Origin of the sequence: Citrobacter sp. Cf072, assembly GCF_030334485.1 — a bacterium.
GTDB classification, from domain to species: Bacteria; Pseudomonadota; Gammaproteobacteria; order Enterobacterales; family Enterobacteriaceae; genus Citrobacter; species Citrobacter freundii.
Genome location: NZ_JAOWDX010000045.1, coordinates 446858 through 562200, shown reverse-complemented (window position 1 = coordinate 562200; position 115343 = coordinate 446858). Strand labels below are relative to the sequence as shown.

Below are 115343 nucleotides of genomic sequence, written 5' to 3'. Positions count from 1 at the left end.
GTCGCGCTGAAGAGGATCTTATTTCCCCCTACCAGTTCGTCGAGCGCATAGATACGGTTGATCTCAACGCCCATTTCCCTGCAGCGCTGACGCTCCTGTGCCGCAATCAGACGATTATCTGCGCTATCACCTTTCGCCTCGCAAAAATCAATCAGTTCAGCCTGCATGTCGCCCCCCAGCGCTTTAACTGCGCAAGCTGAAATAACCCCTTCAGGTGCCCCGCCAATGGTGTACATCAGGTCATAGGGATTTTCCTGCATACAGGCAAGCACGCTGGCGGCCACATCACCATCGGGCAGCGCAAAGACTTTGACCCCAAGCCGTGTCGCTTCGGCAATCGCCGGTTGAAGACGCGGTTTATCCAGCGTCACCATCCGCAGTCTCTCCAACGGTTTGTCCAATGCCTCAGCCACATTGCGCAGATTGTCTGCCAACGGCAGCGCCAGATTAATCGCTCCTTTTGCATACCGATTAACAACCAGTTTTTTCATGTACATATCAGGGGCATGTAACAAACTGCCGCGAGGGGCAAACGCCATGACGGCCAGCGCATTGCATTGCCCCATCGCCACCATTCGCGTACCTTCAATAGGATCGACAGCGATATCGACCTCTGGTCCGGCGCCGGTTCCCACTTCCTCACCAATCCACAGCATCGGGGCTTGATCAATCTCCCCTTCGCCAATGACGATTCGTCCGCGGATGGCAATACTGTTCAATGCTTCGCGCATTGCCGTCACTGCCAGACCATCAATCTTGTTTTTATCGCCGCACCCGGTTTGCGGCCAGGCTGCCAGCGCAGCCTGCTCCGTGATACGAAATAGCGGCCATGCCAGCGACATCATATCGCCGCCTCCCCGATATCAACGCCGAAGTGTGCCAGTAGGTATTTTTCTGCCTTTTCGTTCCAGATGCCGTGCGTTTCCTCCACCAGCAGCGCCAACTCTTTGAATAATGGGTCAGTTTTCCCTTTCTCGGCAAAATCAGCAATGGCGGTTAGCGGCATGGTAACGCCGTTATAAATCAGCTTCTTACCGCCAGGAATTGCCGGTAAATTCAATACGGTTTCCGGAACCGCATCAAGGCCGCCAATGTGCGTCACCATAAACGACGGCTGTAGCTGTCCGGTTGCACTGAGTGCAATAGCCTCTTTCATATCATCCGTTGATCCACCGGAGGTCCCGACCACGTGAGTGCTGTTGTAGTGCACGTTATAAAAATTAAACGGCACTTTAAAGTTGCTGTCCGTCGGACCGGCAAAGAAATTCAGGCAACCATCTTCCGCGAGTAAATCGTCAGCCATTTCAATGACGGCTGGCACTGCCGCATACACAAAGACATCATCAAAACCTGCGTCATTAGTAAGGGCGCGCAGCATCGCGGTCGGGGAGTCCATACCGAAGGTATTCACATAGATAAGCTCAATCCCTTTTTCTGCCGCGAGCTCAACCGGCAACAATTTTTTAGCCTGCGTCAGTCGTGCTTCGTCAATGTCGACCACCACCACGCGTGACGGCTGAATACTGCCGTTAATGGCATAATCTATTGCGCCGATACCCATCGGCCCGGCGCAGGCCAGAAGCGCAATGCTTCCCCCCGGCTTAATCCCCATGCGATGCTCATAGACGTAAGGCGTGGTGTGAAAATTCGCGTTATACGCGCCAATAATGCAGCACATCGGTTCTGCCAATGAGGCGGCGGCAAAATAAGAGCCGTGGTAAGGTAGAACGCATCCCAGATTAATCGCCACTTCCGGGATAATCATATATGTCGCATTACCGCCAAAATATTCGTAGCTGTATCCCGCGGAATATCCACTTGGCAATCCCATCGCGGGTTGCAACACAAAACGCTGACCTTTCTTATATTTATCCGTAAGGTTTTTTCCCACCTCAACAATGATACCTGCACATTCATGTCCGGTAATGACCGGATGATTTTCCAAATCGTCCGGCACGCGTTTATGATCGCTCCCCAATGCCGCCGCTTTCCAGGTGGACAAACAAACGCTATCGGATATTACGCTTACTAACAATTCGTTATCTGTAATTTCAGGCAGATCAAATTCGCGGATACGAATATCCTGCTTGCCATATATGGCAGCCACTTTCGTTTTCATACTTACTCCCAAAATAGAAGAAGGTTAGTTCGCAGTAATGCGTTTAAATAAATCATCCAACAGTGGATCACCAATATAGTTCTTAATAAGTACTAATGGCTTTTCACTCACTCGTTTAACACGACCTTCAAGACTGGCATGGGTGACAATAATATCGGCATCTTGTGGAACGTTTTCGATAGCATAGTGCGTGACGTTAATATTTAATCCCGCTTTCTCCAGACGCTTACGAAACGTGGTTGCCCCCATCGCACTGGAACCCATTCCCGCATCACAGACAAAAGCGACGCGTTTAATATTTTTATAAGAGAATTTACCTTCCTGCTTCATCGCTTTGACGGTTCTGGCTGATTCAGCAAAGTCATCCTCACTTTCTGTTTCTACGCTCTTTTCCATTTTCAGGATTACAGATGTAATCACAAAAGTAACAATTGTTCCCGCTGTAACGCCTGCAATGGTCGCGAGGAAAGATCCTTTTGGCGTTAATGCCAGATAGGCGAATATTGATCCTGGGCTCGGTCCTGCAACCAACCCACCGTCCAGCAGGTGGAATACCCACGTCCCGGTCATTCCCCCGGCAATCATCGCAATCAGGGTTAAAGGCTTCATCAGCACATACGGGAAATACAGCTCATGAATACCACCGAGGAAGTGGATAATCATGGCACCTGGCGCGGATTTTTTACTCATCCCTTTACCGAAAATGGCAAAGCCGAGTAACAGGCCTAACCCCGGCCCTGGGTTAGATGCCACCATGAAGAAAATCGATTTTCCCGTTTCAGAAGCTTGTTGCATTCCCAGCGGATAATAGACGCCCTGATCGATAGCATTATTCAGAAAGAGGATTTTCGCGGGTTCATTGATTACGGATAGCAACGGCAGATAACCCGCATGAACCAACGCTTCAATACACTCCTTCACAAAGTTATTGGCAATGAGAACCGCCGGGCCAATGACTTCAAATCCCAGCAAACATAAGAGCATTCCCGCAATACCCAGGGAGAAGTTATTGATAACCATCTCGAAACCAGCGGGGATGCGTTTTTCCAGCAGGTGGTCGATATGCTTAATCACCCAGCCGCCAAGTGGTCCCATCACCATCGCGCCAAGGAACATCGGGATATCCGCGCCCACAATAACGCCAATAGAACCAATGCCTCCCATTACTGCGCCACGTTTCCCGCCAACCAGATGCCCCCCTGTGGAGCCAATCATGACGGGCAGTAAATAGGTAATCATCGGACCGACAATTTTGGCGAAATGCTCATTCGGCATCCAACCGGTAGGAATAAACAATGCGGTTATAAAACCCCAGGCAATAAAGGCACCGATATTGGGAATGACCATTGCAGTCAAAAAACCACCAAAAGCCTGGACTTTGGCACGAGCAGACTTGTTTTCCATAATATTATCCTGAAAGGAAACGATGAATTATGCAAAGGCGATAATATCCGCCAGCTGTTTTTCTGATTTAGCCGCTAACAAAGCGCTTAGCGCTTCCTCTTCACATAATAATTCGCTTAAAGCCTGAATAGCGCCAATGTGAGAGTCAGCATTTGCCGCCGACAACCCGATTAATAATCTGATACCTTCATCATCATCGGCAAATTTCACTTCCTGTTTAAGAAGCGTTAATGACATTCCGGTTTTTAACGCGCCACATTCCGGACGAGCGTGTGGCATGGCGACACCAGGCGCTAAAATATAATAAGGGCCATTGTTAATCGTTGAGTCTTTGATCGCCTGAATATAATCTGAATTGACATAATGATTGGCGAGTAAGGATGACATAGAAAAGTCAATTGCTTCCTGCCAGTTCTTTGCTGAATCTTTTATTGATATAGATGATTCGGGAAAGTAATCAATCAGCCGCATACATTTTCCTTATTTTATTTTTAGGGTACGAGTTAGCGTTAAAAATAAAATACGCGTGCGGCAAAATGAAATCAATCGAGGGGGAAAATACGTATGGCGCGGAATGTCTTTTTGTGAAGTCTTTAAAAACAATGAATTGTGTCATTAAAAATAAAAAGCAATACTAATTATGTGACGTGCATTGCAAATACCAAATAACACTAAATATCATATTTGTGATTCAGATCTAAATTTACTGATTGCGCAATGTGAATTAAATTCAGCCAAATTAAAAACGGGCCGCCTGAGCGACCCGTTTTCACCTGTAATCGAAATTACAGCAGTTCTTTTGCTTTCGCGACCACGTTGTCTACGGTAAAGCCGAATTCTTCAAACAGCAGTTCTGCCGGTGCAGACTCACCAAAGGTAGTCATACCAACAATAGCGCCGTTCAGGCCCACGTATTTGAACCAGTAGTCAGCAATGCCAGCTTCGATAGCGACGCGAGCAGAGACGGCTTTCGGCAGCACGGATTCACGGTAAGCCGCATCCTGCTTGTCGAATGCATCGGTAGACGGCATGGAAACCACGCGCGCTTTCACGCCTTCAGCGGTCAGTTTGTCCCAGGCAGCCACGGCAAGTTCAACTTCAGAACCGGTGGCGATGAAGATCAACTCCGGCTGACCCGCGCAATCTTTCAGCACGTAGCCACCGCGAGCGATGTTCGCCAGTTGCTCTGCGGTACGTTCCTGCTGTGCCAGGTTCTGACGGGAGAGGATCAGCGCGGTCGGGCCGTCCTGACGCTCAACACCGTATTTCCATGCTACTGCGGATTCAACCTGGTCACACGGACGCCATGTGCTCATGTTCGGAGTCACACGCAGAGAAGCAACCTGCTCTACCGGCTGGTGAGTCGGACCATCTTCACCCAGACCGATGGAGTCGTGAGTATAGACCATCACCTGACGCTGTTTCATCAGCGCAGCCATACGCACCGCGTTACGGGCATATTCCACGAACATCAGGAAGGTGGAGGTGTACGGCAGGAAACCACCATGCAGGGAAATACCGTTTGCGATAGCGGTCATACCGAATTCACGTACACCGTAATGGATGTAGTTACCGGCAGTATCTTCGTTGATGGCCTTAGAACCAGACCACAGAGTCAGGTTAGACGGTGCCAGGTCAGCAGAGCCGCCGAGGAATTCAGGCAGCAGAGGACCGAAGGCTTCAATCGCGTTCTGAGACGCTTTACGGCTGGCGATTTTCGCCGGGTTAGCCTGCAGCTTAGCAATGAACTCGTTGGCTTTTGCGTCGAAGTCAGACGGCATTTCACCTTTCATACGACGGGTGAATTCAGCAGCTTCCTGCGGGAAAGCTTTGGCATAAGCAGCGAACTTCTCGTTCCATGCGGCTTCTTTTGCCTGGCCGGCTTCTTTCGCATCCCACTGCGCGTAGATTTCAGACGGGATTTCGAACGGCGCGTATTTCCAGCCCAGCTGTTCACGGGTCAGTGCGATTTCTGCATCGCCCAGCGGTGCACCGTGAGAGTCGTGGGTACCGGCTTTGTTCGGAGAACCGAAACCGATGATGGTTTTGCACATCAGCAGGGACGGTTTGTCGGTCACTGCGCGTGCTTCTTCAACAGCGCGTTTAATCGCGTCAGCATCGTGACCATCTACACCACGAATCACGTGCCAGCCGTAAGCTTCGAAACGCTTCGCGGTGTCATCGGTGAACCAGCCTTCAACGTGGCCATCGATAGAGATGCCGTTGTCATCGTAGAACGCAACCAGTTTACCCAGTTTCAGCGTACCGGCCAGGGAACATACCTCGTGAGAGATACCTTCCATCATGCAGCCGTCGCCCATGAAAGCATAGGTGAAGTGGTCAACGATGTCGTGACCAGGACGGTTAAACTGCGCCGCCAGCGTTTTCTCAGCGATAGCCATACCCACTGCATTCGCAATGCCCTGACCCAAAGGACCGGTCGTGGTTTCAACACCCGCGGTGTAACCCACTTCCGGGTGACCCGGCGTTTTGGAGTGCAGCTGACGGAAGTTCTGCAGCTCGGACATCGGCAGATCATAGCCGGTGAGGTGCAGCAGGCTGTAAATCAGCATTGAACCGTGGCCGTTAGACAGCACGAAGCGGTCACGATCAGCCCAGGACGGGTTAGTCGGGTTGTGGTTCAGGAAATCACGCCACAGGACTTCGGCAATGTCAGCCATACCCATCGGGGCACCCGGGTGACCGGATTTGGCTTTCTGTACTGCGTCCATGCTCAGCGCACGAATAGCATTGGCAAGCTCTTTACGTGAGGACATTTTGACTCCAGATCGGATAATGAAGGCCACGCCCTAAACGACTTGACGACAGCGCGTTTTGGGCTACGCCGGAAAAAAGTGCCAACAATGTAACCCAAGCCGCGTGTCATGTACATGGAGCATCCTTTTACCGCTTCAGAAATCTCTGGATCATGCGCGCAAGTTGCGCAATCTTCTCGCCCGCTTATTGTTCTTTTCTTTATACTTATGCCGAGCGTCGGTTCACCTGCAAACGACGCATTTTTTAGAATAATCCTGACTTTGTGCGGAAGAGAAAAAATGAAAATTCGCGCTTTACTGCTTGCTACGAGCATGGCGGCGGCATTGACCGGCTGCCAGAACATGGACTCAAACGGACTGCTTTCCTCAGGCGCAGAGGCTTTTCAGGCCTACAGTCTGAGCGATGCGCAGGTAAAAGCGCTGAGCGATCAGGCCTGTAAGGATATGGACAGCAAAGCTACCATCGCCCCGGCTGGCAGCGAGTATGCAACGCGTCTTGGCAAAATCGCCGCCGCGCTTGGCGATAACATTAACGGCCAGCCGGTGAACTACAAAGTCTATATGGCGAAAGATGTAAATGCCTTTGCCATGGCGAACGGCTGTATCCGCGTATACAGCGGCCTGATGGATATGATGACCGACAACGAAGTCGAAGCGGTGATCGGCCACGAAATGGGTCACGTTGCGCTGGGTCACGTGAAAAAAGGGATGCAGGTTGCGCTGGGTACGAACGCCGTGCGCGCAGCTGCGGCTTCCGCTGGCGGGATTGTCGGCAGCCTGTCGCAATCGCAATTGGGCGATCTTGGCGAGAAACTGGTGAACTCGCAGTTCTCCCAGCGTCAGGAATCCGAGGCGGATGATTACTCGTATGATCTGTTGCGCAAACGTGGGATCAACCCGGCTGGCTTAGCCACCAGTTTTGAGAAACTGGCAAAACTGGAAGCAGGACGTCAAAGCTCAATGTTTGACGATCATCCGGCATCCGCAGAACGTGCGCAACATATTCGCGATCGCATGAGCGCAGACGGGATCAAATAATCTTCGAACAGTGCCGGATGGCGGCGTGAACGCCTTATCCGGCCTACAGAATTACAAATTTAGTCCAGCGATCGGGCGTTATTGGCGAAGCCAGTTTGAGACCGGACAGCGCACAACCACCGGAGCGTACACGTAGTACGTGAGGATGGCGAGCACTGCCCGGGTTCAAAATGGCGAGTAAAATAGCCCGAAACCGTTACTCGCCTTTTTTCGCCGCCTGGATATACAGCATCTCCAACGCTAACGTTGCCGCCGCCAGTGCGGTGATCTCTGACTGATCGTAGGCCGGAGCCACTTCAACAACATCCATCCCGACGATGTTCAGATCTTTCAGACCACGTACCAGTTTAATAGCACGATCGGAAGTCAGACCGCCGATCACTGGCGTACCGGTTCCTGGTGCAAACGCCGGGTCCAGACAGTCGATATCAAAAGTCAGGTATACCGGCATATCACCGACAATCTGCTTAACCTGAGCGATAATGTCATCAACGCTGCGGTCGTTAACCTGGCACGCATCCAGTACGGTAAAGCCGTTGTCTTTGTCGAACTCGGTACGAATACCGATCTGCACAGAGTGATTCGGATCGATCAGACCTTCGTTCGGCGCAGTGTAGAACATGGTGCCGTGGTCGAATTCGCAGCCGTTAGCGTAGGTGTCGGTGTGGGCATCAAAGTGCACCAGCGCCATTTTACCAAAGTGCTTGGCATGCGCGCGCAGCAGCGGCAGCGTGACGAAGTGGTCGCCGCCAAAGGAGAGCATGCGCTTACCGGCAGACAGCAGCTTCTCAGCATGCGCCTGCAGTTTTTCACTCATTTCACGCGCATCCCCGAACGCATAAACCAGATCGCCGCAGTCCACCACGTTCAGGCGCTCGCGCATATCGAAGTTCCACGGGAAGCGGTTGTGCTCCCAGGCCAGGTTGGTGGAAACCTGACGGATTGCCGCCGGACCATGACGCCCGCCCGCACGACCAGACGTTGCCATATCAAACGGTACACCGGTGATCACCCAGTCGGCGTCGCTATCGTACGGCATGAAGTTCATCGGCAGACGTAAAAAACCAAAGGCGTTAGAAACCAGGGAGTTGTCGTATTGATGACCTAAGGTGCTCATGTACTGACCTCTTTAAAAATCGATGAAAAAAAATCCCCTCCGCGTCGTTAAGCCCGACGAGGAAGGGATTGATTTGGTAACTGCATATTTACGGCAAATTATCGCCGTTATTTTGTACGGATTCAAGTGAGTGCCACAAATGCTGCCCCCGCGGATTCCGACTGCCGGATGGCGGCTTCGCCTTATCCGGCCTACTTTCGTAGGAACGGTAAGCGCAGCGCCACCAAGCATTTATCGTTACTCATCTTCCAGATAAGTATAACCGTACAGACCGGCTTCAAACTCTTCGAGGAACTGCTGTTGCAGCTCAGCGTCCAGATCGGTGTTTTTCACCTGGTCACGGAACTGCGTCAGCAGGGTGTTCGGATCCAGCTGCACGTATTGCAGCATATCCGCCACGGTATCCCCTTCGTCGGACAGCTCAACTTCTACGCTGCCGTCAGGGAAGACGAACACGTCAACCGCTTCGGTATCACCAAACAAGTTGTGCATGTTGCCGAGGATCTCCTGGTACGCACCCACCATAAAGAAGCCCAGCATCGGCGGGTTCTCAGGGTCGTATTCCGGCATCGGCATGGTGGTCGCAATGCCATCACCGTCAACGTAGTGGTCGATAGCGCCATCAGAGTCACAGGTGATATCCAACAGCACCGCGCGGCGTTCAGGCACCTGATTCAACCCTTCCAGCGGCATTACCGGGAACAGCTGATCGATCCCCCACGCATCCGGCATCGACTGGAACAGCGAGAAGTTGACGTAAATCTTATCCGCCATACGCTCCTGCAGCTCGTCGATAATCGGACGGTGCGCACGGTTGCTCGGGTCGAGTTGTTTCTGCACTTCATGGCACATGTTCAGATATAGCTGCTCTGCCCACGCACGCTCCTGCAGGCTAAAGGTGCCTGAAGAGTACCCAACGTGAATATCGTGCAGATCCATCTGGCTGTCGTGCAGCCATTCACGCAGCGAACGACGGGTTCCCGGTTCATGCATCTCTTGCCAGGTTTCCCACATGCTTTGCAGGGCACGTGGCGCATCGTCAGCCGGAGGTGTGGCTTCGGTGTGTTCGCTACGCTCAACGCCGATAATGTTAGATACCAGCACGGTATGGTGCGCGGTTACCGCGCGGCCAGACTCGGTGATTACCGTCGGATGCGGCAGACCGTGTTCTTCACAGGCGTCGCCAATAGCCCAGATGATGTTGTTGGCGTATTCGTTCAAACCGTAGTTTACGGAACAGTCAGACTGCGAACGGGTACCTTCGTAATCCACGCCCAGACCACCGCCCACGTCGAAGCACTGGATATTGACGCCAAGCTTGTGCAGCTCAACGTAGAAACGCGCCGATTCACGTACGCCGGTGGCGATATCACGAATGTTCGCCATTTGGGAGCCGAGATGGAAGTGCAGCAACTGGATGCTGTCCAGACGACCACGCTCGCGCAGAATTTCTACCAGTTGCAGCACCTGGTTTGCCGCCAGGCCGAATTTTGATTTCTCGCCGCCGGAGGACTGCCACTTGCCGGATCCCTGCGACGCCAGACGCGCACGCACGCCCAGACGCGGAACCACATTCAGACGTTCAGCTTCATCCAGCACGATAGCGATTTCAGACATCTTCTCGATGACCAGATAGACCTTATGGCCCATCTTCTCGCCAATCAATGCCAGACGAATGTATTCACGGTCTTTATAGCCGTTACACACGATCACGCTACGGGTCATTCCTGCATGGGCCAAAACGGCCATCAGTTCTGCTTTGGAACCGGCTTCCAGCCCCAGCGGTTCGCCGGAGTGGATCAGCGATTCAATCACGCGACGATGCTGGTTGACCTTGATCGGGTAAACGAGGAAATAGTCACCGTTGTAGCCGTAGGATTCACGGGCGCGTTTAAACGCGGCGTTAATCGAACGCAAACGATGTTGCAGGATCTGCGGGAAGCAGAACAATGCAGGCAGGCGCTGGCCCTGCGCTTCACGGGCTTTCACCAACTCAGCAAGGTCAACGCGCGCTTCGGGTACGTCCGGATCCGGGCACACGCTGATGTGGCCCAGTTCATTGACGTCGTAGTAGTTATTACCCCACCAGGCAATATTGTAAGTACGCAGCATCTTGCTGGCTTCCTGGGAACTCATTGCAACCTCCTGCATGGAGCGTAGTACACCGTGTTCGCCTGCTGACGAAGGCGAACCCAAAGAAATGTCGTCAGACATAGCGAACCTCAAATTTTATTAACAAGTGTAAAACAGTTGACTACTATCGCAATCCGAAGACGCGATAACAACCCAAATACAGGCAGAATTTGCAGCAGATAGTGCTGACGCTCCGACTGTGCGACCGGTTTCTTTTTCATATCAATGTAAACACGTAACCGAACTTAATGCTGACGGTTCGGCGAAACCACGAGAAAACTCTTGTTTACCAAGAGCGCCCTTGTTCAGTTCTTAGTGACCGTTACCGGCCCTGGAGTCCTGAGAAGCGCCGAGATGGGTATAACATCGGCAGGTATGCAAGATGCAGATTGCGGGGAACATATGTACACCAGAACGGTGCGACAGATTCAGCAGAATACAACGGTTCATTATCTCGTATCACCTCCACGGTTGCTCCTTACGGAACGAACCCACAAGCCAAAGCTAAAGTCTTAACCCGGCTGGAAGTGGCAACACGATGAAAACGTCGTGTGCTTTTGTATGAGCCGCGCGCCGCGTTTTATACCCATAAGGAAGTCAAAAAGCAAAAGATAAATGCGCGCATTGCCAGCACCGTCAGGAAAAATTTCCAGTTACATTTTCAGTACAATGCGACCTCAATCAAAAAAAGCTGGAAATCAGGCGAAGAACTGTCCTAAAATAGCCGTCCAGATGTTAATCCATCTATACCGATTAACACTCAGACTGCCAGTGTCCGTCATCTGCAGACTCATGGTAGAATCTTCTACACATGGCTATTCCACTCGACAGTTTGAGCTAACCAAATTCTCCTTAGGTGAAATTAAATATGGCAAAACACCTTTTTACGTCCGAGTCCGTATCAGAAGGGCATCCTGACAAAATCGCTGACCAAATCTCTGACGCCGTACTGGACGCAATCCTCGAGCAGGATCCGAAAGCACGCGTTGCCTGCGAAACCTACGTCAAAACCGGTATGGTTTTAGTTGGCGGTGAGATCACCACCAGCGCATGGGTTGATATCGAAGAGATCACCCGTAATACGGTTCGCGAAATTGGCTATGTGCATTCCGACATGGGCTTTGACGCCAACTCTTGTGCGGTACTGAGCGCGATTGGTAAACAGTCTCCGGACATCAACCAGGGTGTTGACCGCGCCGATCCGCTGGAACAGGGTGCTGGCGACCAGGGTCTGATGTTTGGTTATGCAACCAACGAAACCGACGTGCTGATGCCAGCTCCAATTACCTATGCTCACCGTCTGGTGCAGCGTCAGGCTGAAGTGCGTAAAAACGGCACTTTATCCTGGCTGCGTCCGGATGCAAAAAGCCAGGTTACCTTCCAGTATGACGACGGCAAAATCGTCGGTATTGATGCGGTTGTTCTGTCGACTCAGCACTCTGAAGACATCGATCAGAAATCGCTGCAAGAAGCCGTTATGGAAGAGATCATCAAGCCGGTACTGCCGACTGAATGGCTGACTGCTTCGACCAAGTTCTTCATCAACCCAACCGGTCGTTTCGTAATCGGCGGTCCAATGGGCGACTGTGGACTGACAGGTCGTAAAATCATCGTTGATACCTACGGCGGCATGGCGCGTCACGGCGGCGGTGCATTCTCTGGTAAGGATCCGTCTAAAGTTGACCGTTCCGCAGCCTATGCAGCCCGTTACGTCGCGAAAAACATTGTTGCCGCTGGTCTGGCTGACCGTTGTGAGATTCAGGTTTCCTATGCAATCGGCGTGGCTGAACCGACCTCTATCATGGTGGAAACGTTTGGTACTGAAAAAGTGCCTTCTGAGCAACTGACCCTGCTGGTGCGCGAGTTCTTCGACCTGCGCCCGTATGGCCTGATTCAGATGCTGGATCTGCTGCACCCGATTTACAAAGAAACCGCTGCTTACGGTCACTTTGGGCGCGAACATTTCCCATGGGAAAAAACCGACAAAGCCGCTCTGCTGCGTGAAGCTGCCGGTCTGAAGTAATTCCCTCACGGTTCAACGCTTATGAAGACCAGCCTCGCGCTGGTCTTTTTTATGTCCTTTTCTCTTCCATACCCCATAGCCAAAGCTACGCTAATCTCCCTTGTTGCAAACAACAAATGAAAGCGATTACATATCGTAGAATTTCGATCCAACATGAATCAACATCTCTTCGTTACTGTGATTGCATCACTGTTACATTATATTTCAGCATTATCTTAAACTCAGACAATCAATGTTATTCATGTGAAATAAATAACGTTATTTTTCAATCAAATAACCAATAACTTACATGAATGCCAGTGTAACCGATTACACTAATGTGATGTGATTCGCATTTTTTTACCCCGTACTCACCTACCCTTAACATCAACAAAACTAGCTACCCAACCGGAGGGCATCATGCCTGACAATAAAAAAACGGGGCGTTCCAACAAAGCCATGACATTTTTTGTCTGCTTTCTTGCAGCCCTGGCTGGATTACTTTTTGGCCTGGATATCGGTGTTATTGCCGGAGCTTTACCGTTCATCACCGACGAGTTCCAAATTACCCCCCACACTCAGGAATGGGTGGTGAGTTCGATGATGTTTGGTGCTGCCGTGGGTGCCGTCGGCAGCGGTTGGCTCTCCTTCAAACTGGGGCGTAAAAAGAGTTTGATGATCGGCGCAATCCTGTTTGTTGCCGGTTCACTGTTCTCCGCCGCTGCACCAAACGTTGAAGTGCTGTTGGTTTCCCGCGTGCTGCTCGGCCTTGCGGTAGGCGTTGCGTCTTATACCGCGCCGCTTTACCTGTCTGAAATTGCCCCGGAAAAAATTCGTGGCAGCATGATCTCTATGTATCAGTTGATGATCACCATCGGTATTTTGGGTGCGTATCTTTCCGATACGGCGTTTAGCTACAGCGGCGCATGGCGCTGGATGCTGGGCGTGATCATCATCCCTGCCCTGCTGCTGCTGGTTGGCGTTATCTTCCTGCCGGACAGCCCACGCTGGTTTGCTGCTAAACGTCGTTTCGTCGATGCTGAACGTGTTCTGTTGCGTTTGCGTGATACCAGCGCAGAAGCCAAACGCGAGCTGGATGAAATTCGTGAAAGTCTGCAGGTGAAGCAGAGCGGCTGGGCGCTGTTTAAAGAAAACAGCAACTTCCGCCGCGCGGTATTCCTTGGCGTCCTGTTACAGGTGATGCAGCAGTTCACCGGGATGAACGTCATTATGTATTACGCACCGAAAATCTTTGAGCTGGCGGGCTACACCAACACCACCGAGCAGATGTGGGGGACTGTTATCGTCGGTCTGACCAACGTGCTGGCAACCTTTATCGCCATTGGCCTGGTTGACCGTTGGGGCCGCAAGCCTACGCTGATCCTCGGCTTTATCGTCATGGCCGTCGGTATGGGCGTGCTGGGTACGATGATGCACGTGGGTATTCACTCGGCGGCCGCGCAATACTTCGCTGTACTGATGCTGCTGATGTTTATCGTTGGCTTTGCCATGAGCGCCGGTCCGCTGATTTGGGTTCTGTGCTCTGAAATCCAACCGCTGAAAGGCCGCGATTTCGGTATCACCTGCTCTACCGCAACCAACTGGATTGCCAATATGATCGTCGGTGCAACCTTCCTGACGATGCTGAACTCGCTGGGCAGCGCCAATACTTTCTGGGTCTACGGTGGTTTGAACGTCCTGTTCATCTTCCTGACCCTGTGGCTGATACCTGAAACTAAAAATGTCTCTCTGGAACACATTGAACGTAACCTGATGAAAGGTCGTAAACTGCGCGAAATTGGCGCACACGACTAATCACGAAAAGCTTCCTCCCCCGCGGGAGGAAGCCTTCCTCTTGCAGTCCCTTCCCTGTCGCACTATCCTCTGGCGCTATGAAAACCTCCCGTCTCCCTATCGCCATCCAGCAAGCCGTTATGCGCAGCCTGCGGGAAAAGCTCGCTCAGGCCAACCTCAAGCTCGAACGCAATTACCCGGAGCCAAAGCTGGTTTACCAACAGCGCGGAACCGCCGCGGGTACCGCGTGGCTACAAACCTATGAAATTCGCCTTAATCCCGTCCTGCTGATGGAGAACGTTGACGCGTTCGTTAACGAAGTGGTGCCCCATGAACTGGCGCATTTACTGGTGTGGAAATACTTTGGCCGCGTGCCGCCGCACGGCAAAGAGTGGAAATGGATGATGGAGAGCGTACTTGGCGTACCAGCCCGACGCACGCATCAGTTCGAGCTGCAATCCGTGCAGCGTAAGACCTTTACTTACCGCTGCAAGTGTCAGGAACACCAATTGACCGTACGCCGCCATAACCGCGTGATACGCGGCGAAGCCACCTACCGCTGCGTTCACTGCGGCGAACCACTGATTGCAGAATAATCTTCAGAATTATCAGGAACTTTTCTGATCTAACTGATTGCATACAGGAATGACTTTCGCTACGTTGCGGGCTCGTTTTGACACGGAGTTCGTGATGTACCGTAATTTTTCTTTTGCTGCGGCCCTGTTAGCCGCAGCATTTTCAGGCCCGGCTTTAGCCGAAGGCATCAACAGTTTTTCTCAGGCAAAAGCGGCGGGCGTCAAAGTTAACGCCGATGCGCCAGGCGATTTCTACTGCGGTTGTAAAATTAACTGGCAAGGCAAAAAAGGGGTCGTGGACCTCGAATCCTGCGGCTATAAAGTGCGAAAAAACGAAAACCGCGCCAGTCGAATTGAATGGGAGCACGTTGTCCCCGCCTGGCAGTTTGGTCATCAGCGCCAGTGCTGGCAGGACGGAGGGCGTAAAAACTGCGCTAAAGATCCGGTCTATCGCAAAATGGAAAGCGATATGCATAACCTGCAGCCTGCGGTAGGTGAAGTGAATGGCGATCGCGCTAACTTCATGTACAGCCAGTGGAACGGTGGCGAAGGCCAGTATGGACAGTGCGCGATGAAGGTTGATTTCAAAGAGAAAGTTGCCGAGCCGCCTGCCCGCGCCCGTGGCGCCATCGCGCGTACCTATTTTTATATGCGCGACCAATACAACCTGACGCTCTCTCGCCAGCAAACCCAGCTTTTTAATGCCTGGAATAAGCAGTATCCGGTCACCGACTGGGAGTGTGAGCGCGACGAACGCATCGCGAAGGTACAGGGGAATCATAACCCCTATGTGCAACGCGCTTGCCAGGCGCAAAAGAGCTAACCTACACTAGCGGCAATATTTTTAACCATGCCCTGGCCTGTTGCAGCCCAGGGCCATGACGCGGATGTTTAACTATGCGCATTCCTCGCATTTATCACCCAGAGCCACTCGCTTCCGGTAGCCAAATTTCACTGTGTGAAGATGCTGCCAACCATATCGGCCGTGTACTACGTATGGGGCCAGGCCAGCCGCTACAGCTGTTTGATGGCAGCAATCAGGTATTCGACGCCGAAATTACCCACGCCAGTAAGAAAAGTGTGGAAGTGAAGGTGCTTAACGCTGAACTCGACGTTCGGGAATCACCGTTGCATATCCACCTGGGCCAGGTAATGTCGCGCGGTGAAAAAATGGAATTTACTATCCAGAAATCGATTGAACTGGGTGTAAGCCTCATTACGCCACTTTTTTCTGAGCGTTGCGGCGTTAAACTGGACAATGAACGCCTGAACAAGAAGCTCCAGCAGTGGCAGAAAATAGCTATTGCCGCCTGCGAACAGTGCGGTCGTAATCGGGTGCCTGAAATTCGCCCGGCAATGGATCTGGAAGCATGGTGCGCAGAACAGGACGAAGGACTGAAGCTCAATCTGCATCCTCGCGCCAGCGCCAGCATTAACACGCTGCCGCTCCCGGTGGAGCGTATCCGCTTGCTGATTGGCCCGGAAGGTGGGTTGTCGGCAGATGAAATTGCCATGACCGCACGGTATCAGTTTACTGATATTCTGTTAGGACCTCGCGTTCTGCGTACTGAGACAACTGCGCTCACCGCCATTACCGCGCTTCAGGTGCGTTTTGGCGATCTGGGCTAAGGCATAAACGGAGAAGAACATGATCAAGCTCGGCATCGTGATGGATCCCATCGCAAGCATCAACATCAAGAAAGATTCCAGCTTCGCAATGCTGCTGGAAGCGCAACGCCGCGGTTACGAAATTCATTATATGGAGATGGCCGATCTTTATCTGATCAACGGTGAAGCCCGCGCCCATACGCGTACCCTGAGCGTAGAGCAGAACTACGACAAATGGTATGAATTTAAGAGCGAGCAGGATCTCCCGCTGGCAGACCTGGACGTTATTCTGATGCGTAAGGATCCGCCGTTTGATACCGAGTTCATCTACGCGACCTATATTCTGGAACGTGCAGAAGAGAAAGGAACGCTGATCGTCAACAAACCGCAGAGCCTGCGCGACTGCAACGAAAAGTTGTTCACCGCATGGTTTGCCGATCTGACGCCGGAAACTCTGGTCACGCGTAATAAAGCGCAGCTGAAAGCCTTCTGGCAAAAACACAGCGACATCATTCTCAAACCGCTGGACGGCATGGGCGGGGCCTCTATTTTCCGCGTGAAGGAAGGCGATCCGAACCTCGGCGTTATTGCGGAAACGCTGACCGAGCACGGTACCCGCTACTGCATGGCGCAGAACTATCTGCCAGCCATTAAAGACGGCGATAAACGCGTGCTGGTGGTCGATGGCGAACCCGTTCCTTACTGCCTGGCGCGTATTCCGCAGGGCGGCGAAACCCGTGGCAACCTGGCCGCAGGTGGTCGTGGCGAGCCGCGTCCATTAACCGACAGTGACTGGGAAATTGCCCGTCGCATTGGGCCAACGCTGAAAGCGAAAGGTTTGATTTTTGTCGGTCTGGATATCATTGGCGATCGTCTGACGGAAATTAACGTCACCAGCCCAACCTGTATTCGTGAAATTGAAGCGGAGTTCCCGGTTTCGATTACCGGTATGCTGATGGATGCCATTGAGGCCCGTCTGCAGAAGTAAATACGTTGCCGGATGGCGACGATTTCGCGTCTAATCCGGCCTACAATTGCACCCCGTAGGCCGGATTAGGCAAAGCCGACATCCGGCAAGCTATTTTCAGAGGGTGACATCTTCGCACTTTGCCCACATACTGGGCGCTGTTGCTTTTTTGAACCAGGAAACAGAACCTCTGACAATGAATTTACAGCATCACTTTCTAATTGCCATGCCTGCTCTCCAGGATCCAATTTTCCGCCGTTCCGTGGTGTATATCTGCGAACATAATGAGAACGGAGCAATGGGGATTATCGTCAATAAGCCTCTGGAAAACTTACAAATTGAAGGGATTCTGGAAAAGCTGAAGATTACTCCAGAAGAACGCGATCCGGCCATTCGTCTGGATAAGCCCGTGATGCTCGGCGGCCCGCTGGCAGAAGACCGTGGATTTATACTTCATACCCCACCGTCGCGCTTTGCGTCCAGTATTCGCATTTCTGATAACACCATCATCACAACCTCCCGCGATGTATTAGAAACCCTGGGTACGCAGGAACAACCGTCCGAAGTGCTGGTTGCGCTGGGTTATTCATCATGGGAAAAGGGCCAACTGGAACAAGAGTTACTTGATAACGCCTGGCTTACGGCCCCTGCCGATCTCAACATCTTATTCAAAACACCGATTGCCGACCGCTGGCGCGATGCGGCGAAGCTTATCGGGATAGATATTCAGACCATGCCCGGCGTGGCGGGACACGCATGATGAGCGGAACATTACTCTCTTTTGATTTTGGTACGAAAAGTATCGGCGTCGCCGTGGGTCAGCGCATTACCGGTACGGCCAGGCCATTGCCCGCCATCAAAGCACAGGACGGTACGCCAGACTGGAATTTGATTGAACGCCTGCTGAAAGAGTGGCAACCGGATGAAATCATTGTCGGCCTGCCGCTCAACATGGATGGCACCGAGCAGCCCCTTACCGCACGCGCACGTAAATTCGCTAATCGCATTCATGGTCGCTTTGGCGTAACCGTAACGCTGCACGATGAACGTTTGAGCACCGTCGAAGCCCGCTCAGGCCTGTTTGAGCAAGGCGGTTACCGGGCGTTGAATAAAGGCAAAGTGGACTCCGCTTCTGCCGTTATTATCCTGGAAAGCTATTTCGAGCAGGGCTATTAAAGCCGCCCCTGCGCCTGTCGCTGCTGCAAACTTTGTGCAAATGTCTGCATACCTGTCTGCTGCCCGGTTTGAATCACGCCGGGTAGCTGATGCGTTTTCCCTTCGCGGATCAAATTGCCCACGGCGGGCGTGTTGACGAGTAGTTCGAATAGCGCCACGCGTCCCCCCTGCTTATCCTCCTCAAGTTTTTGCGAAAGAACCGCCCGCAGGCTGTCTGCCAGTTGGTTACGCACAGGATCTTTCTCTGTTGCTGCAAAGGAATCCACCAGCCGCGCGATGGCCTGCGCCGCACCTCGCGTATGTAACGTTGCCAGCACCAGATGTCCGGTCTCCGCCGCCGTTAATGCCAGCCGAATGGTTTCCACGTCGCGCAACTCGCCAAGCAAAATAACGTCGGGATCTTCGCGTAGCGCACCGCGCAAACCGGCGGAGAAAGAGGCGCAATGTGCGCCCACCTCCCGCTGTTGAATCAGACAACGTCGGCTGGTGTAGCGATATTCAATAGGATCTTCCAGCGTCAGAATGTGCCCCTCAATATGCTGATTAAGATACTCCACCATCGCCGCCAGGGTCGTAGATTTACCGCTGCCGGTAGCGCCTGTCACCAGAATCAACCCATTTTCACTGTGAAGCAGTTCAGGTATGACCGCGGGAGGCTGAAGATCGTCTAAATGAGGACAATCCAGCGGTAGCAGTCTTAGCGCCAGCGAGGTTCCCTGCAGATGGACAAATGCGCTGGCGCGCAGCCGCCGGGAGTCCGTCAGGGTAACGGCAAAATCAACCTGCCCTTGCTCCTGCAACTGTACCTGTTGTTGCTCACTGAGCCAGCACATCAGCAGATTCTCTACGTCAGGCGTGATAAACGGTGCGCTTTCGACTTTTCCATGTCTGCGCCAACGCGCGGGCCATGCATTGCACAGGTGTAGATCCGACACGTTATGCTTTACACTAAGGGCCACTATTTCTTCCATATTCATATGAACATCCTCGGAAAATGAACGATATCGCGCATAACCTGGCACATGTCCGGGACAAAATCTCAGCCGCCGCGACGCGTTGCGGGCGGTCTTCAGAAGAAGTTATGTTGCTTGCAGTCAGCAAAACCAAACCTGCGAGCGCCATCGAAGAAGCCATTACCGCAGGGCAGCGTGCCTTCGGTGAAAACTATGTCCAGGAAGGGGTGGATAAAATCCGCTACTTTCAGGAAAAAGGCGTCAACGATCTGCAGTGGCACTTTATCGGCCCGCTGCAGTCCAACAAAAGTCGTCTGGTCGCCGAGCACTTTGACTGGTGCCATACGATCGACCGTCTACGTATCGCTGCCCGTCTGAGCGAACAGCGCCCGGCAGACCTGCCGCCGCTGAATGTGCTGATCCAGATTAATATCAGCGATGAGAACAGTAAGTCAGGGATTCCGCTGGCAGAGCTTGATGCCCTGGCCGCTGAAGTCGCTGCGCTGCCGCGCATTACCCTGCGTGGTTTGATGGCTATTCCCGCTCCTGAGTCAGATTATGTAAGGCAGTTTGAAGTTGCACAGCAAATGGCTGTAGCATTTGCCGGGTTGAAAACACGCTATCCAAATATCGATACGCTCTCGCTGGGGATGTCTGATGATATGGATGCCGCTATCGCGGCGGGTAGCACGATGGTGCGCATCGGCACTGCCATTTTTGGTGCTCGTGATTACACTAAAAAATAAGGAAAATTAAGGAACACCATGAATACGTTGACCTTCCTGCTCTCAACGGTAATTGAGCTGTATACCATGGCGCTGCTGCTGCGCGTGTGGATGCAATGGTCTCGCTGCGATTTCTACAACCCGTTCTCGCAGTTTATTGTGAAAATCACTCAGCCCATTATTGGGCCGTTACGCCGTATTATTCCTCCGATGGGGCCCATTGACAGCGCATCAGCATTAGTCGCGCTCGTTCTCAGCTTTATCAAAGCCATCGTGCTATTTAAGGTGGTCACGTTCCAGCCGATCATCTGGATCGCCGCCGTGCTGATTGTCCTGAAGACCATTGGGCTGCTGATTTTCTGGGTGCTGCTGGTAATGGCGATTATGAGCTGGGTCAGCCAGGGTCGCAGCCCGGTGGAGTACGTGCTGATTCAACTGGCGGATCCGCTGTTGCGTCCTATCCGTCGCATACTTCCAGGCATGGGCGGGATCGATTTCTCCCCAATGATTCTGGTTCTGCTGCTCTATGTCATTAACATGGGTATCGCGGAAGTGTTACAGGCGACAGGCAACATGCTGCTGCCGGGGCTGTGGATGGCGCTATGAGTGCCGTTACACCCTGCGACGACGGTCTGGTTTTACGGCTCTATATTCAGCCGAAAGCCAGCCGTGACAGTATTGTGGGTTTACATGGCGACGAAGTTAAAGTCGCCATTACCGCCCCGCCGGTCGATGGACAAGCCAACAGCCATCTGGTGAAGTTTCTCGGCAAACAGTTCCGCGTAGCGAAAAGCCAGGTCGTTATTGAGAAGGGCGAGCTTGGTCGTCACAAACAGGTTAAAATTATTCATCCGCAACAGATCCCGCCCGAAATTGCGGCGCTAACTGATTAGGTATCCCATGCAAAAAGTTGTCCTCGCGACCGGCAATGCCGGTAAAGTGCGTGAACTCGCCTCTCTTCTGAGTGATTTCGGTCTTGATGTTGTTGCCCAAACGGATCTGGGTGTTGATTCTGCAGAAGAGACCGGGCTGACGTTTATTGAGAACGCCATTCTGAAGGCGCGTCATGCCGCGCAAATTACGGGTTTGCCAGCCATTGCTGATGACTCCGGCCTGGCAGTAAATGCCCTTGGCGGCGCGCCGGGTATCTATTCAGCCCGCTATTCCGGCGAAGATGCGACCGATCAGCAGAACCTGGAAAAACTGCTGCACACCCTGCGGGATGTCCCGGATGACCAGCGTCAGGCGCAATTCCACTGCGTGCTGGTGTATATGCGCCATGCGGACGATCCCACGCCTTTAGTGTGCCACGGAAGCTGGCCGGGCGTGATTACCCGTGAACCGGCCGGAAACGGTGGTTTTGGTTACGACCCAATTTTTTTTGTGCCGTCCGAAGGAAAAACAGCTGCTGAGCTGACCCGCGAAGAAAAAAGTGCGATTTCTCACCGCGGACAGGCACTGAAGCTGCTGCTGGATGCCCTGCGTAATGGTTAACCTTCCGCCGCTAAGTCTTTATATTCACATCCCCTGGTGCGTGCAGAAATGCCCGTACTGCGACTTTAACTCGCATGCGCTTAAGGGCGAGGTTCCTCATGACGACTATGTTCAGCACCTGCTGAGCGATCTGGATACTGAGGTGGCCCACGCCCAGGGGCGCGAAGTAAAGACAATTTTTATCGGTGGTGGTACGCCGAGCCTGCTTTCTGGCCCGGCAATGCAAACACTGCTCGACGGCGTGCGTGCACGGCTGAATCTGGCCGCAGATGCAGAAATCACAATGGAGGCGAATCCCGGGACGGTGGAAGCCGATCGCTTTGTTGATTATCAACGCGCTGGCGTAAACCGTATCTCGATTGGCGTACAGAGCTTTAGCTCCGCCAAACTCGAGCGTCTGGGACGTATTCACGGGCCGGAAGAAGCCAAACGAGCAGCACACCTGGCGAGCGGTCTGGGGCTACGCAGCTTTAACCTCGACCTGATGCATGGTTTGCCAGATCAGATGCTGGAAGAGGCGCTGGGCGATTTGCAGCAGGCCATCGCGCTCAATCCACCGCATCTTTCCTGGTATCAGTTGACCATCGAACCCAACACGCTGTTCGGTTCCCGACCGCCTGTTTTACCAGACGATGATGCGCTGTGGGATATTTTTGAGCAAGGCCACCAGTTGCTGACCGCCGCCGGGTATCAACAGTACGAAACCTCAGCCTATGCAAAGCCGGGCTATCAGTGTCAGCACAACCTTAATTACTGGCGTTTTGGCGACTATCTCGGTATTGGCTGCGGCGCGCATGGCAAAATTACGTTCCCGGACGGGCACATTCTGCGTACCACCAAAACGCGGCATCCGCGTGGCTACATGCAAGGGCGTTATCTCGAAAGCCAGCGTGATGTCGCCGAAGCCGATAAGCCGTTCGAGTTCTTTATGAACCGTTTCCGGTTGCTTGAGGCCGCGCCTCGCGCGGAGTTCAGACAATATACCGGGCTTACCGAGGACGTTATTCGTCGACAGATCGATGAGGCTATTTCCCAGGGCTACCTGAGTGAATGCGATGAATACTGGCAGATTACTCAACACGGTAAGCTGTTTTTGAACTCTCTGTTGGAGCTGTTTCTGGCGGAGTAATGGCTGGTGAACATGGCGTTTTAAATCAAGTTCGGTAGCGCTAACGCTACCGAATTCGAAATTTATTTGATAATACCTTTGCGCCGTAAATCAGTAATCTCTCTATCCCAGCGCTCATACTCGCTTTTTAATTGATTGATCTGCGTATCCAGCGCCATTCCCTGACCACGCAGCTCACTTTGCTGGTCATAAAGCGGTTTCAGCTTTTCATCTTGCGCTGCCATCTCTTCTTTGATTTTTGCATTCATAAGCGCGTGCTGACGGTAATATTCTCGCTTCTGTTCATTAAGCGCAGTATCACGCGCAGCGCGTAACGGCGCAGCATCACATTCTGGTTTGGCCTGGCAGGAAGCAAGCGCGGGGTCGTATACGGTTTTATAGTAATGATTCTCGAATTTCAGCGGATCGTTTTGCCTGTCGATCTCGTACATTTGCTGCAACTTTTCTTGCATAACATCGCTGCGGGTACGGGGATTGCCGTTTGCATCCTTACCCCATGATTGCTTAATTTGCGTATCCAAGTCAGCAATCTGTTTTTCCACTTTATCTATCTGGCTCTGAGCTTTTTCCTGAGCAATTTTTTTATCGTGATAGCTGGCCTCTATCCTGGCCAACTTTGGGTAGAAATTGCTGTCGGTAATCACGAGGTACTGATCTTTATTTTCCGTTTTTGACAATGGATAACCGATATTTTTAGCCGCTGTTTGCATGGAAAAAAACTCAGTCCGCCACCCTGAAGCAGGTGTACCAACAGATGTCACCATGGCAGAAAATTTAACCTGATGACCTTTAACCCAGTTTTTTTCCATAAATTTATAGTCGCCCGCCATCCCGACCATGCTATAGAGATCTTCAGTAGCGGACATATCACCTTCTGCCGACCACGTTGCCTGGTTTCCTTCTGCGCTAATCAACTTTAACGAAATATCATCTAGCTTCATCAGTCCCGTAAAGTCGGCATAAAATTGGTCTTTAAGGATCTTGTCAGTCGGAGGAGTAACGTCATTAGCAAGGCAATATGTTGATAACATTGCCAGGAGTACAATTCCAGCAGTCCATTGTTTTTTCATTCGTGGGGCTCCACCCAAATAATAACAACAGTTATTATAACAAGGAGCATTATTGCGTGGGAATTACAATGCGTGTACAGAAACGAACCCCGGCCAAATGACCGGGGCCGGAGTGATTAATACTGATTAAACATTTCCTGGATCTGTTTAGGATCCTTGGTTTGAGTCAGCGCAAGCTGCAGCAGAACACGTGCTTTTTGCGGGTTCAGGGAACCTGAAGCCACAAATCCGTATTTTGCATCATCAACTTCTGCATCCTGCGTGGTGGCACCCGTTGGTACACGAGATGAACGCACCACAACGGTACCTTTATGCGCGGCGGTTGCCAGCGTATCGAAAATGGTTTTATACAAGTTACCGTTACCTACACCCGCACTAACGATCCCTGCGTAACCCGCATCTACCAGCGCTTTTGCCGGCAGATCGGAGGCGTTAGCATAGTTGTAAACAATCCCAACTTTCGGCAGCTCGGTCAGCTTAGAAACATCGAACGGAGTAGACGTGGTGTGCTTACGCGCAGGCGTACGCTGGTAGTCGATTTTACCGTTATGAATGTAACCCAACGGGCCGTAGTTAACGGATTTGAAGGTAGCAACATCGGTAGTGTTGGTTTTAGTCACGTCGCGACCATCCATAACGGTGTCGTTCATCACCACCAGCACTCCGCGGTTGGCAGAGGCCTTGTCTGCGGCAGTTACCACTGCGTTATACAGGTTGAACGGGCCATCAGCGCTCATACCCGTAGATGGACGCATGGCGCCGACCAGCACGACCGGCTTGTTGCACTTGACGGTCAGGTCGAGGAAATAGGCGGTTTCTTCCATGGTATCCGTACCATGTGTCACCACGAAGCCGTCGGTTTTATCACACTCGGTATTAATCTTTTTGGCCAGCGTTAACCAGACTTCGTCATTCATATCCTGGGAGCCGATGTTCACCACCTGCTCGCCTTTAACGACAGCGATATCTTTCAACTGAGGTACGGCCTCAACCAGATTTTCTACGCCAACCTTGCCTGCCGTGTAGTTAGATTTTGTCGCGGAATCACCACCGCCGGCAATCGTCCCACCGGTCGCTAAAATGGTGATGTTTGGCAGTGCAAGCGCCGCGCCGCTGAAACCCATAACCAGTGCGGCAAGTGCCGTTCTCTTGAAAAACTCCATGTTATTTCTCCAGTTACTTGAATTTGCAGCATTATGTCTATCCTACAGATGAATAATGTGACGAGTTCCAATTAACCAGATTTATATCTCCATCAAATTGTCATTCTTAGAGATGGATATCAAAAAAACAGAAATATACAAAATAAAACGGCACAGAATGTTTCTGCGCCGTTAAAAAGGGGTGAAGATTATTTCAGAGTGCTAACCAGCGTTTTACGATCGTTTTCCAGCGTCACGACGCGGGCACAAACATCTTTGCCAAACTGTTGGAAGTCTTGTTCCTGATTCTTCCATTCGTTTTGAATTGAGGTTTGCAAGCCACCAAGGCTACCGAGCACGCCCTGCAACGGATTACCACCGCCTTTGAGTACGGCTTTGGCACCCATTTCGTTGATGCTGTCCTGCAAAATACCGCCCATCGCCTGATTCACCAGCTGTTGTCCGTCCGCGCGGACTTGATCAATCGCCTTATAATGGAAGGTCAGGCCATCAGTTCGATGCTCGATGATACGGTTCATCTGCTCTTTCAATTGCGCATCCAGCTTGGTTAAGCGGCCACGCATGTTGCTGCTTTCACCGACCTCTTTGGCGATGATTTTATCCAGCGCCACGCGACCTTTCTCTACGCGCGCTCTGGCACCTTCGTCAATCCACGGCAGGCTGCTACGCAACGCCGCCTGATAATCTTTGGCCTGCTCACGCTGTGCGGCGTTCAGGCTGTACTGTTTACCGTTGAAGGTGACATCGCCGGCCTGGGTAATAATCAGGTCGCCGTTCTCACCCTTCACCTGCACCGTTTGTGGGCTCAAAATCACATCGTCACGCGGGGTGACGCTGCACTGGTAATCTGCATGTGCGGCCATCGCCGTGAACGTTAGGACTGCCGCCAGCAGCGTTTTGCGCATCATATCTTTCCCTCAAGACAAATCGGGCCGGCATTTGCCGACCCTGTGCTACTTAGTCCCACCAAATATCGAAAAGTTCGCTGGTACGCACTTCTTCGAGTTTGTGCTCTTCCAGCCACTTACGCACGATTGCCTGGTGTTCTTCGGTGCATTTGCCGATTTCCTGCAGACAGATCAGACCTTCCCAGGCCAGATAGCCGCTGCCGTCAAAAGCCAGCTTGTTCGGTTCGATAACTTCATTGATAAAGTCATCAACGATTTGATCGACCTGCTCTCCAGATGTACCCTCCGGGAAACGCCATGCAACCGAAAATCCTACTTCCTGGAATTCTTCAATGTGCATCTTTTTACGCAGACGACGGCTACGGTTCTTTGCCATTATTTCACCCTCTCGAACATTAAGTCCCATACGCCGTGGCCAAGACGATGACCACGTTGTTCAAATTTGGTTACCGGACGCGATTGTGGGCGCGGTACATAATCGTTACTCTCGGACTGGTTTTTATACCCGTCAATAGAGGACATCACTTCCAGCATATGTTCCGCATAAGCTTCCCAGTCGGTTGCCATGTGGAATACGCCGCCCAGCTTCAGCTTACTTAAGATATGCTCAGCAAACGGTACCTGAACGATACGGCGTTTATTATGACGTGCTTTATGCCACGGGTCAGGGAAAAACAGCTGAACCATAGATAAAGAATTGTCAGGAATCATTTTATGCAGGACTTCAACGGCATCATGGCACATGACGCGCAGGTTCTCGACACCCTCTTCATGGGCTGAAGCCAGACACGCACCAACGCCCGGCGAGTGAACCTCAATGCCAAGGAAATTCTGTTCCGGACGCGCTTTTGCCATTGCGACCAGCGACGCTCCCATACCAAAACCGATTTCCAGCGTGACTGGCGCATCACGGCCAAACAGTTCTGCGAAATTTACAGGCTCTTCGCTGAACTCAACGCCCATCACCGGCCAGTAGTTTTCCAGCGCGTGCTCCTGCCCTTTCGTCAGTCGCCCCTGGCGACGAACAAAACTACGAATCCGGCGCAGAGGGCGGCCGTTTTCATCAAATTCCGGTGAAATGACGTCGTTCTTCATAAAAGTTTAGTCTGCTGTGTTTGAGTTCTGAAAACGGGCATTATCCAAAGTTAGTTGCCGGATGCAAGTAAAGGAAGAAAGTGAGCAGCGGAAAGTTCCGGTTTACACCCCGTTGCCGCTGTGCTGCAATCTTGCCCCCGGCAATAATGAAACGGTAATCATGCAAGCGTCTCAATTCTCGGCTCAGGTTTTGAGCTGGTACGACAAATACGGGCGGAAAACGCTGCCCTGGCAAATTGATAAGACGCCTTACAAAGTATGGCTCTCTGAGGTAATGCTGCAACAAACTCAGGTTGCGACCGTTATCCCTTATTTTGAGCGCTTTATGGCGCGCTTCCCAACGGTAACGGATTTAGCCCATGCGCCGCTGGATGAGGTTCTGCATTTGTGGACCGGGCTGGGTTATTACGCCCGAGCGCGTAATCTGCATAAAGCCGCGCAGCAGGTTGTCACGCTACATAGCGGTATATTTCCGCAAACTTTTGATGAGGTGGCCGCCCTACCTGGCGTCGGTCGCTCAACCGCAGGCGCGATCCTTTCCCTCTCTCTGGGTCAGCATTTTCCGATTCTCGACGGTAACGTCAAACGCGTGCTGGCTCGCTGTTATGCTGTAAACGGCTGGCCGGGTAAAAAAGAGGTCGAAAAGAAGCTGTGGGAGTTGAGCGAGCAGGTGACGCCCGCCCATGGCGTTGAACGTTTTAATCAGGCGATGATGGATTTAGGCGCCATGGTCTGTACGCGCTCAAAACCTAAATGTTCGCTGTGTCCGTTGGAAAATGGCTGTGTGGCCAGCGCCAATGCAAGCTGGGCGTTGTACCCGGGTAAAAAACCCAAGCAAACGCTGCCGGAACGAACGGGCTATTTTTTACTGATGCAGCATGATGACGAAGTGCTGCTCGCACAGCGACCGCCCAGCGGCTTATGGGGTGGTTTATACTGTTTTCCACAGTTTGACGACGAAGATGGACTGCGCAACTGGCTGGCGCAACGGCAAATTAACGCAGATAATCTGACCCAACTTAATGCGTTTCGCCATACCTTTAGCCATTTCCACTTAGACATTGTGCCTATGTGGCTTCCTGTGTCTTCATTCGGCTCATGCATGGATGAAGGCAACGCGCTCTGGTATAACTTAGCGCAACCGCCGTCGGTCGGACTGGCGGCTCCCGTGGAGCGTTTGTTACAGCAATTACGTGCCGGTACACACGTTTAACGTACCGGTCGATAGAGAGGATTTTTTATGAGCAGAACGATTTTTTGCACTTTCCTGCAACGCGAAGCAGAAGGCCAGGATTTTCAGCTGTACCCGGGCGATCTGGGGAAACGCATCTACAACGAGATTTCTAAAGAAGCATGGGCGCAATGGCAGCATAAGCAAACCATGCTGATTAACGAGAAGAAGCTCAATATGATGAACGTTGAGCATCGTAAACTGCTTGAGCAGGAGATGATCAACTTCCTGTTTGAAGGCAAAGACGTGCATATTGAAGGCTATACACCAGAGTCTTAAGAACCGTTGCCGGATGGCGCTGCGCTTATCCGGCCTACGATTTACTCTGGTCCTTGCAAATAACAAACACAACACGCACTCCCGGAATGATGAAAAAATTTCTCGCGCTTGCCGTTATTGCGCCGTTGCTCATCTCCTGTTCCAGTTCGACCAAAAAAGGCGATTCCTATAACGAAGCCTGGGTCAAGGATACCAACGGTTTTGATATTCTGATGGGGCAATTTGCCCATAACATTGAGAATTTGTGGGGATTTAAGGAAGTGCTGATTGCGGGTCCAAAGGACTACGTAAAGTATACCGATCAGTATCAAACCCGCAGCCATATCAACTTTGATGACGGTACGATAACCGTCGAGACCATTGCCGGGACAGATCCCGCCGGACACCTGCGTCGGGCGATTATCAAGACATTGCTGATGGGGGATGATCCGGGTTCTATCGACCTCTATTCCGATGTCGACGACATTAAGATTTCCAAAGAGCCGTTCCTGTACGGGCAGGTGGTCGATAATACCGGCCAGCCCATTCGTTGGGAGGGACGTGCCACCAATTTCGCTGACTATCTGCTGAAAACACGCCTGAAAAGCCGCAGCAATGGTATTCGCATCATCTATAGCGTGACGATCAACCTGGTACCGAACCACCTTGATAAGCGCGCGCATAAATACGTCGGCATGGTGCGTCAGGCTTCGCGTAAGTATGGCGTCGATGAGTCGCTGATTCTGGCCATCATGCAAACCGAATCCTCATTTAACCCATATGCGGTCAGCCATGCCGATGCGCTGGGACTGATGCAGGTGGTACAGCACAGCGCCGGGAAAGATGTGTTTCGCTCGCAAGGGCGCTCCGGCACACCGAGCCGTAGCTTCCTGTTTGACCCGGCCAGCAACATTGATACCGGTACCGCCTATCTGGCTATGCTCAACAATGTCTATTTAGGCGGCATTGATAATCCAACGTCCCGTCGCTACGCGGTGATCACGGCATATAACGGCGGTGCGGGCAGCGTGCTGCGCGTTTTCTCGAACGATAAAATCCAGGCAGCGAATATTATCAACAGCATGACCCCGGGGGACGTTTATCAAACGCTGACTACCCGACATCCATCGGCTGAATCACGCCGATACCTTTACAAGGTCAATTCCGCACAAAAATCATATCGACGCCGCTAATATATCCCCTCTTCTGCCCCGGTAAACGGGGCCCGGAAGAGGGTAAAGTGTTAACTCCATCACTCTTTTGCTTTGCAATCAGAAATTGTTTGCAAATATTTGTCACAGGTAACAAAAAAAGAGTGTCCCTCGTTGATAGAATCACATCATCAAGCCCCGGCAAATGTGCCTTTTAAAACATTCATCCGCATTACGGTGTGAGGAAATTAACATGAATCTTAAGCTGCAGCTGAAAGTGCTCTCGTTTCTGCAGTTCTGCTTATGGGGTAGTTGGCTCACTACCCTCGGTTCCTATATGTTTGTCACCCTAAAATTCGATGGTGCATCCATTGGCGCAGTGTATAGCTCGCTGGGGATCGCCGCCGTGTTTATGCCTACGCTGTTAGGGATCGTGGCCGACAAATGGATCAGTGCGAAATGGGTGTACGCCATTTGTCACCTGGTCGGTGCAGCAACGCTGTTCGCCGCAGCCGAAGTCACCACCCCAGGCGCTATGTTCTTTGTGATCTTGCTTAACTCTTTGGCCTATATGCCAACGCTGGGGTTAATCAACACCATTTCTTACTATCGCCTGCAGTCAGCCGGTATGGATATCGTAACGGACTTCCCGCCAATCCGTATCTGGGGCACTATCGGCTTTATCATGGCGATGTGGGGCGTGAGCTTCTCCGGCTTCGAGCTGAGTCATATGCAGCTGTATATCGGTGCAACGCTGTCCGTTGTTTTGGCGCTGTTCACGCTGACGCTGCCGCATATTCCGGTGGCTAACCAGCAGAAAAACCAGAGCTGGTCGTCCATGCTGGGCCTGGATGCTTTCGCGCTGTTTAAAAACAAGCGCATGGCGATTTTCTTCATCTTCTCCATGATGCTGGGCGCGGAGCTGCAGATTACCAATATGTTCGGTAATACCTTCCTGCACAGCTTCGATAACAACCCGCTGTTCTCCGGTAGTTTCATCGTTGAACACGCCTCGGTGATGATGTCGATCTCGCAGATTTCCGAGACGCTGTTTATCCTGACCATCCCGTTCTTCTTGAGCCGTTACGGTATTAAGAATGTAATGCTTATCAGTATTGTGGCGTGGATGCTGCGTTTCGGCCTGTTTGCCTACGGCGATCCGACACCGTTCGGTACCGTGCTGCTGGTTCTGTCGATGATTGTTTACGGCTGCGCCTTCGACTTCTTCAACATCTCTGGCTCGGTATTCGTGGAGAAAGAAGTTCGCCCTGAAATCCGCGCTAGCGCACAGGGTATGTTCCTGATGATGACCAACGGCTTCGGTTGTATTCTGGGCGGACTGGTGAGCGGTAAAGTAGTTGAACACTATACGCTGAACGGTATTACCGACTGGCAGACCGTGTGGCTGATCTTCGCAGGTTACTCGCTGGTTCTGGCTTTTGCCTTCGTGGCGCTGTTTAAATATAAACACGTACGCGTTCCGGCAGGCACCCAGACTATCGCGCACTAACGTTTACGCAGAGAAAAGCGGGTTGCCAAAAGGTAACCCGCTTTTTTTGCGCTTACTTCACAACATATCCATACAGACGCTTAATACCATCTGCATCCGTTTCGCTGTAAACACCTTGCAACTCCGGCGAAAAGCCCGGCAGCAGATTTACACCCTCTTCCAGCGCCAGGAAATAACGTTGCACCGCCCCGCCCCAGATTTCACCCGGTACCACGCACAGCACGCCCGGAGGATAAGGCAGCGCACCTTCTGCCGCAACGCGACCTGCGGCATCACAAATACGCACCAGTTCGACATCACCACGGATAAAGGCGCTGTTGGCATCCTGCGGGTTCATCGCCACGGCAGGCAAACTCTCCTGTCGGAACATCGCTTTTTGCAGATCCTTCACATCAAAGCTGACGTATAAATCGTGCATCTCCTGACACAGTTCACGCAGCGTGTAATCCCGATAGCGTACCGGATACTTGTTGAAGATGGTGGGCAGCACATCTGCCAGCGGCGTATCGTCCTCAATGTGCTGCTCAAACTGCGCCAGCATCGCCACCAGTTGCGCCAGTTTCTCGGTGCTTTCTGCCGGGGTCAGCAGGAACAGAATCGAGTTAAGGTCGCATTTCTCCGGAACAATGCCGTTTTCACGCAGGTAATGCGCCAGAATCGTCGCCGGAATACCAAACTCAGTATATTGCCCGGTTTGCGCATCAATGCCCGGAGTAGTTAACAATAGCTTGCAGGGATCAACGAAGTACTGGTCGCGCGCGTAGCCGGAAAAACCATGCCATTTAGCACCCGGTTCAAAGCTAAAGAAGCGGCGCTCGCTGGCAATCACCTGCGTCGGATAGCTTTCCCACGGCTTACCATCAACTACCGGAGGAATAAACGGCTGAATCATCTTACAGTGGGTAAGAATCGCTTTACGGGCCTCAATGCCCAGCGCTACACACTCCGCCCATAGCCGACGCCCGCTCTCGCCTTCATGGATTTTGGCGTTAACATCCAGCGCCGCAAACAGCGGGTAAAACGGACTAGTGGAAGCATGCAGCATAAATGCATTGTTCAGACGTTTATGCGGACAGAACCGCGCCTGACCGCGAATATGGTTATCCTTTTTGTGGATCTGCGAGGTTTGCGAGAATCCGGCCTGCTGTTTGTGTACCGACTGGGTGACAAAGATCCCCGGATCGTCAGCATTGAGCTCCAGTAGCAGCGGTGACCCATCGGCCATCATCGGAATAAATTGCTCGTAGCCAACCCAGGCAGAATCAAACAGGATGTAATCGCACAGGCTACCGATCTTGTCGATCACCTGCCGGGCGTTGTAGATCGTACCGTCATAGGTACCAAGCTGAATGATTGCAAGGCGGAACGGGCGCGGCTGGTCAGCCTTGTGCGGCGCAACGTCACGTAGTTGCTGGCGCAGATACGCCTCATCAAAGCAGTGCTCGTCAATGCCGCCAATAAAGCCAAACGGATTACGCGCCGCTTCCAGATAAACCGGCGTCGCACCTGCCTGGATCAGCGCACCGTGGTGGTTCGACTTATGGTTGTTGCGGTCAAACAGCACCAGATCGCCGCGCGTCAGCAGCGCATTGGTCACCACTTTATTCGCCGCAGAGGTCCCGTTCAGCACAAAGTAGGTTTTATCCGCGTGAAAAACTTTCGCGGCAAATTTCTGCGCATGTTTCGCTGATCCCTCATGAATCAGCAGATCGCCCAGCTTAACGTCAGCGTTGCACATATCCGCGCGGAACAGGTTCTCGCCAAAGAACTCATAGAAATGTCTGCCCGCCGGATGCTTCTTAAAAAACTCACCGTGCTGGTGTCCCGGGCAGGCAAACGTGCTGTTCCCCATTTCGACATACTGGGTAAGCGTGTCATAGAACGGCGGCAGCAACTCTTCCTCATACTGACAGGCAGCAGACTCCAGCTCCAGCCAGTCCTGAGCCTGACCGCAAATCACCGCGTTAACGCCCGCAGGTACATCGACATCAGACTCTGCGAACAAAAACACCGGTATATGAAAACCAGTGCGTTTCAGCAAAGCCAGGATCCCACTGCGGCTGTCCGCAACGGTAATGACGACTGCCGCGACGTCAGTAAAATCGGTGCTGTCCAGCGCAACCACCTGGCGATGGCTGGAAAGACGAGAAGCCAGTTCACCACTGGCGGCAATTTTCATTGATTTCATAAGCGCAATAACCCGTTTCGGGAAAATCAAAAGTCCCGGGCAAAGCCGCATTGCTTTGCCCACGAAATGACGGGTCAAACTGGTTACCAGCCCCGACCGCCAGACATCAGTAAAAGCAGATAGCCTCTGATCTTACTGTTATCCTGCAGTGAGCGTACGCTGCCCTCACCGCATGGTGAGAGCGTGAAGATAAGTCGCAGGAAGGGGCGAACGTCGCGCAAAAAGGCGATGTTGAAGGCGATGTAGGGGGAGTAATATCATCCCAGGCAGCCCCATTCAGACAGGAGAAAATTCGCGCAATCATGGCACCTTTCACCTACTGGCGCAAGATAAAATCCTGTGCTTAAACCTTACAGATAAACAAGCATTTCGTCTGACAATAGCGGCATAATAATGCAATCTGAAACATAATTTCACCCAAACAGTTGCCTTTAACATCAAGACGATAATGGGTATGCAGGAGCAAACGTGGTAATCGGACCCTTTATTAATGCCAGCGCCATTTTATTAGGCGGTGTTCTCGGCGCGCTGCTCAGTCAGCACTTACCCGAACGTATTCGGATCTCAATGACCTCAATATTCGGGTTGTGCTCGTTGGGAATTGGTATCTTGTTGGTTATCAAATGCGTTAACTTGCCGGTGATGGTTCTGGCGACACTGATCGGTGCATTAATTGGCGAATTCTGCCATCTGGAAAAAGGAATCAATGCCGCGGTTGCCAAAGCGCAACAGCTTTTCACCAAATCGGATGTCAATGCAACACACGAATCCTTTATCCAAAGCTATGTGGCGATCATCGTGTTGTTTTGCGCCAGCGGGACCGGGATATTCGGGGCAATCCATGAAGGGATGACCGGCGATCCTAATATTTTAATCGCCAAGTCATTTCTCGATTTCTTCACCGCTATTATCTTCGCCTGCTCGCTAGGGATCGCCGTGTCTGCCATTTTCATACCGATGCTGGCAATTCAGTTGACGCTTGCCACCTGTGCGGCTCTGATTTTACCGCTGACAACCCCAGCCATGATGGCCGATTTCAGCGCTGTAGGCGGACTGTTGCTACTTGCAACCGGTTTGCGGATTTGCGGCATTAAAATGTTTGCGGTGGTGAATATGCTTCCTGCCCTTCTACTGGCAATGCCGCTTTCCGCCGCGTGGACGGCTTTTTTTGCCTGAGAATGCGTGCAATAGCAACAATGTGGTGATAGATTGTGCAGTCTGCATTGATTTGAAGAAATTTCGTTGACGAAACGAAGTGAATCGGGTTTAATGCGCCTCGTTGCCCGGATAGCTCAGTCGGTAGAGCAGGGGATTGAAAATCCCCGTGTCCTTGGTTCGATTCCGAGTCCGGGCACCAAAATTTAGTTTCATGGCGTTCCTATAAGTCCTGAAACGTTAAAAAATCAGTAAGTTAAAGAAACCTGATGGTGCTGAAAAGTTCCGTCAGGTTTTTTGACATCCAGAGTTTTTGGGGCTTAATTGGGGGCCTGTTGGTTCGATAAACTCTGGAGCCCCCGCTATGCCACTCACCGATACCGCCATCCGCAACGCCAAGCCCATCGACAAACCTTACAAGCTCAGTGACGCGCAGGGCCTGTACCTGCTGATTAAGCCCAACGGTTCTAAACTCTGGCAACTCAAGTACCGCTTTGGCGGCAAGGAAAAGAAGCTGGCGTTTGGCGCTTACCCGACCGTGACGCTGGCGAATGCACGCAAGCTGCGTGAAGAGGCTCGCGCCGTACTCAGCGCGGGTGACGATCCGGGGGTGAAAAAGCAGCAGGAGAAGCAGGCAAAGAAAAGCGGCAATACCTTTGAAGAGATCGCCCGCAAATGGGTGGCAGGGAATATCCGCTGGACTGAGGCACACGCCGCCAAAGCCCTGCGCTCGCTGGAGCTGCACGTATTTCCGCTGATTGGCAAAATTCCCGTTACCGACCTGAAAACCGCCGATCTGCTGATCCCGCTGCGGGTAGCGGAGAGAAAAGGCAATCTGGAGACCGCCGCACGCATTCAGCAGCGCACCACGGCGATCATGCGCTATGCGGTGCAGGAGAGCCTGATCGCCAGCAATCCGGCCAACGATCTGACAGGTGCCATCGCGCCGCCGCCGAAAAACCACTACCCCGCCCTGCCGCTGGAAAAGATGCCGGAATTACTGGAGCGACTGGAAAGCTATTCCGGCAGATTACTGACCCGGCTGGCGGTACAGCTTAACCTGCTGATCTTTATCCGCTCCAGTGAGCTGCGCTTTGCCCGCTGGGCGGAGATCGATCTGGATGGCGCAATGTGGACTATCCCTGCGCAGCGTGAGCCTATTCCGGGTGTACGCTATTCAGAGCGTGGCGCAAAGATGAAAACCCCGCATCTGGTGCCGCTGTCAAAACAGGCGGTGACGGTGCTGAAGCAGCTAAAACTGCTGTCCGGCAACAGTGAGCTGCTGTTTCCCGGCGATCACGATCCGCGCAAGCCGATGAGCGAGAACACCATCAACAAGGCGCTGCGGGTAATGAGTTACGATACGAAGGTGGACGTCTGCGGTCATGGCTTCCGCACGATGGCCTGTAGTGCGCTGATTGAGTCCGGGCGCTGGTCGAAAGATGCGGTTGAGCGGCAGATGAGCCATCAGGAACGTAACAACGTTCGCGCCGCGTATATCCACAAGGCGGAGCACCTCGACGAGCGCACGCAGATGATGCAGTGGTGGTCGGACTGGCTCGACGCCTGTCGGCAGAAGTTTGTTGCGCCATATCGGTATGACAGACAGGTTCAGGTAGCCTGAGCACGTTAATAAGCCACACCGGAAAGCAGATCTCAGCGGATCTGCTTTTATTTGCACTTACTTTGGTCCTTTTTAATCTGATGTTATTCAGCGCTTCCCCTTTTATGGTGGCGACTGATAACATGCTCAGTGTCACTCTACCTGCTTTTTACTTCCTGTTTTTCCTTTCTAACAAAACTTCTTATTCTATTTTTATTGGAGAATTTTATGTCAAACCTCCAGCAGCGTATTGTTATTACCGGCGGGCCAGGTTCCGGTAAAAGCACACTCATTGACGCTTTGATTACTAAAGGTTATACGTGCTTGCCTGAAGCTGGCAGAGGCGTTATTCAGACTCAGGTTTCCATCAATGGAAATGCGCTTCCATGGAGCGACAGAATGGCTTTTGCAGAATGGATGCTATGCTGGGAAATGCGTTCATGGCATGCCGTTGAAGGGTGCAATGAGATCTGCTTTTTTGATCGAGGAATTCCTGATATTGCAGGCTATCTCAACTTATGTCATTTGCCTGTACCCGCCCATTTAGATAAAGCCATTCAGACATTTCGTTACAGTAAACAAGTGTTTATTGCGCCTCCATGGCCAGAAATTTACACACAGGATGCGGAGCGAAAACAGTCGATTGAGGAGGCCGAACTGACATATCTCGCAATGGTGACCACTTATCAAAAATACGGTTACCAGCTACTTGAATTACCTCGAGCCTCAGTGGAGAAACGGGCTGAGTTTGTCATTTCTAATATAGCCAATAAGGGAAAAAACTGAACCAACATATTTTGCAGGTTTTTAAAAGTTGCTGCGGTTCTGCTTTTAATTTGCACCAGTATCAAAATCCATTTCGCTGCGCCAGATCCCCCCAGTTAAATGTCGAACTGCGCCAGTTCCGGCCTTTTAAGCCCTTTGGCCCTTTCCGGTCTGGCGCTGTTACCCTTAGCGTCCCCTTATCCCTTCGACCTTTTCATGATTGCACCAGAACAGGAAATTACTCCTCTTCCCACCGTCCGTAGACCTGCACCACATACCGCCCGCGTCCGTCGCCGTGGCCCAAATCCATTGAGGTCAGCGCCAGCGCTTCTTTGTCGCTGAATCCCTGCGCCAGATAGTGACGGATGGCATCCTGCGCCCACGCATAGCGCAGTGAGTGCGGGGTATAATTCCCCGTCAATCCGGCTTCAGCGAGCGCTCCCCGCCAGTAATTCATGGCCTTCTGGAGGCTGGGCTGATCAATCAGTCTGCCGTTACGCAACTCTGCGACAGATAAGGCGTTATCCAGCGCTTTTTTCACTGCGCCAGTATCCTAAATAATAGTTTCACGGGGACGATGCCCCTTGGTGCCAAACACCACCGTCAGCCGGGTTTCGCCGCGCTCCATCGCCTGCCTCCACGTTTTCAGTGACTGACAGCACTGAACCGCTTCCTGCGAGCGCAACCCCATCAGCCTTGCCAGTTCCAGCGTTACCGCCAGCCCTGCGTCTTTATCGCGGGCGGCTTCCAGTACCTTGCTGTAATACTCCGGTGTGATGGCCCGGTTGGTGCCGTTACGCGATGCGCCAGCCAGCCCTAATGCTTTATTGGTCAGTCGCTCATGTTCAGCCACCTGCCTACGTCCGGCCTGTTGCAGTACGCCGCGCAGTGCGGCCATTTCATTTTGCAGCGTCCGTTTACCGATTTCCTGCGCCAGCCGCGCCTGAATGTAGTATTCAATATGGCGAACCTTGATCTGCTCCACCCGCTGGATCTGGATATTCAGCGAGCGTAAATGGTGGCTGAACCGCTGCACAATATGAATGCGGTCATCCACCGTTTTAAAACTGCCACCGACCTTTTTCGCCAGCGCCTTCATTTCACCGCCTAATTTACCCATAGCTACCCCTTGCCGCTGTTAAAAAGCACAATCTGGCCCCGGCGTATGCTTTATGGCTGCGCCAGAACGATACCTTCACGCCGGGGTGGCAGGTTGTTGAGGTGTAGGGAGTTTCAGACTGTACGCGGTACAGGCTGCCTGCCGTAGCAGGAAATTCTCCGGGGCATCATACCCCCCTCGGTATCGATCTTCTTCTCCTTTTTATGGCTGACTGCGGCCTGAAAGCGGCGTGTCAGTGTGGGGGATTGAGGGCGCAGGCCGGATTTTCCGTGGCTTGCGTCGGCGTGGTGGAACGGCGTCACTTGCGCCCGTGATACGGGACTCAAGTGACGCCCGGTCAGGTGTCGTGCTCTGAAAGAGGCAGTTCTGGTGCAGATTTACGGTCACGCGGCAGCAAAGCCCGTAAGGTAAACAGCGCTGGTGTGGCAGCAGGTGCGGGATTTACCGGAAAGTTTCCGGCGCGGTGAAACATCGACCAGTGGACTGGTGCAGGTAAAAAGCGCTGAAATTCAGCAGGTGTAAGTGAGCCGTGAAATCGGGTGATTTCCGGTTGGGTGAAATGACAGCCGATGAACTGGCGCAGTTAAAGAATGCATCGTGTATGAACTTCGGGCCTCCGCCGCGATGTTCTGCGACCCGGTGTTTGCAGAGGTCTGCACCGGTAAAGGGATCAACCGTCCTGATAACAGGTGCTTCTTTCAGGTTTTGAAGCAAAGGGAGCTGTCGACGACAGCATATTGCAGGAGGGAGATTACACCCGGTTTATGAGGATGAAAAGGGGAAATCTTTTTTCTGGAAATTGAGTTGTTTGTGGATTTTTCGTCATTCTGTGAATGGCAGTCTGCCGCGCTTCGCTTGCCTTCTCCCGATCTTCAGCCAGCAGAGCTGACAGAAGATCGGGAGAGTCTGTTTTAACTTGGTCTGTGATAGCGGGAAGGCCAGATTTGCTCAGGCGCAATGCCCAGCGCTTCGGCGATCAGCCTTTCACCTTTGGGCCAGTAGCGTGGAGGACGCCAGCCCTGAGTTGCGGGAAACGGCGGACAGCGACGTTCCACGCTTTTTCAGCGCCGCGATAATGTCGGCGGAATGCCAGTCCGGTTGCATCATGCCGCCACCCCGTCAATAAACTTTACGCCGTCAGGTGTACGCAGCCAACGCGGGGCTTTCATTTCTGCCGCAAAGTAATTGATCAGGTCATACAACAGCCAGCTAAGGTATTTCTCCGTTTCAGAGGAAAACCCCTGCCCCGCCAGCGTCTGCGTCAGGGCAAGGCAGTAGTTACATAGCTCGGTACATTCAGGCCCAAACTGAGGGGCGTTTGCGGGGAGGGTGTCAACGGTCAGGCTTTCAACAAGATGGGGCGGGACGGGGTCTAACAGCGTGGGCTGGAGCAGCGTCAGAGCGGTGTTGAGTCTGCCGCAGAGCGCCATTTTTAACGCGATATCTTTACTTTCAATCAGGGTTTCAGCGAAGTTTTCGCAGTGGCTGGCAAGGACGGTGAAGTCCGTAGCGGCATTGAAGGGAACGGCAAGTAACGGGTGTGTTTGGATTGGGGTAGTAGCCATAAGGCAACCTCCGGTATGTGAATTTAAATTCCACCACCGAAGAGACCAATCTTCCGGGTGGTGGACTGAACGGAGTTGGTCTTACCGGCCATACCTACACCGGCGCACCTTGCAGTGCCCCCGCCCAGCCCACCATAGAGGTATAGCCGAACGCACGACATAAAAAAGACGCTAACGCGCCATATGTCGCAGGTATGATATTCGGGAGACCAATCCCGGCACCTGAATTTGCAGGCGCCGGGAAAAGATACCGCTATTGGTAACAGACGGCAAGAAATTTTTAGCCCCTTATTTAATTATTCTCCACCCGCCTACATTATTATTCTTTAAAGTATAAATCCCATATATCTCCAGCCATTTATCACCATCGAGAACAATAGGACGCATTGAGTGAATATTCTTTTCACCGGTAACAACCCAAACTATATTCAATTCATTTTTTAATAAAAATTGCTCTAGTTTATCTTTATCAACAATGAGTGCTGATTTATTTTCACAGTGAATAGACGGATCCAAAAATGTAACATCGCCATCACTATCCAACCATTCCCCTGTATTTTCAGAATAATTCAACTTCATACCATGATACATAAATTCGCAAGGTGCCAGATATGATAGTTCATTATCACCGGACGAATCAGACTCCCAATGATGACTTTCAGATGTCAGACAAACCGTCGCAATGGGTTTTCCCTGCTTTTGCCAATCAGTATAAATATTCTGCCATCCCTTATCTCCGTAGTACGGGTCGTCAAAATATTGATATGCAGGCGACCAGTAATACTCTCGGCTAAAGACTCGGTATTGATCATGCGATTCTGGTAAATTTCGGATTAATGACAGATCTTTATTCAAATTGGATATTAGCGTTGGTAATTCACCTTCTTTTACTAAATAACTTCTAATATGATACCAAAGGTGTTTTTTTGCATAGCCATATTCGTCCTCACCAAGAGGAAGTGGCTCATCCCATGTAAAAAAGCCATCAAGCAATAAATATTTTTTATCATCAGCAGACAGAACTGATATCAGTTCAAGTGGATCAGGTAAATTAGCCTCTCTCTTCAACCAATCATTAATAGTGCCATCCCAGTCATTATATGGATTTTCATTATTCCAGAAGCTTTTTTGTCTTATAATCTCTTTGCTATAAGATGGCGTGGTTGGATCTATTTTTCTGACAAACAACTCCCAGGGTCCCTGAAACCAGACATAATTTTTCGACTCTGACCAGCGGCTTCCCCCTTCGGCCACCTGATGATTGTCCGCAATACGCGCCAAAACCTCATACAATGCAATCCATTGGTATTTTTTACCTATTCTTTCTTTTTTGTTCCTGCTTCTATCCCCCTCACTGGCGTATCGATCAAACTGTCCATGCTTCTCAACATCATAGCCATATTTCTCAAAAATCAGTTTACAGGCATAGTTACTTAGATCATTAGGGTCAAAATCACACCATCCAGATAATGCACTCTGAAAAGTATAACGTCCGAAATCACCATAGCTACAGATCCCCCGTCCATACTCAGTAACCATTGAGCTTAATATTGCATTTTGTCCCCAATAGTAATCTTTAAAATCCGCAGCATTATAATCATATTTATACGCATCAATTTCCTCATTGGTTGGGAAAGTCGTTGGAAAATCACTTCGATATGGAGGCCGAATAATATCAACATTATCCATTTGATATACTTTTTTATATAAAGCATATTCTATTATATTTCTGGCATAATCCCTGACAAGAACATTAGGATATACTTCTTCAGCTTCAAAAATAGTGGCAACAATATTTTCAGACAATTTATCTAAATCATCCAGAGTAACAGAATTTAAAACCGCGCCATAAGAGGCCGCCAGGATCCGCTCCAGTACGTAAGGATCATTAACATCTTTAAAGCTGTCTATGAGCGCCGTAATCGTTTTAATATTATTTTTCAATAAATTGGCTAACGATTTCGTTGCGCCATCTCGTAATTTTATATTCGTGCTCGTCAGTAGCCATGACAGCGCCTTAGCAGCCAGTAATCTTGAGTCATCCGATAAATAAAACTTATCCTCTTCCGCGCCAGCCCAGTCAATTAAACGCTGCATCGAAGAAGTTTCGTAATAATCTAAATTATGGAGATACTTCGTCCAGAATGAATCTCTGATTGCCATTGAATGTTTTGAAAGAAATTTGTGTAACTTGTCTGCGTTATAAATATGTTCGGGGTCGGAGGATACGGTATAAACCATTTGCATAAAGGCATCAAAGCCGTTATCAAATGGAATGATATATTTATTAATATATTCAAGCGTCTTTTTCTCAATATTATCAGGCTTACGCCAGATAAGACTTGAGATAAATGCACGAATAATACCATCATGTTTTTTATACTCAACTTCAACCAATTCATAAAGCTCTTTGCCAAATTTCTCAGGCAACTGAATAGAAAGTGATTCAATTATACCCTGATAAAAATAGCTCGATTTTATATATTTATATAACTCACCATTCTCTTTAAAAAAAGAATCTAGTGCATCATTATTATTTATTGAATATTTATCTAAGAGAAAAGATACTGTCAGATGGTCTTCAAATCGTTCATAAGCCAGATATACCCCTTCTTCATAATTATCTTTCGAATTCCAATAGATATTCTTTGACAATATCCCTTCTGAAATTAATTCATCGAGAAAACGACGTCGATCACTATATCGACCAATGATTTTCTCTGCAATATCAAATGCTGCTTCATACGGAATAAAACTCAAGTCATTATTTAGCTTATATTCTATTAATTCATTAATGGTTTTCTCTATAAGCTTAAAATTTTCAGGGTAATTGAAAGAGGAAGGTCTCGATAACTTAGCCTCAATACTGTTTATGAAAAATGAAATGATATTACTTATCCCAGAATATCCTTTCGGAATTTTATTTAATCCAGAGCGATATAGACCTTCGCAAAAAATTTTAAGAAAAAGTGGATTACTGAATTCAGGATGTAATATCGGGACTCCCGGTTGCTCTATACCATATTGAGAAAAGAAGAACTTAGATGCCTGATATTCGACACTCCCAAAACCAGAATGAGCAATTCGTGTTATTTTATTTTCATCGAAAAAGTCTTTGGGGACAATTAATTTTTCATATGAGCTTCTGATACTCAAAACAAGCCCAAGCCAAGGATATTTAGAGAGCTGATTTATCATGCCGACAATATAATCGGGCCAAAAATACCGTCCTTTCCCTTCATTGATTGCATCAATAATAAATAGCAGACGTTCTCCCTGAGCCTCAGCTCTGGCATTCAATGCCCCTAATAAGACATTTTCTTTACCATCAACACGCAGAATATTTCTTAGTATTTGTGTCCATGGTGACTCTTCTGATACAAAGTTTTGCCCCAGAAGTAATAGGCAAGGAATCCTACTTTTTATTCGATGGTTTGCTATATCCGCTAATAAATGAGATTTTCCAATCCCGGCCTCCCCTGACAGAATCATTAGAGGGCTATTTGCCAATTTCAGCATTGGGCCCTTGATAAAGTCTGAAAAGTCAGAAATTGCCTGCCATGCATTATTAACCTGATACCTCAGATCGTCATTTTTCTTTTCGCTATTATCAATAAATTCATGTTCAAAATCAGATAAGTACTTACTAATATTATCTATGTGACTCAACAATAAATTTATATCAAACTGTTCCAATGCACGGTCTTCGGGAACAAAGCTGTCTTTAACATCAGAAATCCAGCGTTTAAATTGTTCGGATGTGTTATTACCAGAATAATGAATGGCTCTATCTGTAAACTTGTTAAGTTTTGAAAGAAAATCATGAAAATATTTATGTGTTACCTTATAAAAACCACTATTTCTGCTAATTGCATCAAAATTCCTGGAAATATCCAGTTCGACATTCAGTTCTGGAGTATATCGCTTGCCAAGGTTTTTAGTACTCTCTTCTATCTGTTCGCTAAACCAACGAATGGTAAACTCTTCCGCTGAGAACCAAAAATGTAACCGGCCAGCATTATTCTCTTGTGATAACCGATGGGTTAGTTCCGAGCTTCCCCAATACTCAATACTGATATTTCTTCCTAGCCCTTTAGCGTATTGAGTCCATTCAGCAACCTTTTTATTCCATTTATCCATAAACCAATCCTGATCCTTTCTACGAGGATCCTGTCGATCTAACGGAATACAGATATAATATTTGGTAAGATTTGGATGTGTTTTTAAAGCAGTTTCAAATGATTCTTTTAACTGTTTCCACTGAGCATCACCCATACTAAAAAAATACTTTGCCTGCCAGCCATATTCAGTTCCATCATCAAGTACACAATAGGCTTCGACGCCACCATCTGGCGCTGCCACACGGCGAAAATCTATTTTGTTAATAATAGGTTCTTCTCTTGCTAACTGACAAATCAGTTCTTCAAAAGCATTATTTTGAGAATTGTTGAACGTCCTGATACTTTCCCATCTTATCGACATATTATTTCCTTACGATGTGCGTTCAAATCAAACGACACGAGGCGCACGTTTATTGAATATCGCAACCAGATATAGCATTAAACTGCACTATACCCCTGCTTCGGGTCATTCTTATACTGTGGAAAAGCCAGTTTCAGTTCTCCTTGTTCCACCAGCGGTTTTAAGTACTGCTGACGCAGCGCGTTAGGGTTACGACTAAGGATCTGTCCCAGCGCAGCAACGGAAATATACTGCCCCTGACATACTTTCAGGATCACACTCTTCATCAGCGCTTTATCCCCCAGACGTAACCTTCCACGTGGAACGGCAGCCAGAGCAAACAACGAATCCCGGAAAGCATCAGTGAGATTTTCAACATCATCAATATAAGGTCGATCGATAAAACGGTTGAGCAACCGTCCATACTCATCCCGGGATGCGGGCTGATCGTCCCCGGCGTTATACGTGGAGCTTTCCTCGTTATGTGTGGACCTCTGCTCGTTATGTGTGGAGTTCCCTTCGTTATGTGTGGACCTCTTCTCGTTATATGTGGAGTTCCCCTCGTTATGTGTGGACCTCTGCTCGTTATATGTGGAGTTCCCCTCGTTATGTGTGGAGCTCACAACTGCACCTAACGAGAAAACTTCATCCGGCGTCATGACCGATACGCCGGGCAAGGTGTAATATTTGCTTTTCTGCTCACCCCCAGCGACCAGAAAACCTTTACTTTCCAGACGTGGAAGCGTCAACGTGACTTCGCGGGAATGACGGGTTGTTAACTGGCAGGCGCGTTCATGATTGACCCAACCTTCAATAGCCGCGGTTGCAACAATCACCTGTTCAAAATCATCAAGCTGATCAAAAGTCTCGCCAAATCGTTGATGCAAATCATCCAGAACGTGCTGCGGGATCAGGCTGGCGGTTGGTAACTCCAGTATTGTCTGTGCCGGGAAGGGATTTTCTCTCAGTCTCGGCATGCGCCAGTTGGTCGTTCGCCAGCCGCTAAAAATCTTCGGCATTCCTGAACCTGCACGTTCACCCAGACCAATCAGCAAAAACATCTGGTGTAGCAACCTGTTGCGGCAATCACTGACGCCGCCTGCAATCACATCCTCCAACGGCAGGCGCATCAAGCCGGGATTGCGAAAGCCAAACATATCGGGACGTTTGACGATCAGAATAGAAACCCGGTCGGTAAAATCAGCATGGACCAGCGTGTTGACCAACGCTTCACGCAGCGCGATATGTACTGGCGTATCCGTTTTGCGCTGACCCTCTTCAAGGGTAAACGGGACTTTCAGATCGGCGACCAGCTTTTGGTATACCTTGCGATAAAAATCAAACAAGTTCCCTGACCATGTACCGTCCGGACATACCCGATCTACCCAACGTAGCTCCGTTTTAGCCTCGGGGCGTTCCTGATAGTCCACCATGTAGTTGGGCGCTGCGGCAATAATCGCATCCCATTTACCAAACATGAGAACGCCAGCCAGCGTTATACCCTCTTTTCCGGTTTCCCGGCGATGATGTTAGCAAGCGTGTCGCGCGACAGCGGCAGGTAAGGCACTACTTCCATACGCGCCAGAAGCGCGGGTTTGAAGAAGTCGGCCAGTACCGGATACAGGGCGTCGTGCAGGATTTCCGGATTGTCAGCATGTTCGACAATCACCTGATAACCCAGGTTAGAAGTGAGGAAAAACACGATGTTTTTGCAGTCAATTAGCCGTCCTTCACCGTCGGCCATCCGTCGGAGACACTGAACCGGGAATGGCAGGTAGTGAAGAGTGTGCTGGTGGGTGAGCAGCCGCAGGCACTGCACGGCAGCCAGGGTGAAGGCACCACGCTCAGTAATCGCTTTGAGGTAATACCTGCGGACAGAACCTGGCGCGTACCACCGCAGCCCAAACCCTCAGTGGATGGCCCGCAGAGTGCAATAGTGACGGGGCCTGCGGGAGAGGAGATTTTTTGTGACAAACATGGACGAGTGCGGATACGTTTTCACTGGGACCGTTATTGTCCGGGGAATGAGGACAGTTCGTGCTGGGTGAGGGTGTCGCAGGCGTGGGCGGGAACGGGGTTCGGCAACCTGGCGATACCGAGGGTGGGCCAGGAGGTTATCGTGGATTTTCTGAACGGCGACCCGGACCAGCCAATTATCATGGGGCGTACCTATCACCAGGATAACCGCTCGCCGGGGAGCCTGCCGGGGACGAAGACGCAGATGACCATTCGTTCAAAAACCTACAAGGGAGACGGGTTTAACGAACTGCGTTTTGAGGATGCGACGGGGAAGGAAGAGCTGTATATGCACGCACAGAAAGACATGACGACTGAGGTGCTGCATGACAGGACGACGACTGTGAACAACAACCATACGGAAACGGTGGTGGTAGGGCAGACGGTGAATGTGGGGAGTAAGAAGGAAGATGGACATGATCAGAAAGTGATCGTGGCGAATGATCAAAAAACAACAGTAGTTAATAATCAGATCACCGAAATTACGGAAGGAAATAAAAAAACTGATGTAAATAAAGGAGATCAGGAAATTACTCTTCATGAAGGAAAGCAAACAATAAAGGTTAAAAAAATCATCAGTGTTTCTTCAGAAGAAAAGATCGAATTTATTTGTGGGGAGTCGAGTATTACCTTGTTGGAAAATGGTGAAATTACAATTAGTGGAAAAATAATTAAGAATATTGCGAAGGATGAATATCATGTCAATACCAAAAAATTATCAGCAGATGGTAGTGAAGAGCAGGTGCTGACCGGTGGCATGTTGAAATTAAATCCATAAGTAAATTAGTTATTACCACATAAGAGAATGCGATATGGGTAAGGACGCAGCAAGACAAACGGCAGATACGGCCGGGCATGATGGTCCAATAACATCTGGTAGTAGCAACGTTTCAACAGGAGGCTTCCCGGCTGCACGTATGGGAGATACTTTTGTTTGTAAAGAGCATGGATCAGGTGTAATTAGTGAAGGTTCTAAAACAGTTATAATAAATGGAATGCCCGCAGCCAGAAAGGGAGATAAGGTTGTCTGTGGTAAAAAATCATTGCCACCAACAAAAACACCTAAACCGCCGGAATATAACTATGTAACATTAGATAAAAATACGAATGAAGATGGAACGGTAAAAGTAAAAAATCCAGATGAATTTCAGATGAGTGTTTTATTAGCCTCATCACAATTATCAGATTCAGATGGTAATGGAAATTTTGATACTGCAAATATTAAAGCTGTCGTTGAGGAGTTTCAATTAAACCATTCCATAGGCAATAGTGGTGTTAATTTTAAGATGGGAGGTACAGTCGGCAAAACGGAAATGACTACTGAGACAACAAATGGAAATAAGGGTAGCTCATTTGGTGTCGATTTAAGTGCGACTGGACTTTCTGGGAATATTGGCCTTAGCGCAGGAACACAAGGAAGTGGTAATTATACAGAAGTGGATGCTGTAGGAACCATTGGTTCAGCAGAAGCTAAAGCTGGAAGTCAAATAATTAATGATGAAGAAGAGCATCAATATGGATTCAAAACTGAACTTGGTGCTGAAGCTGCTATTGCAAAAGGAGATATAAATATTGCTGCCGAGTCAAAATATTTGAAAACAAAGGCAACTATTTCTGGTTCGGCGGGCTCTGTTGGCGCTAGTGGCGGTGCTAGTGTAGTATATGATACAGATGATATACTATTAAAAGTAGAGTTTGTAGGTGAAGTTGCTGCCCTTCTGGGGATTGGGGGGGATGTTGAAGCTGAAATTGGACCTTTCGCACCTCTTTTAGCATCTCTTTTTGGTATCAATTCTGGAACCGTTATTTCCGGCTTGGATACGGTGATTATAGGGGGGTAACATGCTCTTTGAAAAATTACGCAAAATTTTATTTGGTGTGATTTGTTTTTTATTCTTTTCTTTTTTTAGCTTTAAAATCCCAGCACTAAAAAATGTATTTCTTTTACTGGGAGGATATTTATTTATTTATTTTTCTATTTTTTCCTTCATCGAGCTAATCGCTGATAACATCTCTTCCTTTCATCAAAGAAACAATAAAAGAGGACTTCAAAAACAACCCGTTAAATATTTTATTGAGAATAAACATGACGTGATTTATTCTTATAAGATAATATTCAACGTTGGATATGCAATAATAGTTTTTCTTGTGTTGAAATCCGAGGGATTATGAAAATGTATAACAATGATGGTTTTTTTCGGAGAAAATTACATACAAATTCAATTATCAAGAAAAGCATTTTTGGCGTTGTCGTTATACATCTACAAACTCAAATAGTTTACATTATAAAATACTACTTCCGTTAACTGTCAAGCCTATTAGTATAGATCCTGTTCCTGTTTACTGGGACCGTTACTGTCCGGGGAGTAACCATAACATATGACAGTAATGAGTCACTTTATGGATTTGGCGGTGAATTAGGTGCTGAGGCAGCTGCTGCAAAGGGAGAAGTTTCAGCAGCGGGAGTAAAAATATTTTAGATTAAAAGGTTCTCTTGGTTGCAGTGCGGGATCTGTGGGGCTGGCTGGATCTGCTGGAGGATGGTTAGATACTGATAATATAATGTTAAAATTAAAAACAGGAGGTGAATTGGCACTCGTACTTGGACTGAAAGGTGATGTTGAGGTTCAATTTGGACCTTTTAATGATGTTCCTTTGAGTAAAAGATTAGGGTTTACTTCATCAAAATCTGGTACAATATTATCCGGCATGTCAAATATTATTATTGGTGGATGACATGAAAAAACTCTTCCGTATATTAAGATCGTTAAAAGTTTTTCATCCATTTTATAATAATCGTGTTTTTAGTTTTTTTAGGTATTGTCATATTTTATTTATCTGGATTTACAGCACAACGTTGGATTGATAACATCTCATCCATATGGGAGGGATTGTCATTTGAGATATTATTTTTATATCTGTCTATGCTACCATATATTTTACGGTTTTTTTCATTGGCAGCCCTTTTTTGTGATAAAGCAACCTCGTGTCATGAAATACATAATAAGAGTAATATTGACAAGCAGCCTATAAAATGGTTTTTAAGTACAAAGTAAAGCTATCTACTTGCATTAAAATGTTGTTTAATTTTTGGTGTATTTGTGTACTTATTGCTGAGTTAAGAAAATTATTTTATTTTTTTAATGTCGTTTAACATTGAAAATGGAGAGATAGATGAGCATCTTCGATAAAAATGATGTTTTTTATTTTCCTGAAAAAATAACGTACAGCTTTGATTATCAGGAAAAACATTTCTGGCGTTGTCGTTATACTTCCGCAAACTCAAAGAGTTTACATTATAAAATACTGCTTCCGCTGGCAGTCAGACCTATTATTATAGAACCAACATCTGTTGATGGATTGGACGGAGTTAATATCATTGGCAGTTACCAAACCATACCTGAATATCAATCTTCATTTATGGAGGTAAATGTGGTTTATGAACATATAAAGAATGATATTGACGCCAGTGACTGGCTTGATAAGATATTATCCCTTCTTGGCGAAAAGATTATTAACCGTAAAGACAATTATAGTGTTAGTGGTAAATATTCTGATGTATTAACAAGCAATGAGTTTGACAGCGATAAAATAATATCCAGGATTAGAGTGTTCAAAAATTATGATTTCGAACATAAAGGAGCCAATCTAATTATGGTAAAAGCCAGTTGCCCCCATAAAAATTATGAGTCGTTGGCAGAGAGTTTTCTTCATTGCATCAAGTTTTTTACTTTGATTAATGATTCAAAATGGCATCTGGCAGAAGAACTTAAAAGCATAAATTTAGATATACCGTCAGATTATTCATTTTTTTATCCGAATTCATGGCAGTATACAGAACGATATAATAATGAAAAAATGAGTTATTTTTATTTATCTCAGAAAGGGGCAGAAAAAATATCTGGAGATATTAGTGGCTATTTTTTATGTGATAACGCCGTGATTAACAAAGAAATGATTTGTGATTTAATTGTTAAAAAATTAAAAGATAATAAGTATTCCGTGATAAATGAATTTAGCCTAAATGAAGAACGGAATATTTTTAATAAGAATATATCTGAACTGTGGTCGGGTACGTTCAGTGTAAGCAATGAACATAATCGTAATGGTGAACTGGTTGTGTCCGCTGGCCGGATTGAGAATGCCTGGTTTTATTTTATTGGGATATCGGCAAACAGAACGTCAAGCTTTATGTCATGGGCAGTGGTAAAACGAACGATGGATATAATCATTAATTCTTTAAATAATTACGATTTATCTTATGAAGATAATTTCTATGGACAGAAGTAGTTTACAGGGCCACTGCTTTTAGCTGCGAATAACTGTCTGGGCTGTAGTGGTGACTCTTTGTCCTGATAAGGAACATTTAAAATGCATACCCTGGTGAGAAAACTGGTTTCGGGCGTGCTCCAAATCATCAAAAATATATAAATGGTTTTAATATGAACAATGAGTATTATAAAGTAACTGAAGAGTTAATTCATAAAGACTTGATGCAATATCAGAGTCCATAGTAGAGGAAAATGAAAAAAAAACCAGAGTAAGGGAGGCCATACTTTCTGACTTACGAGAAGCCGGAATAACTATCAGAACACGAAGTGACTGGAATGCAAAAAAAGCCCCAGGAACTGATGGCAAGGATTGGGACTATTCTGCAATTGTGATACATCATGCAGGAAATAGCTACTCCTGTGATACGGATGGAGTAGTTAAAATGCGTCAGGCTGAAGAAACTGACATCAAAAGTTTTAAACATTTAAGTTATCATTATGCCATAGATTGTACAGGTGTAATTTATGAGGCTTTGGATATACGAGAAAAAGGTGCCCATCTAAAGGGGGAAAATACAGGAAAAATTGGCGTGGTTTTTTTATCAGATTTTAGTGTATCTGGTGAAGCATCACAACATGGGCCATCTCGATGGGGATCATTAAGTGAGTTTGCTGGACAGGTTAAGGATGACTGGGATTCATCTGTTGATATACCTACAGATAATCAGAAAAAGACTATTGATGCTTTAGTTAAAATACTAATAAAATCTTTCCCAATCAAACAATTAGGAGGGCACAGGGAGTTTGCTTCTTTAAATGCCTTAGGTCGGGCTTGTCCAGGAACTTATGGTCTTCAGATTGCAGCCAATCTCAGGAAAAAGTACAAGCTAGAGTCCCCTCAAAAACAGTGATTTTAAATGTAAAATCAACATCCTTGAGCAAGGTGCCATAATGCGCATTTTTTCATTTCGTAATTTTATTATTTTACCTGTTTTTTTATATTTTATAATTGGCATAGATAAGCAGCCATACTATGAAGAAGGTGCGTCACCTTGGGTTCCGATATTTTTCATTAAGCACACCATGTCGTTAAAATTAATTTTCGAAATACCTGTATCGCCTGCTGAAATACTAACCAACTCGTCCTTACCGAATGGTAAATATAATGAATTACATAATTACTGCCAGGCAAGATATGGAACCAAATTACCCGAGTGTAGAAAGCAAATAGCAAAAAAGCTTATTGACAATGGATTTTACATACCAAAATAAACAATGCCACATATCATTATATGACGCTCGAAACTCATATAATAAAATATTATATTACACCTAGATGCTTTCTCAATATTGTGAACGCAAACATATAACGTTAGACCTATCTCACCAAGCGTAATTGTTGAAGTCAGTCTGGAGTCGGACAGCGATATGAATATCTGTGCATATACATGTTATATGATGATTTCGAGCACTGTCTGGCTTAAAACTATCCTAATGGAATAAGTTCTTAATATAGCTCATCAATAAAATTATTCCCGACAAAGCCCCCCGTGCTGGCAACATCACCACCACAGGGGGTTGCGATTATTCCTTCACCACAATCAGCGGTTCGATATCGCTCTCTTTTTTAATCACCAGTGATTCATCGCCGCGCAGGCAGGTACCGCCGTAGTTACCGCCTACGGTGAAGGTACAAACCTGAATATATTTACCGGCAATGTTTGGCAGACACCAAAGCTGCTGATAAATGTTCTTCTGCTCGGCAAACTTACCGCTGGTTTTATCCAGTAGCTCTTCCTGATGACTCACCAGATCGATGTTGCTGCCACAACGTCCTGCAATGGGTTTCACCGCATAACCGGTTTGTGCCAGCTCTTCATTAACAGTGAAATCGGTATCAAGCAGATAGCGGTGGTGCGGGAAAAGCTGCCAGAGGATTGGCAATATCGCTTTGTTGCCTGGGATCACCGTCCACAGAGGTTCGAAGACCAGCACTTCCGGGCGCAGCAACACGTCGATTAAACGCACTTCCTGATTCGTATGCCCGGTACGAATTGGTACCGCGGCGTACTCCGTTTCGCTGACCTCTCGCACCTGCTCAATCGCGGTTTCCCACGCCCAGGTTTTCCAGACACAGTTCACCAGGCGGCCGTCACCGTCAATCAGTTGACCGGCATCATCCCAACGTAGCTCATCGAGGCCACGCAGAATTTTGCTGTCAAACCCGGCCTGACGCAGCGCCTGCTGCATAAACTGCGCGTGATAGTTTTCTTCGATATCCTTATCCTGCATGATGTGGACAAACGGACGTGCGCGGCTGTGCTTCCAGGCACCCGCCAGTTCGTTGATCAACCCTTCAGCCGGGTTGTGTCCCTGCCCTGTGTAGCCACGCTCGGCCCATCTTTCGAGAATCAAGCCAGCTTCGGTATGGCACGAGGCGGAATCGGCGTTGTACTCATACACCTTCAGTCCACGTTCATCCATACAGAAATCCATACGACCCGTAATCATATGATGCCGACGACGCTGCCAGGAAAGGCGCAGGCGCGGCCAGAGGATTTTCGGAATATCGAACAGCGCCAGCAAGTTATCGTCTTTCAGCACCTTGTCGGTCGCGTGCAAGTACATCAGGTGCAGCTCGTTAGTGGCTTTGATCAGCTCCTGCTCGGCACTTTCGGTAATGGTGAAGTACTGATGCGGATCCTGATTAATCACATGCCCATTCGCCAGCACGTAGGCTTTTTGCAGCGGATCCTGTTCATCCAGCCATTTACCGTCAAACTGCCCGTTATCTTCCAGTCGCGCGCCGCCAATTTTCAGTGAGTCACTGGCGATCTCCGGCTGCGGCAGGCTGTAACGAGTATCCTCGGTCTGGATCATCCAGCCAAGGATGGTGGTGTCGTCAAAGGTATCCCTCAGGGTGTAGCAACCGTTTTCAACCACCATCTCCAGCTCGCGGGTCCACTGCTGTCCGGGAGGCAGCGGCGTATGGAGCACGTTCTGTTCGGCAATACGGATTTTGTTTTCCAGCAACTGGGTGACGACCGCCACATGGCCGGTATCTTTAAATTCGCCGCCTTTTTGCCAGATAAGCAACGCGCCTGCTACCGGTGCGCGGGGTGAACCATTGGGAAATGCCTGTAACGGCAGGATATTGTCATTCACCACTTCACGTAGGAAGCGTAAGGAGAAGATCTCCCAGGCCATGCCTACATCGGTGAAGACCACGCCATAGTTAAGGAAGAGAAAGCGGCGTGCGAACTCTACGCACTGCCATTTGTGGCCCATGTATTCGTCGTCGATATAGCTGCGAAATGCCGCATCATCGTCGTAGTCCCGTGGGTCGAGGGAGCTGTAATCTGAAGAGTAGATTGCTACGCCACCTGGGGCGTAGCCCAATAATGTCCCGAATGGGGCATCCTGACTGGTCGTTCCTTTGCTCATGCACCTTACCTCAAAACAATACAGCCTGAGCAGGTTGGCGTGAATTTTTCGCTCTGATTGCCTGCTCTGCGACACTAACCGGACAGAGGTCGACATCATCATACACCTCAACGCAGCGACTGGCGCTCAGAGGCGAAAAATTCACAACAGGAACTACACCTGGGTAAGGATTACCGGCACGCTTTTATAGGCCGGAGTCAAACTTTGTGTATCCACCGCCTCCAACGAGAGCAGGACATTCGCTTCAGGCAGATACGCGCCAATTGAGCCCGCCGCCATGTTGTAAATCACCACCGTTAAGCCGTACATGATGCGATCCGCGCAGGGCTGACCGTTGTCGTCCAGCGCCTGAACGTTGACCACATCACCCTGGCTCAGACCGCGGCTCATCGCTTCTTCGACGCTTAAAAACACCACATCCCGACGACCGGTAATGCCACGATAGCGATCGTTCATACCATAAATCGTGGTGTTGTACTGATCGTGGCTGCGTAGCGTCGCCAGTATCAGCGTATCGGCAGGCTGATTTTCCCGCTCTACCGCCCGCTGATGGCTGACGATAAAGTTGGCTTTGCCATTCTCCGTTCGCCATTCACGGCGCGAAGCAGGCGTATCCATACGAAACCCGCCCGGTTCAGCAATACGGGCGTTGTAGTCGTGGAACGCCGGGATCACGGCTTCAATGGCATTACGGATCAGCGCGTAGTCCCCGGTCAACGCTTCCCAGTTTACCGGCGAAAGCGGCAGCGTTGCGCGCGCCATGCCCGCCACAATCGCGGGCTCGGATTTTAGCCAGCGGGAAGCCGGCTTCAGCGCGCCACAGGACGCGTGGACCATCGACATTGAGTCTTCGACGGTCACAGACTGAATGCCCGTAGCTTGCAGATCGCGCTCGGTTCTACCCAACGCGGGGAGCAAATAGTTGTGTTTTGCCAGCAGCAGGTGTGATCTGTTCAGTTTGGTCGCCACATGGACCTGCAGATCCAGCTTTTTCATCGCCGCAAAGGTACGCTGCGGCTGGGGCATCGCTACCGCCAGATTGCCACCCATGCAGATAAGTGCTTTTACGTCTCCGCGCTCAATGGCGCGAATACTCTCCACGCTGGAACGACCATGTTTGCGCGGAACACGGATAGAAAAATACGTCTCAAGGCGTTGCAGGAAATCTTCGGACGCCGCTTCGTTGATCCCCACAGAACGATCGCCCTGCACGTTAGAGTGACCGCGCAACGGGCAGATCCCCGCCCCCGGCTTACCTATATTGCCTTTCAGCAGCAGCAGGTTTACCAGTTGCTGGACGTTCTCAGTGCCGTTTTTATGCTGGGTGATGCCCAGGCCGTAACAAACAATCGTGGCGCGGGATTTACTGTAGCTGTGCGCCAGATCTTCCATCTGACTGCGCGTCAGACCCGAGTCCTGTTCCAGCTCCGCCCAGCTACGCTGGCGTAAGTCATCATACAACGCGGCATATCCAGCGGTATGCTCTTCGATAAACGCATGATCGAGCGTCGGCTGCTGATCCAATAAGATCCGCGCTTCGTCCATTTCGATTAGCGCTTTCATGATGCCTTTGAGCAGCGAAGCGTCACCGCCCATTTTTACCTGGTAGTAGTCGTTGCTCAGCGCCGTCGCCTGACCGGTGAACATCTCTTTCGCGCTTTGCGGGAAGCTAAAGCGCTCAAGCCCCCTTTCGTTCAGCGGATTAATGGAGATAATTTTAGCCCCGCGTTTGGCAACGTCGCGTAAGGTGGTCAGCATGCGCGGATGGTTAGTGCCAGGGTTATGCCCGATACAAATCACCAGATCGCAGTGGTCAAAGTCCTCAAGTTCAACGGTTCCTTTTCCAAGGCCAATGGCCGGCGTTAACCCTGCGCTGGTCGGTCCGTGGCACATGTTTGAGCAATCAGGGAAGTTGCTGCTGCCATATTCGCGGGCAAACAGCTGATACAGGAACGCTGCCTCATTTGACGTTCTGCCGGAGGTGTAAAACTCAACCTGCTGGGCTGAATCATAACTGCGCAGACGCTCGCCGATTTCCTGGAGGGCGATATCCCAATCCACCGCCTGCCATGTGTCTGACGCGGCATCGTATTTCATCGGCTGCGTTAAACGACCGATGTTTTCCAGTTCATAATCGCTGTAATGCCAGAGTGTGGAAACCGGGTGACGGCTGAAAAATTCTGGTGACGCTTTCTTGTTGGTTGTCTCCCAGGAAACCGCCTTAACGCCATTTTCGCACAGCTCCATCGGTGCCCGATGGCCAGGGTCCGGCCATGCACAGCCCGGACAGTCGAACCCTTTCACCTGGTTCATTTTAAACATCGCGATAATATCGCGGGCGACAGCCTTTTGCGAAAACAGCAAAGCAGTGACGGCTTTTACCGCGCCCCACCCACCCGCCGGGCCCTGATAACCGCTTACTCCTGGAACACCCTTTTTCATTATTACTGCTTATTCACCGCCAATTTTTGATGGTGAATACGGTAGCAATTTCCGTGCAACAATGATTTCCTCTTCATGGAGTACGGGCCAGGTACAATGAACGGGTTAGATTTATCTTCCCCTTTCAGCACAAAACGGCATAAAGTCCCAATCTGTTAAATTGAGTTCTACCTGGCTGCTACACTGCATCAAACAACCACTCAGAAGGCAGGTCACTATGTCAGACAATACCTATCAGCCCGCGAAAGTCTGGACGTGGGAAAAATCGAACGGCGGCGCATTCGCCAATATCAACCGCCCTGTTTCCGGCGCTACACACGAGAAAACGCTGCCGGTTGGCAAGCATCCGCTGCAGCTCTATTCGCTGGGTACGCCAAACGGGCAGAAAGTGACGATTATGCTGGAGGAGTTGCTGGCGCAGGGCGTGAAGGGCGCGGAATACGATGCCTGGATTATCCGCATCGGCGATGGAGATCAGTTTTCCAGCGGCTTTGTTGAGGTGAATCCGAACTCGAAGATCCCGGCACTGCGTGACCACTCGCAAAACCCACCGGTTCGCGTATTTGAATCTGGCGCAATCCTACTCTATCTGGCGGAAAAATATGGTTATTTCTTGCCGCAGGATTTGGCAAAACGTACTGAAACGCTAAACTGGTTGTTCTGGTTACAGGGTGCTGCCCCGTTCCTTGGCGGTGGCTTTGGTCACTTCTATAATTATGCGCCGGTTAAAATTGAATACGCGATTAATCGCTTCACCATGGAAGCCAAGCGCTTACTTGACGTGTTGGATAAACAGTTAGCGCAGCATCAGTTTGTCGCCGGAGATGAATACACCATTGCCGATATGGCAGTCTGGCCGTGGTTTGGCAATGTGGTTCTGGGTAACGTGTACGACGCGGCAGAGTTCCTTGATGCAGGAAGCTACAAGCACGTGCAGCGCTGGGCAAAAGAGATTGCGGCGCGTCCGGCGGTTAAGCGTGGTCGTATTGTTAACCGCACCAACGGACCTCTGAACGAGCAGCTTCATGAACGCCATGAAGCCAGCGACTTCGATACCAATACCGAAGATAAGCGCCAGGCTTAAAATGCCTGATGGCGACGCCGGGGCGTCTTATCAGGCCTACAAAGATGTCATGCCGTAGGTCGGATAAGGCGTTTGCGCCGCCATCCGGCACAAAATCACGCGCTGGTGACGTCGTACTCCATACGGCGAAGTGCGTCTAACGTGGCTTTAGCTTCATCTTCATCAATGATGCTCATGGCGAACCCTACGTGCACCAGCACCCACTGCCCGACCAGCTCAGCCGTATCACCTTCACAAATCAGGGCAATATTGACATCACGTTTGATGCCGCACACTTCAACCTGCGCAAGCTGGTGAATATCTTCACCAACGGCCAGAACCTGACCAGGGACTCCAATACACATATCTGACTCCGCCCCATAGCAACCTATGGGTTATTCGACTTCAATACTTTTCACTTTCAGTGAATCGCCCGCATCAACTCGCAGACGATCCCCCTGACAATGTGGACACTGCGCATCATGCTGGGTGATTTCCACAACCTGACTGCAATCCCAGCACCATGCCTGGGCTGGCTTGTAATCAATATGCAGCTCACACCCTTGCGCCAGCGTCCCCTGACAGACGATGTCGAAACTGAAACGCACGGCGCTCTCTTCAACGCAGGAGAGCGCCCCAATTTCCAGCCAAACGCCGGTTACACGTTTGACACCGTGCTGCTCTGCCTGCTGTTGAACAATCTCAACCGCGCTCTGACAAAGGGACAGCTCATGCATTTTCGCAGTTCCGACGACCCAGCAGCAGCGCGCGGCGATTGAGCTGCGGCGCATTTGGATCGCTCACCGGCAGCGATAACAGCATTCGCGCACAATCGTCAGTCAGGCGCACACCTTCTTGCGCAGACATGCTGTGCGAAAGCGGCGACATCAGTGAACAGGAAAGGTATTGTGATACGCCCTCCAGTTCACCAACGGTAAAGGTCATCTCGCCATACGGCAGACGCAGCCCGATTTTTTCGCTGACTTTACGTACCGGCCAGACCTGGTCTGGTCCAGGGAAAATCAGTGCGCTGAGCATCCAGGGTGTGATAACACACCCCGTCCACTGCCCTTCAAACAGCGTAAAATCAGAGACATATACCGGCATATTCGGATGCAAGAAAGAGAGATCGTGCATCGAACGCCGGGCAACCTCTTCAAACGCTGCCTGAATCTGCATCTTCGGGGCCGTCTGAAAACCGACAAACTCCTCAGACATGAGCCGCCTCCCGAGGGATCGCTTCAACACCTGATTCGCGAAGCGCAGCAAGAACCTGCTCAAGTGCAGGTTCAATCATCGCTTCGACCGTTGGCGTTAGCCCGATATGCGGCTCCAGTGATTCCGGAATAATGCCGACTAACGTCAGCTTTTTCGGAAACTCGCCGGTGAAACGCAGAGCCGACAAAACGTCGGCCAGGCCAAGCTGGTGCGGTGAGATTTTGTTGGTAAACAGCGCCGGGATCTCTTCATCCCGCAGGACCATCATCGTTCCTGGCGTGTTTTTCTTCGACACAATGGCGTCAGCAATGATCAGATGATCTCTGTTCGCCATATCGCCGAGAAGCTCCATCCCAGCCGTACCACCGTCCAGAACATCAACAAAGTCTGGCAGGATGTACCGTTGCTCTAATGCCTCAACGATACGTACTCCGATGGCTTCGTCGGTCAGCAAAATATTGCCGACCCCTAAGACTAATATCCGCATTACAGAACCTTAACTGAGACCACTTCGTTCCCGTCAACGTCCACCACATGCACCGCACATGACATACAAGGATCGAAGGAGTGAATGGTACGAACCACTTCCAGCGGTTTGTTTGGATCGGCAATCGGCGTACCTACCAGCGAGCGCTCATACGGTCCCACTTCATCATTAAAGTTACGTGGGCCAGAGTTCCAGGTTGACGGTACAACCGCCTGGTAGTTGCTGATAATGCCATCTTTAATCACCATCCAGTGAGACAGCATACCGCGCGGCGCTTCGAGGAAACCAACACCTTTGAATTCGCCCGTTGCCGGAATATCCGGTTTCACGAAGGTGGTATGGTCGCCTTTACCGATGTTCACGATCAGCGCGTTGTACTGATCCTGCAGAACGTTCTGCAGTTCACAGCAGTGAACGGTACGGCCAATAATACGACCCAGCGTAGAGTGCAGCTGAGACACTTCGATAGTTTTACCGGTCAGCTTGGTGTAAATCGCGATGATTTCATTCAGCTTGGCATGAGTAGACTCGCGTTTGGCCGCCAGTTTACACAGCATGTTGGCCAGCGGACCCACTTCAACCGTTTTACCGTAGAAGGTCGGTGCTTTAACCCAGGAGTACTTGCCGTCATCTGACCAACCGGTGTAATCAGGAACCGTTGTGCCTTCCCACGGAGCCTGCGGCGCTTCGTCTTTGTACCACGCGTGTTTCGCGCTCTCCTGAATCCCTTTGATCAGGTACTCATCGGAGTGAGAGGTGATCGGACGATAGGTCGACAGATCTTCATTAGTAATGTAACCACCCGGGAACAGGAAGCTGCCGTTTTTACCGTCAGTCGGGAATTCCGGCGCGCTCAGGTAGTTAACCGCGCCCTGACCACGTTCCAGCCATTCAGGGTAGAACGCAGCAATGACCGCGGTATCAACCTTGTAAACCTGCTCAACGAAGTCGCTCAGCTTATCAATGAAAGACTTGATGTACATCAGGCGTTCAAGGTTCAGCACACCAAGACCGTCGAGGTTAATCGGGTTAGCAACCCCACCTACCGCCAGGTTCTGGATGTGCGGCGTTTTACCACCCAACAGCGCCACAACGCGGTTGGCATCACGCTGGCATTCCAGCGCCTGCAGATAGTGAGCGACCGCAATCAGGTTCACTTCCGGCGGCAGCTGCATTGCCGGGTGCCCCCAGCAACCGTTAGCAAAAATGCCTAACTGACCGCTGGCAACAAGATCTTTGATCTTGTTCTGAACCTTGGTGAACTCTTCTGCGCTGTTCAGGTGCCAGGAGGACACGCCGTTCAACATGGCAGATGCTTTCGCTGGGTCAGCTTTCAGGGCAGAGGTGATATCCACCCAGTCCAGCGCAGACAGCTGATAGAAGTGAACAATATGGTCATGCGTGGTGTGCGCGGCCAGAATGATGTTACGGATATACTGTGCGTTCACCGGAACATCAATATTCAGCGCACTTTCTGCTGCACGAACGGAAGAGATAGCGTGAGTGGTCGTACAAACGCCACAGATACGCTGCACAATCATCCAGGCATCGCGCGGATCGCGGTTTTTCACGATCTCTTCCATGCCGCGCCACATGGTACCGGAAGCCCATGCTTTAGATACCACGCCATTTTCGATTTCGCAGTCGATGCGTAAATGACCCTCAATACGGGTTACCGGATCAATAGTAATTCTCTGGCTCATGCTTTGCTCGCCTCATGACGATTTTGATCGTTTTGTTTTAAAGGAGGAAGTATCGGCAGTAGACGAATGAGTACGATGTATGCACAAATCTCAATAGCCACAAAACCAATAGAAATCAACAGTTCTTCCCAGGTCGGGAAGTAGTGGTAGCCACCACCAGGATTGAACGCCACCAGCGAATAGGACAGACGCCATGTTGCACAACCCAGCAATGCGCTCAGCGCAGACAGATACAGCATGCGCGAGTCATTACGCAGCTTAGTGACGCGCAGCACCACCAGCGGGAAGACCATCAGCACGACCTCAAGCCAGAACATGGCTGAGTAGAAATCGCCTGCAAACGCATACGACAGCTTGTCGCGATAGATCAGTTCGCCAAAGCGCAGAACCACGAAAATCGCCAGCAGCACGCTGATGGTGTTCGTCAGCTTGATGAACAAACTTTTCTCGTCCGGACCGTTACCTTTCAGACCCGCTTGTACCAGTGAGCCTTCAAAGATGACGATCGAGAAGCCCATAATAAAGGCGGTTAATACCGAGAAAAGCGGCAACATTTCATAAGCTTGCCAAAGCGGATGCACCTTATAACCCGCAGAAATCATCAATGAACCCATTGAAGACTGGTGCATGGTTGGCAGCAGCGCGCCGAGGGCAATAACAAAGAACATCACTTTATTCAAACGCTTGAGAGAAACTTTCCACCCCAGACGTTCAAACAGAGCCGGAGCAAATTCCAGCGCCATGATGCCGATATAGATGGTCATACAGACCGCTGTTTCGAACAGTACCGAATTCACGTTGAAGTGGCCCGGAATGTAGAAATACGGCAGGTTCCAGTAACGACCGACGTCGATGGTGATTGACAGACCACCCAGCGAGTAGCCAAACAGGCTCGCCAACAGCGCCGGACGTACCAGCGGATGGTATTGTCCTCTGTTGAAAACATACACCGCCCACGCCAGCGCCCAACCGCCGCACGCAAAGCCAGTACCAATCAACAGGTCAAACGCGATCCATACACCCCATGGGAAACCGCCGTTCAGATCGGAGACTGAGCCCAGTCCGAAGACCAGACGTTTCACGATCAGGAGCATACACAGGACGATAAGCGGCCCAAAAATAATGACCGGTTTGCTGATTATTTTTCCGCCCAACGGTTTAGGATCATGACTCATGATCGTCTCCTCCATCGTGATGGTCGTTTTTCGTGTTACGACGAACCAGCACGGTTAAGCCCGCCAGCGCAGCCAGGGGTAATATCATGCCCTTGTACAGGGAATGTTGAACATGTTCGGAACGCGCACCAGTTGAAAGATCATCCAGCTTCGGCAGATCCAAATCCTCGTAAGGAACACCCGTCAGCACCATAACCTGCGTACCACCACCTTCTTTCTCACCGTACAGGTGTGGGTAGTACTTCGGTACCGTATGCAGATAGGTATCTCCTGCTTTCACCGTTTGACGCGGATAGTGGTATTCGCTGCCAGGCTTCAGCGCGAGACGTTTTTTCGCCTCAGCCATCAGCTCTTCACGGGTACCAAAAATCACCGCACCGGCTGGGCACACTTCAACACAACCCGGCAAACCGCCTTTGTCCAGACGCTCAACGCCTTTCTGGTTACACAGTTCACATTTGTGAAGCGCACCAAACGGGTTGTTGTAGTCGTACTTAGGCACGTTGTACGGGCAGGCGACCATGCAGTAACGACAGCCCGTGCAGACGTCTTTGTCATAATGGACGATGCCGGTTTTCGGATCTTTCTTCAGCGCGGAGACCGGGCAAACGGAAACGCAGTTCGGATCAACACAGTGCATGCACTGTTTCTTGATGTATGCGTAGCCATTTTCTTCCTGGTCTTTGTTCACGCCTGTTCCGCTACGCCACACCTGGATGATGTTATTGGTATACGGAGACAGTTTGTCGTTGTTCGACCAGGTTTGCTCGCCTTCCGGGTTACGGGCCGGGAAGTTGATATCCTGACACTTGGTGACACAGGCCTGGCAGCCTACGCACAGCGTCGAGTCATAGAGCATCCCAAGAGAACCCGGGATCGGCGGACGGTTTTCTGCAGCCGCATGACTGATGGACGGCGCTGCGCCCAACAGCAATGCCCCGCTGGAGGCTGCTTTAATAAAGTTACGTCTGTTCACGGTTATTCTCCCCGTGAGTCAGCGTTATCTTTCTTTTGCTGACGCCCCAGTTCACGTACCGCCATCACGCTGACGCCGGCAACCAGTCCTACTACGCCACCCAGCAGTCCAATCGCTCCGGCAGATACATTACCGCCTTCTTTCATATTGACGTCAGGCTTCTCGGAACGCGGCGTTTGGTTTTCCACATGAGCAAGCTGGTGAATACCTTTATGGAAGCCGACGCCTTCTTCGTTGCAGCCGTAGCAAGGGTGACCAATAGCCACCGGCCACACGCCGCCAACGTCGCAGAATTGCAGCGTTGAACAGTTGCCGTAAGTTTCTGGCCCTTTACAGCCCAGATGGTAGAGGCACCAACCTTCACGGTGGCCTTCATCGCCAAACTCTTTCGCAAAACGGCCTGCATCGAAGTGCGGGCGACGTTCGCAGTGCTCGTGAATCAAACGGCCATAGGCGAATGTCGGACGGTTTTTGGTATCCAGCTTCGGTGGCTTACCGTAAGTGATGATATGGGCGACCGTTGCGAGGAAGTTATGCGGGTTCGGCGGACAGCCGGGGATGTTGATGATGGTTTTGCCTGGCAGAACTTCTTGCAGGCCGACGGCACCCGTTGGGTTAACGCCAGCGGCAGCAACACCACCCCACGCGGCGCAAGAGCCGATGGCAATGATAGCGGCTGCGCCCTCTGCGGCCCGGCGGATGTGATCCACGATCGGCTCACCGGCAACCATGCAGTAAATACCATTATCTTTCAGTGGGATAGAGCCATCTACTACCAGAACATATTGCCCTTTGTACTTCTCCAGAGCGTTATGTTTGTTCTCTTCAACCTGATGGCCGAAGGCGGCAGAGAGCACCTCATGGTATTCCAGAGAGATTGTCTCCAGAACGAGGTTTTCCACTGTAGGGTGTGTCGCGCGAAGCAGCGATTCAGTACAACCCGTACACTCCTGGGCACCAATCCAGATAACCGGTGGGCGCTGAGGACGAGAAACTGATTCGGCCATTTCTGCGGCGGCTTTGCTACTGAGCCCCATGGTAGCGGCCAGTGCTGCACAAAGCTTCATGAAATCACGGCGATTAATGCCGCTCGAATTGATGAGAGAGTTATCTCCAGTCATTTTATAGTTATTCCGTTGCGAAGACCTGGCTTTTATTTTGCACCATTCGCATGTTGCATATTGCGATCGGCGCGCCATTACCACACTTTTTATATGGTTATGTGCATTATAATACTTCGACGGAGCAACAAAACGAAGGCGTAGGTCAATAGTGTAATTAATTAAAGCAAGATAATACCCCTTTCGGATCAAGCTTCGAGTCGATAGCCAGCCATGAAAAAACGAATTGTTGTACTGGATTGATTCTCTCTAAAGAAATCCATAACCATCTCTTTATCCAGTCCATAGCGACGCGTGAGGATGCCCGCTTCCCACGCGCTAAGCTGTCGATCGCCCGTTTTTTCAAACATGCGATGTGAAAATCCCAACACAAAACCACGCTTATAATCCGCACAAAAATTCGCCACTGAGCGTGCGCTGTCCGCACTTGAGGCGTTTAATCCAGCCATCAGGCCTTTTCCAAAATGGTTGTCCATGCATAACCTCCAATCGCTATATAATAAATTATATAGCGATTTTTTGAGCAAAGACCAGAGGTATCACGAACTTTTTATGCCAGCTTAAAAGGACACCCATTCATCCGTTTTAGCTGCCGCAGACGTTTTGTTGTCTGCTGAAGGGGAAGCAGTATTAGCAGCGGCGTATTGCACATCATTCGCTGAGAGGCGGAACTGTTGCACCGAGCGTTGCAGTTCCTCTGTTTGTCTTTCCAACGCCACGGCAGCGGCGGAGACTTGCTCTACCAATGCAGCGTTCTGTTGCGTTACGCTGTCCATCTGCGTGATCGCCACGCTCACCTGCGAGATGCCCTTATTCTGTTCTTCCGAGGCTGAGGCAATTTGCTTCATGATGACCGTCACTTCGGTGGCACCGCGCAGAATTGCCTCCATGGTTAATCCCGTTTCTTTAACCAGACGAGCCCCCTGGTCGACACGACGCGATGACTCGCCAATTAGCGTCTCAATCTCTTTCGCCGCTCCAGCGCTGCGACTGGCAAGGTTGCGTACTTCACCGGCAACGACGGCAAAACCGCGCCCCTGCTCGCCTGCCCTGGCAGCTTCAACTGCGGCGTTCAGCGCCAGAATATTGGTCTGGAAAGCAATACTATTAATAACTGACGTGATTTCCGCGATCTGTTTAGAGCTGGCGGCAATACCATCCATCGTCTCAACCACTTCTGAAACCAGCGTGCTCCCTTTACCTGCCGTTTCTGTGGCCGTATCGGCAAGCTGGCTGGCTTCACGCGCATTTTCAGCGTTCAGTTTTACCGTTGCGGTCAGTTGCTCCATGCTGGCAGCGGTCTCTTCCAGCGCCGCGGCCTGCTCTTCAGTACGTGAGGAGAGATCGTTATTACCGGTGGAAATTTCCGTCGCCCCTCGCCAGATGTTGTCACTACCTGAACGGATGGTACTGACGGCTTCGCGCAGGCTGTCCTGCATCGCGCACAGTAACGGCACCAGTTGACCCACACAGTTACGACCAAAATCTTCAATGGGATGGCTGAGATCGCCCTGCGCAATCTGCTGGAACTGCTGACGAATACGTCCCAGAGGTTTCACCATCATGGAAACAAGATAGCGGTCGGTAAAGAACAGTAGGGCAATACCGAGGATAACAGCAGTAATAATTAACGTTCGGATGATAGACGTTTTGCCATCGACCATCACGCGGGTGGTATCAAGCCGCTCTCCTGCCGTGGCGTTAAAACGCTCGGCACTGGCGCCAAATTCACGGCTCAACGCTGGCGTAACGGTACTGGCATGTTCCGCAAAGGCCGTGAGCGTGCCCTGCTTTGCCAACTGCATTTGCGGGATCACGCCATTGTCCAGCAGCGCCTGCCACTTGGTCAGCACCGCCGCGGCGACTTCCGGATCCATGGGTCCCGGAGACAATGTTTTCATCTCCTGGAGTTTTTTACTCATATTCTCCAGGGACTGCTGCGCCGGCGCAAAATCAGGCGTTCCGCCGCTCATTTTGACATCCATGGCGCGACTTAACCGCGTCACAAAACGAAAATACTGATCGTTACCCTGGCTGAGAACCGTCATCTGATGGACGAGATGACGGTCAATATCATTGCCTTCAGATATTTTTGATAACGAATGAAGACTGAATAAACCCACGCCCGACCAGAGCAGGCAGAAAAGTCCCAGTATTGCCAACATGACAATACGAATAGTGAAGTTTTTCAGCAAACGCATAATAATTTCCTTGCCGTTGATGAGGAATTCGCCATCAGGCGATACTTATCCTTGTTATCGGCAGGCAGTAGAGAAGATATAATGCGTTCTTTATTTTTTTACTTTCTTAAGTACATCCACTATCTCTCCACCCTATATCAATATGAATGCTAATGAAATTAGGTAGCATTATTATTCAGGTAATTAATTAAAAGCATTAAATAATCTATTGTTTTCTATCGCAAATATTTATCAAACCACGCAAGGGTACGTTCCCAGGCTAATTCAGCGGTAGCTTTATCATAACGAGGGGTAGAATCATTGTGAAAGCCATGATTAACACCGGGGTAGATATATGCTTCATAGACTTTCTTATTCGCCTTTAGCGCCGCTTCATATGCAGGCCATCCCTCATTAATTCGGGTATCTAATTGCGCATAGTGCAGTAATAAAGGCGCGCTTATTTTAGGGACATCTGATGCAGGAACCTGACGCCCATAAAAAGGCACCGCGCAGGCCAGTTCAGGGAAAGCCACAGCTGCGGCATTCGACACACCACCACCATAGCAAAATCCGGTGATACCTACCTTTCCCGTCGTCCCTGAATAATGCTGCATAAATTCAATGGCGGCAAAAAAGTCGTTCATTAACTTTACGGGGTCAACCTGCTGCTGCAATTCCCGACCTTTATCATCATTGCCTGGGTATCCCCCTACCGAACTTAACCCATCAGGCGCGAGTGCCATAAAGCCCGCCTTCGCCACCTGTCGCGCCACATCTTCAATATACGGATTCAGCCCACGATTCTCATGCACTACCACCACCGCCGGAACTTTCCGCGTCACCTTCGTTGGTTTAACCAAATACCCCCGCACATCACCATGTCCTTCAGGCGAGGGATAGGTAATATATTCCGCCAGAATATCGGGATCGGTAAATACTACCTGCGTTGCGAGAGCGTAGTTGGGTTTCAATAAATTGAATAAGGCCAATGCCGTCATGCCACCCACTGCATATTTCGCTGCCATATTGAGAAACTCGCGTTTCGTTATTTTGCCATGAGCGTAATAGTCATAGTAGTCGAGCAGTTCTTGCGGAAAATCTTTGGCAGTCAAACGCGGCATCGTCGCACTCCTGATTGATGTTTTTTTAAGCAAAGCACAGTGACCTGTTTTTGCCCAGTTTTTCATCTCAGTGTGACCTGGTGAACGGGATATTCACCGTAAACCCGCTAGAATAGAAACGTTGTTTCGAAATTCACCTGCACTAAGGAGATCTCATGGCCTGGTTTGCCAATCCTGAACGTTACGAGCAGATGCTCTATCGCTACTGTGGGCGCAGCGGTTTGCGCTTACCCGCGCTATCGCTGGGTTTATGGCACAGTTTTGGGCACGTTCAGGCGCTGGATTCACAGCGAGCCCTGTTGCGTAAAGCATTTGATTTAGGCATCACGCATTTTGATTTAGCCAATAACTATGGGCCGCCACCAGGCAGCGCAGAAGAGAATTTTGGCCGATTACTGCGCGAGGATTTTGCACACTATCGCGATGAACTGATTATCTCCACCAAGGCAGGCTATGACATGTGGCCAGGGCCATACGGTTCTGGCGGTTCGCGCAAATACCTGCTCGCCAGCCTCGATCAGAGCCTGAAACGCATGGGCCTCGACTATGTCGATATCTTCTACTCGCACCGCGTCGACGAAAATACGCCAATGGAAGAGACCGCCTCAGCCCTGGCCCACGCCGTACAGAGCGGCAAAGCGCTGTATGTCGGCATCTCATCCTATTCGCCAGAGCGTACGCAAAAAATGGCCGAGCTGATGCGGGAATGGAAAATTCCCCTGCTGATCCACCAGCCGTCTTACAACCTGCTTAACCGCTGGGTAGACAGCAGCGGCCTGCTGGATACGCTGGAATCCAATGGCATGGGCTGCATCGCCTTTACGCCACTGGCTCAGGGACTACTGACGGGGAAATACCTCAACGGCATTCCGGAAGGTTCACGCATGCAGCGTGAAGGGAAAAAAGTTCGTGGGCTGACGGAAAATATGCTGACGGAAGAGAATCTTAACAGCCTGCGGTTGCTCAATGAGATGGCGCAACAGCGTGGACAGTCGATGGCACAAATGGCCTTAAGCTGGCTGCTAAAAGACAACCGGGTGACTTCGGTATTAATTGGCGCCAGTCGACCGGAGCAACTGGAGGAAAACGTTCAGGCGTTGGCGAACCTGACGTTCAGCACCGAAGAACTGGCGCAGATCGATAAGCACGTCGCGGACGGTAAGCTGAACCTGTGGCAGGCCTCATCTGACAAATAGCCGTATGTAACATCGTGCCGGGTGACAGCGTTAGCCTCCCCGGCACGTAATACGGGCCAAACAGTCCCCTTCACACCTCTTCCGCTTTGATCTCCGGGCGTTGATACTCCGGCCACACCAGCGCGACAAGCGCGGGATAAGCCTCCAGACTGAACTCCCTGAAACACTGACGCAGGTTGAGCACGTCCAGGTCGGCATGCGGGACCTTCTCACCGCTCAAACAGCGCTTTTTAATATTGTCGTAATATTTATACACCGCAGAGTTGAGATCGCTACAACGCCGCTGCGCATCAAATAATCCAGGTGTCTCATTCAACTCCACCATTGTCATCCGCTTGATCGTGGAGTGGATAAAATCGATATATTCGTGATTAACGCGCCAATACCAGACCGGCGTAATCGAATTCATCAATACCGAGAAATGGTCCTCGCCTTCTTCTTTACTCAGCATTTCCGGCTGGTTTTCAGAGTGCCCATTTTCGGCATGTCGGTTTTTATTTGCACTGCGCATTAACAAAAGTACCCCGCAGGTCAGCAATAGCAGGGTAATAACAGAATAAAATATACTGTTCATATACTGGCTCCATTTTTTTTGATTTTAAAATTACGCCATGCTATTGTCAACGCGGCCTGGTTTATTTAAAACAACATATCATTGGCATCAAAGGATATTTCAACATGCTTCCCGAGCATCTTGTTCCCTCGCACTTTCACTTATCCAGCCCCGCTACCAATACCAATCCCGTAGATAATAGTGAAAATTTGACTCAGGGAAAGAGAACATTAAGCGATTACGAATCTGATATTTTGATTAGCTCAACGGCTACCGGTCAATCACGAAATATGCTATTTGAAGAGTGCGACCGTCATTTAAAAGAGCGTCTGTTTCGTGCAGCAAAAATTGAGTCATTCTCTCGCCTGCTCAATTCACTACAAGCAGAAGGCGATATTAACGCACAAGAATTAAGTAAAATTTTGACTCAAAAAACAGCCATCATAAATGAACAGGGCAACAAAATTTGGCTTAATTTAATTACGCGTGAAACCAGCGACCCTATTTTTTATTCTCTGGAAAAGAAATAAAATGAAAGATGTTGAGGATAACAATGTTTATTTGGCTTTAGATAACCATAAAAGCGATGAGTTTGTCTTAAAGCAAAATTTAGCCGTGTTGATTGCCAATAAAAACGCGACGCTGGAAAGCGTTGCTCAGGAGATAGTCTCTATTCCCGCTGCACTGGTGCGGATGAAATGGCAAAATCGGCGTGAAATTTACACGCTACAGGCTAAAGAAGAGATCTACGGTGCCGCGATCGAAGCCATTATGGAGCAGCAACCAGAACTGCGGGACAAAATCATGGCCCGACTGGAAAGCACCTACCAGCATATACTCGCACGGGAAACGGCCACCTTACGCCTGACACGAAAGCTGTCTGAAGGGAACTACGAACCCACCAGGATAACCACGGTCGCGTTAGACGAGAACAGATAAGAACAGGTATGCGAGGGAGTTGAATCAGGAGATGCACGCCGGGTAAGGCGGCAACCATTACCCGGCAATGAGGAGGATTACTTCGCTTTCACAGTCTCTTCGCCAACCAGACCAATCTTCAGGAAGCCCGCCTGATGCAGCGTATCCATAACCTTCATCATGGTCTCATAATCAACGGTTTTATCTGCCCGGAAGAAAATGGTGGTGTCTTTCTTCCCATCTGTCAGTGCATTTAACTCGCTAATCATGGTGTCATCCGTCACCTGATTGTTGCCAATAAACATACTTTTATCGGCTTTAACAGATAGGTATACCGGCTTTTCCGGACGCGGCTGCGGCGTGCTGGTGGAGGCAGGAAGATTCACTTTCACATCCACCGTTGCCAACGGTGCGGCCACCATAAAAATGATCAATAAAACCAACATAACGTCGATAAACGGCGTCACGTTGATTTCATGCATTTCACCGTTATCGTCCAGGTTTTCATTAAAGCTCATTGCCATGGAACATTATCCTACACGTAATTTCTGCGCTGCACGTACCGGATGCGCGGATGCGCTTGCGTTCAGGTCCAGATCGCGACTTTGCAGTAACAGCACCTGTGCCGCGACATCACCCAGCATCGCTTTATAGCTGCCAATCTGACGTGCGAAAATGTTGTAGATAACAACCGCTGGAATTGCTGCGACCAGACCAATTGCGGTCGCTAACAGCGCTTCTGCGATACCCGGCGCAACAACGGCCAGGTTGGTCGTTTGAGTTTGTGCAATCCCGATGAAGCTATTCATGATGCCCCATACGGTACCGAACAGACCGACGAATGGAGAGATAGCCCCGATGGTGGCCAGGTATCCGTTACCACGTCCCATATGACGACCTACCGCCGCCACACGACGCTCCAGACGGAAGCCGGTACGCTCTTTAATGCCTTCGTTATCGTCACTGCCTTCTGACAGTTCCAGCTCGTTTTGCGCTTCGTTAATCAACTGTGCGCCCAGGCTTTTGCCATCGAATCCTGCGGCAATCTCACTTGCCTGATCTAAAGAGCGGGCTTCCGCCAGCAGTTGCTGTTCACGCTTAAGGCGGCGTTTCTGAGTAAAGAACTCAAGGCTCTTACTAAAGAAGATAGCCCAGGTGACCACTGACGCCAAAATCAGCCCAATCATCACGCACTTAACCACGATATCGGCGTGCTGATACATACCCCAGACGGAAAGATCCGTCTGCATCAAATTATTACCCACTCTGTATCTCCAGGACGCAAATCACAAAATCTGAGCGTAATGATATCAAAAAGACGTCGAATTGATAGTCGTTCTCATTACTATTTACATATTGCCGCACCTTTGGTTTCTTTTCCTTGCGCTTACGCAGTAAAAAAGTCACCAGAAGCATTTTGAGATTATTTTCTACTGTATGACCGTTCTGCAGGATGCGTCATCTTTGATTCATGGTAGTTTAGACATCCAGACGTATAAAAACAGGTAAGACAACATGGCAGATAAGCAACTTGAAACCAAGCTCGTTCACGCAGGACGCAGTAAAAAATACACGCTGGGCTCGGTAAATAGCGTGATCCAGCGCGCTTCTTCGCTGGTGTTTGACACCGTGGAGGCCAAAAAGCAGGCCACACACAACCGTGCCAACGGTGCGCTTTTCTATGGACGTCGCGGAACCCTGACGCATTTCTCTCTGCAGGAAGCGATGTGCGAACTGGAAGGCGGCGCGGGTTGCGCCTTGTTCCCTTGCGGTGCGGCTGCCGTTGCCAACACCATCCTCGCTTTTGTCGAGCAAGGGGATCATGTGCTGATGACCAACACCGCCTATGAACCCAGTCAGGATTTCTGCACCAAAATTCTCGGCAAGCTTGGCGTGTCCACCGGCTGGTTCGATCCGCTGATTGGCGCCGATATTGTGAAGCACATGCAGCCGAACACCAAAGTCGTATTTCTGGAGTCGCCCGGCTCTGTCACCATGGAAGTGCATGATGTTCCGGCAATTGTTGCCGCCGTCAGAAGCGTAGCACCTGACGCAATCATCATGATTGATAACACCTGGGCTGCCGGAGTGCTGTTCAAAGCGCTGGATTTTGGCATCGATATTTCTATTCAGGCAGGCACCAAATATCTGATTGGCCATTCCGACGGCATGGTCGGAACGGCGGTATCTAATGCCCGCTGCTGGGATCAACTTCGCGAAAATGCGTATCTGATGGGGCAAATGCTGGACGCCGATACCGCCTATATGACCAGTCGTGGGCTGCGTACGCTGAGTGTACGCCTGCGTCAGCACCATGAAAGCAGCTTAAAGGTCGCCGAGTGGCTGGCCAGCCATCCGCAGGTCGCCCGCGTGAACCACCCGGCACTGCCCGGCAGTAAAGGGCATGAATTCTGGAAGCGTGATTTCACCGGCAGCAGCGGCCTGTTCTCCTTTGTATTGAATAAGAAACTCAATAATGAGGAGCTGGCCGCGTATCTGGATCACTTCAGCCTGTTCAGCATGGCCTACTCCTGGGGCGGTTTTGAGTCGCTGATTCTCGCCAACCAGCCGGAACACATTGCGGCAATCCGTCCGCAAGGCGAGGTGGACTTCAGCGGAACGCTCATCCGTTTGCATATTGGTTTAGAGAATGTTGACGATCTGATTGCCGATTTGGCCGCAGGATTTGCCCGAATCGAGTAAAATTGCCACAGATAGACATATATGCAGACACTTCTGGTGGAAAAGTCTGCAATTGTTGCGTCCGGGATCAAGGCATCCCGGGCAATTCAGGAGTACAATCCACATATAAACGCTGTTCCACAGGAAAGTCCATGGTAGTCATTCAAGATATTGTCTCCGCGCTCTGGCAACACGATTTTGCCGCACTGGCGGATCCGCACGTTGTGAGCGTGGTGTACTTCGTCATGTTCGCCACACTGTTTTTAGAAAATGGCCTGCTGCCCGCCTCCTTTTTACCCGGAGACAGCCTGTTATTACTGGCAGGAGCGCTGATCGCTCAGGACGTGATGAGTTTTTTACCTACCATAGCTATTCTGACTGCCGCAGCCAGTCTGGGCTGCTGGCTGAGCTACATTCAGGGACGCTGGCTGGGCAACACGCGCACGGTGAAAGGCTGGCTGGCGCAATTACCTGAAAAATACCATCAACGCGCTACCTGCATGTTTGACCAACACGGGTTGATGGCGCTGCTTGCCGGGCGTTTCCTGGCGTTCGTCCGTACCTTGCTGCCAACGATGGCGGGCATTTCAGGGCTTCCTAACCGTCGGTTCCAGTTTTTTAACTGGCTGAGCGGACTGCTGTGGGTCACCGTCGTTACCAGTTTCGGCTATGCGCTGAGTATGATCCCGTTCGTCAAACGTCATGAAGATCAGGTGATGACCTTTTTAATGATCCTGCCGATTGCCCTGTTAACCGCAGGTCTGTTGGGAACGCTGTTCGTGGTAATTAAAAAAAAATACTGTAGCGCCTGAGTATTATCCGTATGCCGGAGTCACTCCGGCATTTCATTGATGGCGCACAGCTAGCTTTAAAGCCGACAAGAAATCAACTCCCCTGCATCATACGAATTCTTGCCGCATCTTCCCCCGGCGTTACGCCAAAGAAACGTTTGAACTCCCGACTGAATTGCGATGCGCTCTCATAGCCGACGCGCATTGCAGCCGCACTGGCCTTCATTCCATCGTGGATCATCATCATCCGTGCTTTATGCAGGCGATAGCTCTTCAGATATTGCAGCGGCGAGGTACTGGTCACCGCTTTAAAATTATGATGAAACGCCGATACGCTCATGTTCGCCTCTGCCGCCAGCTGTTCTACATTGAGGTTTTCGGTGTATTTGGTTTCAATCCGCTTGAGTACCCGGCTTATCAAACTGAAATGCGTCTGGCGACTTACCAGCGCAAGTAACGCGCCACCGCGCGGCCCGGTCAGCACATGGTAGAGGATTTCGCGAATGATCTGTTTCCCCAGAATACGCGCATCCAGCGGTCGCTCCATCACATCCAGCAGGCGCTCAGCAGCACAGAGAATTTCGTCTGAGAGCGTCGCGGAGTTAATCCCACTGGCAGCCATAGCGGGCTGGAACAGCTCGTCTTCCCCAATGTCCATCAACAGCTCCTGCAGTTGCAGGATATCGACATTCAGGTAAATACCGGCCAGAGGAACCTCCGGCGTCGCATACGTTTCACATTCGAAGGGTAAAGGTACGGTTAGCAGCAGGTATTCGTTGGCGTCATAGCGAAATACGCGCTCATTAATGTAACCAATTTTATGTCCCGAAAAGAGAAATATGATGCCTGGCTGATACATGACTGGTGTACGCGCCGCCGGCTCCGTACCGTGTAGCAGGCGGACATCTGGCAGCAGTTCGTTAAGTTTATTTTCATTGTTTTTCAGATGCTTAATTTTATCTGTCAGCAGAAGGCAGATCTCATCACGGTTCATGGGGCACCATTTCATTATCGTTTTTCGACCCTGACATAATGCGCAGATTTATCCGTTTTCTCCAGCAGTCTGTAGAAATGGGCAAGACATCGGCAGAAATGAGCATTGAGAGCAGCGCGGCGGGCGACCACAATGTTCATCATCCGGCAGACACTCTCCTGCCCTCTTTTATTACCCACCAAAGGGAACGAGCAATGAACAACTTTAATCTCCATACCCCAACACGTATTTTGTTTGGTAAAGGCGCGATTGCTGAGCTGCGCGATCAAATTCCTCAGGACGCTCGCGTGCTGGTTACTTACGGTGGCGGCAGCGTGAAAAAAACAGGTGTCCTGGCACAGGTTCAGGACGCGCTGAAAGGCCTGGACGTGCTGGAGTTTGGCGGTATCGAGCCAAACCCGTCTTATGAAACGCTGATGAACGCGGTAAAAATCGTGCGTGATGAGAAAGTGACGTTTCTGCTGGCAGTAGGCGGCGGTTCCGTGCTGGACGGCACCAAATTCATCGCGGCTGCTGCACAGTACGCTGACGGCATCGATCCATGGCGCATTCTGGAAACCCACGGCAACGACGTAACAAGTGCCATCCCGATGGGCTCCGTATTAACCCTGCCTGCAACCGGCTCTGAATCTAACTCCGGCGCGGTAATTTCGCGTAAAACCACCGGCGATAAACTGGCCTTTATGACCCCGTTTGTGCAGCCAGTATTTGCCGTACTGGATCCGGTTTACACCTACACCCTGCCGCCACGTCAGGTTGCAAACGGCGTCGTGGATGCGTTCGTTCATACCGTTGAGCAGTATGTGACTTATCCGGTCGACGGGAAAATTCAGGATCGCTTTGCCGAAGGCATTCTGCTCACACTGGTAGAAGAAGGTCCGAAAGCCTTGCAGGAACCGGAAAACTACAACGTGCGTGCGAACGTCATGTGGGCGGCAACCCAGGCGCTGAACGGTCTGATTGGCGCAGGGGTACCGCAGGACTGGGCAACGCATATGCTGGGCCATGAGCTGACTGCAATGCACGGTCTGGATCATGCTCAAACACTGGCCATCGTTCTGCCTGCGCTGTGGAATGAAAAACGTGATACCAAGCGTGCCAAACTGCTGCAATACGCAGAGCGTATCTGGAATATCACCGAAGGAAGCGATGACCAGCGCATCGACGCCGCCATTGCCGCAACCCGCGCTTTCTTCGAACAAATGGGCGTACCGACTCGCCTGTCTGACTACGGTCTGGACGGTAGCTCCATCCCGGCGCTGCTGGAAAAACTGCAAGCGCATGGCGGTACGAAACTGGGCGAACATCAGGACATTACGCTTGAGGTCAGCCGTCGGATTTACGAAGCTGCCCGCTAAGGTTTTTTAACCTCCGCCTTTCGTTTTTGGGTATTTATACCAGACTTAAGTCACACCTATGTCACCGGAGTATGTTCCGGTGACAGTCATTAAGGGGAGGAATTATGACCACTCCAACCATTATCAAACTACAGGATGGTAATGTCATGCCGCAACTGGGCCTGGGGGTCTGGAAGGCAAGCAACGAAGAAGTCATCACTGCCATTCATAAAGCGCTGGAAGTGGGGTATCGCTCAATTGATACCGCGGCAGCGTACAAAAACGAAGAAGGTGTCGGCAAAGCAATACGTGACGCAGGCGTGCCACGGGAAGAGTTATTCATTACCACCAAGCTGTGGAATGATGACCAGAAACGCCCCCGGGAAGCCTTGCTCGAAAGCATGGAGAAACTCCAGCTTGATTACCTCGATCTGTACCTGATGCACTGGCCAGTTCCGGCGATCGACCACTACGTTGAAGCGTGGGAAAACATGATCGACCTGCAAAAAGAAGGGCTGATTAAGAGCATCGGCGTGTGCAACTTTCAGATCAACCATCTCCAGCGGCTGATGGATGAAACCGGCGTACCTCCGGTGATTAATCAGATAGAACTTCACCCGCTCATGCAGCAGCGCCAGCTGCACGCCTGGAACGCCACACATAAAATCCAGACCGAATCCTGGAGCCCGCTGGCGCAGGGCGGCAAAGACGTCTTCGATCAAAAGATAATCCGTGACCTCGCAGAGAAATATGGCAAATCACCGGCGCAGATTGTCATCCGCTGGCATCTGGATAGCGGCCTGGTGGTGATTCCGAAATCGGTCACCCCTGCGCGTATCGCAGAAAACTTTAACGTCTGGGACTTCCGCCTGGATAAAGATGAATTAGGCGAAATCGCGAAACTCGATCAGGGCAAGCGTCTGGGGCCAGACCCGGACCAGTTCGGCGGTTAACCCCTTCCCTCCAGCCCGACACTCTCGTCGGGCCTTTACTGATTTGAAATATCAGGAAACAATTCACGCACATATATTCTTGTATTTCTTGCAGTCACTGGAGCAGCATTGCGCAACATAACCTGTTAATTATCAAATAAATATATTTATTTGATGAATGTATTCACCATATCCATAGGTGCGTAACCGTGACTGAGAAAAAAGCTAGCGGAGTCAAATGGCTCCCATTAATTCTTATAACATTCATTTCTGCCGGGCTGTGGCAACTTACCCCTCCATCCGGGTTAAGTGCGCCAGCCTGGCATTCGGCAATTATCTTCGTTGCGACGATTGCTTCTATCGTGGCAAAAGTTTTACCCATCGGCGCGGTCGGCATTATTGGGATTACGGTTTTTGCACTCGCCTATGCGGCCGGGGATAAAACCGCCAGCGGCGCTATCACCACAGCGCTAAGCGAACTGAACAGTTCACTTATCTGGCTTATCGTCGTGGCTTTTATGATTGCCCGCGGTTTTATCAAAACTGGCCTCGGACGACGCATTGCGCTGCAGATGATCCGTCTGCTCGGCAAGCGCACGCTGGGACTCGCCTATGGTCTGGCTTTTGCCGATCTGATCCTCTCCCCGGCAATGCCGAGTAATACAGCACGCTGCGGCGGCGTCATCTATCCGATTGCCGACTCTCTGGCACGCAGTTTCCATTCGAACCCGGAAGATGAGTCCCGCAGTAAAATCGGTACCTTTCTTATCACCAGCATTGGCAACGTCAACGACGTCACCGCCGCGCTCTTTATGACCGGTTATACCGGCAACCTGTTGGCGGTGAAGTTGGCGGCCAATGCGGGCGTCACGCTGACCTGGGGCAGCTGGTTTATGGCGGCGCTGCTGCCATGCCTTGTGTCCTTACTGCTGGTTCCACTGCTGGTCTACTGGATCGTGCGCCCGGAAATAAAGCACACGCCGGATGCCCCGAACCTGGCGCGCAAAGAGCTGGCTGAAATGGGCAGTATGTCTCGCGGCGAATGGCTGATGCTGGTTACCGTCGGCGTACTGCTGGTGCTGTGGATTTTTGGCGATACGTTAGGCGTCGACGCCACTACAGCCTCGTTCGTGGGACTGTCCATTTTATTGCTAAGCGGCGTTCTGAGCTGGGAAGATGTGAAAAGCGAGAAAGGCGCATGGGACACGCTGATTTGGTTTGCCGCACTGCTGATGATGGCGAACCAGCTGAAAAAACTAGGTTTCACTACCTGGTTTGGCAATCTGATCGGCGATAGCCTGAGCAGTACTATGCACGGTACCAGTTGGGTGATCGTCCTGTTGCTGCTGAATGCCGCCTACTTCTATACCCACTACTTTTTTGCCAGCGGTAATGCACAGATTGCCGCGCTGTACGCCGTTTTCCTCGGCGTCGGACTGCATCTGAATATCCCCGCAGCCCCCACGGCGTTAATGCTGGCCTTCACCAGCAGTTTGTACTGCTCGCTCACCCAGTACACCCACGCTCGCGGTCCAATCCTGTTTGGTGCCGGGTACGTTCCAACGGGCGTCTGGTGGCGCACAGGATTTATCATTAGCTTGTTTAACCAGGCGGTGTTTATCACCGTAGGTCTGATGTGGTGGAAGGTGTTGGGTCTGTACTAAACTAACTGCGCCCTGACGAATCACCTTACCTGCGGAGAAAAGGAATGACCTGTATTTTCTGTCAAATTGTTGAAGGTAAAGCACCCTGCCATAAGGTCTGGGAAGACGAGCACCATCTGGCTTTTCTGTCGATTTTCCCGAACACCGACGGTTTTACCGTGGTGATCCCGAAAAAGCATTACCCCAGCTATGCCTTCGATATGCCGCCGCAGGCGTTGGCTGACCTGATGATGGCAACCCAAAAAGTGGCTAAGAAACTGGATAAGGCTTTCCCGGATGTCAGTCGTACGGGGATGTTCTTCGAAGGTTTCGGCGTAGACCATGTGCACAGCAAATTAAGCCCCATGCACGGCACTGGCGATCTAACTCACTGGAAACCGATTGAGTCGCGGCAGACCAAATTTTTCGAGCAATATGAAGGGTATCTGTCATCACACGATCATGAACGGGCGGATGATGCAAAACTGGCCGCATTAGCGGCCAGAATTCGTGAGGCATAAATACTGAGCACTTCTGCCGGATGGCGGTGCAAGCACCTTATCCGGCCTACAAAACTGTGCTGCTCGTAGGCCTGATAAGCATTTCACCACCGGGCAAAGCAAATTAACGTCCCGCTACTTTCCCGCGTTTTTTGTTTGCGGCAGGGGTCTGGCGCTGGTGCGCCACCGGGGTGTGCTTGGTCAACGCCGGACGGGTATGACGATTCTGGCGACGTGCTTCGCGCATCTCTTCCAGCGTAGGCGCCGGAACCAGACATTCACGACGACCGCCGATCAGATGCTTTTTACCCATGTCTTCCAGCGCCTGGCGGATTAACGGCCAGTTAGCTGGATCGTGGTAACGCAGCAGGGCTTTATGCAAACGGCGCTGCTTATCACCTTTCGGCACCACCACGTCTTCACTCTTATAACCAATTTTACCCAGCGGGTTTTTCCCGGTGTAATACATGGTTGTGGAGTTCGCCAGCGGCGATGGATAAAAGTTCTGCACCTGATCCAGACGGAAACGACGTTGTTTCAGCCACAGCGCCAGATTCACCATATCCTCGTCACGCGTACCCGGGTGCGCGGAGATGAAGTACGGGATCAGGTACTGTTCTTTACCCGCCTGTTTAGAGTAGGTATCGAACAACTCCTTAAAGCGATCGTAGCTGCCCATCCCCGGCTTCATCATCTTCGACAGCGGGCCTTCTTCAGTATGCTCTGGCGCAATCTTCAGATAGCCGCCAACGTGGTGGGTCGCCAGCTCTTTGATATAGCGCGGATCTTCAACCGCGATGTCATAGCGCACACCGGAAGCAATGAGGATCTTTTTAATGCCTTTCAAATCACGCGCCCGGCGATAAAGGTTAATCGTCGGTTCGTGGTTGGTATCCATATGCGGACAGATATCCGGGTAGACGCATGACAGACGACGGCAGGTCTGCTCCGCACGCGGTGACTTACAGCGCAGCATATACATGTTCGCCGTTGGGCCGCCGAGGTCGGAAATCACGCCGGTAAAGCCCGGAACGGTGTCGCGAATGGCTTCGATTTCATTGATGATCGAGTCTTCAGAGCGGCTCTGGATGATGCGGCCTTCGTGCTCGGTGATCGAACAGAACGAACAGCCGCCAAAGCAGCCACGCATAATGTTGATCGAGAAACGGATCATCTCATAGGCCGGAATGCGGCTGTCGCCATACGCCGGGTGCGGCACGCGCTTGTACGGCAGCGCAAAGACGCTATCCATCTCTTCGGTAGACAGCGGAATAGCTGGCGGGTTGATCCAGATGTAGCGATCGCCGTGCTTTTGCATCAGCGCACGCGCGCAGCCAGGGTTGGTTTCGTGGTGCAGGATACGCGACGCATGCGCATACAGCACTTTATCGCCCTTCACTTTTTCAAAGGACGGCAGCAGCACGTAGGTTTTTTCCCACGGTTTCGGACGCGGCGGCTGTACGGTTACCGCTTTCGCTTCCTGCTTTTTCGGGGCGACCGGTTTGTTGTCGGCACACGGCAGATCTTCGCCGTACGGATGCGGGATCGGATCAATCTTGCCCGGCGTGTCGAGACGCGTGGAATCCACCCCACTCCAGCCCGGCAGCGCTTCTTTAACCATAATCGCGGTGTTACGCACGTCGCGGATCTGATCGATGGTTTCGCCCATCGCCAGACGATGCGCCACTTCTACCAGCGGACGTTCGCCGTTGCCGAACATCAGCATGTCGGCTTTGGAATCCACCAGAACAGAGCGACGAACGGTATCAGACCAGTAGTCATAGTGCGCGGTACGGCGCAGGCTGGCCTCAATGCCGCCGAGAATAACCGGCACATCTTTCCATGCTTCTTTACAACGCTGGGTATAGACCAGCGTGGCGCGGTCCGGGCGTTTACCTGCTACGTTGTCTGGTGTGTAGGCATCGTCATGGCGCAGTCGGCGATCGGCGGTATAACGGTTGATCATCGAGTCCATGTTGCCTGCGGTCACACCAAAGAACAGGTTCGGTTTACCCAAACGCATAAAATCGTCTTTGTTGTTCCACTCCGGCTGGGCGATAATCCCTACACGAAAGCCCTGCGCTTCCAGCATACGGCCGCATATTGCCATGCCAAAGCTGGGATGATCGACGTATGCATCGCCGGTAACCAGAATGATGTCGCAGCTATCCCAGCCAAGTTGGTCCATTTCGTCGCGTGACATCGGCAAAAACGGTGCCGGGCCAAAACAGGCAGCCCAGTACTGCGGCCAGGAGAAAAGGTCTCTGTCCGGCTGGATCAGGGATATTGCGCTCATAATGCTTCCAAAAATGGTAAAAAAATAATCAAAGGCCGGGGATTATACGCTGTATGTCGACAAGAAATGAAGTGGAGTCTGAACCAGGGCAGTAGAAAGTTATATAAATTGTTAAATTTTACGACGCTCATTTTTATCAATCATAATTAACACCATGCCGACCAGCTGAGATAACTCTTTTTCGGCGGGGGATTTTTCATTGCGACTCAACGATTCACTGCATATTTCCCAGCTACGGGTTGTTGTTCACTTGTGTGGGTTTCTGGTTCTTCTCTACAGCTTTTCTATGCTGCCACCGATGGCCATCGCTTTGTTAAACAAAGAGCGGAGCTTGTTCGCTTTTTTCAGCACATTTATGACTTTCTTCACCCTCGGCGGCGGGGCGTGGCTGGCAACCAAACATGCGGGTATTCAACTGCGAACACGGGATGGTTTCGTTATTATCGTCCTGTTCTGGCTGTTGTTTTCGTTTATCAGCGCGATGCCGATGTGGATGGACGATGGCTTAAACCTCTCCTTTGCGGATGCCCTGTTTGAAGGGGTTTCCGGGATTACCACCACGGGCGCAACGGTAATTGGCGACGTCAGCGCGATGCCGAAGTCGTATCTCTACTATCGGGCCCAGCTCAATTTTATTGGTGGCCTGGGTGTTATTGTCCTCGCCGTGGCGGTATTACCGCTTTTGGGTATCGGCGGCATGAAGCTGTATCAGTCTGAAATGCCGGGTCCCTTCAAAGAAGAACGGCTCACTCCAAGGCTTGCCGATACTGCACGTACGCTGTGGCTGACCTATGTCATTCTGGGTCTTATCTGTACCCTGGCCTACTGGGCTGCCGGGATGTCGTTATTCGATGCCTTATGCCACGGGCTGTCGACGGTTTCTCTCGGCGGATTTTCCACTCGCAGTGAAAGCATCGGCTTCTATAACAGCCATGCGATCGAGCTGGTCGCTGGGGTGTTTTCCCTGTTGTCTGCGTTTAACTTCACCCTCTGGTACGTGGCTATCGTGAAACGTACCTTCAAACCCTTTCGTCGTAATGCCGAACTGCGTTTCTTTTTGCTTATTGCGTTGGTTGTCACTCTGATCGCCACCTGGCAAGTTTGGCGGGCAGGCATGTACGGATTAACGGACAGCCTGGTGCATGCTTTTTTTCTGGCAAGTTCGATGCTGACAGATAATGGCCTGTCGACGGCGGATTATGCGCAGTGGCCTTCGCACACGATCTTCATGCTGCTCAGCGCCAGTTTCTTCGGCGGTTGTGTGGGATCGACCTGCGGGGGGATTAAGGTGCTGCGTTTTTTGATTATGTTCAAGCAGTGCCGTCAGGAGTTACACCAGCTCGCGCATCCCCGTGCCCTGCTGAACATTAAAGTGGGCAATAGCATGGTAAGCGACCGGGTGGTGCGTTCGGTATGGAGCTTTTTCTTTCTCTACGTTTTGTTCACCAGCTTTTTTATCTGGGCGCTCAATCTGATGGGCTACGATCTCTTCTCCTCTTTTGCCACCGTCGCCGCCTGCATCAACAATATGGGGCTAGGATTTGGCGTCACCGCCACAACATTTGGCACCTTAAATGAGGAAGCAAAGCTACTGATGTGCGCGGCTATGATCATGGGGCGTCTGGAGATTTACCCCATTCTGATCCTGTTCTCGCGCATGTTCTGGCGGGCATAACGGAAATCCCGGCGCATTACGGCGCCGGGTTCACCAACATCTGTCCGATTGAGCCACGATCTGCCATTTCCAGCGTCTGGCTATTAAAGTAGAACGGGAAATGGGCCCAGGAAGGCTGTCCGTAATAAACCAGTAATTCAACCTGGCCGTCAACCCAGACGGTATCTTTCCAGCCTCTGTCTTCAGGGAACGGCATCGCGCCATTCACATTACGGATTAGGAACGAGACGCCTTCTATATGGAAGGACTGGGGCATATCCGCCCGCACCGTCCAGCGCTCCCAGGAGCCCTGCTGCGCGGTAATATCCATACGATTGACGTCCCACAGCTGACCGTTGATGCCAGGGTCATCGTCCAGGCTGATATCACGGCTGCGAATCGGCGAACCGCTGAGGATTTCCGTTGGCAGCAGGCGCATTGGCAGGCTGTCAGTCACCAGCGGCAGAAGCCCCGTTGGACGCAGAGTCAGCACCAGCGTGGAGATGAGAATACTGGAAGGCTCAAAGAACCCGCGGATTCTGTCGACAATACTGGCTGCCTCGCCACAGGTGATAGAGACCTCATTACCGTTCGTCATATCCACCAGGATCTCACGACGCTCGCCAGGCGCCAGCGAGAGCTGCTTCACCGAAACGGGTGCAGGTAAAAAACCCTGATCGCTGGAAATCACATGCAGTGCACGGCCATCGCTCATTTGCAGCTGGTAACGACGCGAGTTTGAAGCGTTCAGTAAACGCAAGCGCACCCAGCCGCGGGAGACTTCGACATACGGGCTTTGCGCCCCATTGACCAGCAGCGTATCACCGACAAATCCACCGCTGCCGGGCTCGCTGTATTCCGGCGTGCCAAAGTTGTCCAGCCGCTTGTCCTGGATAATGACCGGAAAATCATCCACGCCATAGTGGTTGGGAATAGACAGTGATTTACTCACTTCATCTTCAACCAGCCACATCCCGGCAAGGCCGTTATAGACCTGCTGAGCAGTACGATTTGGCGTATTGGCGTGATACCACAACGTGGCGGCATTCTGGCGAATCGGTAGCACCGGCGCCCAGTCAGCATTCGGGGACATCATGCGCGCCGGGCCGCCCATCAGCGGGCCTGGTACCTGTAACCCGGCGACGGTCATCGAGACATTCTCAGTCAGACGGTTGCTGTAGATAAGCTTGACGTCATCCCCTTTCCAGACGCGAATTGTCGGTCCCAGGTAGCGGCCGTTAATTCCCCAGACAGGTGCGCGCGTGCCTTGTGTAAAGGACCAGTGCGCACGTTGCAGCGTCATAAATAGCGGCTGCCCCCGGCGGGATTCCAGCAGCGGAGGCACAGGTAACGGTTGTTGCTGACCGGCAGCATTAGCCTTCAGCGGAACAGCACCTGCACACAGTGCGATCCCCGATGCCTGAATGAACTGACGCCGACTGAATGACATATAAACTCCATAAAAAACTGGCTATTAACACGCAGGAAGTCATTTCCTGTAAAAAACCCGAATTGCGCGGATTAAACCTTACCGGCGGCTTCCCGCTCAGCAACTTCTTTATCGAGCTCTGCGATTTTTTGTTCCATCAACGTGCGGCAATGTGCTGCCAGTTCACGAACCTGATCTTTGCCAAAGTGGCTAATATCCACCGGCGGCAACATCTCGACAATCGCCAGACCATTATTGAGTCTGTTTAATTTTATCTTGTTCGAGGTTGTGGAAACGCATACCGGAATGACCGGGACACCAGCAGCAATCGCTGCATGGAACGCGCCGGTTTTAAACGGAAGCAGACCGCGACCGCGGCTACGCGTTCCTTCCGGGAACATCCAGATAGAAATGCGGCGTTTTTTGAAATGATTCACCACGGCAGCAATGGTGCTGTGCGCTTTTGCGCGGTTATTTCTGTCAATCAACAGGTTACCGGTTAACCAGTACAGCTGCCCGAAGAAAGGGATCCACAGCAGGCTTTTTTTACCCACCGTCACCGTCGGCGGTTGAACGATATTCGCAGCAGTAACCATGTCATAGTTGTTCTGATGGTTACAAATATAGATAGCATTACCATAGTTCTGCGCGTCTGCCGGCATGCGGCACTCGACCTTCAGACCATAAAGGGGAGCCAGGCGGCCAAACATATGACCGAACGTTGCAACGTGTTTTGGATTTCGCGGGCTGAACAGACAGTATATGCAACCGAAAATACAGACCAGAACGCAGTAAATAACAGTAATAATTAAACGAAAAATATATAGCATAACAACCTCTAAGGCCTAAGAGCCTGGCATTTTACGTCACCTGATTCATCACGCGGTATCAGGTTAGGGCTTTGTTAAGGGCGGCTCTCTGGAAAAGCGTATTGTTAATCGCAACGCACGAATAAACAACGGTTTCACGGGAATTTTTAACGTTGGCTCTCCCTGGGCTTTAACAGGGAGAGCCGGACGGTAGCGTTATTCTTCGCTGTCGCCGTGACTGGCGCGTCGAGGCGAGTCAATCTCAATGCTGTCGATACGCTGCAGACCACGCATTAGCGTGCCGCGACGGCCGCGCTCGCCGGTCACTTTCTGCAACTCTTCGGGACGCAGTTTGATTTTGCGCTTACCGACGTGGATAGTCAGCGTGCTCTGCGGCGGCAGCACGTAAAGTTGCGCCAGACCATCCTCGCCTTTCGCCGCTTCCGCTGAAGGGATATTAATGATCTTGTTCCCTTTGCCTTTCGACAACTGCGGTAAATCGCTCACCGGGAACATCAACATGCGACCAGCCTGAGTAATCGCCAGCAGCATATCGGTTTCATCTTCAATCACCACCGGCTGCATGACGCGCGCATTCTCTGGCAGCGTAATCAATGCCTTACCTGCACGGTTACGTGCTACCAGGTCATTGAAGGTGCAGACAAAACCATAGCCCGCATCCGATGCCATCAGCAGTTTCTGATCATCGCCTTCCATCAGCATGTGCTCAACCGTCGCGCCCGGCGGCAGAGTGAGCTTCCCGGTCAGCGGTTCACCCTGACCGCGCGCCGACGGCAGCGTAATCGGATCGATGGCATAGCTGCGGCCGGTCGAGTCCACGAACACCACCGGCTGATTGCTCTTACCCTTCACTGCCGACTTAAAGCTGTCGCCCGCTTTATAGCTTAATCCCGGCGCATCGATGTCGTGGCCTTTCGCGCTACGCACCCAGCCACTCTGGGACAACACAATAGTCACCGGCTCAGACGGCAGCATGTCGTGCTCGCTCATCGCCTTCGCTTCTTCGCGCTCCTGCAACGGAGAACGACGATCGTCGCCATAGGCCTCAGCGTCAGCCTGCAGCTCTTTCTTCAGCAGGTTATTCATTTTACGTTCAGAAGCCAGAATGGCCTGCAACTGATCGCGCTCTTTCGCCAGTTCATCCTGCTCGCCGCGGATTTTCATCTCTTCGAGTTTGGCAAGATGGCGCAATTTCAGCTCAAGGATGGCTTCAGCCTGGGTTTCAGAAATACCAAACCGCGACATCAGCTCTGGCTTAGGTTCATCTTCATGACGAATAATTTCGATTACTTCGTCAATATTGAGGAACGCCACCAGCAAGCCTTCAAGGATGTGCAGGCGCTTGAGCACTTTTTCCAGACGATAATTCAGGCGGCGGCGCACGGTATCGCGGCGGAACGCCAGCCATTCGGTGAGGATCTCCAGCAGGTTTTTCACCGCCGGACGACCATCAAGACCGATCATGTTCAGGTTGATGCGGTAACTTTTTTCCAGATCGGTGGTGGCAAACAGGTGGTTCATCACCTGCTCCATATCCACGCGATTGGAGCGCGGGACAATCACCAGACGAGTCGGGTTTTCGTGATCCGATTCGTCGCGCAGGTCGTCTACCATCGGCAGCTTTTTATTGCGCATTTGAGCAGCGATCTGCTCCAGCACTTTTGCCCCGGAAACCTGATGTGGCAGCGCGGAAATCACCACCGCGCCGTCTTCTTTCGTCCATACCGCACGCATACGTACGGAGCCGCGTCCGTTTTCGTAAATCTTACGAATCTCCGCGCGCGAGGTAATGATCTCCGCTTCGGTCGGGTAATCCGGCCCCTGCACGATATCCAGCAACTGATCCAGCGTCGTTTTCGGCTGCTCAATCAGAGTAATCGCTGCTTTTGCCACTTCACGCAGGTTGTGCGGCGGAATGTCCGTTGCCATACCAACGGCAATACCGGTCGTACCGTTGAGCAGAATATTTGGCAGACGCGCAGGCAGCATCTTCGGCTCCTGCATGGTGCCATCGAAGTTCGGCACCCAGTCCGACGTGCCCTGACCGAGTTCACCCAGCAGGACTTCCGCATATTTAGACAGGCGGGATTCGGTATAACGCATCGCCGCGAAGGATTTCGGATCGTCCGGCGCCCCCCAGTTCCCCTGCCCGTCAACCAGCGGATAACGGTAAGAGAACGGCTGCGCCATCAGCACCATCGCTTCATAGCAGGCGCTGTCGCCGTGCGGATGGTATTTACCCAGCACGTCACCGACGGTACGGGCGGATTTTTTAAATTTGGCGCTGGCATTCAGCCCCAGTTCGGACATCGCGTACACGATGCGACGCTGAACGGGTTTCAAACCATCGCCAATAAACGGCAACGCCCTATCCATGATGACGTACATGGAATAGTTCAGATAGGCGTTTTCCGTGAATTCATGCAGCGCCAGGCGCTCTGCCATATCGCTCATTAATCGTGGTTCCTCAACTTTGTACCCCTCTATTGAAGGGCAATATTGCCGCAGATACTACCCTATCTGGCGTGTTGAGTCACAAAGAAAAGGGCCGCGAATGCGGCCCTGATGGGGATTACTTAGCAACTTTGGTAATCTGTTTCACGTCGATTTCAACGGAGTTCCAGTCTTTATCCACTTCACCCTGGATTTCAACCACATCCTGCGGTGTGACGGTTACGCCGTTCCAGCGCTTGTGGTCGATATCCACATTCACTGTGCCGGTCGCATCTTTAAACACATACAGGTCGTCGGAAATACGCTCAACGATGTTCCCGCGCAGGGTAACCCAGGTGTCATCACGCAGTGATTTGGCGCTTTCTACTGTCGTGCTGCTACCGTTAGGGCCGACAAATCCGCCGTTTTGGCTCTGCGTAGTGGTTGTCGTTGGCCCAGAGAAGCCGCCCTGCTGAGCTGCCAGAACAGGTGCGGAACACAGTGCCATTACGGCAACCATTGCAGCTAATTTTTTCATCGTCATGTCTCCCTTTCATGTTGGTTTACGACTATTAAATAAGTTAATCCTTAACAAGTTCTTAAGGCAAAAAAAGATACTTTTTTTACTGTACAGAGACTGTAGCCACAGGTTTACTGACTGCAAATGAGTTATCGCAGGGAAGAACATATGCGTATTTTACTGATCGAAGATGACACGTTGATTGGCGATGGCCTGAAAACAGGTCTGAGTAAAATGGGTTTCAGCATTGACTGGTTTACCGAAGGCCGCCAGGGGAAAGAAGCACTCTACAGCGCACCTTATGATGCGGTAATCCTCGACCTGACACTGCCAGGCATAGACGGACGGGACATTTTGCGCGAATGGCGAGCTAACGGGAAGCAGGAGCCGGTACTGATTCTGACCGCTCGCGACGCGCTGGCGGAACGCGTTGAAGGCCTGCGCCTGGGCGCAGATGACTATCTGTGTAAACCCTTTGCGCTAATCGAAGTTGCTGCCAGACTGGAGGCGCTGGTGCGTCGTGCCAGCGGCCAGGCCAGCAACACATTGCGCCATGGCCAGGTAACGCTCGATCCTGGCGCATTGGTCGCCACGGCGGCGGGTGAACCTTTGTCACTCAAACCTAAAGAGTTCGCGCTGCTGGAACTGCTGATGCGCAACAAAGGTCGCGTCCTGCCCCGCAAACTGATTGAAGAAAAACTGTATACCTGGGACGAAAATGTCTCCAGCAATGCGGTTGAGGTCCACGTTCATCACTTACGCCGTAAGCTCGGCAGCGACTTTATCCGTACCGTGCATGGCATTGGCTACACCCTGGGTGACGCATGAAACTCACACAACGCCTCAGCCTGCGCGTCAGGCTAACGCTTATTTTTCTGATTCTGGCATCAGCCACCTGGGCCGTATCCAGTTTTGTGGCCTGGAGGCAGACTACCGATAATGTCGATGAGCTGTTTGATACCCAACTGATGCTGTTCGCCAAGCGGCTTAGCACGCTGGATATCAGCGATGTCACCACCTCAAGCAATATGGCCCGCACGCCAAAGAAACTGAAGCATGGCCATATTGATGACGACGCACTGGCGTTTGCCATCTACTCCACCGACGGCAAAATGGTGCTACACGATGGCGATAATGGCCAGGATATTCCCTACACCTACAGCCGGGAAGGGTTTAGCGACGGCCAACTCAGGGGCGACAGCGATTCCTGGCGCTTCCTGTGGCTGAATTCCGCTGATGGAAAATATCGCATTGTGGTGGGCCAGGAGTGGGAATATCGGGAGGATATGGCGCTGTCGATCCTTACTGCACAATTAACCCCGTGGCTGGTTGCGCTGCCGCTGATGTTGCTGATCCTGGTGGTCATGCTGAGTCGCGAACTCAAGCCGCTAAAAAAACTGGCGCAAGCTCTGCGCTGGCGCGCCCCGGAATCAGAAGAGCCGCTCGACCCGAAAGGTGTGCCAAGCGAAGTGCGCCCGCTGGTTGAATCGCTAAATCAGCTGTTTACCCGCATCCACTCAATGATGGTGCGTGAACGCCGCTTCACTTCTGATGCCGCCCATGAGCTGCGCAGTCCGTTGACCGCGCTGAAGGTGCAAACCGAAGTGGTGCAACTGTCAGACGACGACCCGCAAACGCGGGAAAAAGCGCTGGCGCAGCTACATGCGGGAATTGAACGCGCCACCCGACTGGTCGATCAGCTCCTGACGCTTTCGCGCCTCGACTCCCTCGATAATCTTCAGGATGTGGCGGAAATTTCATTGGAGGAGCTACTGCAATCCGCGGTGATGGATATCTACCACCCGGCCCAGCAGGCGCACATTGACGTACGTTTGCAGATTAACGCACACAATATTATGCGCACAGGCCAGCCGCTGTTGCTGAGCCTGATGGTACGAAATCTGCTGGATAATGCCATTCGCTACAGTCCGCAGGGGAGCATTGTGGAAGTGACGCTCAACGCCCGCAATTTCAGCGTCAAAGATAATGGTCCTGGCGTTGCGCCGGAGGTACTTACACACATTGGTGAACGTTTTTATCGTCCACCGGGACAAAGCGTGACCGGCAGCGGTCTCGGCCTGTCAATTGTCCGCCGTATCGCAACACTGCATGGAATGTCAGCCTCGTTTGGCAACGCACCGGAAGGCGGGTTTGAAGCTAAGATCAGTTGGTAGACCAGACTTAGTGGCAATTTAAATAACGCCCCCAAAAAAGCCACCAGCCGAAGAAAAGGCAGGTGGCTATCGCGAGACAAGATAACCAGAAATCAAACATTCTTCGGACATAGAGTTTTCTGATGAGGATAATGATAAGCGGTGTAAGCAAAAAAAAGGCTGCAACGGCAGCCTGCAAACTGCGGTTATCGTTTGACACGACAGGTATACTACAAATTGAGTCATCCAGTTCAAGCATCCAACTGTATTTATTGAAGGCAAAAAATGTGTCGGTTAACCAATATGCAAGGACTATGTATATAAACACTTCAAGTATGGATATTATTTTTTCTTTTAACATATATAATTACTCTCTAAGTAATGTTCTGATATGTTCTCTTATTTCCAGCAATCTCATACCATAGGATATATAGTTATAGTCTTCTGTACCTCGTTTGGGTAGATTTCTTATTAATCGGATGAAATCGTCTAAACGCCTTTGAACTCCCCGATTATACCTCACACCTGCCATTATGTATTGCTCATCGGTCATATAAAGTGTTGCTACATCAGGATAATCATAGAGAATAAGATCTCTCAAATAATTTGCTGTAACACGCAAGTTAAAATCATCCTCCATGAGACAAGTTGCTAACTCCAACTGATCCCTGGTAGTCAGTTCCGAAGGATCAAGACCAAATGTAACAGCCGCAACGCGTATCTGTGCTGCTACCGAACCAAATGATGTTTTATCTATAGGCTTATTCGCCAACCCGATCATTCTTTTAGCTTCAAAAACTTGAAATTTAAAATTTTCAGGCATTCCTCCTGATTCAATCCATGCTACTGCACCAAGCAGGTCAGAGCGTATCCCCGCAGCATTAGCATGATTAATGATTTTATCTCTGTTGTATTGTACATATGCATCTTTATAGGCATTCAAATAAAAAACTCCTGAACGACCACGCGCATCATTTCTACCCAACTTCCAAAATAAAACATCAATTTCATCCCATTTCCGAAATTTTGTCTGTGGGATAGTACAGAAACGGTTTTTCAACACAAAATCAGTTTTCATTGTCAAAAAATCCTTTCATCCCATAAGCTATATGATTCAGTACCGGCAATAAGATGTTTCCATGTAATATTTTTATAACTCAGCATAACAATTTCCTCTGGTTGATTACCAACATGAGTTAGCACATGAGGATAGCAGGATGAGATGTTAGACAAATAAACTTCCTGTAACTCAATAGAGTAAAATCTTTCAATACCACCACCGGAGGCGGTTCTATAAAAGTCAAATACAACCGATAATTTTTCATTTTCAGATATCGCAGCACTTAACAAGGGTGATGACTTATCTATCGGTTTATAAAATTTCACAGGATGATGTAAAACATTATGCTCTCGACTAATAGAATGATCGAATTGAAGGACAAAAATTTCATCAGTGTGATTTATTTGGTATTTATTACCAATAGAAGCAGATGTTCCACAACCAGCAGAAATCATGCCCTGCTTTTCACCGGTAACAGTCGCATATATAATATTGGCCATTGTTATCCCCCAGTATGTTGATGTTTTTGGAAAACTAGCCACAGCATTTTATTCCTTCACTAGGATAAAAAATCTCTCCCCCTATCAGTTACACACATTTCAGAATTCATTTAGCCTTATACTCAGCTAATCACTCTTGGCTCGCAAAAAATTATTGCTATAAACGCAAAAGACTTTGCACATTTTGCTAATTTCACCGCACCGCTGGTGGGGGTAAAATCGTCCTCAAACGTATTTCCTTGAGGACAACAAAATGAGCAACATTCTGATTATCAACGGGGCGAAAAAATTCGGCCATTCTAATGGCCAACTGAATGACACCCTGACCGAGGTCGCGGACGGTATCCTGCGCGACCTCGGGCATGATGTTAAAGTCGTACGCGCGGACAGCGATTATGACGTAAAAACAGAAGTGCAGAATTTCGTCTGGGCCGATGCGGTTATCTGGCAGATGCCAGGCTGGTGGATGGGCGCACCGTGGACCGTGAAAAAATACATCGATGACGTGTTTACCGAAGGTCACGGCACGCTGTACGCCAGCGATGGCCGCACACGTTCAGATGCCTCTAAAAAATATGGCTCCGGCGGGCTGATTCAGGGCAAAAAATACATGCTGTCGCTGACCTGGAACGCACCGATGGAAGCTTTCACTGAAAAAGACCAGTTCTTCCATGGCGTTGGTGTTGATGGCGTCTATCTCCCGTTCCATAAAGCAAACCAGTTCCTGGGAATGGAAGCGCTGCCGACCTTTATCACCAATGACGTGATTAAAATACCGGACGTCCCGCGTTATATCGCAGAATATCGCAAGCATCTGACCGAAATTTTTGGTTAACTGGTAACCTGGAATTAGAAGGAGTTAACCATGCTTACCGTTATTGCAGAAATCCGTACACGTCCAGGTCAACATCACCGCCAGGCGGTACTGGATCAGTTTGCTAAAATCGTTCCGACCGTACTGAAAGAAGAAGGCTGCCACGGCTATGCGCCGATGGTGGATCATGCCGCAGGTGTGAGTTTTCAGACCACAGCGCCAGATTCAATCGTGATGGTTGAGCAGTGGGAAAGCATCGCGCATCTTGAAGCGCATTTGCAGACCCCGCATATGAAAGCCTACAGCGAAGCCGTGAAAGGTGACGTGCTGGACATGAATATTCGAATTCTGGAGTCGGGTATTTAAGGTTGTCGATTTGCCGGATGAGGCGTTTTAGGCCACCATCCGGCATTCAACCGCAGCGCCACCGGGCACTCCTTACCAGTAGAGCTTCCAGCTCTGAGTGAAGCGCATTAACGCTTCAACGTAGAAATAATCCCCCCAACTTGCACACTCATCGACCCCTTTGTTGCTCGACAGGTGATACACCGAGTGTTTCAGTAGCCCGTTCCCCTGTTCATCTTTACCCATCAGATAATGCCTGGTCAGCGAAGACATGATCCCCATCGCCCACTGCTGGTAGCACTCGCGATCCGGATCGGTCACCGGCAGATGTTTAATCAGCTCCAGCAGACCACAGACGGCAATCGCCGCCGAAGATGAATCGCGCAGCGCATCGGTTCCGACTAATGCCAGATCCCAGTGGCAAACGGCATCTTCCGGCAGGCGATTAAGAAAGTAGTTGGCCAGCTTTTTCGACAGCTGCACCATTTGTGTATCGCCAGTGTAAATATAGCTCAGCAGAAAACCATAAATCCCCCATGCCTGCCCACGCGACCAGCAAGAATCATCAGCATAGCCCTGCTGCGTATTACCGTAACGCGGTGCGCCGGTTTGCACGTCCATATAGTAGGTGTGGAAGGTCGACGCATCCTGGCGGATCAGATATTTGGCTGCCTGCGCAACGTGGGCCTTCGCCGCATTCGCAAAACGCGGATCGCCCGTTTGCTCGCTAGCCCAGTACAGCAGCGGCAGATTCATATTGCAGTCAATGATCATCCGTCCTGCCTGATCGGGATCGCGAAGATCGCCCCACGCCTGGATGATCTGCGCCTTTTCATGAAAACGCTCCAACAGCGCTTCTGCCGCCATCAGGGAAAAACCTCGAGCATCGCGATTGCCGGTCAATCGCCAGGCCGCCACACAGGAAAGCGTGTAGAGGAATCCCAGGTCGTGGGTGTTGGTATCGTGGCGTCCGGCAATACGCAGACCAAACGAACGCACATGCTTCTCCGCCATCTCACGAAATTTGCTCTCACCACTCATTTCCCACGCCAGCCATAACTGCCCGGTCCAGAAGCTGGTCGTCCATTCCACATTCTCTGTCAGTGGGTAATAACCTTGCACACAGGTTTCGGCAGGAAATTGTTCACCGAATTCCGTTAAATGACGGCTAATCAATTCGAGGACATCTTCTCGGGCGCAACTTATTTGATCCTGAAAACTGCCGGGATTAACCGGACTGCCAGGAAATACGCGCAACGATTCCTCAACGATATGATTTAACATATTTCGGTTCCTTATGACGTAAATTATTTTGCAGGGGTATTTTCAGCAATATCGAGAGCGATATTTTTGCCACGTTTGCTCTGACAGGCTGATAAAGTAAATGCCGATATCAATGTAAAGGTCAGCGCCACAATGCCCATAATGATATATGTCTTCTCAAAGCCTATCCGGTCGTACATTAATCCGGCAGGAGAGGAAACCACCACGTTACCGACATACAGCATCGCCTGATAACCCAGTAAATACATGGTCGCATTGACACGTTTATCAAAATGCGCGGCAATATATTTGAAGACGGAAACCAGTAATAAACAGATCTCCAAACCGTATAGCGGCTTCAGCACAGAAATTAATAAATGAGAGTCACATAGCCCAGATATCACCAATCGCGCGCCCACCAGCGCCCCAACAATCAGCAGACCACGCTTCGCGCCAATATAATTGACGAATAGCGGAATGACCATGTACATGACAAATTCCATTCCCGACTGCACTGTGCCCAGATAACCAAAGACGGCGTTCCCTTCATGTACATCGGCAAAGAAAGTGACGAAGTAGCGGGAGAACTGCTGCTCCGCGATAAACATCATCCACGCCACGCCCGCAACGTACAGGCAGAATGCCCAAAATTTGCGATTACGCAGCAGGGCGTAAACATCCGTCGGGGAGATTTTCTCTTTAGTTATCACCTCCGAGGCGTTGGCCGCATTGACATTGACTTTCAGACTCACCAGAACAACCAGCATCACCACTGACGTCAGGCTGCCGAGCATAAAGTTATAGGCCGGTGAGAGGTTAAACAGCAGGCCAGAGAACGATGACGCCACCGCCCAGCCAAGCGACCCCCACATACGGATCTGCCCAAACTCCATGCCGTTCAGACGGCTGTAGCGGTCAGAATAAGATTCACAGGCCGCCACCCCGGCATACCACGCAAAGCTCAAGTAAATCGCGCCAACTATAATACCCAGCATAGTATTGGAGAGTAATAATGGCTGATAGACATAAATAAAAAACGGTGCCATTAACGCTGACATCACTACGACGAAATAGAGCAGATATTTGCTCATACCTATTTTATCGAGGATATAGCCATAAATAGGCTTCAGAATAACCGAGAAAATACCGTTCACAGCAAATACGGTGCCGATCACCGTACCGCTCAACTGCGCTTTTTGCCCCAACCAGATAGCCAACAAACCAATACTTGCGGACCAGGTAAAGAAATAAAGGAATATAAAACTGCTTATTTTATAATATTCAGTCCGATTTCCCGTTGAATTATTTTTCATACCACCCTCGCTATAAAAAGAACGACAACTGGCGTGCATTTTCAGGTTGCTGAATAACAACCTGGTTATTGTTGATGGATAGCTGCGGAACGGCTGAGTACTGTCTTTGCTGCCCGCTGGCACTCACGGCGCAGCAAAGCCAGCTTTCGCCCTGCGGGATTTCGCTGGTCAACACAGGAATCGACGCACATTCAGGGAACATGATGCTACTGTTCGGCGGCGTGACCACGCTGTCTGGCTGGCGAACTATGGACGGCGACAGATCAACGATAACGCTGGTTCCGTTGCATGCCGCAAGGAGGCATCCACGCTCACATAACCGGGGCTCGGCTTTCATCACCGCAAATCCCCCTTCCACCGTTTGCAGCGTTCGCGCACTGTTAATACGGTGCAGGCGAAGATGCCATTCGCCAAACGGGACAAGCCAGGTCTCAATCATTACGTCATGCCAGGGAGCCCAGCGGGACCAGATAAAATTCTCATCGACCCGAACCTCGTCGCACTGACGACGGCCACGATAGTAGCCATCGCCGTCCGCCAACAGCAGCATAGAGTCACAGGCCGCATGTTTGATGCCGTAACGGCCGCGCTCAATGGTGAAACCAAAGCGGCTGGAGTAGGCAAATTTGGTGTATTTGGCTTCGGTATTAACGTAGTTGTTCAGTTCAAGCTGGCCTGAGGTCAACATCATGACATGCTCAGAATGCTCACTATGCTGCAGGATCTGCGCAGCATGGGGGATAACACGTTTTTCAACCAGTTGCGGTAGCGCCAGCTCTTCAGCCTGCCAGAATGGATGATCCTCCGGCAGTGCAAGAATCAAAAAAACCTTCAATGCCCAATAAGGCGATCCCGGCGAGTTGTAGTCTTCACACATCGCCAGATTCGGGTAGGCAAACCCCAGCGTCAGAATGCCATCACGATCGAAAATCGGCTGCTTCTGCCACCAGCGCAAATGACGCAGGATCACCCCTTTGATTATGCCTGGCGAAAGAACATCCAGTTCGGCAAACGCCACCGCGCTCCAGAAGGCAACCATGGCAAAGCGGTAGGTCAGGCTGCGGCCAAACGGCACCGATGCGCCGTCAGCGGCGGACAGGTAAATAAAATCTTCGGCAAACAAGCGCGAACGTTCACGCAGAACGACAGCGCGTTCGGTGTCATCCGGGCTGAGGGTGGCATACAACAGGCCGTAGAAGTGAAAAGCCATTGAGATGTAGTAATCTTTCGGTCGACCGGGACCATCGGAATACCAACCGTCACCAAGATAGTAGGCTTCCATCAGCTCAAAGCGGCGATCGATAGCTGCCTGATCGTAAGGCAGACCCGCACGCTTGAAACCAAGCTGAACGATAATCGCAAAGTAGTTCCAGTTGCTGTCCGGCATTTGCGAGTCGGTTATCTGATTCAGCCAGCGGTGCAGATTCTCGCGTTCGCTCAGGGAGAAATGCTGCGTTAATTGCGTCTGTAACAATGCCAGACCCAGGCCATAAGCAGCCATCTCAACCAGACGCTGATCGTAAGGACCGGTGTCTCCCCAGTAATGTGGGCTTTGTGGGTCAGTACCGAGTTTTATCGCCTGAATGTACTTTTCGGCAAACGGCACTTTAGCCCCGCCAGCCATCAGCGGAAATAGCCCCCACAACGCCCGGGAAAGCCCTTCCATACAGGCAATATCCGCGCTGTAGTGAGCACAGGTATTGCCAAGAGAAAACTGAGCCTTTCCCGCCGGAAACTGCCGATCCAGCGCACGTAAAATGGCGTTAACCGCACACGTTACGTCTTCGCGTGATGACAATGGATTTGATTTTTCTTCAGTTGCTGACCACATAATCTGCCCCTCTGAATTAAGTGGCTAAAGAATAGTGAATCGCAGAGCAGCAGAAATGTTACGTCAATCACAGCACCAGAATTAAAGTAAAACAGTGATTGAGAAAATTTAAAAATAGGGTTTATAAATTACCATTCGGCGGCAAAAATTTAAATTTATTGCACTATGACTTTATCCTCACCGCAAGAACGTCTGGAGCTGATCGCCCTTAATGATGCGGTTGCGTCGTTCAGCCGTTTATTCGCCAATACGGTGCGTTATCACCACTGGCATCAGTGTCTGGAAGTGCTGTATGTGGAAGAAGGCTTTGGCGTGGTTACGGTTGACCATAAGCAATACACCATGCGACCGGGACGAATGTTCTTTTTCCCGCCGTTTACCCTACACAAGATCTGGGTCGATGAGCAGGCGCGGGATGGTTATCGACGTACCATTATTCATCTCGATCAACATGCGGTACTGAAGGTGCTGCGCGACTTGCCTCATACTCAACAGCATCTGCAAAATCTGAGCATTCGCGGCAGTGAAGCATGGGTCGTCGACGCGGCGGATGTTCATCCACATGTTGATTTTCTCTTCAGCCGTTATGAAAAAATGGCCGCTCAGAAACCGCTGAGCACTGAGCAGGTTGCCTGTCTGTTAGTCAATTTATTCAGCCTGTTACCTGACGATAATGGCAATATGCCGGAAATTAGCAGCGGAATTGCCAGTCAGGTGATGTTCTGGCTGGATGAGCATTACACCCACAAATTTAGTCTGGCGGCGCTGGCGCAGGAACTGGATAAATCCAAAAGCTATGTATCCCGCCGCTTCCAGATGGAAACGGGCGAGAGCATTCTCGACTATCTCAATACGCTGCGGTTACGCAAAGCCTGTGAAGCGCTGTTACACAGTGAAATCAGCGTGCGGGAGATTGCTCAAAAGGTGGGATTTTCAGAGGTAACATACTTCATCAGCGCCTTCGGTAAAGGCATTGGCGAGACGCCGTTGCAGTATCGCAAGCGGCATAAACAATAACGCCGGAAAGCACGTTGCTTTTCCGGCATTCAACGGTCAATTAGCCTTCGAGATCCGCCAGGTCGCCTTTCTCTTGCAACCAGTTACGACGGTCTTCAGAACGCTTCTTGGCCAGCAGCATATCCATCATTGCGTTGGTGCGCTGATCGTCTTCATCATCGATAATGAGCTGCACCAGGCGACGGGTGTTCGGATCCAGCGTGGTTTCACGAAGCTGCATCGGGTTCATTTCACCCAGTCCTTTAAAGCGCTGCACGTTCGGCTTACCTTTCTTGCGCTTTAACTGCTCCAGTACGCCCGCTTTCTCTTCTTCCGTCAGCGCGTAATACACCTCTTTACCGAGGTCGATACGGTATAACGGCGGCAGCGCCACGTACACGTGACCGTGTTTCACCAACGTGCGGAAGTGCTTCACAAACAGTGCGCACAGCAGCGTGGCGATGTGCAGACCATCGGAGTCCGCATCCGCCAGGATACAGATCTTACCGTAACGCAACTGGCTCAGATCGTCGCTGTCCGGATCGATACCGATCGCCACCGAAATATCGTGCACTTCCTGAGACGCCAGAACTTCATCAGAAGATACTTCCCAGGTATTGAGGATCTTACCTTTGAGCGGCATGATCGCCTGATATTCACGATCGCGCGCCTGTTTGGCGGAACCACCTGCGGAGTCACCTTCGACGAGAAACAGTTCGGTGCGGTTAAGATCCTGTGCAGTACAGTCCGCCAGTTTACCCGGCAGCGCCGGGCCGCTGGTCAGCTTTTTACGCACCACTTTTTTCGCCGCGCGCAGACGACGCTGGGCGCTGGAAATCGCCATCTCAGCCAGCAGTTCGGCGGACTGTACGTTCTGGTTCAGCCACAGGCTGAAGGCATCTTTCACCACGCCAGAAACAAACGCCGCACACTGACGCGAAGAGAGGCGTTCTTTGGTTTGTCCGGCAAACTGCGGATCCTGCATTTTTACCGACAGCACGTAAGCACAGCGATCCCAGATATCTTCCGCCGACAGCTTCACGCCGCGCGGCAAAATATTGCGGTATTCGCAGAACTCGCGCATCGCATCCAGCAGACCCTGACGCAGACCGTTGACGTGCGTCCCGCCCTGCATAGTTGGGATCAGGTTCACATAGCTTTCGGTCAGCAGCTCACCGCCTTCCGGCAGCCAGAGCAGCGCCCAGTCCACTGTCTCCGTCTCACCGCTGAAATTACCGATAAACGGTTTTTCCGGCAGAGTCGGTAGGCCATTCACCGCTTCGCTCAGATAGTCATTCAGACCATCCTGGTAGCACCAGCGCTGTTCGCTGTTGTTGACCTCATCCTTGAAGGTGATCTCAACGCCCGGGCACAGTACCGCTTTGGCTTTCAGTACGTGCGTTAAGCGCGAAACAGAAAAACGCGGGCTGTCAAAGAAGCTTTCATCCGGCCAGAAGTGCACGCTGGTCCCGGTATTGCGTTTGCCGCAGGTACCGACAACCTGTAAATCCTGCACTTTATCGCCATTCTCAAACGCGATGTTGTATACCTGCCCATCGCGGCGTACGTTCACTTCCACACGTTTGGACAGGGCGTTAACAACGGAGATCCCCACACCGTGCAGACCACCGGAGAACTGGTAGTTCTTGTTGGAGAACTTGCCGCCCGCGTGCAGACGACAGAGGATCAGCTCAACCGCCGGAACGCCCTCTTCAGGGTGAATGTCTACTGGCATGCCGCGTCCGTCATCAATGACTTCCAGAGACTGGTCGGCATGTAAGATCACGTCCACGCGTTTCGCGTGGCCCGCCAGTGCTTCATCCACACTGTTATCAATCACTTCCTGTCCAAGATGGTTCGGACGGGTCGTATCGGTGTACATCCCAGGGCGACGGCGTACCGGCTCAAGCCCAGTGAGTACCTCAATGGCATCAGCGTTATAAGTTTGCGTCATGGTTTAAATAAGCAATTCGAATTGATCGTCAGAAACTGTGCAGTCCAAGGAAATCGACAATCGGGTTGAAATAATCTTCGAAGCCCGTGAATGCGTGGTTTCCGCCCTCAATAACTGTCTGACGGCAGGAGGCGTAATACGCCACCGCCTGGCGGTAGTCCAACACTTCATCGCCCGTTTGTTGGAGCAGCCAGATCAAATCCGGCGCTTCCAGCGGGTCAATCTGCATGACTTTAAGATCGTAAATATGGCGTGACTCTAGCACATATTGCTGCCCCGTGTAGGGGTTCTCGTTTTGACCGAGATAGTCGACCAGCAGTTCATAAGGCCGTACAGCAGGGTTCACCACCACTGCCGGCAGCATAAAACATTGCGACAGCCAGGTGGCGTAATAACCACCTAATGAGGAGCCGACAATCCCCAACGACTCTCCGCCATGTTCAAGAATGATCGATTCCAGCATCTCTGCGGCCTGGGCCGGATACGGCGGTAACTGCGGTACGATCATCTCAACGTGCGGATGGTGCTCCGTCAACCAGTTTTTCAGCAAACACGCCTTCGCCGAACGAGGAGAGCTATTAAATCCGTGAAGATAGAGAAGCGTAGACATCAGTAGCCTTCTGAAGCGGTATCAGGGTGGAACCGATTACCCTGCAGACGACGTACCTGAGTCTGCAACGTCCCGTCAGCAAAAAGCTCCAGCGTCCGCCAGCCGGGGCTGATGGTATCCAATGTGAAGTTGGAACAGTGCGGCTTAAACTGCACGCAGGTCGATGGCGTCGCCAGCAGGCGGCGTCCGTTCCAGTCCAGATCCAGTTCCTGATGAATATGCCCGCACAGCAGATACTTCACGCGTGGATAATTCACCAGCACGTTATCCAGCTCAGCGGCATTGCGCAGGCTATGCTGATCGAGCCAGCTACAACCCGCAGGCAGAGGATGATGATGCAGAAGCAGCAAGGTATTACGCTCTGGTGCATCAGCAAGTTTACGCTCCAGCCATTCGAGCTGGAATTCACTTAATTCACCGTGGGGAACGCCGAACACCTGGCTGTCGAGCAACAATATTTGCCACTGCTCACCGATGAAAACACGCTTGGCAGGGGAAATTCCCGCGTCCTGCAGCGCGCTGTACATTGCCGGCTGAAAATCGTGATTGCCCGGTAGCCAAACGCAGGGCGCACGAAAGCTTGCGATGCCTTCAGCAAAATGCTGATAGGCCGCAGCGGATTGATCCTGCGCCAAATCACCCGTCGCGACGATCAGATCGTACTCAGGCGACTCTGCATGTATGGCATCCAGTACGGATTGATAACTGTCCCAGGTATTCACACCCAGCAGCGTTTCATGCTTTTCGGCAAACAGGTGAGTGTCTGTAATTTGTAAGATCCTGACTCTGGCCTCACCAGCCAAAGGAAGGGTTAACAGGCTTTCCAAATGGTGTCCTTAGGTTTCACGACGCTAATAAACCGGAATCGCCATCGCTCCATGTGCTAAACAGTACCGTAGCCAGTCGGCCAGAAACTGATTAATTTGATGCTTTTCGTCGCGTTGATGCAACTTTTTATTTGGATAATCATACCGCGCTTTGAAGCGAAAGATCTGCTGACTTGAACACACTTCAGCCACCCTCGCGTCATGATACAGGCGCACGGTCAATGACGGCAGGCTCCAGTATGTGACGGCCGGCGCCGTTTGTTCGATCGCGACAAGCGTAGTGTATCGGGTCGATTCAACGATCGTTAACCGATATTGTGCGTTTGCTACCTGATAGCTCACTGTTTCACCGGCTGCATCATTACGTGGCAGCAGGCGGCGCAATTGCGAATAGTTGGTTTCGCACAGGCGCATCATTTCAGGGAAGTCAGGTGTGTAACGCTTCATTTTTTCCACTCAGTTTTTAACTCTTGATAGTGCAGCTGTAACCATTGCAAGGCGATGACAGAAGCCGCGTTGTCGATTTTCCCCTCTTCTACCCATTGATAAGCCTGCTCCCGGCTCACCACATGAACACGAATATCTTCGTTTTCATCAGCCAGACCATGAATTCCGCTCGCGGTCGTAGCGTCCACTTCGCCAACTAAAATAGACAGGCGCTCACTGGTGCCGCCAGGGCTTGCCAGATAGCTCAGAACGGGTTTCGTACGTTTAACGTCCAGTCCGGCTTCTTCCATCGCTTCACGACGGGCCACATCTTCAACGGTTTCGCCCTCTTCGATCATTCCGGCTACCATTTCCAGTAGCCACGGGCTTTCGCTGGTATCAAACGCCGCGATACGTATCTGCTCGACCAGTACAACTTCGTCCCGCTCAGGGTCAAAGGGTAGCAAGACTGCCGCGTGTCCGCGCTCAAAAATTTCGCGCTTTACCTCACCGCTCATACCACCGTTAAACAGGCGATGGCGGAACCGATAAAGATCCAGTGAAAAAAAACCGCGGTATAGCGTTTCTCGTGCAATAATTTCTACATCATTTTTAGTGAAAGTCATTGGCAAGTTGTCTGGTTTACGCATTGTGCTGTCCTGAAACCAATAGTGATTAAAATGTGAATTTCAAGGTCGTTTGACTGATGTTTGAACGCCCTTGTGTTAAATTGATGCAAATTAACGCCGTATGGCACGTAACGCCAACTTTTTGCAGTGGCGGATTCTGCTAGAATCAGCAAATATTTTTACATTTGATCAGCGCTAAATACTGCTTCACAACAAGGAATGCAAATGAAGAAATTGCTCCCCATCCTTATCGGCCTGAGCCTGTCGGGGTTCAGTACTTTGAGCCAGGCAGAAAACCTGATGCAGGTTTATCAGCAAGCACGCCTGAGCAACCCGGAATTGCGTAAATCCGCCGCCGATCGCGATGCTGCATTCGAAAAAATTAACGAAGCGCGTAGTCCATTACTGCCGCAACTGGGTTTAGGTGCCGATTACACCTACAGCAATGGCTACCGTGATGCAAACGGCGTCAACTCCAATGCCACCAGCGCGTCATTACAATTGACTCAGACGCTGTTCGACATGTCTAAATGGCGTGCCCTGACGCTGCAAGAAAAATCAGCGGGCATCCAGGACGTAACGTATCAGACCGATCAGCAAACGCTGATCCTGAATACCGCTACGGCCTATTTTAACGTACTGAACGCGATTGATGTGCTGTCTTACACCCAGGCACAGAAAGATGCGGTTTATCGTCAGTTAGATCAGACCACTCAGCGTTTTAACGTTGGTCTGGTCGCCATCACTGACGTGCAGAACGCCCGTTCACAATACGACACCGTGCTGGCGAACGAAGTGACCGCGCGTAACAATCTGGATAACGCGGTAGAACAGCTGCGTCAGGTGACCGGTAACTATTACCCGGAACTGGCTTCGCTGAATGTTGATGGTTTCAAAACCAACAAACCGCAGGCGGTGAATGCGCTACTGAAAGAAGCGGAAAACCGCAACCTGACTTTATTGCAGGCGCGTTTAAGCCAGGATCTGGCGCGTGAGCAGATTCGTCAGGCACAGGATGGTCACTTACCAACGCTGGATTTAACCGCCTCTACCGGGGTATCTGACACCTCGTACAGCGGATCTAAAACCAACAGCTCCCAGTATGACGACAGCAACATGGGCCAGAACAAAATCGGTCTGAGCTTCTCGCTGCCGCTGTACCAGGGCGGGATGGTTAACTCGCAGGTGAAACAAGCGCAGTACAACTTTGTTGGCGCGAGTGAACAACTGGAAAGCGCACACCGTAGCGTGGTGCAGACCGTTCGTTCTTCATTCAACAACATTAATGCTTCTATTAGTAGCATTAACGCGTACAAACAAGCGGTTGTCTCTGCTCAAAGCTCATTGGATGCGATGGAAGCCGGTTATTCCGTAGGTACACGTACCATTGTGGATGTGTTGGATGCCACCACCACGCTGTACAACGCCAAGCAACAACTGGCAAATGCGCGTTATACCTATCTTATCAATCAGTTAAACGTCAAATCTGCGCTCGGTACGCTGAACGAGCAGGATTTGGTGGCACTGAACAATACGCTGGGTAAACCGGTATCCACAACGCCGGATACCGTGGCACCGCAAAATCCACAACAAGATGCCGCCGTGAATGACTTTAACGGCACTGGCAATTTGCCTGCGGCTCAGCCGACAGCAGCACGTTCAACCAGCAGCAACGGCAACAACCCGTTCCGTAACTGATGCTGATGACGGGGCTTCGGCCCCGTCTGAACGTAAGACAACGTAAAGATCCGCCCCTTCCTGCGCATTCTCGCCTCTTCCCGCTTCAATTTCGACCAGTCATCCTCTATCCTGAGCATTATTTACTGTGTTTACCACTGGGTCCTGGAAGACAAAAATGAAACGGACAAAATCTATACATCACGCCTCGTTCCGCAAAAGCTGGAGCGCGCGCCATCTGACTCCTGTCGCCCTGGCAGTTACCGCAGTGTTTATGCTCGCGGGCTGTGAAAAGAGTGACGAAACGGTTTCGCTTTATCAGAACGCTGACGACTGCTCTGCAGCGAATCCAGGTAAAAGCGCCGAATGTACTACCGCGTTTAACAATGCGCTGAAAGAAGCTGAACGTACCGCGCCAAAATACGCCACTCGTGAAGACTGTATCGCTGAATTCGGCGAAGGCCAGTGCCAGCAGGCTCCTGCGCAAGCAGGTATGGCGCCGACCGGTGAAGGTCAGGCTCAGGCGCAGAATCAAAGCAGCGGCAGCTTCTGGATGCCACTGATGGCAGGCTACATGATGGGCCGACTGATGGGTGGCGGAATGGGCGCTCAGCAACCGCTGTTTAGCTCGAAAAACCCAGCCAGCCCGGCTTACGGCAAATACACAGATGCCAGCGGTAAAAACTACGGCGCAGCAACGCCGGGTCGCACCATGACCGTACCGAAAACCGCTATGGCACCGAAACCAGCCACCACCTCTACCGTAACCCGCGGCGGATTTGGTGAGTCTGTGGCCAAACAGAGCACCATGCAGCGTAGCGCAAGCGGCACCACCACACGTTCAATGGGTGGCTGATCGTCATGGAAAGAGTCAGTATTGTTGAGCGCCCGGACTGGCGCGATAAAGCCACCGAATACGGTTTTAATTTTCACACTATGTACGGCGAGCCGTACTGGTGTGAAGACGCGTACTACAAACTCACCCTTGCTCAGGTTGAAAAGCTGGAAGAGGTCACCGCAGAGCTGCATCAAATGTGCCTCAAAGTGGTGGAAAAGGTCATTGCCAGCGATGAGCTGATGACCAAGTTTCGCATTCCGAAGCATACCTGGGGTTTTGTCCGCCAGTCCTGGCTGACACAGCAACCGTCGCTCTATTCACGTCTCGATCTGGCGTGGGATGGAACCGGTGAACCCAAACTGCTGGAAAATAACGCTGATACGCCAACCTCGCTGTACGAAGCCGCGTTTTTCCAGTGGATCTGGCTGGAAGATCAGCTCAATGCGGGCAACCTGCCGGAAGGCAGCGATCAGTTCAACAGTCTGCAGGAAAAGCTTATCGAGCGTTTCACCGAGCTGCGTGAACAGTATGGTTTTCAACTGCTACATCTGACCTGCTGTCGTGATACGGTGGAAGATCGCGGTACGATCCAGTATCTGCAGGATTGCGCGGCCGAAGCTGAGATCGCTACAGAATTCCTCTATGTAGAAGATATTGGTCTTGGTGAAAAAGGCCAATTCACCGATATGCAGGATCAGGTGATCGCTAACCTGTTCAAGCTCTATCCGTGGGAATTCATGCTGCGTGAAATGTTCTCCACCAAGCTGGAAGACGCTGGCGTTCGCTGGCTGGAACCCGCCTGGAAGAGCATTATTTCCAATAAAGCACTGTTACCGCTGTTATGGGAAATGTTCCCGAATCATCCGAACCTGCTGCCAGCGTATTTCGCCGAAGACGACTACCCACAGATGGATAAATTCGTTGTCAAACCGATCTTCTCGCGCGAGGGAGCTAACGTCTCCATCATTGAGAACGGTAAAACGATCGAATCTGTGGAAGGACCGTACGGTGAAGAAGGCATGATCGTGCAGCAGTTCCATCAGCTACCGAAGTTTGGCGACAGCTATATGCTGATTGGCAGTTGGCTGATCAACGATCAACCCGCAGGGATCGGCATTCGTGAAGACCGCGCGTTGATCACGCAGGATCTGTCACGTTTCTATCCGCATATTTTTGTCGAATGATTGAGAGTGCCGGGTGGCGGCTCCGCCTTACCCGGCCTACGGCACGAACTTAATGCCCGATAAGCGTAGCGCCATCGGGTGTTCATCACCCAACCTGCACCGACAACATACTTAAACTTCCCATCTCGATACCATCTACAGGGATCGTAACAGACTCTTTACCATCCCATGCCCCGAGAACATACAGCAGCGGCAGATAGTGATCTGGCGTCGGGTTCGACAACGATCCACCTTCATGATCGAGATAGTTCACCAGCGGGTGCTGCTCAACCGGTCCCTGCCATGTCAGGTGAGCCTTAACATAATCATTGAATGAGGTTGCCCACGGATATGGCGTGTTCTCACCGTGCCAACGCGCAGTACGCAGGTTATGCACCACGTTACCACTGGCCACCAGCATAATACCCTCATCACGCAGTGCCGCCAGCTTGCGGCCCATCTCAAAATGCCAGGCCGCCGGTTTTGTACTATCGATGCTTAACTGCACCATCGGGATGTCGGCATTCGGGTACATCTTGATCAGTACGCCCCATGAACCGTGGTCAAAACCCCACGCCTCTTTGTCTAACGCGACGGGTACAGGAGCAAGTAAATCAACCAGGTGCTGCGCCAGTTCTGGCGAGCCCGGAGCCGGGTAATGGGTGTCATACAGCGCTTGCGGAAAACCGCCAAAATCGTGGATCGTTTTAGGCGCTTCCATCGCTGTCACACCCGTTCCACGGGTGAACCAGTGTGCCGAGACCACCACAATGGCTTTCGGACGCGGCAACGTTTCCCCCAGTTGCTGCCAGGCACGGGTATAAACGTTATCTTCCAGAACATTCATCGGGCTACCGTGGCCCAAAAACAATGCTGGCATACGAGTTGAAGACATGATGATATCCTTACTGAGGGAGTCATTTTGATACCATTACAATACGCTTATTCGGTTGATGAAGAACTCAGATAACCATGATGAAGATCATCAGTTATTTTGACGATCTAGTCCGGAAAGCAGATTGATAAGGAGTTTTATTTGTCGATGTCAGTACCTTTACTTCTGACTTTACTGGCAGGTGCCGCCACGTTTATCGGCGCATTTCTCGGCGTGTTAGGGCAAAAGCCTTCCAACCGCGTTCTCGCCTTTTCTTTAGGCTTCGCTGCCGGGATTATGCTACTGATCTCTCTAATGGAAATGCTACCTGCTGCGCTGGCCGCTGAAGGCATGTCGCCAGTGCTGGGCTACGGAATGTTTATCGTCGGCTTGCTGGGCTACTTTGGCCTGGACCGTCTATTGCCGCACGCGCACCCTCAGGATCTGGTACAAAAAACAACGCAGCCTCTACCCGGATCCATTAAACGCACCGCGATTTTATTAACGCTCGGCATCAGCCTGCACAATTTTCCGGAAGGGATTGCGACGTTTGTTACCGCCAGCAGCAACCTCGAGCTGGGCTTTGGTATTGCGCTTGCCGTCGCATTACACAATATTCCTGAAGGATTAGCCGTTGCAGGTCCGGTCTATGCAGCAACGGGCTCCAAACGTACGGCGATATTCTGGGCCGGGATCTCGGGCATGGCAGAAATACTGGGCGGCGTACTGGCGTGGTTAATTCTGGGGAGTCTCATCTCGCCTGTGGTGATGGCGGCAATAATGGCGGCAGTCGCGGGTATTATGGTGGCGCTGTCAGTCGATGAATTGATGCCACTGGCAAAAGAGATCGACCCAAATAATAATCCCAGCTATGGGGTCCTGTGCGGAATGTCGGTGATGGGGTTAAGTCTCGTCATCCTCCAGTCCATGGGAATCGGATAATCCAGAGGGCGGATGCCACCCTGCTATTTTACAGCATCCGCTCATCCATAGCAGAACGTGAAGGACTATTCCTGTTCCTTAATCACGCTGTTATCTTCACCAGAACGTCGGAAGAGTTTGTTTCGCGCCTCAAGCAATGCGTCTCTGTCTTGTCGGAATGCCCGACAATAACGCTTCATATGGCAATAATAACCCAATGCAACGAGTGCAATTAATACGATCCAATACCAGGCAATAAACATTCTTTTACCCTTAACATTTAACATCATTAAACATTTAACGTTAAAATTTTACATAAACTTATTCTGACATACCCCTATAGTGGCATATTTCAGAAACAAATATATGATTTCGATCATATAAACCAGCAGCTATACCAATAGCTAAAACAGTTATAAAAAAATAAAACTCTGTCGACGAGATCACACTAAGCAATAATAAACATTGTCCTTAAAATACCTCACTCATACTATCCAGAAAACAATAAAAATTAGATTTTGTAGAATAATACACTTCATCAATATTTATATACCCACAATAAAAGTGACATCAGTAGTACCATTTTCATTTTTAGCCATATCGTAAAAACATAATATATTCAGTGAAATTATATTTAAAGTTAATATAAGGAGATATATCCATGTTTAGACAATACCGAAAAACACTTCTCGCTGGCACACTCGCACTGACGTTTGGATTAACCGCTGGAAATTCGTTTGCCGCAGGTTTTCAACCCGCTCAACCTGCGGGAAAACTGGGGGCAATAGTGGTTGACCCATATGGAAACGCCCCGCTTACCGCACTGGTTGAATTAGATAGTCACGTTATTTCAGATGTCAAAGTCACCGTTCATGGTAAAGGTGAAAAAGGGATTCCTGTGACATATGCCGTGGGCAAAGAGTCACTCGCTACCTACGATGGCATACCTATTTTTGGCCTTTATCAAAAGTTTGCCAATAAGGTCACCGTTGAATATAAAGAAAATGGCAAAGCCATGAAGGATGATTATGTGGTGCAAACGTCCGCCATCGTTAATCACTACATGGATAACCGTTCTATTTCCGATTTACAGCAAACGAAAGTTATTAAGGTAGCGCCTGGCTTTGAAGACCGTCTCTATCTGGTGAATACCCATACTTTCACCCCACAGGGGGCAGAATTCCACTGGCATGGGGAAAAAGACAAAAATGCCGGCATCCTGGATGCAGGTCCAGCCGGTGGCGCATTACCTTTTGATATCGCACCCTTTACCTTTGTCGTCGATACGGAAGGTGAATATCGTTGGTGGCTGGATCAAGATGCCTTTTACGATGGCCATGACATGGATATCAATAAGCGCGGTTACTTGATGGGTATCCGGGAAACGCCGCGCGGCACCTTCACAGCCGTTCAGGGTCAGCATTGGTACGAATTCGATATGATGGGGCAGATTCTGGCCGATCATAAGCTACCGCGCGGCTTCCTCGACGCGTCGCATGAATCGATCGAAACAATCAACGACACCGTGTTGCTTCGCGTGGGCAAACGCGATTATCGCAAAGAAGATGGCATCCATGTGCAAACCATCCGCGATCAGATAATTGAAGTAGACAAGTCCGGTCGTGTGGTTGATGTGTGGGATCTGACAAAGATACTCGATCCGATGCGTGATGCGCTTTTGGGTGCACTGGACGCAGGTGCGGTATGCGTCAACGTTGACCTCGCTCATGCCGGTCAACAGGCGAAACTGGAGCCAGATACTCCTTACGGTGACGCCCTCGGAGTGGGGGCTGGTCGTAACTGGGCGCACGTTAACTCCATTGCCTATGATGCCAAAGATGACTCCATTATTATCTCTTCCCGCCATCAGGGTGTTGTCAAAATCGGTCGCGATAAACAGGTGAAGTGGATTCTGGCACCGTCGAAAGGCTGGAATAAGGCGCTGGCAAGCAAGCTGTTAAAACCGGTTGATGATAAGGGCAACGCGCTAAAATGTGACGAAAACGGTAAGTGCGAGAATACTGATTTCGATTTTACCTACACCCAACACACCGCATGGCTCTCGAGCAAAGGGACATTAACCATCTTTGACAACGGCGATGGTCGTGGGCTCGAACAACCGGCATTGCCGACGATGAAATATTCCCGTTTCGTCGAATATAAAGTTGACGAGAAAAAAGGAACCGTTCAGCAAATTTGGGAATACGGAAAAGAACGCGGCTACGATTTCTATAGTCCCATCACCTCGGTTATCGAATATCAGAAAGACCGTGACACCATGTTTGGCTTTGGTGGCTCAATTAATTTATTTGACGTTGGACAACCAACCATCGGCAAGATCAACGAAATTGATTATAAGACCAAAGAAGTCAAAGTTGAGATTGATGTTCTTTCAGATAAGCCGAACCAAACGCACTACCGTGCATTACTGGTCCGCCCACAACACATGTTTAAATAATCGCGTTAGATTAAGGATTAATTATGTCATCTAAATGGATTACTTCATTATTTAAAAGCGTGATATTAACCGCCGCACTTGCCTCGTCGTTTGCCGCCTCCGCTTTTACAGAAGGCACTGATTATATGGTTTTAGAGAAACCGATTCCTAATGCTGATAAGACGTTAATAAAAGTATTCAGCTACGCCTGTCCGTTCTGTTACAAATATGATAAAGCCGTGACTGGCCCGGTTTCTGAAAAAGTTGCCGATCTCGTCACCTTCACACCATTTCATCTGGAAACCAAAGGGGAATATGGTAAACAGGCCAGTGAAGTTTTTGCAGTAATGATTGCTAAAGATCAGGCAGCAGGGATTTCATTATTTGATGCCAAATCACAGTTCAAAAAAGCGAAATTCGCTTATTACGCTGCTTACCACGACAAGAAAGAGCGCTGGTCAGATGGTAAAGATCCGGCCGCATTCATTAAAACAGGCCTGGATGCTGCAGGCATGAGCCAGGCAGATTTTGACGCCGCGCTGCAAGATCCCACCGTTCAGCAAACGCTGGAGAAATGGAAAGCGGCATACGACGTCGCCAAAATTCAGGGGGTTCCGGCTTACGTCGTTAACGGTAAATACCTGATCTACACCAAGAGTATCAAATCCATTGACTCCATGGCTGAGCTTGTCAGAGAGCTGGCAACAAAATAAACAGGGACGAGGCTATGGTTTTCATAAAAGGATTGTGGCGGGACTTACGTACCACGCCGGTTGATACGCTGGTGAGATGGCAGGAACGGCGCTTTCTGTGGCTACTGATGGCCTGCGCGATGGGCGGGTTAATAATATTGGCCCACTCGTTTTTCCAAATCTATCTCTATATGGCCCCCTGCGAGCAGTGTGTCTACATTCGCTTTGCCATGTTTGTGATGGTTTTCGGTGGATTGATCGCGGCAATAAACCCTAAAAATGTTGTTCTGAAGCTTATTGGCTGCATTGCGGCATTTTACGGCAGCATCATGGGCATTAAGTTCTCGCTCAAACTCAATGATATTCATCATGCGGTACATAGCCCGGATTCGCTGTTTGGCGTCCAGGGGTGTTCCACCGATCCGACATTCCCTTTCAATTTGCCGCTGGCAAACTGGGCTCCGGAGTGGTTTAAACCCACTGGAGATTGCGGCTATGATGCCCCCATAGTGCCTGATGGCGTGGCACTCAGCAGTACGCAAAAGTGGTTTATCGATCTATACCAACAGTCTGAAGGCTGGTATCTGCTTCCACCGTGGCAATTTATGAACATGGCGCAGGCATGCCTGCTAGCCTTTGGCTTATGTTTATTGCTGTTGGTGATAATGAGCGGCGCATGGGCATTGAAACTGGCCAGGGCCAAATAACCTGAATGGAAAAACCAAAGCAGAAGTCTGTATTCAGATTTCTGCTTTTTTTACGATGGTTATACAATCCTATCGCTGGATTCCCTTCGGTTCAAATCATACAAAACGCAAATTATTTGGCGCAAACAATAATAAATCAATATTTATATATTCTGATTTGCAGAAAAAAACCTCATCTAAATCACAGTTTTACAATAACCACCTTAGAGTCAACACCACGAAAAATAATAATAAAACACCATTCATTCTCTCATCAAATGCAATGCAAATTGCAACATCGAAATATATATACACCAAACTTAATCAATACCGGGTCAAATTCTGAATATCACGCAAAAACAAAATATCCTGGTGATATAATATTTTAAAAAACCTATTATTTCGACTTAAGCATAAAGGATATTGTATATTACTAAAGGAATGATTGTATGAAACTAGGCAAAGAAACGTTATTAGCCGTGGCTATCGCCACATTAACTACCACCAGTGCCTTCGCCGATGTTGACGGTGGTAGCGGCAAAATAACCTTCACGGGTACCATTATTAATGCCCCTTGCGCCATTGAACCTGACGATATTGACAAGCAGGTTGAGCTGGGTGAAGTTCCTGCCAGCTATATCAATACTAACGGACATTCTGATGCGGTTGACTCCAGCCTTCACTTAGTCAATTGCGATCTGCCACACTCAAATAATGGCAGCGATGTACCTGTGTCCAAAGTTGATGTCACATTTAACAGTGACAGCGTTACAGCTGAAGATACCAGCCTGCTTAGCAATACTTTTGCCAGTGGTGCAACAAATGTTGGCGTACGCCTTCTGGACAAAACAAGCACGAAGATTACTCTGGGGACCGCAAAAACCATTGATCTAAGTGCAGGATCAGCGACTCAAATCCTTCCATTCCAAGCCTATATGGAAAAAATTGGCGCAACGGATGTCACCGTGGGCGCTGTCGCCGCGACGGCAACCTACAGACTTACCTATAAGTAGTCACATAATGGTGGCCGGATGGCCACCCTATAACACTTGCAACGCTTGGGTATAGGTAAGGATTGCCATGAATACCTGCAAGGTCGTGGCCTATGGATGTGGGCTACTGTTGTCATTTTCCACTCTGGCCGTCGAATTCAACCTGAATGTACTGGATAAATCCATGCGTAGCAGTGTGGATCTCTCACTACTAAAAGATGATCTCTCAATTGCCCCTGGGAACTACTTTGTCACAATTGCTGTGAATAAAAACCAAATCTCCTCTGGCCGCCAACTGAGCTGGGGGAAAAAAGGTGAAGGTGTTGCAGTCTGTATTCCTACCGATCTTGCCGAGCAATTGGGGTTAAAAGAGAAAATTTTACGTTCCCTGCCAATGCAGAACAATTGCGTAGATTTCACCGCATACGCCGACATTGCGTTTACGCTAGACATTGCGAATCAACACCTGGATATTAGTATTCCGCAAGTATTAATGGCATGGAAATCAGAGAGCTGGATGCCGCCATCCACCTGGGATCACGGCGTAAATGGCTTGCTCTTCGACTACAACTTATTTGCCAGCACTTATCGCCCCGATCAGGGCGCAAGTACAGAAAATATAAACTCATACGGTACTTCGGGCCTGAATATGGGCGCATGGCGCTTACGTAGCGATTACCAGGTAAGCCAAAATCGCAACGACGAAAACACTCAAACAACACGGAGCATTTCGCGAACCTATCTTTTTCGCCCACTCCCTTCACTGGGTGCCAAACTCACGCTGGGCGAGACGGATTTAAGTTCCAATATCTTCGACGGTTTTTCCTATAATGGCGCTGCACTGGCAAGCGACGATCGCATGCTGCCGTGGGAATTACGTGGCTATGCCCCACAAATCAGCGGTATCGCACAAACCAATGCGACCGTCACCGTCAGCCACTCCGGTCGCGTTATTTATCAAACAAAGGTTGCCCCTGGCCCCTTTGTCATTACCGATCTCAACCAATCGGTACAGGGTACGCTAGATGTTAAAATCACCGAGGAAGATGGCAGAACCAATACATTTCAGGTTTCTGCAGCATCCACGCCCTTCTTGACCCGCGAGGGGCAGGTCCGTTACAAAATCGCGGCAGGCCGTGCACGTCCGGACATCTCGCATCATGTGATCGATGAGACCTTTGCCAGTGGAGAAGCCTCGTGGGGAATATTGTCCAATACCTCGCTGTATGGCGGGATCCTCGCAGGAGGCAGCGATTATCGCTCTGCGGCACTCGGCATTGGGCAGAATATGCTATGGCTGGGCGCACTTTCATTTGACGTTACACGTGCCAGCAGCACTTTCGATGATGGTCATCAAGAAAACGGTCTCAGTTACCGACTGAACTACAGCAAACGCTTTGATGCGACAAACAGCCAGATTTCACTTGCGGCATATCGTTTCTCCGAACGTGAATTTCATAGCTATGCCAACTTTATCGCCCATCAGTACAACAATGCTGATACGCAGGACGAAAAGCAGACCGTAAGCATCGCCTTCAACCAGCCGATCGATCCTTTGCGGATGAATTTGTACGTCAGCGCACTACGCCAGCAATGGTGGGATGGCGACAGCTCTACTACCGCATCCGTAACTGCCGGATTTAATTTCGATATCGGTGACTGGAAAGGTTTATCGCTATCGACATCCTTCAGCACAACGCATTACGAAGAGAGTGATAACGATAAGCAGATTTACGTTTCGTTCTCCGTTCCCTTCGACTTTGGTCGGCGGTTGAATTACGACATGCGCAATAGCAGCAACACCACTAACACTCTCTCATGGAATGATTCCTCCGATCCCCGTAATACCTGGGGCGTTTCCGCAGGAACCGCCACCGACAAGCCAGATAACGGCGCGCAATTCAGGGGCAACTACCAGCATACTACCCCTGCGGGCGAACTACAGTTCTCCGGAAGCTATGCTGCCAGCGACTACACCTCTGTCAGCGCCAGTTGGAGCGGTTCAATGACAGCCACGGGCAAAGGTATTGCCTTGCATCGTCGCAGTTTTGGTAATGAACCTCGAGTTATGATCGGTACAGATGGCGTGGCCGATATACCTGTTCAGGGAGATAGCAATCGCACCAACCGCCTCGGCTATGCGGTTGTACCGATGATATC

General features: G+C 50.5%; 104 protein-coding genes, 1 tRNA gene and 4 pseudogenes (2 of these 109 running past the window's edge). 53 read left to right on the top strand and 56 right to left on the bottom strand.

Going from position 1 to position 115343, the window contains the following annotated elements; genetic code table 11:
* From glpX to tkt, 5 genes are all read right to left on the bottom strand, one after another.
* Nucleotides 1-845: the 5' portion of a class II fructose-bisphosphatase gene (gene glpX / locus OGX66_RS15055; protein ID WP_088903075.1), read on the bottom strand. The gene continues 127 nt to the left of window position 1, outside the view; only the first 845 of its 972 coding nucleotides appear in the window; it begins with the start codon at nt 843-845; its stop codon lies beyond the left edge, outside the window.
* Complete coding sequence (locus tag OGX66_RS15050) at nt 842-2119, bottom strand: zinc-binding dehydrogenase (protein ID WP_048218565.1); 1278 nt, start codon at nt 2117-2119, stop codon at nt 842-844. Before OGX66_RS15050 ends, glpX begins: the two co-directional genes overlap by 4 nt.
* A gap of 24 nt (nt 2120-2143) precedes the next feature.
* Nucleotides 2144-3523: a PTS mannitol transporter subunit IIBC gene (locus OGX66_RS15045; RefSeq protein ID WP_088903074.1), complete on the bottom strand. Its 1380-nt coding sequence runs from the start codon at nt 3521-3523 to the stop codon at nt 2144-2146.
* Nucleotides 3524-3550: 27 nt separating this feature from the next.
* The gene (gene cmtB, locus OGX66_RS15040) at nt 3551-3994 is read right to left on the bottom strand and encodes a PTS mannitol transporter subunit IIA (RefSeq protein ID WP_032950059.1); all 444 of its coding nucleotides are present in this window, start codon (nt 3992-3994) and stop codon (nt 3551-3553) included.
* A gap of 314 nt (nt 3995-4308) precedes the next feature.
* Nucleotides 4309-6300, bottom strand: a complete 1992-nt coding sequence (gene tkt / locus OGX66_RS15035) for a transketolase (protein WP_003027049.1) — start codon at nt 6298-6300, stop codon at nt 4309-4311.
* A 279-nt stretch (nt 6301-6579) separates the two neighbouring features.
* Here tkt and loiP point away from each other — a divergent pair, with 279 nt between their 5' ends.
* Nucleotides 6580-7338, top strand: coding sequence for a metalloprotease LoiP (gene loiP, locus OGX66_RS15030; protein ID WP_003027053.1), 759 nt, complete (start codon nt 6580-6582; stop codon nt 7336-7338).
* A gap of 196 nt (nt 7339-7534) precedes the next feature.
* Here the strand turns inward: loiP and speB are convergent, their stop codons facing one another.
* From speB to yqgG, 4 genes are all read right to left on the bottom strand, one after another.
* Nucleotides 7535-8455 carry an agmatinase gene (gene speB, locus OGX66_RS15025; protein ID WP_003027056.1) on the bottom strand — a complete coding sequence of 307 codons (921 nt, stop codon included), beginning with the start codon at nt 8453-8455 and terminating at the stop codon, nt 7535-7537.
* A 237-nt stretch (nt 8456-8692) separates the two neighbouring features.
* Complete coding sequence (gene speA / locus OGX66_RS15020) at nt 8693-10669, bottom strand: biosynthetic arginine decarboxylase (RefSeq protein WP_003027059.1); 1977 nt, start codon at nt 10667-10669, stop codon at nt 8693-8695.
* An 8-nt stretch (nt 10670-10677) separates the two neighbouring features.
* Complete coding sequence (gene yqgB, locus OGX66_RS15015) at nt 10678-10809, bottom strand: acid stress response protein YqgB (RefSeq protein WP_003027062.1); 132 nt, start codon at nt 10807-10809, stop codon at nt 10678-10680.
* A 91-nt stretch (nt 10810-10900) separates the two neighbouring features.
* Nucleotides 10901-11038 carry a small protein YqgG gene (yqgG, locus tag OGX66_RS15010; protein ID WP_269147429.1) on the bottom strand — a complete coding sequence of 46 codons (138 nt, stop codon included), beginning with the start codon at nt 11036-11038 and terminating at the stop codon, nt 10901-10903.
* Nucleotides 11039-11456: 418 nt separating this feature from the next.
* Between yqgG and metK the strand changes: the two genes are divergently transcribed.
* From metK to ruvX, 8 genes are all read left to right on the top strand, one after another.
* Complete coding sequence (gene metK, locus OGX66_RS15005; protein WP_003027071.1) at nt 11457-12611, top strand: methionine adenosyltransferase; 1155 nt, start codon at nt 11457-11459, stop codon at nt 12609-12611.
* Nucleotides 12612-13010: 399 nt separating this feature from the next.
* On the top strand, nt 13011-14405 hold the full coding sequence (gene galP, locus OGX66_RS15000) for a galactose/proton symporter (RefSeq protein ID WP_003027074.1): 1395 nt from the start codon (nt 13011-13013) through the stop codon (nt 14403-14405).
* A 77-nt stretch (nt 14406-14482) separates the two neighbouring features.
* Nucleotides 14483-14980 carry a SprT family zinc-dependent metalloprotease gene (locus tag OGX66_RS14995; RefSeq protein WP_003838223.1) on the top strand — a complete coding sequence of 166 codons (498 nt, stop codon included), beginning with the start codon at nt 14483-14485 and terminating at the stop codon, nt 14978-14980.
* A gap of 94 nt (nt 14981-15074) precedes the next feature.
* Nucleotides 15075-15782, top strand: coding sequence for a deoxyribonuclease I (gene endA / locus OGX66_RS14990; protein WP_016150969.1), 708 nt, complete (start codon nt 15075-15077; stop codon nt 15780-15782).
* 74 nt (nt 15783-15856) lie between these two features.
* Nucleotides 15857-16588, top strand: a complete 732-nt coding sequence (rsmE, locus tag OGX66_RS14985) for a 16S rRNA (uracil(1498)-N(3))-methyltransferase (RefSeq protein WP_286511762.1) — start codon at nt 15857-15859, stop codon at nt 16586-16588.
* Nucleotides 16589-16607: 19 nt separating this feature from the next.
* Nucleotides 16608-17555 carry a glutathione synthase gene (gene gshB / locus OGX66_RS14980; RefSeq protein WP_003027083.1) on the top strand — a complete coding sequence of 316 codons (948 nt, stop codon included), beginning with the start codon at nt 16608-16610 and terminating at the stop codon, nt 17553-17555.
* A gap of 175 nt (nt 17556-17730) precedes the next feature.
* Nucleotides 17731-18294, top strand: a complete 564-nt coding sequence (locus OGX66_RS14975; RefSeq protein ID WP_003027086.1) for a YqgE/AlgH family protein — start codon at nt 17731-17733, stop codon at nt 18292-18294.
* On the top strand, nt 18294-18710 hold the full coding sequence (gene ruvX, locus OGX66_RS14970) for a Holliday junction resolvase RuvX (protein WP_006686843.1): 417 nt from the start codon (nt 18294-18296) through the stop codon (nt 18708-18710). Before OGX66_RS14975 ends, ruvX begins: the two co-directional genes overlap by 1 nt.
* Here the strand turns inward: ruvX and OGX66_RS14965 are convergent.
* On the bottom strand, nt 18707-19687 hold the full coding sequence (locus OGX66_RS14965) for a type IV pilus twitching motility protein PilT (RefSeq protein ID WP_088903072.1): 981 nt from the start codon (nt 19685-19687) through the stop codon (nt 18707-18709). The two genes, ruvX and OGX66_RS14965, sit on opposite strands and share 4 nt — an antisense overlap.
* A gap of 17 nt (nt 19688-19704) precedes the next feature.
* Here OGX66_RS14965 and OGX66_RS14960 point away from each other — a divergent pair, with 17 nt between their 5' ends.
* The 5 genes from OGX66_RS14960 to hemW are packed head-to-tail and all read left to right on the top strand — an operon-like array spanning nt 19705 to nt 23011.
* Entirely contained in the window at nt 19705-20409 is a 705-nt protein-coding gene (locus OGX66_RS14960; RefSeq protein WP_003838215.1) for a YggS family pyridoxal phosphate-dependent enzyme, read from the top strand.
* An 18-nt stretch (nt 20410-20427) separates the two neighbouring features.
* A complete protein-coding gene (locus OGX66_RS14955) occupies nt 20428-20994 on the top strand; it encodes a YggT family protein (RefSeq protein ID WP_003825417.1) in 567 nt (188 codons plus the stop codon).
* Nucleotides 20991-21281 carry a DUF167 family protein YggU gene (gene yggU / locus OGX66_RS14950; protein WP_003027101.1) on the top strand — a complete coding sequence of 97 codons (291 nt, stop codon included), beginning with the start codon at nt 20991-20993 and terminating at the stop codon, nt 21279-21281. The genes OGX66_RS14955 and yggU overlap by 4 nt, the downstream gene beginning before the upstream one ends.
* A gap of 7 nt (nt 21282-21288) precedes the next feature.
* Nucleotides 21289-21882: an XTP/dITP diphosphatase gene (locus OGX66_RS14945; RefSeq protein WP_003027104.1), complete on the top strand. Its 594-nt coding sequence runs from the start codon at nt 21289-21291 to the stop codon at nt 21880-21882.
* A complete protein-coding gene (gene hemW, locus OGX66_RS14940) occupies nt 21875-23011 on the top strand; it encodes a radical SAM family heme chaperone HemW (RefSeq protein ID WP_088903071.1) in 1137 nt (378 codons plus the stop codon). Before OGX66_RS14945 ends, hemW begins: the two co-directional genes overlap by 8 nt.
* 62 nt (nt 23012-23073) lie before the next feature.
* On the opposite strand, the gene OGX66_RS14935 is transcribed toward hemW, so the two are convergent.
* The 5 genes from OGX66_RS14935 to trmB all read right to left on the bottom strand — a co-directional run bounded on the left by OGX66_RS14935 (nt 23074) and on the right by trmB (nt 27247).
* On the bottom strand, nt 23074-24081 hold the full coding sequence (locus OGX66_RS14935) for a DUF1202 family protein (protein ID WP_003838210.1): 1008 nt from the start codon (nt 24079-24081) through the stop codon (nt 23074-23076).
* Between the two features lie 116 nt (nt 24082-24197).
* Complete coding sequence (gene ansB, locus OGX66_RS14930) at nt 24198-25244, bottom strand: L-asparaginase 2 (RefSeq protein ID WP_044713806.1); 1047 nt, start codon at nt 25242-25244, stop codon at nt 24198-24200.
* A gap of 188 nt (nt 25245-25432) precedes the next feature.
* On the bottom strand, nt 25433-26152 hold the full coding sequence (locus tag OGX66_RS14925; protein WP_003838208.1) for a YggN family protein: 720 nt from the start codon (nt 26150-26152) through the stop codon (nt 25433-25435).
* A 49-nt stretch (nt 26153-26201) separates the two neighbouring features.
* Nucleotides 26202-26528, bottom strand: a complete 327-nt coding sequence (locus tag OGX66_RS14920) for a YggL family protein (RefSeq protein ID WP_003027115.1) — start codon at nt 26526-26528, stop codon at nt 26202-26204.
* Complete coding sequence (gene trmB / locus OGX66_RS14915) at nt 26528-27247, bottom strand: tRNA (guanosine(46)-N7)-methyltransferase TrmB (protein ID WP_003027117.1); 720 nt, start codon at nt 27245-27247, stop codon at nt 26528-26530. Before trmB ends, OGX66_RS14920 begins: the two co-directional genes overlap by 1 nt.
* A 160-nt stretch (nt 27248-27407) precedes the next feature.
* Here trmB and mutY point away from each other — a divergent pair, with 160 nt between their 5' ends.
* The 4 genes from mutY (at nt 27408) to OGX66_RS14895 (ending at nt 31397) form a co-directional block, all read left to right on the top strand.
* Nucleotides 27408-28460 (top strand): A/G-specific adenine glycosylase, encoded by a 1053-nt coding sequence (gene mutY / locus OGX66_RS14910; protein ID WP_003846351.1) that lies wholly within the window; start codon nt 27408-27410, stop codon nt 28458-28460.
* A gap of 27 nt (nt 28461-28487) precedes the next feature.
* A complete protein-coding gene (locus OGX66_RS14905; RefSeq protein WP_003027126.1) occupies nt 28488-28757 on the top strand; it encodes an oxidative damage protection protein in 270 nt (89 codons plus the stop codon).
* An 86-nt stretch (nt 28758-28843) separates the two neighbouring features.
* The gene (mltC, locus tag OGX66_RS14900) at nt 28844-29929 is read left to right on the top strand and encodes a membrane-bound lytic murein transglycosylase MltC (RefSeq protein ID WP_049001609.1); all 1086 of its coding nucleotides are present in this window, start codon (nt 28844-28846) and stop codon (nt 29927-29929) included.
* A 211-nt stretch (nt 29930-30140) separates the two neighbouring features.
* Nucleotides 30141-31397 carry a nucleoside permease gene (locus OGX66_RS14895; RefSeq protein ID WP_003027130.1) on the top strand — a complete coding sequence of 419 codons (1257 nt, stop codon included), beginning with the start codon at nt 30141-30143 and terminating at the stop codon, nt 31395-31397.
* Between the two features lie 52 nt (nt 31398-31449).
* Here OGX66_RS14895 and OGX66_RS14890 read toward each other — a convergent pair whose 3' ends face one another.
* Complete coding sequence (locus tag OGX66_RS14890) at nt 31450-33585, bottom strand: ornithine decarboxylase (protein WP_003838203.1); 2136 nt, start codon at nt 33583-33585, stop codon at nt 31450-31452.
* A gap of 468 nt (nt 33586-34053) precedes the next feature.
* Here OGX66_RS14890 and OGX66_RS14885 point away from each other — a divergent pair, with 468 nt between their 5' ends.
* From OGX66_RS14885 to OGX66_RS14870, 4 genes are all read left to right on the top strand, one after another.
* Nucleotides 34054-34761, top strand: coding sequence for a DUF554 domain-containing protein (locus OGX66_RS14885; RefSeq protein WP_003846348.1), 708 nt, complete (start codon nt 34054-34056; stop codon nt 34759-34761).
* A gap of 105 nt (nt 34762-34866) precedes the next feature.
* Nucleotides 34867-34942, top strand: a tRNA-Phe gene (locus tag OGX66_RS14880).
* Between the two features lie 162 nt (nt 34943-35104).
* On the top strand, nt 35105-36364 hold the full coding sequence (locus OGX66_RS14875; protein WP_088903070.1) for a tyrosine-type recombinase/integrase: 1260 nt from the start codon (nt 35105-35107) through the stop codon (nt 36362-36364).
* A gap of 207 nt (nt 36365-36571) precedes the next feature.
* Nucleotides 36572-37129, top strand: coding sequence for an AAA family ATPase (locus tag OGX66_RS14870; protein ID WP_048213204.1), 558 nt, complete (start codon nt 36572-36574; stop codon nt 37127-37129).
* 217 nt (nt 37130-37346) lie between these two features.
* On the opposite strand, the pseudogene OGX66_RS14865 reads toward OGX66_RS14870, so the two are convergent.
* The 6 genes and pseudogenes from OGX66_RS14865 to OGX66_RS14840 form a co-directional block, all read right to left on the bottom strand.
* Nucleotides 37347-38228 (bottom strand): annotated as a pseudogene (locus tag OGX66_RS14865) (integrase domain-containing protein).
* A gap of 911 nt (nt 38229-39139) precedes the next feature.
* Nucleotides 39140-39335, bottom strand: a pseudogene (locus tag OGX66_RS14860) (helix-turn-helix domain-containing protein).
* Nucleotides 39332-39793 (bottom strand): hypothetical protein, encoded by a 462-nt coding sequence (locus OGX66_RS14855; protein WP_088903068.1) that lies wholly within the window; start codon nt 39791-39793, stop codon nt 39332-39334. Before OGX66_RS14855 ends, OGX66_RS14860 begins: the two are co-directional and overlap by 4 nt.
* A gap of 288 nt (nt 39794-40081) precedes the next feature.
* Nucleotides 40082-44275 (bottom strand): NACHT domain-containing protein, encoded by a 4194-nt coding sequence (locus OGX66_RS14850; RefSeq protein ID WP_136345909.1) that lies wholly within the window; start codon nt 44273-44275, stop codon nt 40082-40084.
* A gap of 77 nt (nt 44276-44352) precedes the next feature.
* Nucleotides 44353-45732 carry a putative DNA binding domain-containing protein gene (locus OGX66_RS14845; RefSeq protein ID WP_270922705.1) on the bottom strand — a complete coding sequence of 460 codons (1380 nt, stop codon included), beginning with the start codon at nt 45730-45732 and terminating at the stop codon, nt 44353-44355.
* Between the two features lie 35 nt (nt 45733-45767).
* Nucleotides 45768-45998 (bottom strand): annotated as a pseudogene (locus OGX66_RS14840) (AAA family ATPase); the annotation flags it as partial.
* On the opposite strand from OGX66_RS14840, the pseudogene tssI reads away from it, so the two are divergent.
* The 6 genes and pseudogenes from tssI to OGX66_RS14810 all read left to right on the top strand — a co-directional run.
* Nucleotides 45993-47048: pseudogene (gene tssI / locus OGX66_RS14835) on the top strand (type VI secretion system tip protein TssI/VgrG); the annotation flags it as partial. The pseudogenes OGX66_RS14840 and tssI overlap by 6 nt on opposite strands.
* A gap of 34 nt (nt 47049-47082) precedes the next feature.
* Complete coding sequence (locus tag OGX66_RS14830) at nt 47083-48111, top strand: PAAR domain-containing protein (protein ID WP_136345919.1); 1029 nt, start codon at nt 47083-47085, stop codon at nt 48109-48111.
* A 1-nt stretch (nt 48112) separates the two neighbouring features.
* A complete protein-coding gene (locus OGX66_RS14825) occupies nt 48113-48442 on the top strand; it encodes a hypothetical protein (protein WP_044713752.1) in 330 nt (109 codons plus the stop codon).
* A gap of 342 nt (nt 48443-48784) precedes the next feature.
* Complete coding sequence (locus OGX66_RS14820) at nt 48785-49006, top strand: hypothetical protein (protein WP_136345920.1); 222 nt, start codon at nt 48785-48787, stop codon at nt 49004-49006.
* A 438-nt stretch (nt 49007-49444) separates the two neighbouring features.
* Entirely contained in the window at nt 49445-50560 is a 1116-nt protein-coding gene (locus tag OGX66_RS14815; RefSeq protein ID WP_136345921.1) for a hypothetical protein, read from the top strand.
* 370 nt (nt 50561-50930) lie between these two features.
* Entirely contained in the window at nt 50931-51452 is a 522-nt protein-coding gene (locus tag OGX66_RS14810) for a peptidoglycan recognition protein family protein (protein WP_270922706.1), read from the top strand.
* Between the two features lie 673 nt (nt 51453-52125).
* Here OGX66_RS14810 and gss read toward each other — a convergent pair.
* A complete protein-coding gene (gss, locus tag OGX66_RS14805; RefSeq protein WP_003838200.1) occupies nt 52126-53985 on the bottom strand; it encodes a bifunctional glutathionylspermidine amidase/synthase in 1860 nt (619 codons plus the stop codon).
* A 153-nt stretch (nt 53986-54138) separates the two neighbouring features.
* Nucleotides 54139-56427, bottom strand: a complete 2289-nt coding sequence (locus OGX66_RS14800) for an FdhF/YdeP family oxidoreductase (protein ID WP_088903067.1) — start codon at nt 56425-56427, stop codon at nt 54139-54141.
* Between the two features lie 217 nt (nt 56428-56644).
* Here OGX66_RS14800 and yghU point away from each other — a divergent pair, with 217 nt between their 5' ends.
* Nucleotides 56645-57511 carry a glutathione-dependent disulfide-bond oxidoreductase gene (gene yghU / locus OGX66_RS14795; protein WP_016150976.1) on the top strand — a complete coding sequence of 289 codons (867 nt, stop codon included), beginning with the start codon at nt 56645-56647 and terminating at the stop codon, nt 57509-57511.
* Between the two features lie 95 nt (nt 57512-57606).
* Here the strand turns inward: yghU and hybG are convergent, their stop codons facing one another.
* The 11 genes from hybG to yghX all read right to left on the bottom strand — a co-directional run bounded on the left by hybG (nt 57607) and on the right by yghX (nt 67474).
* Complete coding sequence (gene hybG, locus OGX66_RS14790) at nt 57607-57855, bottom strand: hydrogenase maturation factor HybG (RefSeq protein WP_003024459.1); 249 nt, start codon at nt 57853-57855, stop codon at nt 57607-57609.
* 30 nt (nt 57856-57885) lie between these two features.
* Nucleotides 57886-58227, bottom strand: coding sequence for a hydrogenase maturation nickel metallochaperone HypA (gene hypA, locus OGX66_RS14785; protein WP_003024462.1), 342 nt, complete (start codon nt 58225-58227; stop codon nt 57886-57888).
* Nucleotides 58220-58708 carry a hydrogenase-2 assembly chaperone gene (hybE, locus tag OGX66_RS14780; RefSeq protein ID WP_003024465.1) on the bottom strand — a complete coding sequence of 163 codons (489 nt, stop codon included), beginning with the start codon at nt 58706-58708 and terminating at the stop codon, nt 58220-58222. The genes hypA and hybE overlap by 8 nt, the downstream gene beginning before the upstream one ends.
* Nucleotides 58701-59195: a HyaD/HybD family hydrogenase maturation endopeptidase gene (locus OGX66_RS14775; RefSeq protein WP_003024473.1), complete on the bottom strand. Its 495-nt coding sequence runs from the start codon at nt 59193-59195 to the stop codon at nt 58701-58703. The genes hybE and OGX66_RS14775 overlap by 8 nt, the downstream gene beginning before the upstream one ends.
* A complete protein-coding gene (gene hybC / locus OGX66_RS14770; RefSeq protein ID WP_003024476.1) occupies nt 59195-60898 on the bottom strand; it encodes a hydrogenase 2 large subunit in 1704 nt (567 codons plus the stop codon). Before hybC ends, OGX66_RS14775 begins: the two co-directional genes overlap by 1 nt.
* Nucleotides 60895-62073, bottom strand: coding sequence for a Ni/Fe-hydrogenase cytochrome b subunit (hybB, locus tag OGX66_RS14765; RefSeq protein ID WP_003024479.1), 1179 nt, complete (start codon nt 62071-62073; stop codon nt 60895-60897). The genes hybC and hybB overlap by 4 nt, the downstream gene beginning before the upstream one ends.
* On the bottom strand, nt 62063-63049 hold the full coding sequence (gene hybA, locus OGX66_RS14760; protein ID WP_003828357.1) for a hydrogenase 2 operon protein HybA: 987 nt from the start codon (nt 63047-63049) through the stop codon (nt 62063-62065). Before hybA ends, hybB begins: the two co-directional genes overlap by 11 nt.
* A 2-nt stretch (nt 63050-63051) precedes the next feature.
* Nucleotides 63052-64170: a hydrogenase 2 small subunit gene (gene hybO, locus OGX66_RS14755; RefSeq protein WP_003024486.1), complete on the bottom strand. Its 1119-nt coding sequence runs from the start codon at nt 64168-64170 to the stop codon at nt 63052-63054.
* Between the two features lie 188 nt (nt 64171-64358).
* Nucleotides 64359-64646, bottom strand: a complete 288-nt coding sequence (locus OGX66_RS14750) for a DUF2623 family protein (protein WP_003838189.1) — start codon at nt 64644-64646, stop codon at nt 64359-64361.
* An 84-nt stretch (nt 64647-64730) separates the two neighbouring features.
* Nucleotides 64731-66371: a methyl-accepting chemotaxis protein gene (locus tag OGX66_RS14745; protein ID WP_048217165.1), complete on the bottom strand. Its 1641-nt coding sequence runs from the start codon at nt 66369-66371 to the stop codon at nt 64731-64733.
* Between the two features lie 215 nt (nt 66372-66586).
* Nucleotides 66587-67474, bottom strand: a complete 888-nt coding sequence (gene yghX / locus OGX66_RS14740; protein WP_286511946.1) for a YghX family hydrolase — start codon at nt 67472-67474, stop codon at nt 66587-66589.
* 155 nt (nt 67475-67629) lie between these two features.
* Between yghX and OGX66_RS14735 the strand changes: the two genes are divergently transcribed.
* On the top strand, nt 67630-68670 hold the full coding sequence (locus OGX66_RS14735) for an aldo/keto reductase (RefSeq protein WP_003024497.1): 1041 nt from the start codon (nt 67630-67632) through the stop codon (nt 68668-68670).
* A gap of 70 nt (nt 68671-68740) precedes the next feature.
* On the opposite strand, the gene OGX66_RS14730 is transcribed toward OGX66_RS14735, so the two are convergent.
* Complete coding sequence (locus tag OGX66_RS14730; protein WP_003024499.1) at nt 68741-69244, bottom strand: ESA_00282 family adhesion-associated protein; 504 nt, start codon at nt 69242-69244, stop codon at nt 68741-68743.
* Nucleotides 69245-69348: 104 nt separating this feature from the next.
* On the opposite strand from OGX66_RS14730, the gene OGX66_RS14725 reads away from it, so the two are divergent.
* Both OGX66_RS14725 and OGX66_RS14720 read left to right on the top strand, forming a co-directional pair.
* Entirely contained in the window at nt 69349-69753 is a 405-nt protein-coding gene (locus tag OGX66_RS14725; protein ID WP_003838181.1) for a hypothetical protein, read from the top strand.
* 1 nt (nt 69754) lies between these two features.
* Nucleotides 69755-70162, top strand: a complete 408-nt coding sequence (locus OGX66_RS14720; protein WP_003838178.1) for a hypothetical protein — start codon at nt 69755-69757, stop codon at nt 70160-70162.
* A gap of 77 nt (nt 70163-70239) precedes the next feature.
* Here OGX66_RS14720 and exbD read toward each other — a convergent pair whose 3' ends face one another.
* Nucleotides 70240-70665 carry a TonB system transport protein ExbD gene (gene exbD, locus OGX66_RS14715; RefSeq protein ID WP_003024505.1) on the bottom strand — a complete coding sequence of 142 codons (426 nt, stop codon included), beginning with the start codon at nt 70663-70665 and terminating at the stop codon, nt 70240-70242.
* A 6-nt stretch (nt 70666-70671) separates the two neighbouring features.
* Nucleotides 70672-71406, bottom strand: a complete 735-nt coding sequence (gene exbB, locus OGX66_RS14710) for a tol-pal system-associated acyl-CoA thioesterase (protein WP_003024507.1) — start codon at nt 71404-71406, stop codon at nt 70672-70674.
* A gap of 250 nt (nt 71407-71656) precedes the next feature.
* Between exbB and metC the strand changes: the two genes are divergently transcribed.
* Together metC and yghB are read left to right on the top strand one after the other, a co-directional pair.
* Entirely contained in the window at nt 71657-72844 is a 1188-nt protein-coding gene (metC, locus tag OGX66_RS14705) for a cystathionine beta-lyase (RefSeq protein ID WP_003024509.1), read from the top strand.
* Between the two features lie 131 nt (nt 72845-72975).
* Entirely contained in the window at nt 72976-73635 is a 660-nt protein-coding gene (gene yghB, locus OGX66_RS14700) for a DedA family general envelope maintenance protein YghB (protein ID WP_003024510.1), read from the top strand.
* Between the two features lie 73 nt (nt 73636-73708).
* Here yghB and OGX66_RS14695 read toward each other — a convergent pair whose 3' ends face one another.
* On the bottom strand, nt 73709-74608 hold the full coding sequence (locus tag OGX66_RS14695) for an AraC family transcriptional regulator (protein WP_003024513.1): 900 nt from the start codon (nt 74606-74608) through the stop codon (nt 73709-73711).
* Between the two features lie 194 nt (nt 74609-74802).
* Between OGX66_RS14695 and yqhD the strand changes: the two genes are divergently transcribed.
* The 4 genes from yqhD to OGX66_RS14675 all read left to right on the top strand — a co-directional run bounded on the left by yqhD (nt 74803) and on the right by OGX66_RS14675 (nt 79041).
* Nucleotides 74803-75966, top strand: coding sequence for an alcohol dehydrogenase (gene yqhD, locus OGX66_RS14690; protein WP_003838168.1), 1164 nt, complete (start codon nt 74803-74805; stop codon nt 75964-75966).
* A 104-nt stretch (nt 75967-76070) separates the two neighbouring features.
* Nucleotides 76071-76898: a 2,5-didehydrogluconate reductase DkgA gene (dkgA, locus tag OGX66_RS14685; RefSeq protein ID WP_003024520.1), complete on the top strand. Its 828-nt coding sequence runs from the start codon at nt 76071-76073 to the stop codon at nt 76896-76898.
* A 188-nt stretch (nt 76899-77086) separates the two neighbouring features.
* The gene (locus OGX66_RS14680) at nt 77087-78541 is read left to right on the top strand and encodes a DASS family sodium-coupled anion symporter (protein ID WP_286511750.1); all 1455 of its coding nucleotides are present in this window, start codon (nt 77087-77089) and stop codon (nt 78539-78541) included.
* A gap of 44 nt (nt 78542-78585) precedes the next feature.
* Nucleotides 78586-79041, top strand: coding sequence for an HIT family protein (locus OGX66_RS14675; RefSeq protein ID WP_003024529.1), 456 nt, complete (start codon nt 78586-78588; stop codon nt 79039-79041).
* Between the two features lie 103 nt (nt 79042-79144).
* On the opposite strand, the gene OGX66_RS14670 is transcribed toward OGX66_RS14675, so the two are convergent.
* Nucleotides 79145-81316, bottom strand: coding sequence for a YgiQ family radical SAM protein (locus OGX66_RS14670; RefSeq protein WP_003024532.1), 2172 nt, complete (start codon nt 81314-81316; stop codon nt 79145-79147).
* 199 nt (nt 81317-81515) lie between these two features.
* Between OGX66_RS14670 and OGX66_RS14665 the strand changes: the two genes are divergently transcribed.
* On the top strand, nt 81516-82991 hold the full coding sequence (locus OGX66_RS14665) for a TrkH family potassium uptake protein (RefSeq protein ID WP_286511749.1): 1476 nt from the start codon (nt 81516-81518) through the stop codon (nt 82989-82991).
* 16 nt (nt 82992-83007) lie between these two features.
* Here the strand turns inward: OGX66_RS14665 and ftsP are convergent, their stop codons facing one another.
* The 4 genes from ftsP to OGX66_RS14645 all read right to left on the bottom strand — a co-directional run bounded on the left by ftsP (nt 83008) and on the right by OGX66_RS14645 (nt 88200).
* On the bottom strand, nt 83008-84420 hold the full coding sequence (gene ftsP / locus OGX66_RS14660; RefSeq protein WP_003024538.1) for a cell division protein FtsP: 1413 nt from the start codon (nt 84418-84420) through the stop codon (nt 83008-83010).
* Between the two features lie 71 nt (nt 84421-84491).
* Nucleotides 84492-85229 (bottom strand): 1-acylglycerol-3-phosphate O-acyltransferase, encoded by a 738-nt coding sequence (plsC, locus tag OGX66_RS14655; protein WP_003024540.1) that lies wholly within the window; start codon nt 85227-85229, stop codon nt 84492-84494.
* A 195-nt stretch (nt 85230-85424) separates the two neighbouring features.
* The gene (gene parC / locus OGX66_RS14650; RefSeq protein WP_003024543.1) at nt 85425-87683 is read right to left on the bottom strand and encodes a DNA topoisomerase IV subunit A; all 2259 of its coding nucleotides are present in this window, start codon (nt 87681-87683) and stop codon (nt 85425-85427) included.
* 118 nt (nt 87684-87801) lie between these two features.
* Nucleotides 87802-88200 (bottom strand): YgiW/YdeI family stress tolerance OB fold protein, encoded by a 399-nt coding sequence (locus OGX66_RS14645; protein WP_003024544.1) that lies wholly within the window; start codon nt 88198-88200, stop codon nt 87802-87804.
* 150 nt (nt 88201-88350) lie between these two features.
* Here OGX66_RS14645 and qseB point away from each other — a divergent pair, with 150 nt between their 5' ends.
* Together qseB and qseC are read left to right on the top strand one after the other, a co-directional pair.
* Entirely contained in the window at nt 88351-89010 is a 660-nt protein-coding gene (qseB, locus tag OGX66_RS14640; RefSeq protein WP_003024547.1) for a quorum sensing response regulator transcription factor QseB, read from the top strand.
* Nucleotides 89007-90356, top strand: coding sequence for a quorum sensing histidine kinase QseC (gene qseC, locus OGX66_RS14635; RefSeq protein ID WP_044713728.1), 1350 nt, complete (start codon nt 89007-89009; stop codon nt 90354-90356). The genes qseB and qseC overlap by 4 nt, the downstream gene beginning before the upstream one ends.
* A gap of 7 nt (nt 90357-90363) precedes the next feature.
* Here the strand turns inward: qseC and OGX66_RS14630 are convergent, their stop codons facing one another.
* The 3 genes from OGX66_RS14630 to OGX66_RS14620 are packed head-to-tail and all read right to left on the bottom strand — an operon-like array spanning nt 90364 to nt 91895.
* A complete protein-coding gene (locus OGX66_RS14630; protein WP_044713727.1) occupies nt 90364-90696 on the bottom strand; it encodes a DUF2645 family protein in 333 nt (110 codons plus the stop codon).
* Nucleotides 90697-90702: 6 nt separating this feature from the next.
* Nucleotides 90703-91413, bottom strand: coding sequence for a hypothetical protein (locus OGX66_RS14625; RefSeq protein WP_048232789.1), 711 nt, complete (start codon nt 91411-91413; stop codon nt 90703-90705).
* A 2-nt stretch (nt 91414-91415) separates the two neighbouring features.
* Nucleotides 91416-91895, bottom strand: coding sequence for an Hcp family type VI secretion system effector (locus OGX66_RS14620; protein ID WP_049002562.1), 480 nt, complete (start codon nt 91893-91895; stop codon nt 91416-91418).
* Between the two features lie 253 nt (nt 91896-92148).
* Here OGX66_RS14620 and OGX66_RS14615 point away from each other — a divergent pair, with 253 nt between their 5' ends.
* Entirely contained in the window at nt 92149-92730 is a 582-nt protein-coding gene (locus OGX66_RS14615) for an NAD(P)H-dependent oxidoreductase (protein ID WP_088903062.1), read from the top strand.
* 30 nt (nt 92731-92760) lie between these two features.
* Nucleotides 92761-93075, top strand: coding sequence for a putative quinol monooxygenase (locus OGX66_RS14610; protein WP_003024557.1), 315 nt, complete (start codon nt 92761-92763; stop codon nt 93073-93075).
* Between the two features lie 72 nt (nt 93076-93147).
* Here OGX66_RS14610 and OGX66_RS14605 read toward each other — a convergent pair whose 3' ends face one another.
* From OGX66_RS14605 to OGX66_RS14595, 3 genes are read right to left on the bottom strand one after another with little or no spacing between them, the layout of a single operon-like run.
* Nucleotides 93148-94338: a glycoside hydrolase family 88 protein gene (locus OGX66_RS14605; RefSeq protein ID WP_003846324.1), complete on the bottom strand. Its 1191-nt coding sequence runs from the start codon at nt 94336-94338 to the stop codon at nt 93148-93150.
* A gap of 23 nt (nt 94339-94361) precedes the next feature.
* Nucleotides 94362-95630 carry an oligosaccharide MFS transporter gene (locus tag OGX66_RS14600; protein ID WP_088903393.1) on the bottom strand — a complete coding sequence of 423 codons (1269 nt, stop codon included), beginning with the start codon at nt 95628-95630 and terminating at the stop codon, nt 94362-94364.
* Between the two features lie 10 nt (nt 95631-95640).
* Nucleotides 95641-97461, bottom strand: a complete 1821-nt coding sequence (locus OGX66_RS14595) for a DUF2264 domain-containing protein (protein WP_088903061.1) — start codon at nt 97459-97461, stop codon at nt 95641-95643.
* A 165-nt stretch (nt 97462-97626) separates the two neighbouring features.
* Here OGX66_RS14595 and OGX66_RS14590 point away from each other — a divergent pair, with 165 nt between their 5' ends.
* Entirely contained in the window at nt 97627-98478 is an 852-nt protein-coding gene (locus OGX66_RS14590) for a helix-turn-helix transcriptional regulator (RefSeq protein WP_044700874.1), read from the top strand.
* A gap of 40 nt (nt 98479-98518) precedes the next feature.
* Here the strand turns inward: OGX66_RS14590 and parE are convergent, their stop codons facing one another.
* From parE to nudF, 5 genes are read right to left on the bottom strand one after another with little or no spacing between them, the layout of a single operon-like run.
* Nucleotides 98519-100411 (bottom strand): DNA topoisomerase IV subunit B, encoded by a 1893-nt coding sequence (gene parE, locus OGX66_RS14585; RefSeq protein ID WP_003024571.1) that lies wholly within the window; start codon nt 100409-100411, stop codon nt 98519-98521.
* A gap of 28 nt (nt 100412-100439) precedes the next feature.
* On the bottom strand, nt 100440-101021 hold the full coding sequence (yqiA, locus tag OGX66_RS14580) for an esterase YqiA (RefSeq protein ID WP_088903060.1): 582 nt from the start codon (nt 101019-101021) through the stop codon (nt 100440-100442).
* Entirely contained in the window at nt 101021-101848 is an 828-nt protein-coding gene (gene cpdA / locus OGX66_RS14575; RefSeq protein WP_003838143.1) for a 3',5'-cyclic-AMP phosphodiesterase, read from the bottom strand. The genes yqiA and cpdA overlap by 1 nt, the downstream gene beginning before the upstream one ends.
* Nucleotides 101849-101872: 24 nt before the next feature.
* Nucleotides 101873-102295: a DUF1249 family protein gene (locus tag OGX66_RS14570; protein ID WP_003024582.1), complete on the bottom strand. Its 423-nt coding sequence runs from the start codon at nt 102293-102295 to the stop codon at nt 101873-101875.
* Nucleotides 102292-102924, bottom strand: a complete 633-nt coding sequence (nudF, locus tag OGX66_RS14565) for an ADP-ribose diphosphatase (protein ID WP_003024585.1) — start codon at nt 102922-102924, stop codon at nt 102292-102294. The genes OGX66_RS14570 and nudF overlap by 4 nt, the downstream gene beginning before the upstream one ends.
* A gap of 198 nt (nt 102925-103122) precedes the next feature.
* Between nudF and tolC the strand changes: the two genes are divergently transcribed.
* From tolC to OGX66_RS14550, 3 genes are all read left to right on the top strand, one after another.
* Nucleotides 103123-104601: an outer membrane channel protein TolC gene (gene tolC, locus OGX66_RS14560; RefSeq protein ID WP_085951568.1), complete on the top strand. Its 1479-nt coding sequence runs from the start codon at nt 103123-103125 to the stop codon at nt 104599-104601.
* A 157-nt stretch (nt 104602-104758) separates the two neighbouring features.
* On the top strand, nt 104759-105436 hold the full coding sequence (locus OGX66_RS14555) for a DUF1190 family protein (protein WP_003024591.1): 678 nt from the start codon (nt 104759-104761) through the stop codon (nt 105434-105436).
* Between the two features lie 5 nt (nt 105437-105441).
* A complete protein-coding gene (locus OGX66_RS14550) occupies nt 105442-106602 on the top strand; it encodes a glutathionylspermidine synthase family protein (protein WP_003024594.1) in 1161 nt (386 codons plus the stop codon).
* Between the two features lie 85 nt (nt 106603-106687).
* Here the strand turns inward: OGX66_RS14550 and ygiD are convergent, their stop codons facing one another.
* Entirely contained in the window at nt 106688-107476 is a 789-nt protein-coding gene (ygiD, locus tag OGX66_RS14545) for a 4,5-DOPA-extradiol-dioxygenase (protein ID WP_049002555.1), read from the bottom strand.
* Nucleotides 107477-107623: 147 nt separating this feature from the next.
* On the opposite strand from ygiD, the gene zupT reads away from it, so the two are divergent.
* The 6 genes from zupT to OGX66_RS14510 form a co-directional block, all read left to right on the top strand.
* Nucleotides 107624-108397 (top strand): zinc transporter ZupT, encoded by a 774-nt coding sequence (zupT, locus tag OGX66_RS14540; RefSeq protein ID WP_003024600.1) that lies wholly within the window; start codon nt 107624-107626, stop codon nt 108395-108397.
* Between the two features lie 640 nt (nt 108398-109037).
* Nucleotides 109038-110834 (top strand): arylsulfate sulfotransferase AssT, encoded by a 1797-nt coding sequence (gene assT, locus OGX66_RS14530; RefSeq protein ID WP_003846309.1) that lies wholly within the window; start codon nt 109038-109040, stop codon nt 110832-110834.
* A gap of 23 nt (nt 110835-110857) precedes the next feature.
* Complete coding sequence (locus tag OGX66_RS14525; RefSeq protein WP_003838133.1) at nt 110858-111526, top strand: thiol:disulfide interchange protein DsbA/DsbL; 669 nt, start codon at nt 110858-110860, stop codon at nt 111524-111526.
* A gap of 14 nt (nt 111527-111540) precedes the next feature.
* Entirely contained in the window at nt 111541-112212 is a 672-nt protein-coding gene (gene dsbI, locus OGX66_RS14520) for a protein-disulfide oxidoreductase DsbI (protein ID WP_003838131.1), read from the top strand.
* 428 nt (nt 112213-112640) lie between these two features.
* On the top strand, nt 112641-113204 hold the full coding sequence (locus OGX66_RS14515) for a fimbrial protein (protein ID WP_044713712.1): 564 nt from the start codon (nt 112641-112643) through the stop codon (nt 113202-113204).
* Nucleotides 113205-113271: 67 nt separating this feature from the next.
* Nucleotides 113272-115343: the 5' portion of a fimbria/pilus outer membrane usher protein gene (locus tag OGX66_RS14510; RefSeq protein WP_136345803.1), read on the top strand. Its footprint extends 376 nt past the window's final position; the window shows 2072 of its 2448 coding nt (coding positions 1-2072); it begins with the start codon at nt 113272-113274; its stop codon lies off the right edge, out of view.

What these genes read in the sequence shown, in the direction of transcription:
- OGX66_RS15050 (WP_048218565.1), bottom strand. Translation starts at nt 2,119, where the DNA reads ATGAAAACGAAAGTGGCTGCCATATATGGCAAGCAGGATATTCGTATC.
- OGX66_RS15045 (WP_088903074.1), bottom strand. Translation starts at nt 3,523, where the DNA reads ATGGAAAACAAGTCTGCTCGTGCCAAAGTCCAGGCTTTTGGTGGTTTT.
- cmtB (WP_032950059.1), bottom strand. Translation starts at nt 3,994, where the DNA reads ATGCGGCTGATTGATTACTTTCCCGAATCATCTATATCAATAAAAGAT.
- tkt (WP_003027049.1), bottom strand. Translation starts at nt 6,300, where the DNA reads ATGTCCTCACGTAAAGAGCTTGCCAATGCTATTCGTGCGCTGAGCATG.
- loiP (WP_003027053.1), top strand. Translation starts at nt 6,580, where the DNA reads ATGAAAATTCGCGCTTTACTGCTTGCTACGAGCATGGCGGCGGCATTG.
- speB (WP_003027056.1), bottom strand. Translation starts at nt 8,455, where the DNA reads ATGAGCACCTTAGGTCATCAATACGACAACTCCCTGGTTTCTAACGCC.
- speA (WP_003027059.1), bottom strand. Translation starts at nt 10,669, where the DNA reads ATGTCTGACGACATTTCTTTGGGTTCGCCTTCGTCAGCAGGCGAACAC.
- yqgB (WP_003027062.1), bottom strand. Translation starts at nt 10,809, where the DNA reads ATGAAAAAGAAACCGGTCGCACAGTCGGAGCGTCAGCACTATCTGCTG.
- yqgG (WP_269147429.1), bottom strand. Translation starts at nt 11,038, where the DNA reads ATGAACCGTTGTATTCTGCTGAATCTGTCGCACCGTTCTGGTGTACAT.
- metK (WP_003027071.1), top strand. Translation starts at nt 11,457, where the DNA reads ATGGCAAAACACCTTTTTACGTCCGAGTCCGTATCAGAAGGGCATCCT.
- galP (WP_003027074.1), top strand. Translation starts at nt 13,011, where the DNA reads ATGCCTGACAATAAAAAAACGGGGCGTTCCAACAAAGCCATGACATTT.
- OGX66_RS14995 (WP_003838223.1), top strand. Translation starts at nt 14,483, where the DNA reads ATGAAAACCTCCCGTCTCCCTATCGCCATCCAGCAAGCCGTTATGCGC.
- endA (WP_016150969.1), top strand. Translation starts at nt 15,075, where the DNA reads ATGTACCGTAATTTTTCTTTTGCTGCGGCCCTGTTAGCCGCAGCATTT.
- rsmE (WP_286511762.1), top strand. Translation starts at nt 15,857, where the DNA reads ATGCGCATTCCTCGCATTTATCACCCAGAGCCACTCGCTTCCGGTAGC.
- gshB (WP_003027083.1), top strand. Translation starts at nt 16,608, where the DNA reads ATGATCAAGCTCGGCATCGTGATGGATCCCATCGCAAGCATCAACATC.
- OGX66_RS14975 (WP_003027086.1), top strand. Translation starts at nt 17,731, where the DNA reads ATGAATTTACAGCATCACTTTCTAATTGCCATGCCTGCTCTCCAGGAT.
- ruvX (WP_006686843.1), top strand. Translation starts at nt 18,294, where the DNA reads ATGAGCGGAACATTACTCTCTTTTGATTTTGGTACGAAAAGTATCGGC.
- OGX66_RS14965 (WP_088903072.1), bottom strand. Translation starts at nt 19,687, where the DNA reads ATGAATATGGAAGAAATAGTGGCCCTTAGTGTAAAGCATAACGTGTCG.
- OGX66_RS14960 (WP_003838215.1), top strand. Translation starts at nt 19,705, where the DNA reads ATGAACGATATCGCGCATAACCTGGCACATGTCCGGGACAAAATCTCA.
- OGX66_RS14955 (WP_003825417.1), top strand. Translation starts at nt 20,428, where the DNA reads ATGAATACGTTGACCTTCCTGCTCTCAACGGTAATTGAGCTGTATACC.
- yggU (WP_003027101.1), top strand. Translation starts at nt 20,991, where the DNA reads ATGAGTGCCGTTACACCCTGCGACGACGGTCTGGTTTTACGGCTCTAT.
- OGX66_RS14945 (WP_003027104.1), top strand. Translation starts at nt 21,289, where the DNA reads ATGCAAAAAGTTGTCCTCGCGACCGGCAATGCCGGTAAAGTGCGTGAA.
- hemW (WP_088903071.1), top strand. Translation starts at nt 21,875, where the DNA reads ATGGTTAACCTTCCGCCGCTAAGTCTTTATATTCACATCCCCTGGTGC.
- OGX66_RS14935 (WP_003838210.1), bottom strand. Translation starts at nt 24,081, where the DNA reads ATGAAAAAACAATGGACTGCTGGAATTGTACTCCTGGCAATGTTATCA.
- ansB (WP_044713806.1), bottom strand. Translation starts at nt 25,244, where the DNA reads ATGGAGTTTTTCAAGAGAACGGCACTTGCCGCACTGGTTATGGGTTTC.
- OGX66_RS14925 (WP_003838208.1), bottom strand. Translation starts at nt 26,152, where the DNA reads ATGATGCGCAAAACGCTGCTGGCGGCAGTCCTAACGTTCACGGCGATG.
- OGX66_RS14920 (WP_003027115.1), bottom strand. Translation starts at nt 26,528, where the DNA reads ATGGCAAAGAACCGTAGCCGTCGTCTGCGTAAAAAGATGCACATTGAA.
- trmB (WP_003027117.1), bottom strand. Translation starts at nt 27,247, where the DNA reads ATGAAGAACGACGTCATTTCACCGGAATTTGATGAAAACGGCCGCCCT.
- mutY (WP_003846351.1), top strand. Translation starts at nt 27,408, where the DNA reads ATGCAAGCGTCTCAATTCTCGGCTCAGGTTTTGAGCTGGTACGACAAA.
- OGX66_RS14905 (WP_003027126.1), top strand. Translation starts at nt 28,488, where the DNA reads ATGAGCAGAACGATTTTTTGCACTTTCCTGCAACGCGAAGCAGAAGGC.
- mltC (WP_049001609.1), top strand. Translation starts at nt 28,844, where the DNA reads ATGATGAAAAAATTTCTCGCGCTTGCCGTTATTGCGCCGTTGCTCATC.
- OGX66_RS14895 (WP_003027130.1), top strand. Translation starts at nt 30,141, where the DNA reads ATGAATCTTAAGCTGCAGCTGAAAGTGCTCTCGTTTCTGCAGTTCTGC.
- OGX66_RS14890 (WP_003838203.1), bottom strand. Translation starts at nt 33,585, where the DNA reads ATGAAATCAATGAAAATTGCCGCCAGTGGTGAACTGGCTTCTCGTCTT.
- OGX66_RS14875 (WP_088903070.1), top strand. Translation starts at nt 35,105, where the DNA reads ATGCCACTCACCGATACCGCCATCCGCAACGCCAAGCCCATCGACAAA.
- OGX66_RS14870 (WP_048213204.1), top strand. Translation starts at nt 36,572, where the DNA reads ATGTCAAACCTCCAGCAGCGTATTGTTATTACCGGCGGGCCAGGTTCC.
- OGX66_RS14855 (WP_088903068.1), bottom strand. Translation starts at nt 39,793, where the DNA reads ATGGCTACTACCCCAATCCAAACACACCCGTTACTTGCCGTTCCCTTC.
- OGX66_RS14850 (WP_136345909.1), bottom strand. Translation starts at nt 44,275, where the DNA reads ATGTCGATAAGATGGGAAAGTATCAGGACGTTCAACAATTCTCAAAAT.
- OGX66_RS14845 (WP_270922705.1), bottom strand. Translation starts at nt 45,732, where the DNA reads ATGTTTGGTAAATGGGATGCGATTATTGCCGCAGCGCCCAACTACATG.
- OGX66_RS14830 (WP_136345919.1), top strand. Translation starts at nt 47,083, where the DNA reads ATGGGTAAGGACGCAGCAAGACAAACGGCAGATACGGCCGGGCATGAT.
- OGX66_RS14825 (WP_044713752.1), top strand. Translation starts at nt 48,113, where the DNA reads ATGCTCTTTGAAAAATTACGCAAAATTTTATTTGGTGTGATTTGTTTT.
- OGX66_RS14815 (WP_136345921.1), top strand. Translation starts at nt 49,445, where the DNA reads ATGAGCATCTTCGATAAAAATGATGTTTTTTATTTTCCTGAAAAAATA.
- gss (WP_003838200.1), bottom strand. Translation starts at nt 53,985, where the DNA reads ATGAGCAAAGGAACGACCAGTCAGGATGCCCCATTCGGGACATTATTG.
- OGX66_RS14800 (WP_088903067.1), bottom strand. Translation starts at nt 56,427, where the DNA reads ATGAAAAAGGGTGTTCCAGGAGTAAGCGGTTATCAGGGCCCGGCGGGT.
- yghU (WP_016150976.1), top strand. Translation starts at nt 56,645, where the DNA reads ATGTCAGACAATACCTATCAGCCCGCGAAAGTCTGGACGTGGGAAAAA.
- hybG (WP_003024459.1), bottom strand. Translation starts at nt 57,855, where the DNA reads ATGTGTATTGGAGTCCCTGGTCAGGTTCTGGCCGTTGGTGAAGATATT.
- hypA (WP_003024462.1), bottom strand. Translation starts at nt 58,227, where the DNA reads ATGCATGAGCTGTCCCTTTGTCAGAGCGCGGTTGAGATTGTTCAACAG.
- hybE (WP_003024465.1), bottom strand. Translation starts at nt 58,708, where the DNA reads ATGTCTGAGGAGTTTGTCGGTTTTCAGACGGCCCCGAAGATGCAGATT.
- OGX66_RS14775 (WP_003024473.1), bottom strand. Translation starts at nt 59,195, where the DNA reads ATGCGGATATTAGTCTTAGGGGTCGGCAATATTTTGCTGACCGACGAA.
- hybC (WP_003024476.1), bottom strand. Translation starts at nt 60,898, where the DNA reads ATGAGCCAGAGAATTACTATTGATCCGGTAACCCGTATTGAGGGTCAT.
- hybB (WP_003024479.1), bottom strand. Translation starts at nt 62,073, where the DNA reads ATGAGTCATGATCCTAAACCGTTGGGCGGAAAAATAATCAGCAAACCG.
- hybO (WP_003024486.1), bottom strand. Translation starts at nt 64,170, where the DNA reads ATGACTGGAGATAACTCTCTCATCAATTCGAGCGGCATTAATCGCCGT.
- OGX66_RS14750 (WP_003838189.1), bottom strand. Translation starts at nt 64,646, where the DNA reads ATGGACAACCATTTTGGAAAAGGCCTGATGGCTGGATTAAACGCCTCA.
- OGX66_RS14745 (WP_048217165.1), bottom strand. Translation starts at nt 66,371, where the DNA reads ATGCGTTTGCTGAAAAACTTCACTATTCGTATTGTCATGTTGGCAATA.
- yghX (WP_286511946.1), bottom strand. Translation starts at nt 67,474, where the DNA reads ATGCCGCGTTTGACTGCCAAAGATTTTCCGCAAGAACTGCTCGACTAC.
- OGX66_RS14735 (WP_003024497.1), top strand. Translation starts at nt 67,630, where the DNA reads ATGGCCTGGTTTGCCAATCCTGAACGTTACGAGCAGATGCTCTATCGC.
- OGX66_RS14730 (WP_003024499.1), bottom strand. Translation starts at nt 69,244, where the DNA reads ATGAACAGTATATTTTATTCTGTTATTACCCTGCTATTGCTGACCTGC.
- OGX66_RS14725 (WP_003838181.1), top strand. Translation starts at nt 69,349, where the DNA reads ATGCTTCCCGAGCATCTTGTTCCCTCGCACTTTCACTTATCCAGCCCC.
- OGX66_RS14720 (WP_003838178.1), top strand. Translation starts at nt 69,755, where the DNA reads ATGAAAGATGTTGAGGATAACAATGTTTATTTGGCTTTAGATAACCAT.
- exbD (WP_003024505.1), bottom strand. Translation starts at nt 70,665, where the DNA reads ATGGCAATGAGCTTTAATGAAAACCTGGACGATAACGGTGAAATGCAT.
- metC (WP_003024509.1), top strand. Translation starts at nt 71,657, where the DNA reads ATGGCAGATAAGCAACTTGAAACCAAGCTCGTTCACGCAGGACGCAGT.
- yghB (WP_003024510.1), top strand. Translation starts at nt 72,976, where the DNA reads ATGGTAGTCATTCAAGATATTGTCTCCGCGCTCTGGCAACACGATTTT.
- OGX66_RS14695 (WP_003024513.1), bottom strand. Translation starts at nt 74,608, where the DNA reads ATGAACCGTGATGAGATCTGCCTTCTGCTGACAGATAAAATTAAGCAT.
- yqhD (WP_003838168.1), top strand. Translation starts at nt 74,803, where the DNA reads ATGAACAACTTTAATCTCCATACCCCAACACGTATTTTGTTTGGTAAA.
- dkgA (WP_003024520.1), top strand. Translation starts at nt 76,071, where the DNA reads ATGACCACTCCAACCATTATCAAACTACAGGATGGTAATGTCATGCCG.
- OGX66_RS14675 (WP_003024529.1), top strand. Translation starts at nt 78,586, where the DNA reads ATGACCTGTATTTTCTGTCAAATTGTTGAAGGTAAAGCACCCTGCCAT.
- OGX66_RS14670 (WP_003024532.1), bottom strand. Translation starts at nt 81,316, where the DNA reads ATGAGCGCAATATCCCTGATCCAGCCGGACAGAGACCTTTTCTCCTGG.
- ftsP (WP_003024538.1), bottom strand. Translation starts at nt 84,420, where the DNA reads ATGTCATTCAGTCGGCGTCAGTTCATTCAGGCATCGGGGATCGCACTG.
- plsC (WP_003024540.1), bottom strand. Translation starts at nt 85,229, where the DNA reads ATGCTATATATTTTTCGTTTAATTATTACTGTTATTTACTGCGTTCTG.
- parC (WP_003024543.1), bottom strand. Translation starts at nt 87,683, where the DNA reads ATGAGCGATATGGCAGAGCGCCTGGCGCTGCATGAATTCACGGAAAAC.
- OGX66_RS14645 (WP_003024544.1), bottom strand. Translation starts at nt 88,200, where the DNA reads ATGAAAAAATTAGCTGCAATGGTTGCCGTAATGGCACTGTGTTCCGCA.
- qseB (WP_003024547.1), top strand. Translation starts at nt 88,351, where the DNA reads ATGCGTATTTTACTGATCGAAGATGACACGTTGATTGGCGATGGCCTG.
- qseC (WP_044713728.1), top strand. Translation starts at nt 89,007, where the DNA reads ATGAAACTCACACAACGCCTCAGCCTGCGCGTCAGGCTAACGCTTATT.
- OGX66_RS14630 (WP_044713727.1), bottom strand. Translation starts at nt 90,696, where the DNA reads ATGTTAAAAGAAAAAATAATATCCATACTTGAAGTGTTTATATACATA.
- OGX66_RS14625 (WP_048232789.1), bottom strand. Translation starts at nt 91,413, where the DNA reads ATGAAAACTGATTTTGTGTTGAAAAACCGTTTCTGTACTATCCCACAG.
- OGX66_RS14620 (WP_049002562.1), bottom strand. Translation starts at nt 91,895, where the DNA reads ATGGCCAATATTATATATGCGACTGTTACCGGTGAAAAGCAGGGCATG.
- OGX66_RS14615 (WP_088903062.1), top strand. Translation starts at nt 92,149, where the DNA reads ATGAGCAACATTCTGATTATCAACGGGGCGAAAAAATTCGGCCATTCT.
- OGX66_RS14610 (WP_003024557.1), top strand. Translation starts at nt 92,761, where the DNA reads ATGCTTACCGTTATTGCAGAAATCCGTACACGTCCAGGTCAACATCAC.
- OGX66_RS14605 (WP_003846324.1), bottom strand. Translation starts at nt 94,338, where the DNA reads ATGTTAAATCATATCGTTGAGGAATCGTTGCGCGTATTTCCTGGCAGT.
- OGX66_RS14600 (WP_088903393.1), bottom strand. Translation starts at nt 95,630, where the DNA reads ATGAAAAATAATTCAACGGGAAATCGGACTGAATATTATAAAATAAGC.
- OGX66_RS14595 (WP_088903061.1), bottom strand. Translation starts at nt 97,461, where the DNA reads ATGTGGTCAGCAACTGAAGAAAAATCAAATCCATTGTCATCACGCGAA.
- OGX66_RS14590 (WP_044700874.1), top strand. Translation starts at nt 97,627, where the DNA reads ATGACTTTATCCTCACCGCAAGAACGTCTGGAGCTGATCGCCCTTAAT.
- parE (WP_003024571.1), bottom strand. Translation starts at nt 100,411, where the DNA reads ATGACGCAAACTTATAACGCTGATGCCATTGAGGTACTCACTGGGCTT.
- yqiA (WP_088903060.1), bottom strand. Translation starts at nt 101,021, where the DNA reads ATGTCTACGCTTCTCTATCTTCACGGATTTAATAGCTCTCCTCGTTCG.
- OGX66_RS14570 (WP_003024582.1), bottom strand. Translation starts at nt 102,295, where the DNA reads ATGAAGCGTTACACACCTGACTTCCCTGAAATGATGCGCCTGTGCGAA.
- nudF (WP_003024585.1), bottom strand. Translation starts at nt 102,924, where the DNA reads ATGCGTAAACCAGACAACTTGCCAATGACTTTCACTAAAAATGATGTA.
- tolC (WP_085951568.1), top strand. Translation starts at nt 103,123, where the DNA reads ATGCAAATGAAGAAATTGCTCCCCATCCTTATCGGCCTGAGCCTGTCG.
- OGX66_RS14555 (WP_003024591.1), top strand. Translation starts at nt 104,759, where the DNA reads ATGAAACGGACAAAATCTATACATCACGCCTCGTTCCGCAAAAGCTGG.
- OGX66_RS14550 (WP_003024594.1), top strand. Translation starts at nt 105,442, where the DNA reads ATGGAAAGAGTCAGTATTGTTGAGCGCCCGGACTGGCGCGATAAAGCC.
- ygiD (WP_049002555.1), bottom strand. Translation starts at nt 107,476, where the DNA reads ATGTCTTCAACTCGTATGCCAGCATTGTTTTTGGGCCACGGTAGCCCG.
- zupT (WP_003024600.1), top strand. Translation starts at nt 107,624, where the DNA reads ATGTCAGTACCTTTACTTCTGACTTTACTGGCAGGTGCCGCCACGTTT.
- assT (WP_003846309.1), top strand. Translation starts at nt 109,038, where the DNA reads ATGTTTAGACAATACCGAAAAACACTTCTCGCTGGCACACTCGCACTG.
- OGX66_RS14525 (WP_003838133.1), top strand. Translation starts at nt 110,858, where the DNA reads ATGTCATCTAAATGGATTACTTCATTATTTAAAAGCGTGATATTAACC.
- dsbI (WP_003838131.1), top strand. Translation starts at nt 111,541, where the DNA reads ATGGTTTTCATAAAAGGATTGTGGCGGGACTTACGTACCACGCCGGTT.
- OGX66_RS14515 (WP_044713712.1), top strand. Translation starts at nt 112,641, where the DNA reads ATGAAACTAGGCAAAGAAACGTTATTAGCCGTGGCTATCGCCACATTA.